Genomic DNA, 115,343 nt, shown 5'->3' on the forward strand with positions numbered 1-115,343 from the left:
GTGCTGGTGCGGTTATTGTGTTGGTGGGATGCTGCGACTGTCGTGCTGATGCGATTGTTGCGGGGGCTCTGTGGAGACTATGGGGCTGTGAGGTAGATAGAACTTGCTGCGCTGGCGGGCAGACCGGCAGGAATACGAAAAGCCTGCATTTCTGCAGGCTTTTTACGCACTAGACGCCCCTTTGAGCAAAATTCCTGCAAAAGTGCAGGCTTTTCCCTAAATTTCGGTGAAATCAGGAGAAATCCGTTAAAAAACCTGCAAAAATGCAGGAATTCGTGATTTCAGGCCCATTTCGGGCGTAAAAGCCTGCACTTTTGCAGGCTTTTGCGAAACCTGAGTTTGGCGGCAAACTCTAACGAAACTGTGTATCGCTATTCGCAACAAAAAGCGCCTCTGAAAATTGCAACGAAACAGGGTATCGCTATTGGTTGACATAAGTGTTCAAAGGGCCTGATTACTCCAAAATAGCGCTATGGTGTTTCGTTAGATTTGAATTGGTGTTGTTTGGGAGCAAATAGCGTTATGGTGTTTCGTTAGAAATAGGACCGCACAGTTGGGTGCAGTTGGGCTCACTACGACGAACCCCTTAAGGGGTTCCCATCCCAAAGGACGCAAAAAAAGCTCTCCGCACGGCTTGGAGTGCCTTTTGACTACCGACCCAGTCGGGGTACTCGCACTTCCGTGCGAGACTCCGTTCGCCCCCCATTTGCTGATGCATTTGGGCTCACTGCGACGAACCCCTAAGGGGTTCTTATCCCAAGGGACAAAAAAAGCTCTACCATATGGCGAGCTTTTTGACTACGTCCCAGAAGGGATTCGAACCCCTGACCGACGGCTTAGAAGGCCGTTGCTCTATCCAGCTGAGCTACTGGGACATGAAAAAGAATGCGATATTAATTATATCGCATCTGGCTTATTTTTCAAGAGGTTTTATTTAACGTTAATTTACATATTGTGGATCACAGCAACGCGGCAAAGACAACTGCGATCAATTCTCATACCCGACACGCTGCAGAAGCTGCCTCGTCTCCTCGGTGCCAAGTCGGTAAATCTCCCGGTACAAGCCGTCAAGTACGCTCTGATAGCTGTGGTTAACCACATCCTCCGGGCTATCTGGCCAAGGGAAAGTGTATGCGAGGAAGGTGCTCTCTTCCTTCTCACCGAGCTGCTGCAGCTTATACCTGATCGAATCGGCTTCCTCCGGAGTCGCACGTATCACCCATTCATAAGAAGTGGCCTCTGGATCATCGAGCACTGAACGTCCCTGAACGGACACATAAAACATCTTCCTGTCCATCTTTCCGCTCCCTTCAAGCTTGGTCATCTATTTTAGTCATAGTTTTCCGTAGAGGACAGACATTTTATGCCCCTTTCCGGCATAATTTGTTATTACTTTTCGCCCGGTTGCTACGGGGACGGAAGCCATCATAGAGAGGAGACACCACAAATGTGCGGAATTGCCGGCTTTATCGAATGGAACCGGGATTTGACTCTGGAGTCGAACCTGGTCTTGTCCATGACATCCTGCCTCGAATCCAGAGGACCGGATGCTGAAGGTACCTGGATTTCCGGTCCCTGCGCCTTCGGCCATCGCCGACTGAGCGTCATGGACCCGGAGAACGGGGCTCAGCCGATGGTCATTCAGGAGGAAGAAGCTACCTTTACAATCGTGTATAACGGAGAGATTTATAACGCCCCGGAATTAAAGGAGGAATTACAGCAGCGGGGGCGCCGATTCAGGACAAACTGCGACACCGAGGTTCTGCTTCAGGCCTATATTGAATGGGGGCCGGATGCGGTACAACGGCTGAATGGGATATTCGCCTTCGCGATATGGGATAGCGTGCGGGAGCATGTCTTCCTGGCTCGGGATCGGCTAGGCGTCAAGCCTCTTTTCTATAGTGAAGCCGGGGAGACATTTATTTTTGGCTCCGAACCTAAAGCGTTGCTCCAGCATCCCAAGGTAGAAGCGGCCGTTGGCCCCGAGGGGCTGGCTGAAATTTTCGTAATCGGCCCTGCCAGAACCCCCGGACACGGGGTCTATCGCAACATCAAGGAGCTTCTGCCCGGACAGGTTATGCTCTTCAGTCGCAACGGACTGCGCCGCTTTTCCTATTGGAAGCTGGAGGCCCAGGAGCATGAGCACAGTGTAGATGAAACCGCCGCCCATATTCGTGCATTACTACAGGATACGATGGACCGCCAGCTCATTTCCGATGTTCCCATCTGCACTCTGCTGTCAGGAGGACTTGACTCCAGCGCTCTGACCGCCCTCGCGGTCGATTATTATCGTAGGACCGGCCAAGGCCGGATGCATACTTATTCAGTCGATTATGAGGACAATGACCAATACTTCCAAGCCCATAGCTTTCAGCCCGGGGCGGATGCCCCCTATATCCAACGCATGGTCGATGGGTTCGGTACCGAACATCACTGGATTACCTTCAATACTTCAGAACTCGTCGACGCTTTGACAGACTCGACTCTGGCTCGCGATCTGCCAGGTATGGCAGATGTCGATGCTTCATTGCTGTTATTCTGCAGAGAGATCAAACAGAATGCGACCGTCGCCATTTCTGGTGAAGCCGCCGATGAGGTCTTCGGAGGCTATCCCTGGTTCCACCGCAAGGAATTGCTGGAATCCGGCACCTTCCCCTGGTCAGTAGCGACCGATCTGCGATCCAGTCTGTTATCGCCCGAGATCAGAGACTGGATTCGCCCAGAGCAATATGTCGCCGACAGATACAGCCAAGCCGTAGCGGAAGTTCCTCATCTAAACGGTGAGGATGAACAACAAGCCCGCATGAGATTGATGTCCTATCTTAACATTACCCGCTTCATGCCGACTCTGCTGGACCGCAAGGACCGCATGAGCATGGGTGCTGGGCTAGAGGTCCGAGTTCCCTTCTGTGACCATCGGCTCGTTCAATACGTCTGGAATATCCCTTGGGAGATCAAGACGGTCGGGGGACGAGAGAAGGGCATTCTGCGCAAAGCGCTGGAAGGTAGCCTGCCTGAGGACGTACTTTACCGCAAAAAAAGCCCCTATCCGAAAACCCATCATCCCGACTATCTAGCCAAAGTGAAGGAGCAGATGCTCCATATTCTCGATGATCCTGCTTCACCGATCCTGCCGCTGATTGACGCAGATAAAATACGCTCGATCGCCGCCTCGCCGGAAGCTTCCACTAATCTGCCCTGGTTCGGCCAGTTAATGTCAGGGCCACAGCTTTTCGCCTATCTCACGCAGGTTAACTTTTGGCTATCGCACTACCGTATTTCCATTCACTAATCCAAAAGAGATCGCCCCCCGATTCAGGTCGATAACCTGGCCGGACGGGGCGATCTCTTTTATAAACTATGTTAATTCGATAATTCCAGGGCGCGAAGCATTCTCATCACCGTAACCGCCATCTGCGCCTTAGTCACATTTGTTCTTGGAGATAGAGAAGTATCTGAGACTCCCTTCATAATATGATGTTCTACCATCAGAGCCATTGAGCTCTGTGCATATGCAGCGATTTCCGCACTATCTTGATATTTATCCAGTAATGTCAGACTTGCCGTATTCTCCTTGCCGATGAATTTCATCGCATTAGCTAGCATGATCGCCAGCTCTTGACGGGTAATTGCCGCGTCTGGATCGAACCGGTCCGCGGATTTGCCTTGCACCAATCCTGCCTGCTTCGCCGCCTGGATTTCCTCAGCAAATGGAGAATCAGGACTAACATCGCTATAAGGAGCCGTGCTACTCTCCTGCGAAATAATTCCCAAGCCTCTGACGATCATTGCGATGACCTCGGCTCGTGTAATATGGCGCTTGGCCCCGAACTGATCAGAGGAATCGCCGGAAGTAATCATCTTCGTAACGACCGCTGAAATATCGGCAGCCGCCCAGTCGAGAGCAGCATCCTTGAAGATACCACTTCCATTTTCGAGTAATACGAAGATTCCGTTAGCATTCAGCTTCAGTTCACCAGTTATAATCCCTTCACCCTTCGCGAACAAGACTGGTACAGAATGCAGGTGATCCTTGCCCGGTATATACGCCGCGCCTGTAATCGAGTTCATATTTACACCCTCGGCCTTGAACTTCACCTTGCCGCTCACATAAATATTACCGAAGGACACAGGCTCCGCTGTCTTCCCGTCTGCGGATAATTTCTCTAGCTTGAGCTTGAACGGTTCCCCATAAGTCTTCCTGCCAGCCAGCAATCCTTGCATAGCCTCTACCGCCGCCGAATCAGCCGAACCTAATGACAGCTTGAGCGCCGCATCCGCAGGAAATACCGACACAGGTAGTACATACTCCATACCATGGATCACTACAGTCAATCCCGCATGGTCAATTTGGGATAGAGCCGCAATCACCTCTTGCGGAAGAAGGATTTCCGCCTGCTTCACCCCATCCTCAATGGCAATTCTGAAGGAATCGGTGCCAGCATTCTTAATGGATTTCACCGTCTCTGCAGCAGGCAGGGTAACGACCGCTTTGTCCCCTTCCTTAGCTACCTTCACCGGCAACAGCCCTTTATCCTTGGATTCAGGTGGAGTTGAAGTTGTACCCGAACCAGAGCTGGAGCTTGGTGGAGTTGACGGCCCAGTCGAATCCGACGACGTCGTAGCATTCAATGCTCCCGAGGCCACGGACACTCTGTTGATCTTATCCCCCTCCCGGTCTACTGCCAGAACATGAAGTTTATAATTGGTGGCAGGTGTCAATGACGACACCGTATAGCTGGTGGTATCGGTGGAACCCGCGAATTGGTCGTCTATATAAACCTCATAGACCTTGGCTCCTTCTACGGCAGCCCATTTCACTTGTACCGAGCTCGCTGTGATTGAATTCGTCGTAAGCAGCTTCGGCGCGGCTAATTCCTGCTCATTCACCCGGCCGTCGATCGGCAGCGCCTCGTTCAACACCGTAACCAGCTTATTATCGCGATCCCCGCTAATATCCCAGTTCATCGTTCCGGCGATATCCAGCGTTTTTACCAGGGAAGCCGTATACGCCATAGTATTCTCATCGTTAAAAGTAATGAAGACTTGTTTATCCGGATTGTACACATACGCCACCTTGGCCGCATCATTCCAATAACGCTTATACCCTTCCTTATTCACGTAATTGCGATCCAGATCGAAATAATCGAATAGTCCGGTCTCATAGGTACCAAAGGAGGTCGTCGTTGTCGTACAGATCTGGTACTCTCCATTGGCTGGACAGCCTTCCCAACCCTTTCCGTAAAAAGGCACACCCGCAACCAGCTTGTAATTAGGAACGCCTCCGTTCAGATGGCCCAGAAGCGCACCTCTTACATTATTTCTCGGGGCACTTTTAGGGGCGCTTTTGGCAGGTAAATTCTTGTCATAGTACAGTGGCGAATTATGGTTTGCTAAGGTCTGCCAGCTGCCGCTGAAGTCATAGGTCATGATATTAATGAAATCGAGATAAGCCACAGAATTGGCAAAATCAGCGTTCTCAATGAAGCTTTCCGCTTGTCCCGATGCCATCGACAGAAGATAATACTTCCCATCCTCTGACCCTGCCGCATCCAGCGCATCTCTGATCGCCGACATCATCAGCGTGAAATTCTGCTTATCCTCCGGCCTTCTGGAGTTCGATTCATCTCCCCCCTCAACCGGGTACTCCCAGTCGATATCAATGCCGTCAAATTGATACTCGCGCAGGAATTTTACGATCGAATTAGCAAAAACGCGCCGAGTAATCTCATCTGCAGCCATATTGGAGAAATTCTTCGACCAGGACCAACCGCCAACAGAAGCCATGAGCTTCAAGTGCGGATGAGCCGAACGAATCGCCCTGAATTTAGCAAAATTATCTAAATCGACCTCGTTATCACCGATGATAATCTCACCATCGTAGACGTAATCTTGTTGCAGGGGAATATCCTCGTTCTGGCATGCATTTGGCCTGGAGCCAAACTTCTTCCAGCAAATATCAGCAAATGCATAATTGATATGGCTGCTCTTCGATACATCTACATCCTCGGGATAAAACTCCCGTCCATACACCGACCACGCGGTATAATAGCTAACCAGTGTATAATCGGCACCTGGTACAGCTGATACAACCTGGCTCAGTGGTGACTCCCATAGACTGTTCTTGGCCATGACGGTGAAGGAATATGTCTTGCCTTCCTCCAGCCCACTCGCGACATAGCGGTTATTCTCGCTACTGCCGAGATAGGTACCGTCCATGTAAATATCATACGCCGTAGCTCCTGATACTGGCGCCCATCCGAGTGAGACGGTCTGCCTCGTCGCTGTAATGACCTGCAGAGCCTGCGGCGCTTCCAGTGCTCCCCACGATATTGTCACTGCATTACTAGGAGCAGACGGCGGAACTCCCTGATTCTGAGCCCCGACCCGGAAAGTAAGCTTGGTTCCCACCTCAATCGAGTCGCTTACTGAATAAGTAGCAGTCGTCGCGCTGTTCTCCCAGGTACCCATGATCCAGTTATCGTTAACATATAGATCATATCCTGTTGCCTTAGGGCTTGAACCCCAGGACAGAGTTATGTCCTGATCGGTGATATCGGTGATTCGCAAATAGCTCGGCGGGGTTAATGGCGGGTCCTTATATTCGCTCGTATCGGCAGTGGTGGTGAACTCTAAAATATTGCTCTTATAATCATGCGAAGGTCGATCTTTATTCCAAGTAATATATACTCGATAGGTTGTCTCCGGCTCTAAACCACCAACAGATCTGCTCCAGAGATTTCCCCAATTAAGCCAACCTCCTGTATCAGCATCCCAAATATCGATGTCATTATCATCATCCTCAATAAAATCCCAGGCTAACTTAACACTGTTATGCGTCACTTCCTCATACCGAAGATTCGTAGGTCCCGTTTTCACCTCGGCATCTTCTTCGCTGTTTATTTCTTCTTGGGGATCAGCCTCCTCTGTTTTAGTCTCAATACTCTCTGTTTCTTTGCTGTCTATCGATTCGGGTGGTTCTTGCTCTATCGGCTCTACGGGTTGAGTTATTTCAAGCGGTTGATCTGCAGGTTCTGTCTCTGCGGCATAGATTTGCGAGGAATCCAGCAATGGGCCAAAGGCTAGGAGGAAAGTTAGAACAATGATTGTGGCCCGGAAAAACTTTTTACGAAAAAAAACGCGCATTTAGTCACCCCTCTATAAACTTAAATTTCCATATTCTATTTCAAAATCAAGTTTGTTGAAAGCGGTTACCTAAAACGGTATATAAATGCTGTCTCCCTCCTTTATCGCTGGACGTCAGATTCACTAGTTCACTTTCTTGTAGTGACATCTCCCCTTTTTATCATGAAATGGTCTCTAGGGTTATCGGTTTCTTGGGAGTTACATTAAATCATGCGACCTCTCGAGAAAGAACGGAAGGGATAATTTTATATTATTCAGGGATAAAAACTTACAATAATGAGGGACCATAACACAAAAAAGGCTTGACCCGAAAGGAGATTTCCTCACGAGTCAAGCCTTGTCTGCTCCAAGCTTCTATTGACGATCACGCTGCTCCAGCTTCTCGGCCAAGAGACGAAGCGCAGCCCCACGGTGACTAATCGCCTGCTTCTCCTCAATGCTCAATTCCGCCATCGTCTTCTCATACTCCGGCAGATAGAACAGAGGATCATAACCGAAGCCACCTGCCCCCGCAGGGTCTGCAGTAATCCAGCCACCCACGGAGCCCTCAGCTTCGATAAACTGTCCGGTGGCCGGATCATACAGTGCCAAATGGCATACGAATCTCGCCGTGCTCAGCAGCGGCTGGTCGGTGTCCTCCCCTTGCTGTATGCGCTCCAGCGCTTTCAACAGCTTCTCATTGTTAGCTTCATCCGATGCGTCCTCCCCGGCATAACGGGCCGAGTAGACTCCCGGAGCTCCATCCAGCTGATCCACACAGAGCCCGGAATCATCGGCAAGCACGGGCTGACCGAGACGATCACCCACTTCTTTAGCCTTCTTGCGCGCATTATCAGCAAAGGTCTCTCCGTCTTCGATCACTTCCGGTACATCGGGAAAGTCATACATGCTCTTCACCGGCTTGTTCAGAAATCCAAGCGCATGGGCGAACTCACGAACCTTGCCCTGGTTCCGGGTCGCTACTATAATCACATTACCGTCCAACCCCACTATGCCTGTCCTCCTGTCTGATCCGCACTGATTTTGAGAGCAATCGCCCCTAACGCCTCTTGCTGCTGTGATATCATCTCATGAATGCCTTGCTCTGCAAGCTCGAGCATACGGTCAAGCTCCTGACGCGAGAACGGGTTCTCCTCCCCGGTTCCCTGCACTTCTACGAACTGACCTTGCCCTGTCATCACCACATTCATATCGACCTTGGCCTTGGAATCCTCTTCATATTCGAGATCAAGCACGATATTCTCCCCGACAATGCCTACACTGACAGCAGCCAGGAAATCCTTAATCGGAAATGTAGGCAGATTATGCTTCTGAACCAGCTTGTTAACAGCGAATGCCATCGCCACAAATGCGCCGGTAATCGACGCTGTGCGCGTCCCGCCATCAGCTTGAATCACGTCGCAGTCAACCGTAATAGAGCGTTCTCCAAGCGCATGAAGGTCGACGACCGAACGCAATGAACGGCCGATCAGCCTCTGGATCTCCATCGTTCTGCCGCTAAGCTTGCCGCGGGCCGATTCACGCTGATTACGGGATTGTGTCGCCCGAGGTAGCATGGAATATTCCGCAGTAATCCAGCCTTTTCCCTGTCCCTTCATAAACATCGGAACCTTCTCGTCAACGGTTGCCGTGCATATAACTTTGGTATCCCCAACCTCAATATACACAGAGCCTTCTGCATATTTATTTATATTTACGGTCAATTTCATCGGCCGCCGTTCATTTACTTCACGTCCGTTAGGTCTCATTATAATTGCCTCCTACATTTATCATGCTGTCTGTTCGCTTCCCTATTCTACCAAAATGTAAAGATAAAAGCATCTTTTCGCTTCATTTGTGGGAAAGAAACTTCCTTTTCCAGACCATTCTTTACCATAGCCTAATCTTCCTGTAATTATCCAAAATAGGCAGGGAATCCGTTCAAGCAGACTCCTGTAAAAATAAAGGAGGGACACGATTTGCGCCCTCCTAAGCTTAAATTTATAACGGAATGTCGTTGATCCCTTGCGGGCGCATCACAGGCTGTCCATAGTTCTGATTGTCCGTTCCGAGCACATCCTTCTCTCCATTTAGCCAGATACGCACCTTATCCTGCGCGGCATTCTCCGATATGGTCAGCACCAGCGACTGCATCATTTGAGCGGGCAGTTTCTCCCCCGGCTCGAACATATCATCCTTGATGGATACCGTAACTACCCCGTTGTCAGAGCGCTCTACTCCATCGAGAAGCGTATTCTGGGTAAGCACATTCTCCAGCCCGTCTCCCTTAATAGGCCCCTTGATCATCTCATCAATCGCAGCGGCCACAAGATCGCTCCCATAGGGGACGAAGCGAGTCACCGGTACGAAATACGCGGTCCCTTCCTCCGTAGCCGCCGAGAAGAAGATCGTTACCGGGCTCGATTGAGATAGATTCGTCTCCCGGTCAAGCTGCAGATTGATACCTAATGAACGGTTTAGAGGTCTGTCCAGCGGCATCCCGGCTACAGGCATTTCATTCAGCTTGGCCCCGTCCATCCATAGCTGTACATTCTGGATTTCAGGATTATCGACCAAGGTCCAGGTGAGCGCCTCAGCAATTTTCCGTTCATCGGCTGCCGAGTAATTGCTGAATTCCTTGTTGAATTCCACGACCGCCAGCTTCTCATCGGGCTTCAAAGTCACGGCCTTCACTTCTGTGCCCTTGGGGAGCACTCCTTTGAATTCTGCTGGGATCAGCTTGGCATAGGCGCCTTCGCTTACCAACGCCTCCAACGCGGCCATCGTCTTCGCTGTCGCGTCCCCTTGCGGCAAGTGCAGGGATACGGGAGCAAGCAAGCCATGAGCATTCTGCAAATATACGGTCGAGACTTCAGCTCCAACGGCCAGGCTTGTCTGATCGACAGAGCCTGTACTCTGCATCATCTGCGCTTCGATATCTGCGGGCGGCGGATCAATCTGTTTCGAGGGGCTTGTACCAAACAGGCTGCATCCTGATAATACGAGCGGCAAGGCCAACATACTAGCCATGGCCGAATTTCGAATCTGGCGGTTCCATTTCATAACCTGGGTTCCTCCCTAACAATTTTCTACGCTTTGTATTACTATATATACGAGCCCCTTTTTGAAAAATAACTATATTATTTTTGCGGGAAGAGGAAATACTGCATCATGCCATCATGATGGAACTATTAAGGAGTAGAGGTGACGGTACATGGATCAACCAAAAGAAAAAACGCCTTATAGTCTGAACAGTAAGAAAGTTGCCGATGCGACCAAGTCCTGGTTACATAAACGCGGCGTAACCGTTGAAGAAATCGCAGAGCTGGTTATGTTTCTCCAGCAGAAATACTATCCGAACCTGACGATGGAGGAATGTGTACATAATGTCGAACAGGTGCTGACGAAGAGAGAGGTGCAAAATGCGGTGCTTACCGGGATCCAGCTGGATATCCTGGCGGAGCAAGGCGCGCTGATTCCCGAACTGCAGGACATGATCTCCCATGACGAAGGGCTGTATGGTGTAGATGAAATTCTGGCCTTCTCGATTGTGAATGTCTATGGCAGCATCGGCTTCACCAATTATGGTTATGTAGACAAGCTAAAGCCAGGTGTGCTGGAACGATTGAACGACAAGTCGCTCGGACCTATCAACACCTTCCTGGACGATATCGTCGGTGCTATCGCCGCCTCGGCCAGCAGTCGGATCGCCCATCGCAAGCAGGCGGAACGAGAGCTTGACAATGGCGGGGAATTTGACGAAGAGGATCTTAACTAATCTTAATTAAAACGGATAACAATAAGAGGCTGCTTGTGAAATCGACAAGATTTCACAGGCAACCTCTTTATTTTTGGACAAATAACGCCGTCTCCCCTTCAGCAGGAATCTGTACAGCATAACCGCGCCGCTCTAGCTCCACCAGATGTGCTAACGCCTCTGACATGGCAAATCGCATCTGATGAATACCTAGTCCGGTTCCGAACAGGCCTGTACAAACCGCAAAGCCACTCAACGGCTGCTTCGCCAGCATCGCTGCAATGACCTCCAGGCGCTCCTCATGATGCTTCAGCAGCATGGAGATCCGCTCAGCAAAATGCGAGAACGGCCGTCTATGGCCAGGAAATGCAAGCGCCACTTCATATTGCTCCAACCTGCGAAGCGAGTTCATGAAGGACTCCAGCGGCTGCGGATCGCTTCCCGGCATCAGACTCACATTCGGCGAGATCTGCGGCAGAACGGCATCCCCGCATAGCATTAGCCCCCGTCGCTCATCATAAAAAGATAAATGGCCCGGCGCATGCCCGGCAGTCTCTATCGCCCGCCAGCTCTGCCCGCCCATCCTAATCTGATCTCCTTCATGGATATATGAAACCTCAGCAGTCGGATTCACCTGCGGCATGAAGCTCTCCATATGCGCCGGAAGCTGCGCTGTCCAGTCAGCCGGCATGCCATGCTCCCTATACAGCTTCAACAGATCTTCATTCATCGTGCTCGCTGCTCCCCACATCCGCAGCGTCTCTTCATGCGCACGGTGCGACATGTAGACTGGCGCTCCGCTCCACTGCTGCAAATACCCGGCCAGCCCGTAGTGATCCGGATGATGGTGAGTGATAATGATCGAGCTCACATCCTTCGGGTCAAGCTTCAGCTCCCGCATAAATTCGCGCCACTCTGCCTCCGTGGCTGCCGTATGCGGTCCGGGATCGATGATCGTAATTCCTTCTTCGCCGCGCAGCACATAGCTGTTCACATAACGCAGCGGGGGCGCCATCGATACAGGAACGCGGGTAAGCCCGTATTCCTCCCATGCCTCTATTTGTGAATTCATTCCGCAATCGCTCCTACCATAATCATCCGCGGTGATGTAAGTGGATCGAAGGAATCCTCGTCATAGCTTCCATGGACCTTCTCTAGCACTAAGCCTGCCTCCGCCAGCATCGCAGCGAACTGCTCCTGAGAGTACAGCTTGATCCGCTCCAGATAATGCCTTGGTTCAGCTGCTGAACCTGCGGCTTGCGTCTGATCGATAATCTCAATTCTTTTTTTCACATAGCCGTCCTCGATAATACGCCGCTCTTTGATCAGCTGCCCCTCATCCAAACGCTCGGATTCCGGCACCAGATGCGCCTTCGTATACTCCGGATTCAAGAAATCTATAATGAATTGTCCGCCCGGCTTCAGCATTCTGCGCACTTGCTTCAGCACCTTGATGTGCTCGGCATCCTGTTCGAAGTAGCCAAATGAGGTGAACAGATTCACCACCGCATCAAACCCACCAGACAGCGGCAAATTTCTCATATCTGCCTGCAACCAGGTGATCCGCTGCTCGGGATCATTGCTTCTTGCTTCACGCAGCAACACCTCGGACAGGTCAACACCCGTCACCTCATACCCCGCCTCTTCTAGTGCCATCGCATGCCGGCCCATCCCGCAGCAGAGATCGAGCACTTTGGCTCCCGCCGGAAGCCCCAGCCAGGAGATCATTTTATGTACTTCATGCTTCGCCCCCTGAAAATCACGATGCTTATATACGAGCAAATAGTCCTCTCCGAAGCTCTGTTCATACCATTCTGCCATTACCCTCTTCCCCTCTCTAAGCAGCTCCATCCAAGCTAAAGCATTCATTTTCCCTTCATTGTACCGAATCTCCTCTCGAACTCAAAGCGGCAAATTGAATTATCCGAGTAAATAACGATATAACTGCAAAAAAAGAAAGGAGCATACAATGATGCCCCTCCCCTTCTAGTTCAATATTTTATTTTGCAGCAGCCGTATCATTCGCCTTTGCCGTTGTGTCCCCCTGATCCGTTAGCTTATTCGTAATTTTTGCCTTGCTGCGTACTTCTTCTAACCAGGTGGAGAATATTTTCGAGATTTCCTGTGAGACAAGCCCTTTGCGGATTTCATCCTTCTTCTCTTCCAGGGTCGCTTGATGGGCTTCTTTATGCTCAGTCAGCTTGATAACCTGATAGCCCTCTTCGGTCTTGATCGGAGCGCTAACCTCATCCTTCTTCAGTTTGAAGGCCACTTCCTCAATGGCCTCTTCTTTAGTTCCTTTACTGAATAAACCGGTATCACCGCCGCTTTCCTTCGTGGCTGTATCGAGAGATTTAGTCTTGGCCAGCTCAGCGAAATCCGCTCCGTCCTTCAGTTGCTTAACAATCTCCTTCGCCTCATCCTCCGTACCTACGAGAATATTAGATAGACGAACTTGCTCCGGTGTATCAAAGACTGTTTTATATTGTTCAAAAATTTCCTTAATCTGCTCATCCGTCACAGTAACCTTCGATTCAAGCAGCTTAGTCAATTTCAATTGCATATCAATCTGCTCTTTTAACTGATCCAATGCGATGCCGGAAGACTCCAGCGCCTGAGTGAACGCTTCCTCCGTGTCGTAGCCCTCTTTGTATTCCGCGATTTCATTATCAATATCAGCAGCAGTAATATTAATATTCGCTTTCTTCGCTTCCTGATTGACAAGCTCACGGTTAATCAAGTTATCGAGCGCAGTCTCGCCGCCACCGGAAGAAGCTAATTCCTCAAGCAATGTATCCTTCGAGATCTCAACTCCATTCACGGTAGCTACAGCCTCCGCTTTATTGCTGGCAAAAGGCGGTTTAATCAGCACAATAACGAGCAGGACTGCGAGCACCAGCGATACGATCGGCCAAACCTTGGAACCTGACTTGCTTGCACCCTCCGGCTCTTGAGATGAAGTCCAGCTAGGATGCTCCACCCGATCATCTGGTTCTGCAATCGCCCCTTCTTCTTCTCCAGCCGTAACGGCTTCCGTCGAGCTCTCGTCTTGCGTATCTTGTATATTTGTCTGATTCTTCTCCAGAGCCTCTGCCAGAGCATCAGCCTCAGTTGAATTCTCATTATCCTTCTCGGGAACAGCTTGTCCGGTCAAATCCTCGTGACCGTTCTTCGGTTCGCCTTGCGGCTCCCCCTGATTCCCAGTCCCTTTCAGATCCTTCTCTTTGTCTTCCATTCAGCCTGTGACTCCCTTCTTAAATTCCATCTCTTATTTGTAAACCATTTCACTTCTATGACTTTAACAGATTTGTCTGAGTATAACCTTAAAGAATCATAAAAAAAAATATTTGGATGGTTTTTTGTGTAAAATCAACACTATAGGAAGGTACATTTCTGTTCTTGCGCAAAAAGTAGTAAAATGAAAAGGAAAATATGTTCGGGAGGAACTGTCAAAATGGATTATCAAAATTATTTCCAAAATAACCGCCAGACTCATCTGAATGAACTGACGGAACTGTTAAAGATTCCTAGCATCTCGGCTCTGTCCGAGCATAAAGGCGATGTACAAAAGGCGGCCGAGTGGATTGCCGAAGCTATGCGTAGCGCCGGGATGGAGAACGTAGAGGTTAACCCTACAGCTGGACATCCTATCGTATATGGCGAATATTTGCATGCCCCTGGGAAACCAACCGTACTCGTATACGGACACTATGACGTACAACCAATTGATCCGCTGAATCTGTGGGATACGCCACCATTCGAGCCTTCGATTCGTGACGGCAAGCTCTATGCCCGTGGCGCTACAGACGACAAAGGACAAATGTTCCTACATATCAAGGCTGTGGAAGCCATCCTGAAGCAAGAGAAGCAGCTCCCTGTGAATATCAAATTCTGCATCGAAGGGGAAGAAGAAGTGGGCAGCCCGAATCTGCCGATCTTCCTGGATAAGAATCAGGATAAGCTGGCAGCGGATGTCGTCGTCATCTCCGATACTTCACTGCTTGCCCCTGGCAGACCGGCGATCTGCACCGGACTTCGCGGCCTCTGCTCTCTGGAAGTCAGCGTGCATACCGCGAATACTGACCTGCACTCCGGTACATTCGGCGGCGGGGTTCCTAATGCCTTGCATGCCTTGGTTGCCTTGCTCGCTTCATTGCATGACGACAAAGGGCGCGTAGCTGTGGATGGCTTCTACAAAGGCACGCCTGAGCTATCTGCTGAATTGAGAGAAGAAATCGCCAAGAGCAGTCAGGATGAGAGCAAGCTGGCAGCAAGCCTTGGACTGGATACACTCTATGGCGAAGAAGGCTACAGCTTCACAGAGCGGACAGGTGTACGGCCAACCCTGGAATTGAATGGCGTCTATGGCGGTTTCCAAGGAGAAGGCAGCAAGACGGTTATTCCGAAGGAAGCTCATGCCAAGATTACCTGCCGTCTGGTGGGCGAGCAAGATCCGCAGGATATTCTCGATAAAATCGAAGCTCATCTGCAGCAACGCGTCCAACCAGGTGCCAAGCTGGTCGTGAAGCAAATGGAGAAGGCGCATGCCTTCAACATTGATCCGGATATCCCACTGCTGCAGAAGGCTGCTGACGCTTACTCGAAAGTATATGGAACTCGCGCCCTGTTCACCAAGGATGGCGGCTCGATTCCAATCGTAGAGACGTTATCCCGTGTTCTCGAAGCACCAGCCGTCATGATGGGCTTCGGTCTCCCAGACGAGAACCTGCATGCTCCAAACGAGCATTTCAATCTCGATAACTTCGACAAAGGTCTGTTGACCATCGTTGAATATCTCAAATCCCTGTAGTATGGGGGAATGAAAAAATAAAAGGCTATCCTCTATCATCCACAGATGAACAGAAGGATAGTCTTTTATGCTACAATAAAGATACTATAAACAAGCGAGGTGAAGCCGATGAAATGGGCAGAAATTACTGAATTACACCCTTGTCGTTTTGTATTGGTGGAAGCAATCAAAGCATACTCTAATAACCAAATACGTCAATTGGAGGATATGGCGGTTATTCAGAATTACGACAATCCTCAAGAAGCTTGGGATGGCTATAAACATTTGCATAAGCTGCACCCGACACGTGAACTTTATGTATTTCATACCAGCCGAAATGATGTAGAAGTTGTTGAAGAATTTTTCTCAGGGGTTCGGCAACGTGCATGAAGATACATCTACAAAAAGGATTGCCGATTGTCTCTATGAACTTATCCTGCAACAATCAATCGATTCTTTTGCCTAACCTCCTCTTTGATACTGGCTGTGCCGCAACCGTATTTGACACCGACGCGCTCGCCCAATTAGATATTCCATTGACTTCATAAACGGCAAAGCAAAACGAATGTATGGAGTAGGGGGAAGAAGTGAAATTTGTTATGAACAAATCATCCCTAAACTTCAATTTGAACATTTTGTTTTGAATGATTTTCCTATACAACTCGGATCTATACAAGAGTCTTATGGATTTGACGGAATAATCGGCATTGATTTCATGATTAGAACGAAATGCAAAGTAGATTTCCATATCATGGAAATTAATTTGTTAATCTGATGCCAACGCATTTTCACAAAGACAAGCCATTATCTCCACTTCTTTAGTCCAAACAAAAAACCTCCTCTTTCCAGATAAGCTATTGGAAAAAGAAGGTCCATGTTCTCTGCGCCCTTGGTAAAACCGTCAGATTTTTAGCTCCCCAAGCTTGATCAGCTCAACAACCGCCTGCGCGCGACCCTTGACATTCAATTTTTGCATCACGTTGGAAATATGGTTCCGGACGGTTTTCTCGCTGATGAATAATTGGCCGGCAATGTCGCGGGTCGTTTTATCCTGTACGAGGAGTTCGAAAACTTCCCGTTCACGATGAGTTAACAGAAATTTGCTGTTACGATCGCTACTCTTCAAAATGCGTCACCCCTCCTTGCTCGGGTTTTGTGGTTTACAAGGTTAAGGGATACAGTCAAGACATTTTATGAAGAGATCAGACTATTGGTGCCGTACATCAGCAAAATAGGCGCTAAATGCATGGTTCGCGGGCTTATTAAGACTTCACCCAATAAAAAACCGTCCCCGGATATCACTCCCAGGACGGTTTCCTATTTCATGTAAAGCTTAAGTGAACTTTCAAGCCGGGGCCTCATGAGATTGTCCCATATTGGCCAGCTTCTCTGTTACCTGAAGCAACACATCAAGTTGATGAGAGCTAAGCTCCTGGAGGTAGCTCTTGAGCACTTCCCTGGATTTCTTCCCTGCCTCCTCGAATACTTCCGCCCCTTCCTCCGTCACCGACAGAAGCACCGATCTGCGATCCTGCTCATCATGACGGCGCTGAACATAGCCATTCTGAACCAGGCGATCGACCATAACCGTGATGGCACTAGGCTTTACTTCCAGCGCATCAGCCAGATAGCTCACATTGCATGAATCTGTTCGGGCTATCAGAGCGAGCATATGGAACTGCGGGCCGGTTAAGCCAAGATCCCGATGCTGCATAATTTCGCTCTGCATTTTGCGGAAGGTCTTGGACCAGGAGGTCATTAGCCGCTCTACATATTCATCATCAAGATTCGAATTCAATATTATCCCCCTCTTCGAACCGTAATGCCTGATTCAAGTGTATTATGGCGACGTCGAAAACACAAGGAAACTGTCATATTTCCCGGCTCGATGTGCGTTTATTACTTGATTTTCACAGTGAAATCAACTATGATGAAGTCGAAATAATTTTCATACATTTAATAATAATCATAAAAATAATTTTCATCAAAAATTCACCATAAAAGAAGGTGATTCCGTTGCTCACCCCCATCTTGCATGCGCTCTCCAGCAACCTAGACCATTTACCTCCCCAAGAGCGCAGGCTTGGAGAATACATTTTGCAGGCCCCTTCCTCCGTGATTCATCTGGGGATTACCGAGCTGGCTCTGGCTTGTAGCATCAGCCCGTCAACCGTAACCCGATTTTGCAAAACCTTTCATTTCAAGGGCTTTCCCGATTTCAAAATGAAGCTCGCTGGTGAATTAGGCCAGAAAACGGAGGTAAATCAATATCAGGACCTGAAAGCAGGTACTGATCTGCATGAAATTGTCAAAGCTATTGAGGCCAATCATGTCGCTTCCATTACCGACACAACGAGACTGCTCGATATGAATGAGCTTGAGCAGGCGGTTCGAATCCTGTGCAAAGCCGGGCGTATTGATCTCTACGGGGTGGCAACCTCAGCGATGATCGCCCAGGATTTCTACCAGAAATTAATCCGTATCGGCAAGAATTGTACGGCCTTCTCAGATTCGCATATGCAGATCACTTCCGCATCAACACTGGGGGAGGACGATGTCGCGCTGGCTATCTCCTACTCTGGAGAAACCCCGGAGACGATCGACGCGCTTCGATGCGCCAAGGATAGCGGTGCTATCACGATCTCACTGACGCAGTATGGCAACAATCAACTCGCTTCTCTTGCTGATATAACCCTATTCTCTTCTTCACTTGAGAAAGGTATGCGCCGTGGCGATATGGCGTCACGCATCGCACAACTTCACGTGATCGATATTCTGTTCACAGGCATGGTCAGCATGGAATTTGAAGATTTCATACCTAAGCTGGAGAATTCTTACCAGAATGTTCAAACCTACAGAAAACGACAAGGAGGTTATTAATTATGATAAACATTATTAAAGTTAACAATGAGCAGCAATTTAACGAGACAGGTGCAGGTATCATTGCCAGCCTGCTACAGACCAACCCACGAGCCAAGCTGGGTCTGGCCACCGGTAGCACACCAGTCGGGGTGTACAAGAGATTAATCGAGCTGTACAACGAAGGTGTACTTAGCTTCAAGCTGGCAAGCAGCTACAATCTGGATGAATACATCGGGTTGCCTGCGGATCATTCTGAGAGCTACAGACGCTTCATGAACGAGAAGCTGTTCAACCATATTGATATGCCGCTGGAGAACACACATGTTCCTTCCGGCAGTTCCAACGAGGCTCAACAAGCGGCCGATACCTACAATCATCTGCTGGATGAAGTGGGACAGCTTGATCTTCAATTGCTCGGACTTGGGCATAATGGGCATATCGGCTTCAACGAGCCAGACGAAGAACTGCAAGCTCAGACGCATATCGTCACGTTGGATGAACGCACACGCCAGGCGAATGCCCGCTTCTTCAACTCCATTGATGAAGTGCCGACGCATGCGATCACTATGGGGATCGGTTCAATCCTGAAGGCAAAACAAATCCTGTTAATGGCCAAGGGCAAAGACAAGGCTGAAATCGTAGCCAAAGCGCTCAAAGGGCCGATCACTACCCAATGTCCAGCTTCCTTCTTGCAGACTCATCCGAATGTCGTTGTAATTTTAGACCAAGAAGCAGGGAGTCTTGTATAATGTGCAATTATAATTTTCAAATCACTCATGCCAAGGTTGTAACCCCTAAAGGCATCATCGCTAATGGAGCGGTCACCATACAGGATGGAGTCATCACTTATGTCGGAACAGCAGACGGCGTACCTCCTGAAGCAGCACAGCTAGAAACCGTCGATGCTGCGGGCAAATATATTTTGCCTGGATTTATCGATGTCCATGTACATGGCGGCATGCTGGAGGATTTCTCCAAACCGAGCAAGGCGGGCTTTGATGCCATCACCAAGCTTCATGCCAGTCAGGGAACAACTCTCATGTTAGCTACGACAATGACCATGCCGAAGGATGTACTCGATGGAGTCTTGGCTGAAGTCAATAACTACATGCACAGTGATATGCCGTATGCTCAGCTCGGCGGTGTCCATCTGGAAGGACCGTTCATCAGTCCCAAATGGCCTGGCGCCCAGAACCCGACTCATATCGTTCCTCCGAACAAGGATTGGATAGAGCAATGGGAAGAGCAGTATCCCGGCCTGATCAAGCAAGTCACCTTCGCACCGGAACGCGAGGGCTCCCATGATTTGATCCGTTACCTTCGTAAGAAGGGAATTGCTGCGGCTGCGGGACATACTGACGCTACCTATGAAGAGATTATGTCTGCTCAGGCGGTCGGACTGAACCATTCCGTGCATATGTTCAATGCGATGACTCCACTGCATCATCGTAAACCGGGCACAGCAGGAGCGATTCTAAGTACTCCGGCGATCAGCGCGGAGATTATCGCCGATGGTATTCACGTGCATAAAGCGGCGATCAAATTGCTGGCCAGCGTGAAGACAGACCATAATCTACTGTTGATCACGGACGCGATGTCAGCCGCTGGACTCGGCAACGGCGATTACATGCTCGGCGATCTTCCTGTAGTCGTTAAGGATAATGTATGTACGTTGAAGGAAAGCGAAGGAACGCTTGCCGGCAGCACGCTTACGATGATCCGCGGCTTCCGTTACCTTGTACAGGAGGTTGGCCTTTCAATCGAGCGAGCTTCCGAAGCAGCGAGTGTCAACCCGGCCAAATTACTGCGCATGAGCCATATCACCGGCTCCATTGAGACAGGTAAGCAAGCCGACCTACTTATGATAGACAACGATCTTGAATTACAGCAGGTCTGGATTAAAGGACGTAAATTCGAGGAATAACAATAACTTCTATAAAAATATACAGAGGCTCCTTTGTTGATAAAGGGAGCCTCCTTTTTTTCGTTCAAAAGAGATACTTAGCGATGCATATTCGTGCGGTATCCATCTGTAGTTGTATTATTCACTCCACTCGGTGTATACCCGCTTGGCCCCGTCATTGTGCCCGTCCGCCCAGGGAAGATACGCTCCACGATCCGTTCGAAATTGCTAATAGATCCGTTAAGCGAAGCTCCGTCACGGGATTGGGTCGTATATCCACCTGCCTCCGTTACAAAATCCGGATCGGAGGAGATATAGACATTCTGGATATGCGGTGCGGTCTTCTTGATTTTCTGCGTAATCTCATCCTTCACATGCTGCGGAACATGATCCCTTACAGTTCCAGTGTTATTATTCGTGTTCGTGCTGAACGGACTCATGGAACGATTCATGGTTCCTCCACGGGTTCCCCCCATATTGGTATTATAAGTTCCATAGGTCCCGTTAAGCCCATTCGTGTTGACCCCATGCAATCCATTGGTGCCATAAGTCCCGTTCATCCCGTAGGCACCGGTTCCTCCTCTTGTACCATTAGTAATCCCATTCATGCCTGTTCCCCGAGTACGAGAAATTCCTGTAGAGTTTAAAGGGTTCCCCAGTCCCTTTGCTGAAATCCCGGAGCTACGATTCACCCCATTGTTGTCATGCAAAGTCAAGGCTACATACGCATCTCGATCTGATACTAATACGTGCGCGGTCCGCACATCGGCAAGCCCGGAAATTTTATTGCTCAGAATCGGACTGGATTTCAAAGAATGAATGCGTTGTGTTGTTCCATGGCCAGCACTGCGCGTGAACATCCGGTTTCCAGGTTTCACGGAATTTACATCATAGCGATGCTCGGTCTGACGTAAACTTTGGGTCCGGACATTATTGTTCTTCGTCGTTGTACCGCATCCCGTAATACTGACCATACCTGCGATAAGAGCAGCAGAGAGCGATAAGCTGATGATTTTGTGTCCTCGCATGTAGTCATCCCCTATCTCAATAATTTTTATTATGAACAGGACTTAGGATGCGCCTATCGTGAATACGAAATTCAGGTAAAACTTAACCGCACTGTCTATGCTTGGCGCCAAAGCCTCCGCCTCCACATACGATACATATTATGCGGATTTTAAGGGAGGATAAAGACTTGAAGAGAGTAGTCATAACGGGCGGAGCCGGCTTTATCGGCTCTCATCTGGTGAAGCGATTCATTGAGCGGCAGGATGAAGTCCATGTTATAGATAATTTAAGCACAGGAAGCAAGGAACGCTTGCATCCGGAAGCGAAGCTGCATGTGCTCGATATCCGCTCTGCCGAGGCCAGGGAGCGGATCACCGAGATCCAGCCTTCATTGATGGTGCATCTAGCGGCGCAGGCCGATGTACAGCGTTCTGTTCTGGACCCTGCCTTCGATCTGGATGTCAATGTAGGTGGAACCTTAAACATGCTATTTGCCTGCCGGGAAGCTAAGGTTGGCAAGCTGATATTCACCTCCACCTCAGGAGTTTATGGGGAGACTGACCAGGAATTGCTGCTCGAATCCGCCCCGGTCAAGCCGATTTCCTTCTACGGGTTGTCCAAGCTGACGGCAGAGTATTATATAGCCCTATTCAACAGCTTATTCGGTCTGCCCTATACCATATTGCGTCTTGCTAATGTGTATGGACCGGAGCAAACCGCTAAAGGAGAAGGCGGTGTCATCGCCATATTTATGGATAAGTTAAAACAAGGGCTCCCGCTTACCGTGAACGGGGATGGAGAGCAGACCCGGGATTTTATTTATGTGGAGGATGTCGTAAGCGCGATTATCTCCGCTGGCAGCGATGAATTGCGGGATGTGATCCATGCCAGTACGGCCAAGCGGACGTCTCTGAATGATCTGATCAAGCTGCTGGGCCAACTCCATCCAGAGCCCATTCAAGTGACTCATCGCGCAGCCAAACCAGGAGATATCCGGCATAGCTGCTTGTCCAATTCCAGAGCCTCTCAGTTGCTGCATTGGCAGCCCTCCCATACATTGCTTCAAGGCTTGGAAGAGACCTACCGCTATGTGATGTCATCGCCCCCCTTCAATCCACCTGTTACCGAAAAATAATACAAATAAGCCGACCCTACTAGCCATGGGCCGGCTTAACAATACTAAATTGAATAAGTCAGATAATAGGGTCCTGTCATAACCGCTCTGGATTCCTCGGAGCGCACGCTCAAATAGTAGCTATGATGGTCCTTCGTTGCCGCTTCCGAATAGGTGTCAATCATCAGGCACTTCTCATAGCAGGCCTCTTGTGTCCAGTAGATAATCGGGCCCTTCGGCGTATCCCTGCTAACGACGATCTCCATCTCTCCCGTATCCCAATGGATCGGCTTCTCCCAACCAATTTCAAGCTTGAGCTGAATCTGCTGTCCGGGAACCACCCTGGCGATATCTATGGATGTCAGAGCCACTTCTCTCGGTCCGACGATAAAAGGCTCAAAGGTTCCTCTCGCAGCCCCTTGCTTCATCTATATCCCCCCATTCAAATACTGTGCAGCATATGGATGAAATTGTTACAGTATTGCTCAATTCCAAACTCAGTCCGGATATGGTGATACGCAGAATCCCTGATATATTCCCTTCTCGCATGATTCTCGATCAAATCCCTGGCCTCGATGATCGCCTGGCCGATATCGCCCAAGGCGTAACTCTTCCCCGTTACATTATGAATAATGGAGGTAGCTACCCCATCTGAATCTGTAGCCAGCACAGGACATCTACAGCTCATCGCTTCCAGAAGAGATTGCGGCGCTCCTTCCACCTTGGAGGTGGAGATCAGAAAGCCGCCGGATTCGCCCACCGTAGAGAAATAATATTTCATATCGGAATTGGGCACATTCGAGAGCAACCGGATCCGACTATGCAGATTCAAATAACTCGCGATCTGCATGAACTGCTCACGTTCCGACGGAATTGATAAGTTGATATCTTCGAACATCAGAAGCTCAAGATCCGGATAATAATGGCTTAGCTGATGGCCAATCACGAGGAATTCCCGCCAGTTTTTATTGTCCTCCATCCTTCCTACCCAAGCGATAATCGGATGCTGTGGACTATAGACAGGCTGATATGTGAAATGATCGGAATCGAAGCAATTGTTGAAATTAAAATGCGGAATATAGGGATACAATTCATTGAATAGAGCAGCAATATGCGGTGTTCTCGGATTTAGTAGCGCCGAGGCATGCGTATTTACGATAGGTATCGCTTCGGTCAACTTCTGGCGGGCGACCTCCTTCGGCCCATATCCTTGAATTTCCAGGATGAACTTTCCATAATAGCCCAGATTGCGAAATCTCTCAAAGCATTTATGATCCGTCGTTACAATAATCGTCTGATAATTTCCCCGATCAAGAATTTGCTTAGTTTCATAATCGTCCTCTGTAATATAGATGGGAAAATCAGAAGGGTTCTGCATCCCGGCACCCCAATTATAGTACAGACAATCCGCTTGAATTCCGTAACGGCGCAATGCCTGACAACGCTGCCGATTGATCGAATCCATTCCACCGCTCGGTACGAAAAATACAAACAGTACGTTCAGTGCGCCCACCTCCACCAGCTAATTAATTCTGACGGCCTCTTCCTGAGTGAATATAGCCACAGGCTGGCCGCCGTTCCAGGCTCTCATCGTTACAGCTGTAGTGTCATACTTATTAATATTCGTCACCATTATTAATTGAAATGGCAAGAACTGCGTCGTAATGCGCGGAATAATCACACTAACGCCCTGGGCCAAATGATAGAGCCCGCGATACAATAAACCGCTTGGCGTATAGACCGTAACAAGCATCTCGAATCCTTCGCCGCCCAGATTGCACAGCTCCAGATCAAAGGCTTGAATATAACGTGAATCCACCGCACCATGATCTACCGAATTTAATCGCAGAATGGACATGACTAGGCCTCCAAGAATCTAATAATTTCTATTATCGTATGCTTGCTGAAGCAATTTGCACAGGCTATCCATCTATCTCCCCCACCTATTTCTCTAGTCTTCATACATTGGTCCAAGCAATGATCCGAATGAAGCATCTAATAGATTATAGAAAATACTAGGAGGCTTCCAGCCATGCTATTTCATGAATTAAAAGGGAAATATCAGGCCGTCTTCAGCTTAGGGAACAATTGTCTTCCTGCCATTCAGCTGGAAAGAAACGGATTGCGCCCCTATTCTGGACCTCTCGACTGGCTAGCTTTTAAGCAAATAGCCGACCTGAACCGGATGCTGCTGAACCGTTTTGAAGGATTTATGGATTACAACCACTTGAGAGTCGAATCCAGAGTAAGTGAACGCCTGTTCCTGGTAGAAGACAATTATTATCACCTATACTTCAATCACGATTTCTTCACTCATAACAACACGGAAACCCAACTGCTCGCTTACCCGGAAGTCAAAGCAAAGTACGATCGTAGAGTGAACCGTTTTCTGGAGAAAATATCAACTAGTAAACTCATTCTGTTCGTTCATACGGGCAGCACACTTGAGGAGATTCGTACCCTGGACTCCGTATTATCGCAAATTGTCGTTCATGATTATCGTCTACTGCTAGTTAACCACGCTGCTGTTCCAGGGATTGTTGACAGCCACTCGCCTCTGGACAAGGTATGCTCTCTGCTCATTCCAGATGGAGAAGTATGGAACGGGAATAATCGGCATTGGTCGCGAATTTTCAAAGGAATCCGTATAGAAGAATAGGCCGGGAAGAGCCAATGGGTCCAAACTGTGCCAGCCATCGAACCCATTGGCTAAATCATGTCTTATAGCTTAGGATCACCGGGGCGCAGGGATAGAACCGTGTTGTCGGGCAGCTGGTAATCCCGCGGTAACAGTGCAAATAGCCGATTCCATATTACATAATCCACCTCTACCTCCGGATTGGAGGATTGTACGGTGAAGATCCGATTATACAAATCCGAGGCGACCATAAAGCGATTGCTCATCACATCACCCCCCCTAGCAGTATTAATGGTATTGATTTAGAGCTGTACGGTATACCTCCAGCAGCCGATCAATCATCAGATCCATCGACCAGTGGGAGGTAGCCCATTCCTTGGTAAGCTGGGACATGCTCCGGCGGAACGGTTCGTTCTCCAGCAGGAAGCGCAAATGCTCCGACAAAATGAAGGGGTCCTTGACTGGATGAATCAATCCCGTCTTACCGTGCTCCACCATTTCAGGCAATCCCCCGGCGGTAGAGACGCATACCGGAACTCCTGCCAATTGGGCCTCCATCACTGAGAAGGGCTGATTATCTTGAATACAGGAATGTACGAAAATATCGGACAGATTCAGCAATGCAGGCACATCATCCCGCTCACCCAGGAACAGGCAATCCTCTTGTAGCGACAGTCCTCGTACCTGATTCTCCAGTTCCTCTCTTTTATCACCGGCTCCGACAATCCAGCACACCCAATCATTACGATAATTCTTCAGAATACCTAACGCTGAAATCAGAATATCGATGCCCTTAACAAAGGATAAGCGCGCCGGACAGATAATCACTTTCTTGCCGGGGGGCTTCCTAAGATCCGTGCCCAGACTAGCCTTGTGAGAGAAGGCCTGTGCATCGATTCCATACTGAATCACCTGAATATTCGGATTGGACACCTGGAGCTCATTCATTAACGAGTTTCTCATCCACTGGTTTGCCGTAATCAGCGGCGTTCCGGCCATAGCGCCATAGTGCTCAATCGATTCGAAATATTTCCAGGGTGGATCATTCTCCATAATCCCAATTTGAGGATTCAGCTGAAAGAATCGCTTCAATTCACCAGACACCGAGCCATGAACATGCGCAATTAATGGTTTATTACGGGGTTTCACCCGATGCAGTGCTCTTGCTGCAAAAATATCCTGGGTATCGATGATGTCATATTGATGGAGGCCAAAAAAAGCCGCAGCGAGCTCTAATAAGTAACGATCCATCTCATAGTGGGCAATTAACGGGGCTGAGAACAAGGCAGGCGCCGTATTCGCATTCAACTTGGCATCGAGCATCGGGCGAAGCAAATCCTTCGAGATTTCCCACCCGCGGTTAATCACATGAAATTTGGAGTAATCCGGGCTGTTCCCCAACAGATCCACTTCATGGCCTCTAGCTTCGAGCGACTCCTTGATCTGGGTCATATATTTCCACACTCCGCCCACATGCGGAATTAACCAGTAAGTGGCCAGCAATATTCTCATATTCTCTCCTTCCCAGACGAAGATCCGTTCACGAGCCGGATATCTCCTCTACAACAACGTCATAGTACAATATATTGACATCATGGACAGCAAGACACGACACTTGAACCCCTGCCCAGAAAAACAATATGGCTCCATACAAAAAGCCAATCATCCACCGATTTGACACCGGGAATACATAAAACAGGCGACCCTGCATTCAATTGAGAATGCGAGTCGCCTGTAAGAGTTTCTGAATTAGTCTGAATATGCTGCGGCAATCATGCTTTCAGGACCGACACGAGTTGGGAATACGACGATACCCAAGTCTGGTGGTACACTGATAAAGGCTTCATATACTAGGAAATCGGCTGGTGGCAAGTAATCTACTCCGTTGAAGGTAATCACCGTGTTCGTCAAAGCACTGGCGATAGGAAGGTCATGGGTTGCACTGTAGATCACCGTAGGAACACCAGAAACTACACGCACAACAGTGATTACCACTGGGGTAACGAGAAGCGACACCAGTATAGAGACTGTAGCAGTTACTGTGAATTGTACCTCAAGGTTGCTGCCTGCATCGGTAGCATCCAGCCCCAGAGTTGCGAACAGCGCTGGAGTTGTTGTCAGCGGGACTGCAATAGAATCGGTGGTTGAAGAGTTCATGGAAACCTGACTATCTAACAAAATTTTTGGCATTTGGAATCTCCCTCCTTTCTGATGCTATTCTATGCTGAGAGAATGATTTGGTATGGACATACTCTCATTCTTCGATAAAAAGGCATCCGTTGAAGGGAGATTCCTCTATGAAAATGTTATGAATTGATTAACTTCGAGATTACTGTCCGCGCCCGCTCTTGAATATGATTGTATTCATTCTGGATCGCATCCATATGACGCAGCGTCCCCATCTCATTATGCCAACGATACATCGTCAATGTCTGATGCAGGTAAGGAAAATGAATTCCCGCTTGAATGGCGCGCAGCCAAAACTCCAGATCATGCGTATAGCGAAGCGATTCATCGAACATTCCAATGTACTGGAACAGCTCCCTGCGCATCATGACTGTGCAGCCATTAACGGGATTTACGTGCAAGAAGGAGCGATAGAAGACCTGCGGATATTGATAGCGACTATCGGGCACAACATCCGCTTTCGTAACGCGGCCCATCCCATCAATATAATGATAATTGGTATGTGAAATCAGCGCTTTATGCTCGATCATGAACTTAACCTGGTTATTGATTTTATCTGGAGCGAACAGATCATCGGAGCTGAGCCAGGCGATGTACTGTCCTGAAGCATGGCGGATGCCATGGTTCAGCGCGGTGGCCGTTCCCCCGTTCGATTTGCCCAAGTAATGCACACGATTTAAATAAGGGGCCACCAGCTCCTGATGACTGGTCGACCCGTCGTCCACAACAATAATTTCTATCGGCTGATAGGATTGATTCAAGGCGCTTTCTATCGCCTGATTGACATAAGAACAGTTATAGAAAGGGATGACAATCGTAACTAGAGGATTCATCGAATCACTCCTTCCGTAGCGCGATAGTATTCTATAATATCCTCTAGCGATTCCATAAGCGGAATCTGCGGACACCAGCCGAAGCCTTCTACCTCAGCCGCCCGTTCCGATGAGCTGGCACCGGCGGATGCCCGCTCATCCCCCCAAATAAGCGGGATATTCCGCTCGGCGACATTCAACATTTTATCTGTAATCTCTTCCAGACTGCGCTCGATCCCTGAGCATACCGGGTAGACCTCCCCATATGAACCGAAGAGGAGCAAATATCCGTAAGCGCGGACAGCATCGCGCACATCGAGGAAATCACGGCGTTCTGCTCTGGATGAGATACGAAAAGGAGCCGTCTCCTTCCCTAGCTCGGTGCGCACTACATGCCTGCCCAGCAATGAGCAGAAGCCTGTAGACGCACCGGGACCGATTAAATTAGAGGGCTCCGCCAATATAACCTTCTGATGGAATAGCCTTCGCCAAGACAGGGTTGCCGCTTTCTGCAGACTCTTGCTCAGGCCGTAAGGATTCGTCACCTTATCGAACACGGTCAGCTCTAACGCCGCCCGCGAGCCTACGACCAGCATGATGCAGTCCGGTCTCGTACGCATCGCGTCAAGCAAGTACAGCGTCGGCAATAAATTGGACTGTAGATAAACCGTGGGCATTTCCCAGGATTCAAAGACTGAATTTTTTCCTCCCAGGTGGAGAATGTAGTCAGGGGCAATTTCGGCAACGAGATAGGATAAACGCGAATAATCCAATAAATCACAGGAGTAATAATGAACCCGGTCTACCTTGTCAACTTTATGCTTATCGCGTACTAAGGCAGCGACCTGCATCCCGAGCCTGGAGAAGTATTCGCATGCATGTCGGCCGGTAAAGCCAGAAGCGCCGGTAATGAGAATTATTCGGTCCCGGAGAATTTCTGTCTCATCCATATCTCCATCTCCTTCAGCATATCGCGATAGTGAGGGACCTCGTATTTCCAATCCGTACGGGTAGCTATAATACTCCGATCGAGGACCGGATTATCACTTGGTATGATCTTCACCCCGGTTACCTTCCATATCTCCTGCATCAGCAGGAGCAGCTCATATTTACTGATCCGTTCCGGATAGGACAGATGCACGAGACCCGAGACGGGAGAATCTAATAATGAATCTATCGCTTTCGCCAATTCGAGCGTAGTAACCCCGTTCCATAGTACATTCGTATAGCCCTGGATTTCACCCTTGCTACGCATGAACCATTGCATCAGGCCTATTCCCTGTTCGCGTAACTCAGGACCGATAATCGAAGTGCGGATAGTGACATGGCCTGGGGCCTGCACTTCTCCTAGCGCTTTCGTGACTGCATAGACACTGACCCCATCGGGCTCATCATCTTCCCGGTAACCCCCACGAGTACCCAGGAATACACAATCCGAACTAATATGAATTAATCTTGCGCCCAGGCTGTCTGCCATCCGTTGCAGTCGATGCGGGAGGAAACCATTGATATGATAAGCATTGATCTTGTCATTATCGGCAAATTGATTCAGGACTCCTACAGCGTTAATAATGACCTGGGGACGGACGGCTTCAAGCACCTTCTCCAGCTTGTAGCAATCCGTCACATCCAGCAATAAACCGCCTTCGTCTGTTGCATCCCGGGTCGTATAGAATACGGTATGTCTCCCTTGTCGCCGGAAATATTCAATAATGAGATGGCCGGCCATCCCCTGGCCGCCCAGCACGAACAGTTTCATGAGAGGAAACCTCCACGCCTTAATATTTCCTTGATCTCTTCCTTCGTCATTAAATTCTGATCTGAGCTGAAGCTGCTGAAGGAGACTGGCGGGCAGTCCTTATAATGCTCCTTTAATTCCGGCATATTGATGGTAGGCAGGATGACCAGGTATTGCTCATCATATACCACGGTATTCATGCTCTCGAAATCGCTCATTAGAATCTCATGGATTTTCTCACCCGGGCGAATTCCACTCTCCACCAGCTTCACTCCAGTGATACCGGAATCTTCAATCAGCACTTCGGCCAAGTCTACAATCCGGCAGGTAGGCATCGTCATCACGAAGATCTCCCCGCCGATACTCTCTACTGAGGCCTTGAACAACAGGGTAATCGCATCCCGCAGAGTCAAGAAGAAGCGCGTCATGTTAAGATCGGTTATGGATACCTGCTTCTTCTTCCTGATCTGATCCTTGAACAGATGAACCACACTCCCGTTCGTTCCCAGCACATTTCCACCGCGAACGGTAACGAATCGGGTCTTGCTATGCAGTAAATTCGCGTATACGATCAACTTCTCTCCGATCGCTTTGGTCATGCCGTAGAAATTGGATGGATTCGCTGCCTTATCCGTTGAAATATATATGACCTTGCTAACTCCATTCTCTATCGCCGCTTCGATCACATTTTGCGTGCCTAGCACATTGGTCTTTAGCGCTTCGTACGGCTGATCCTCACATACCGGAACATGCTTGAGCGCAGCCAGATGGAACACATAATCCACGCCCTGGCATGCCGCCTTGAGCGCCTCCTTGTCACGAACATCACCGATGCAGAAGTTCAGCCTCGAATCCTCGAATTTACGATTCATCGCGACCTGAGTGGATTCGTTCCGCGAATATATAATAACCTCCTTAGGCTGCTGAGGCAGCAATTGGGTAACCAATTCATACCCCCAAGAACCAGTGCCTCCAGTCACCAATATACGCTTGTTCTCAAACATGCCATTTCCCTCCAAACATAAATTTGACTACTCTCTCTGCAACCCGCTCGGCCATATATTCCTTCGGACATTCCCATTTCCGGTCCATCCCGATCATCAGCTGTACCGCAGCGAAAATCCTCTCTGCCTGGAGACCGGACACGATATTGCTACCGCAATCGACCGTCTCCGGACGCTCCGTCGATCTTCGCAGTGTAACCGTAGGAACTTGCATGATGCAGCATTCTTCCTGAACCGTCCCGCTATCCGTCAACGCGCATAGCGCATGACGCTCCAGCATCACGAAATCGAAGAAGCCGAAGGGTTCATGAAATTCAATCAACGGATGCAGCTTGAGCTTGAAATCATCCGACATTCGCGACCTTGTACGCGGATGAAGGCTGCAAATCAGACGATGCCCGAACTTCTCTGCCACCAGATTGAGCCCCTTCATAATTTCCAGCAGGTTCTCTGGATGATCCACATTCTCGGCACGATGCGTCGTAACCAGGAAATACTCCCGGGGTCGGAGCGACAAACGCTCCAGAATGTGACTTCCGGAAATATCCTCCCAGTAATGCTCGATGACCTCACGGATCGGATTTCCGGTCGTTACGATCCGATACCCGGGAACTCCTTCGGCGATCAAATGCTGCTTGCTCTGCTCGGTGTAAGGCATGTTTATTGAGGAAATGGCATCAATCACTTTCCGGTTCTTCTCTTCCGGCACCTCCAAATCGAAGCAGCGATTTCCCGCCTCCATATGGATGACCGGATAGCCCATGCGTTCGGCAAGAATAGCACATAGCGCACTGTTCGTATCTCCCAGCAGCAGCACTCTGTCCGGCTTCTCCGTGTCCAGAATTTCCTCCATCTGTGAGAACATGGCCGCCAGTTGCTCACCAAGAGTTGCTTGCCGATCCTGCAGGACATAATCCGGTTGTCTTAGCCGTAATTCCTGGAAGAAGATGCCGCTCAGGCTCTTCGTAAAGTTCTGTCCGGTATGCACAAGAATGTGCTTCTCTGCATAACGATCCAGTAACGGAATAATTAGGCTTAATCGGATAATTTCCGGACGTGTCCCTAAAATCGTCATGATTCTCACATTCTCAACCCCTTTGCATATATAGTGAACGCGCCCTTTGTACTCGCAAGAACAGATCGATGCTCTACCGCCCCTTGCGCCGCCGGGAAGATCTCCGTCGCTTGCCTCGGAGTGAGGACCGCTTCACCGTCTTACGTCTCAATAGCAATAGCCCCCGGCCTTTGACCCTCTTTCGTCTGCCTGATCTATGACGGCGTCTATGTCTACTGCTCTTCACTGGGGATTGCGACGCACTTGCTTCATCCTGTGCCATCGCAGCAGGGATATCCCGGGGCGGTGTGGCGAACGGTGCAGGAGGCATAGGAAGATGAACCAGCTTCCCGGTCAAACCCTGGATTTGGCGGACGATTTGCTGGACTCGTTCGCCATACGCCCCTGCTCCGAATCGGGCCATCGCTCCGTGATGATTGTCCCTGCCAACCTGCTCCGCCACCCCCGGGTTATCAAGCAGCTCCCTTACTTTGGCAGCTAACTCCCCCATATTTCCGGTTGGCACCAAATAGCGTCCACTTCCGACAGCCATAAGGATCTCTTCCAGCCCCCCCGAGGCATAAGCTACGACCGGCTTGCCGAAGATCAGCGCCTCCAGCGCAGTTAATCCGAAACCTTCCCTTACCAGTCCGGGAATCACTACGATGTCCATCGCACAATAGGCCGCCTCAATATTCAGCTCATGGTCGACGAATATAAACCTTTGCTTCATGGCGGAGTAAGTGACCAGACGTCTGAGCTTGCGGGCAAACCCCTTATTAATCTCTCCTCCGATAATGACGAACCGTGCCTCCGGATGCCCTGCTCCAATGATCGTAGCTGCTTTGATGAAATGATCCGCACCCTTCTCGGGAGTCAGGAAGGACGAGATATAGCCGATCAGCTTCGCATGCTCTGGTACCCCCCATTTCTTCCGCTTCTGCTGTCGGAAGCTCTGCCATTCCGCAGGACGGAATTCTTCATGATTCCATGAGGGGTAGAACAGTGCCAGCTTGCTCTCCGCCAGATAACTCCGAAATGGCGACATCGCCGATGTAGAAATACATATGATCAAATCGCTATACCGGTCGATGGTATGAATCGCATGCTGCAGGTAAGCATCGGCGAAGATGACCTCGGTAATATGCCAGATGACGGGAATAGCCAGTGATTTGGCGGCAACCGCCGGTATGACATTCACACAGGTATTTACAAAAACATAATCCGGGCGTTCAGCCTCAAGAAGAGCGATTGCCTCCTTGCACTCGGGAGATAGTGCATAGGCTTCTACATCCCGGGGCAACCCCTCATAGGGGGTAAACATACCGTACAATAGCGGGAATTCCCGAATGATCGTTCGAATCCCCGCATCGGTGGCCAATTGGGTGAGTCTTCCCTCATGCGGCGCAACGATCGTGCAATCGAAATAGGAGGAGAATGTCCGAGCCAGAAAGAGCAATAACTTCTCTGCTCCAGTAATGTTCCGGATATTACTCACATGTGAGAAGAGCATCAGCTTTTTTTTATCTGACATATCAACTTCCTCCATATCCCTACATCCTTCCTGATTGCTCCAAGAAGGTGATAACCTGCATGCATCAGAACTCTTATTAGAAAATAGTGCCGAGCAGTTCATTCAGACGATGACTGTACGTGTGCTCGCGGAAGGTTCTTTCCAGAGCTCTTAAAGCGATCTCCTGACGTTCTTTCTCGTGGGACAAGTAGAAATTGATCTTGTCGATCAGCTCATCGCCATTTGCGAAGGTCTCGATTTCGACTCCTGGCTTGTAGAAGGAGGCTAAGTCCTCACGAACATCGACAAGCTGCAGCGTGCTACTAGCCGAGATCTCGAAAGTACGCGGATTGGGAGAGATTGCCCCGATCTGTAAAGCGTTATTGTTCACTGAACTATCGAGTGCAGAGCGATGCAGATTAATGACGATCTTCGTCCCGCTGTAGACCTCTGCCGTCTCTACGGGTCCCATCCACTTGCCGATTTCAATCCGGTCGGGATATTGAGTATATTCGGGCAGTCGATCCCACCAGATGCCGTTGATCATTAACCCCTTCTCCATCAGAGGACCGATGAGCGGGCGCAGGAACTCTACACGATTCCAGTAAGCTGAACCGATAAAGCTGACCTGGCGACGAACCGCGGAACGGGTTAATGTTGGCCGGTAGTGGCCTGTATAAGCAGCGAAGGGTAAATAATGAACATTGCGGCAGCCAAGAGAGCGGTATAGATCCAGGCAATTGCGCTCCAATGTGAAGACATAATCATAGTGAGGCGCAATCTTGGTCGTCATGTCGGTATAATAAGGATCATCTGTCAGCCAGATAGCCGTTCTAATGCCCAGTGCGCGGACAGCGTCAACCTGTTCAACCGGCAGATCCATGCCATCGAGCGCGAGCAATAAGTCAGGTCGGTGCGCTGCCGCCAATTCACGGATCGGCTGGCTCACTTCTGTCGTCACTACGCTGGCGGTCAAGGTCTTCAGCGTCTCGATCACCGCCTCATCGATCGGCGAGTAAGGAAATCCCTTACCTGAGCTTACGTACAGAATCCTGATTTGCCGGAACGGCAATGGCGGTCGCGCCTTTTCCACAATGCTCTTCGAGCGCCCCCGCAAATACCCCTCGGCATATCCATCCTTGAGCCCGTCTTCCCATCCTCTGCGCCCGGTATCGTCTGATGGATGCCCCGGAAATGGATGGACGGAATGTCCTCCTGGTTGTATCACGATACTGTCACTCCTTCTTTCGTAATGGAAATCTAGAATACGAACTCAAGCAGCTGACTGACTCGATTCGCAAATGTGTGATTCTTCCGTGTGGTCCATAGAGAACGCCAGGCAATCTTTACCCTCTCTTCCTCATGTTTAAGATAATGATCAATCTTGGACCGTAAATCATCGCCATCCGTAAAGGTCTCGATGTCATAGCCGGGACGGTAATGCTTGAACAGATCCTTGCGAACATCCGTGATCTGCAGCGTTCCACAGGCGGAGATTTCATAAGTCCGCGGGTTGATCGAGCTGCCGGAAATGCCCCTGCCGTTCCGATTGTCCGATCCTGCCGTTGTCGGACGATGCAGATTGATTACAATCTTGGATCCGTTGTAATAAGCAACGGTCTCGGATACGGGAATCCAGCCGCTGCGGATGAAGCGCGATAATTGATCGTGATGGCTGAGCCGATCCCAGTGGCCACCGGCAATCAGGACTTTCTTGTCCTGCAGATAGGAGGCCAACTGATCGAATAGCTCCACCCTGTTCCAAAAAGCATTGCCTATGAAGCAAATATCGAACTTCTGCTCCGGCTTCGTCCTTACCGGAGCGAACGTATTTGGAGATATGGCCAGGGGTAAATAATAAACTTGTGAGCAGCCTGCCTCTTTATAGAAAGAAATGCAGTCCTGCTCATGAGTAAACACTACATCATAGGCCATGGATAGCCTCGCCGTATCGTCTGTAAAATAAGGATCATCCACGAACCATACTGCCGTCTTTATCCCCATCTGGCGAATCATCCTGATATGCTCCTCATGTTCGGCCGGAAAAACATGCAAACCATTCATAACAAGCACCAGATCTGGACGCCCCGCTCTTGCCGCCTCAAGCATCGATTCCGGAGTCGTGACGATGCACTCTGCCGTCAGCTCCTGGAGCGCTTCACTAAGCCCCTGGTCGATCGCTTCGAATCCTTGGGGGACATACAGAACTCTAATGTTCTTCTTGCCGGATATCCTCGGTGGAATTCTGGCCAATATGGCCTGGCAGCCGCCATAACGGTACCCCTCTTGATATCCAGCCCTGTAATCCTCACTGGAGATCCGCATCTTAGCATTCTTCAAGACATTCATCCTATCTGTGAATGGATTTCCTAGGTCTGTATAAATATATGCTAGGGGTACACGTGCATCATGGACGACTACCCCGCGTCCGCATAAATTGGCGAATGCCTTCTATGTATAAACAGAAAATCCCCTATCCAGCCGTGCAGCCGAATAGGGGGAGTGCTCCTTAATTTTATGAGATTCATAGATTTAAATTTAGGCCTGATCTTGATAGCCTATTTTATGCCCGTCCTCAAATCCTTCGGAGAACCCTGAATCAAAGCCCACTTGATAGGCATCATTATAGGAAGTTTGATAATCCGTCGATTCATTTGAGGGTTCTTCCGGTACGGTAACCTCTACAGGCTCCGGTACTGGGGTCCCTTCTGTACGGCGGCGGTTAGGGTAGCGGCTGCGACGCAGCCTGCCCCTCCGTCCCGATTTAAGCCTGCGGCTGCGTCTACCTAGTAGCCTGCGTCCGCGTTTCAAAGCAATTTTGCGCCTGCCCTTACCCTTACGGGCTCTACCCAGCCGCTTCGATTTGGAGCGGCTACCGGCGCGGACCTTAGCTTTTAACATATTGCCTCTTCCTCCTGTTCTCCTCGGGTGACATCTGCTGCTGCATAGCAAGAATCCGTAATCCAGGGCGTTGAAGGAGTTCCATAATGAATGCGATGTAAGGCTACCCCACATACTGTATGGGCAATCGCTTGCTGATATTTCACAAGTATCTTCACATTTTCAGCCAGATGACGGGCTGTATCTTCGGAATGATGAGTCATGTCTGCCATGCTATCCAGAATGCGCGCCAACGCCATTTGGCTCTTGGCAATGGCTTCTACAACATTTATTTTGGCCTTCTCTCTAGCATGAAGATCGATCATCATTTGTCTGTATCCTCCAAATCAAAGCCGCCGTCACCGAACAAGCCATCCAGGCTTCCTTCCTTCTCGCTTTCCTCTTCTGCCGAGATAAGCACGGTTTTCAAATTGCTGCATAAGCCGTTCTGCAGCTTCGTCAGTCCCTCCACCACCTCCACGACCTGATCATGAATATCGAGCGGCTCGGATAACTGCTTCTCATGCTCATCAAACGAGTGATGATGAACATGATTTAATATCCAGTTACGTACCTTCTCGGCTTCAATAGCCTTCGCCTCCAGAATCATGGCAACGTTCCACTGGACCTTGGAGGCTGCATCCAAAATGTGCAAATAAGCATGCTCCCTGCTCATGGCACCCTCCCTGCTTCGCACTCACTACTCTTCATCCTGGCTTCTCATCTCTTTCAAGACGAAGCCCAAATTCTCGGCCATAGCCTCTTGAAGATCAGCGATAGCATTCAAATAAGAAACGACGCTTTTGTTGACACGGCCTGAGTTCTCGATCAGACCAGGTACTCCCTCAAACCCAGGCTCAGTATCAGGGATGGCATGGACGACCTGTGCCATGCGAACGGCAACCTGCCGTTCGGCATCTATCACTCTTGCCATTTGTTGATGGGAATGAGACATATGGGTAATAATTTCTGTAATTTTCTGCTCCATCCTGATTCCTCCAAGCCTTTTTGTATGCTTATAATAGACGGCACAGGCTATGCCCGGCATTCATCTTGGTTCAGCATATGCACGGTAATAGCCTGTCGTTCCAGGAAATGAACCTATAAAAACGGCGATTTCAGTCGGGTGGGCGGAGCGATCGGAAGTCCCTCCGGCCAGACGCTCCAGGATTCTGAGGAAGCTGAGCGTTCTGGAATAGCGAATCCCCAGGCTGTGCAGGCGTAAGCGGATATAAATTCTCTCCTCGTCCCCCGATCGAGCTGGCATATCGCCCCATTTTCCAGCATGACCACTTTTCCATCCCCTGACTGCCCGGCCATAATCACGTCCAGCTCAGCCTGACCATACTCACTACCCGTAGGAATTTGCTTTAACTCAATCACGGATAGCCTGATGGAACGAGCCTTAATCATCTCATTTTGTACTCCGGCAGCTAACGGGTGCTTCACTCCATGCTCCAGCCAGAACAGCTTTCCACCTACACTGCTGATCCAGATATGGGTCGGGAAGAAGTCAACAGCTTTATAATTAGTAGCCGACCTGTCTGTCAGCTGCCGCGCCGATTCATAGCGTTCTCCCCATTTATAGGTAAAAAACTGCTCATTCCTGTCGTTGACAGCGGTAAATTGCTGCTGGCCAAGCCCCTTCATCGTGACGCTTCCTATATGATGAACAAAGGTGTCAGCAGCGATCTTCATCCTCTTGCCTTGCAGGCGTAAGCGCAAATTCCAATCATCATCCTCAAAATTCCCGACTTCATAGCCCTCATCCAAATATCCTACCTGTTCAAAGGTGCTGCGCCGCAGTAGAATACAGAAACCGACCAGCCTGCTCGTATCCCGCCATTTTCCGGGGTCACTGTGATTATAGGCAGCGGCAAATTCCAGCATTCGTGCAATGTCATCATAAGGAACACCGATCTGCTGCTCCCCGCTAATGTAATTAGTAACCGGGCCTACCGCCGCCGCATCCGGACATCCGTGGAGACAGGCCAGCATTTGTGTCAGCCAGCCCTCCGTCACGAATACATCATTATTCAACAGCACCATCGTCTGTCCTCTCGCCATCATCAGCCCGGTATTGATCGCCTGGGCAAAGCCGAGATTTGTCGGATGCGCCGCGATACGAATCGACCTGCAGCGACGGCGTAACTCTTCTACCGTTCCATCCTGCGAGCCATTATCGACAATAATGATTTCATAGGGAGATACCGTATGCGCCGCGATATAGCTCAGACACTGGAGCAGGAGATCTTTCTGGTTATAGGTTGGAATAATGATGCTGGTTCCCTCGAACCAATTACCATAGGTTGCTTGCCCAGCTTTAACCCCCTTGTCATATCCCGCTCGATACCCGCGTTGATAGTCGTTAGGATTACTTGAGTTATTGTTGCCTCGCCGACTGCTCCGCAAGATGCAGCCTCCCCTCTTAATTGAGCGTCATTTCTCCTGAATTGAATTTATCCGCCAGATGGCCCATATCGAGCGCAACCTTGCCCCTCTCTTCGGCGATCCGCACACATAGAATTACAGCCGCGATTCCCGCCGCCACGAACGCAATATCGAAATCAATAGCGGCAATCTGCTCCATGATGCGCTGGATATCAGAGACGCCGCGAACCGGAGTGACCACTCCCTGAATCTGTAGCCCATTCGCTTGCAAATACACGGCCAGGCGCGGAGACTCATTGCCGATCAATAGAATTTTACGTCCGGTCAGCAGAGGTCTCAGCCATCCTTCCTCATTCAGCGCATAGTTCACAATAGATGAAGCCAGCCTCAGCTTCCTGTAGTCAATTCCATAATATCGAAGAACTGGAAACAGGAGTCCTTGATAGGAAGGATGCCGGGATTCAGGGATACCGACGATACTTGCCCGCGAGATCGCCCTGGCCATATCAATTCGTGCGTGAGGGTCCGGAAGATTGACTCCTGCATACGGCAAAAAGGCCCCCCAGCGCTGTACCTGCTCCACTGGCATGACCGTATCATGGGCTAACGTCAACAGCTCGCCATCACCGAGTCGTACCAATGAGAAGGATCTGCCCTGTATAAGCGCCTCATTCAGCTCCCGACTGACAGCATCAGTTGTAATGAGCGGCACCAATGAGGAGGTCAAGCTGCGCATTCCGGCTTGTATAACGTCATCCACCGTCAATTCAGGCAAGATCATTTGCTTGGGTATCAGCTGACCTAGCTTGGCCTCTCCGCCATCGTACACCCCCTGCCGATATCCTTCCTCATAGGCCGCAGCTTCGGCCTCCTTATGGGAGTTGTCTAGATTTGGCGGCGTCGGTGCCACCCAAGGCACCTCGACCGGATCGCTCATACTTTTATATGTTTTTTACTCATCAGACTCCCGAATTTGCTCATTTGCCCAATTCTCGCCCGTCCCTTTTGCTGTATAGATCCCGCGGGACGAACCTTGATTAATCTGGCGGGGGCGCCGCTGGCTTCTGCGTTTTTTCCCCCTCGCCAATCCGCTCCGCGGATGCCAAGTCGATGTGCTTTGCCATGGACCACGCCGCGACCTGCGCCCACTGCGCTCTCCGTATGACAAGGGGCCGGCCAGACGAGGCACCCTCCTTATTCTCCGGCTCTTGCCGACCTTTCGGGAATTATATCCTCTGACCGACATCAATCCCGCTCCTCTCCAGACTGGTGAAACGATCCATCCTGACTTATGACTTAGGGCAGCACGCCCCTCATATACACTTCCGCCTCACGCAATGACTCAGGGGTCCCCGCGTCGCCCCACCATAGCTTCAAAATGTCATATTCCAGCTTGCCTTGCTCCGCGTATCGGTTATTGACATCCGTAATTTCCAACTCTCCCCGGGCCGAACGGCTTATCCCCTTAATGATGCTGAACACCGTGTCATCATACATATAAATTCCGGTTACTGAATACTTCGATTTGGGATGCTTCGGCTTCTCTTCAATATAAGTAATAAGCTCAGGTTGCTTCTGATCGAAGACAGGAACCCCATAACGTCTCGGATCATCCACAGGCTTGAGTAATACTCTGGCGCTGCCACTCTGCTGCTGTTCATATTGCTGCACATAAGGTGTCAAATCATCGAGGAATAAGTTATCCCCGAGCAATACGACGAACTTCTCTCCAGCAGCTATGAATCCCTCGGCTAATTCCAGCGCTTCAGCGATCCCTCCGGCGGATTCCTGAACCCGGAAATTCAGCTTGACGCCGAAGTTCTCCCCGCTGCCGAAGAAATCAGCATAGAGACCCGCCGATTGTTTGCCAATCACCATGAGAATATCGTTGATTCCGGCCTGACGCAGCCGTTCTATGCCATAGCAGACCATAGGGTATCGCCCGACCGGAAGCAAGTGCTTATTAATTAATCGGGTTAACGGATACAGACGTGTTCCGGTGCCGCCTGCCAAAATCACACCTTTCATGAACTCCCCCTCCTTCAAAGTAAATACCTTCTTATATAAACTGCCAAGGATCCACGCCCCATTTTTCGATAAACAAGCCTCGATTCCGTCCGACCAGATCCTTCCAGCCGTCGGGATGATGCTGTTTAAAGCTGGCGCTTCCGGCGTGATAGACTAATGTATCCCCGCTGATCAACAGGCGGTATCCTTGCCTTCGAGCCCGATAGCAGTAATCATCATCTTCATAATGCCCCGGTGAGAATCGCTCATCGAGCAGCCCCATCTCATCGAGCAGCTGGCGCTTGAACAGCAGACACATTCCAACGAGCCGCTGAACCTCCTGCCATTTTGCCGGATCTGATCGATTGTATTGCTCAGCATGAGCATAATACTCTTCAAGTCCATTCCAGCTCACCTCCAGCTGCTGTCTGCCGCTGCAGTAATTCGTTACCGGCCCTACCAGGCCGACATGGTCCGCACTATGCAAGGCTGTTAGCATATTGCTAAGCCAATTGTGCGATACAATCACATCATTGTTCAGTAGCAGAATCTGATCGCCCGCAGCAATGCTCATTCCCCGATTACATGCAGCGGGAAATCCCGCATTATCAGCTAGAGATATAACGATAAGCCCTTCACGCAGACCGTATTCGGCGGTTCCGTCCTGAGACCCGTTATCCACAATAATGATCTCGTACGGAACTTCAGTGAAGCGGCGAATCGCCTCCACACAAGGGACCAGTAGCTGCAGGCCGTTATAGGTCGGAATAATAATACTAGTCAAGCTGAACTCCCTCAACGTCCATTCCTCACTTTCGCCAGCTCGCCGCGAGTGAGCCTTGTGAAATTCAAGCGCGTGCCGCAAGCCTTCATCACTTCCGCCAACGCTTCAATATGATCACCCTTAATCAATCCGGCTACCGCATTGGTCGGCCCTGTATTCGTGCTGCGAATACGGTTCTTCTTCACTACATTTACAGAATGAGGTGCTGTGACTGTAAGGCCATGGAGGAGTGCCAATGCATGTGCCTTGGGAGGTACGATTAGACTGATATGACCTAGCGTATTCAGAGCTTTGCGGGACAGGGCGTGGGGAACTGCAGTAAGAGAATTGGCTAATAAGTCCCTCCGACCGAGCGTCATATTCAGGAACATCTTGCTGTATGTCACGGCATCCTGCTTCATGAAGGATGGCAGAAACGGAGTGATATCATTGAGAGCCACATCGCTCCCTTGCTCAATCGCGAGCAGGAATGGAGCCAAATCCTCCGCGGCGACTGGCAGGTCCCCGTCCACGAATAAGACGGAATCACAGGTCGTCATTGCCGCACCCAGAGCTCGGCCTACATCATGGCCTAGTCGCTCCGGGAAGCTCAGCTTAATGAGGCGGGGGTGATGCTCCAATGCTGAGAAACTGCCGTCACTGCAGCCATTGAGTACCACGATAATCTCTTGGAGCGGCAGACGAATGAGCTCCTCCACGACGGAATTCAAGGTGGCTCTCTCATTACTAGCAATGACGACCGCCGCCGCTGTTCCCATAAACGAGAGCGGGATGTAGTTGCCAGGCTGAGCTTCTCTTTCACCCTTCAGTACCAGTGACTCGAGCTCTGGCGGACTGCTTGATCCTGCACCTCTCATGCTGCTATCCTTGATATCATTATGCTGCCGGGTCCTTCGCCTTACGGAAGGATGATTTCTCGCAGAACGGCTTCTTGCCGGATTGATTCCCGCAAGCTGTCGTCTTCGATGACGTCCACTATTGCCGTACTTCCTCGTCTTTTTTCTACGTGTGATCATTCGCATTTTTCGCATCCGCATCCGCATTCGCATTTCATCACCTCACCTTGCTTCGTAATCTGCCCAGATCCCTATAGCCACCGCGTTGTCCACGCTCTTGAATCAGCCAATGGATCGCTTCTAAATGATCGCCGACCACGAGTGAAGTTAACGGGTCCTGACCCCCAAACGGCTTGCGAACCGGGTTCATTCTTCCTACATCCACCATATCTGCTATACGCACATCCAGTCCCTTTACGATAGCCACAGTATGAGCTAATGGAGGCACCTCCAGCGATTTAGAGCCAATAGCGAGGACAGCGCGCCGGCTTAGAGCATGGGGGACTGCCGTCAAGGAGCCACCTTGCAGATCCGGGCGTGCCAGCCAAGCATTTAACGTATGCTTCGCGATCACCACCGGATGCGCATCCGTCCTGTTCACCGGACCGGAATATCCATTTAAAGCTACATCCATACCGGACAGCACAGCATTCACAAAAGGCCTCAGCCGCGCCGCTGGAATGATCATATCGGCATCGATGAACAGCAGCACCTCTCCCCTGGCTGCCTCTGCACCGATACGCCTGCCCACATCATGGCCTAACGGCTCGGCATAACGGAGCACCTTGGCCCCTATGGCGGCAGCGATCTCCGCTGTGCTGTCCGTTGAACCATTCGCGACCACAATCGTCTCACTGCACGGATGAACTCGGCCAGCTTCGCGCAGTACAGCGGGAAGTCGGGTTCTTTCATTCATCGCCGGAATGATGATAGATACTAGGGGATTCGGGTGATTTACGATCTTCGGCAGCCTTCGCCTTGGAGCCGACTTTCTGGTACTTGGGACCAAGCCTCTCTTCCTTCTTCTGATCAAGCCTGCACCTCCCCGTCTTGTTGTACCAGACTATATAGAACAGTGTATGTCAGCTAATAAACGGTGTAACGGCAAATGTACAATCATGTTCAATCGCAAAAAAATAGCGCGGGAACGTCTTCCCCGCGCGCTAATAGCTATTATATTCCATCAGTTCCTCTTATTAAATCTCCCCACCGCTTTGCGGTGTGCTGCCAGCGAAATCGAATTCGGGCCAATTCCCTGCCAGCGCAGCCCATCCTCCGTCGTAAGTCCTCATCTCCAAGCAGATAGGTTACCCGCTCAGCCAATCTGTACGAGAGACCTTCCGAGGGAAGCAGGAACCCGGAGCGACCATCATCGATGATCTCGGGGATTCCCCCTGTATTGGCAGCAACGACGGGAATCGCTGCGGCCATCGCTTCCACATTCACTAGGCCGAACGCTTCCTCCTCGCCTGAAGGAACGACCACCACATCGGCTAGATTATACCAATCTGCCACTTTAGGATACTCAATATATGGAAGGAACACGATACGATCTTGATAAGGCTCAGCGAGTTTCTTCAGCTTACGGACATAACCGGTCTCCCGCTGAGCGCTATAGAATGCACTGCCCACGACGATCAGCATCGCATCAGGTACCTGCTCCTGAATCGCGGGCCAGGCATTCAGTATATGGTGTACGCCTTTTGTCGGCAGCAGTCTTCCTACATAGAGCACAACCTTCCGGTTCTCCCAGCCGAAATCCGCTAGCCTGGCCTGACGCAAGGATTCGCCAAGCGGGGTCCAACGAGGCAGAAAATCCTCCAGACTTACTCCCAACGGATTAACCTGGATCGGCACCTGCAGTTGGGGAAAACGAAGTCTAAGCTCAGTGCTCAAATATTGGCTATTCACTATAATGCCATCCACGCTGTTCAACCAGTGGAAGGTCTCGGAGCTAGGGCGGTAAGTAGCGCTTATAAAGGTTGTAGAATGAAGGGTCAACAGCACGCGAGTGAAGGGCAGCTTGCCTTTGATCTGGGAAGCCAGTCTTGGGCGGTTATGCACATCTACGGTATCCGGATGCCATTTACGCAGATGCTGCAGAACCGATTGTAAATAACGGCGTCCGCCTGGCAGCCGATAGCAAGGGACAGAGCCTACCATGCCGATATTCGGAAGCTGGCGGTCCGCTACTCCGAATATGCGAATATTCAATTCATCTGCGGCAAGCGGGGCAACCTTCTCAATCACCCTCTCGACGGAACTGCTCCTGCCTGACGGAATGACAAAGGAGCCTGGAGTAATCACCGCTACCTTCTTACGTCCCGTCATCGACTTTCTCTCCTGGTCAACCATTACAACACTATTCATTTCCAGCCCTCCGCATAAATCTCTTCAAAGATTGCTCATCAAGCCACTCGGGGATCAAGCATGATCTCTGATAAATATACGGCTGCAATCTGTAAAAGGTGACTACCAAGCCCGCATCATAAAACAGGCTGTTGTCGCAGAACAGTCGTCCACGCTTTCGGGTCAGTCCAACATAGAGTGTTAAAGAAGGCTCAAGGAGGAAGGAGGAACACTATGGGGCAAAACCACGTCGGAATCCTGCTCAATTCCAGCATGTTTCGTGGTATTCCCACAAGACGTACCGGTCAGGAATCGATCAAAAATTACGAGGAAGTCGCTAAGGAATTCAATCTCATTCCCTGTTTCCTCCGCCTGGGCGATATCGACTTGAAACAGGGAAAATGCATTGCCTATATGTACAATGGCCGCGAATATGCTAAAGCTGTCATCCCTATCCCAAAGGTCATCCACAATCGGGCTTTATACTCGGACCCGGCCGTCCACAGGAATGTCCTCCAGCTTATTTCGCAAGGAACCAGCGTGTTCAATGCCAATAACCGCTACCGTAAGGATCTGATCCACAAGCTGCTGTGGAACAATAAGTATCTTCGCAGCTACCTGCCTGTCTCTGTTCCCGCAACCTCTTCCGGACTGCAGCAAATGATGGAGCAGTATACCGACCTTATTCTTAAGCCAGTACGCGGATCAGTAGGTCATGGAATTATACGGCTGCGAAAAGGAAGCAGAGGCTGGGAGATGATTCATTACTCCTCACGAAATAAAGGCTGGATCAACTCGCAATTATACCCTGGCGATCTTCCGCTATGGGTCAGGAAGCTGCTCGCCCGCACTCCTTATCTGGTACAGGATCGAATCCCTCTACTTGAATACAATCATCGGCCGCTAGACCTGCGGGTTACTGTACAGAAAGGAATTAACGGCATATGGAATGTGACCGGTCTCTATGCCAAGGTTGCCCCCTCCGATAGCTTCGTCTCCAACATCGCTAAGGGAGGGACAGCATACCCGGCAACTCTGCTGCTGAATGAATTGCTGCCTGCTACTATCGTAGCCGGCGTCCTCGCTCATGTTAAATCTTTATCGCTCTCTATCGCCGCTGAGCTATCCGCGAATTTGCCGCTGTTAGCCGATCTGGGGCTAGACATCGGTCTTACGGGAAACGGACGCCCTTACTTTATAGAATGCAACGGACGAGATCAACGCTACGGATTTCGTAAAGCCGGGATGACAGAAATTTGGAAGGACACTTACCGCACACCTATGGCCCATGCCCGTTATTTGCTGAATCATCAGCAATTAATAGCCACTAAATAATTGGACAGGAATTTCGTTAAACCGTCAGGGCAAATCTCCCTGACGGTTTTTTGAGATCAGCCTTAACGGTACCTTACATCGGTAATTCCGAACGGAGGCAGCAGAATCGACATTAGCAGCGCAGCGGCAACGGCTGCACTTAACAGAAGAATAACCCATATGTCACTTTTTGAATACTCCGAGGGATAGTAATAGCTCCTCTCCCCCTGTCCATCGAAGGCCTTCGTCTCCATGGCAACCGCTACCCGATGGGCACGTCGAATTCCCTGAGCCAACAAGGGAACCATGTATAACTTGAGGATTCCAAGCCATTTCATACCTCCCCGCAGGGAACGGACACCGCGAATTCTCAAGGCATTGCGACGGATAAGCAGCTCCTCCCAGACCATGGGCAGCAGCCTGATCGAGGCCATGAAGCTATAGGCATATTTAGGCGGCAGCTTCGCCTTCTGCATCAGCGCATAGAACAGGGCGACTGATGGCGTTGTCAGCACGAATAGCAAACCTTCCATAGCGAAGGTTACGGACTTGAAACCGATGTGTATACCTCGATAGAAGCTTTCTTGCGAAATCTGAATAAGCCCCCACTTCCACCAGACTGTATCCCCTTTGCCGAATAGAATCATCGTTGAAGAAGAAGCGATGAAGACCAGCAGGAAGGGGAGGATAATAAGTGATATTTTCCAGAATCTATGGCCACTGAAGAGGAGCAGCAATAACAGGAAACAGGCCATCTGATAGAAGACAAAATCGAGCCGATGAGTAAATAAAGTAAGCATGAACAGCAGGATCATACAGAGAAGCTTGGCGACCGGGTTAGCCCGGTGAAAAGAGTTCACATGCTGCGGAATCAGAAAATCATTCATGCCCAGCCACTCTCCTGTTCCCCACTCTGCGCTTGAAGGCCATTTCCTGACCGCGCTTCGTCAACTTGGTTGAAACAAGCCGTCCGTCCGCTACTTTCCACTCCAAGGTTGCTATAGTATCACTAAGCTTCTCCTCATGGGTGACCATCACGATGGCCATTCCCCTTCTTCGCAGCTCCTCGCATAAGCTTAGAATGGCGAAGGTGTTCACCGCATCCTGCCCGAATGTCGGTTCATCCAGCAGCAGCAACGCCTTATCCAACACGATAGATCCGGCCACACTTAGACGCCGCTTCTGCCCGAGCGAGAGTTGATAAGGATGGCGATGCTCCAGACCTTCCAGCCCGAATTGACGCAGGCTCTGCCTGACCAAAGACGATATATCCTCTCTGGCATAGCCCTCCTCATACAGCGAGAAGGCAATCTCTTCACTCACCTGGTCCGCTACGAACTGCATCTCTGGATTCTGGAACACAAATCCAATCTGCTGTGCAGCCTGCTCAGTCCTTCGCTTGCCTGACTTGGCAGCATGCATATCCTTCCCCCTCAGTCTGTACACACCCTCAGCAGGAAGAAGCCCCATAAGACTAAGCAGCAGAGAGCTCTTACCCGCGCCGTTTGGCCCCGTAATGACGATGAAATCTCCGGGGTATACTTCGGCCTGCTCGACCTCGATCACAGTAGTCCGCTGCCGGAAGCCGCGGAATTGCTGCAATTCAATGAGTGGCTCTAACGAGAGTCCGCTGATATCCTCCATTTGGTTATCCAGCAGCAGTTGGCCTGAATGGGACTTGAAGAACACCTCCCAGACCCCGGGATACCAGATCCCGAATCGTCCCAATTCCTCACGATAGGCACTGAATAACCGCCCTGGAGAAGCCTGACCAAGCACTTGACCCTCCGGGCCGAACAACACAACACTATCGACCAGCCCGAGCATCTCCTCAATCCGGTGCTCCACGATCACCATCGTCCGCTGATCGGCAATGGAGTGAATGGCCTCCCATATTTGCTTGCGACCTTCGGGATCAAGTAATGCCGAGGGCTCATCGAGGAACAGCACCTCTGGATCAGCAAGAAGCACGGATGCAAGCGCCAGGCGCTGCTTCATTCCCTGAGACAGAGATTGGATTGGAATATGGAGCTGATTGAAGGACAATCCCACCTGCTCCAGAGCCTGCCGCATCCGTGGCTCCATCTCCTCTCGCGGGACACATAAATTCTCCAGGACAAAGGCCAGCTCTTCATCGACATAAGGCATGCAGAATTGAGTATCCGGGTCCTGAAACAATACGCCTCTGGATTTCGGCACAATCCTCTCCTTGCACTTCATCGGAACCTCGACCAGTTCAGGCATAATTCCACTAAGCACTTGCAGGAGTGTAGATTTGCCGCAGCCGCTCGGGCCAAGCAGTAGCACTTTCTCACCACGCCTGACTGAGAAGGACAGGTCCTTGAACACGAAAGACTCTTCCCCCGGGAATTTCAACCGAAGCTCCTGCACTCCTGCCATAATATCTAGCTCTGTCATCATCAATCATCCAGGGCAGCCATATCTTTAGACTCAACCGGACGAAGCAGGCTCGTCACTCCGGTCTTCTCCACCGCCTTCGCCAGACTGTAGGCCAGGAATCCAGCGATCACAACCGAACTGACCGCACGCATCGAATACTTGGCGATGAACATCCAAGGCTCATAATCCGCAACATATCCATAGAAAATATCGGGAAGCAGCGAGCCGACCGCCGCAGCAAACCCGGCCAACCCAGCCACTGGCGCAGAAAATTTGCGGTAGCGGAACGCGGCGAATACCAGCTCCGCAGCCAGCCCCTGGAACAGACTATAAATGAGCAGCTGTATGCCCCAGCCACTGCCGAACAGCACTTCCACATGAGCTGCTGCCACCTCGGCAATCAAAGCTACGCCCGGCTTGCGGATCAAGAGAAATACTAGCGTGGAGGCGATGAACCACATGCCGTATACCAGTTCATCCGCCTGGAAGAACAATGGAGATAGCAGACTGTACACCGAGCTCCAGAAATGGTATACCACCCCGAGCACGACGGATATAAGCACTGTGACCAGAAGATCGCTAAGCTTCAATCCCTTACTTCCCTTTTGCAATTGAACCTCTCCCATTACCTAACACTCCTTATTTACTATATTATTGCGGGGATATTCGGTTTAGAGAACAACAAAAAAACCGGCTGAATAAGCTCAGACGGTTGTAAAGTCCCTCCCATGCAGACTCGAAGAGTCTACAAATAGACATCAAAGGACGATAGATTCTCTACGCTGGCATTATCCAGATCAGATTAACGGTCTGCAGCGGATTATGCTGCCATCTCAGCCTGATTCACTCAAGCCCCCGTATCCCTATGCAATTAACAATACAATACACTACATCTTTCCTAGTTAGCAAGTATCAATTACAATTTTTTCATATTTATTGCTTTCGACCCTATTCTATGTCAAGATAGCGGAAGTAAATATGGCAGCTCTATCTGCCCTTTAATTATGGGAGGAAATAACAATTGGCTACCAAATGGATGATATGGATGACAGAGCTTTCCTCGCGGAAATCAATTTGCCGATTAACAGGCCGCTTTTCCCATTCTAAATGGAGCAGGTTTGTCATTCCACGCTTTGCTAAAGCTTATGGGATTGCATTGGATGAAGCAGAGAAAGGCATTAAAGAATATCGTACGCTCAATGAATTTTTTACACGTAGGCTCAAAGCGGGAATGCGTCCGATTTGCCCGGACCCCGATAGTCTGATAAGTCCCGTTGATGCGTTGATCACAGCCATGGGCCAGGTTCAGTCTAGCACGATTCTCAATGTAAAAGGACAGGATTATTCCATCGATGAACTGCTCAACCATTCTCCAAGAAGCGAGGCCTTTCGGAACGGATACGTCTTTGTCCTCTATCTAAGCCCAACCGACTACCATCGTATTCATGCACCGGTTGGCGGTAGGAAGCTTGAGAGCGAGCATATCCCGGGTAAGGTATATCCTGTGAATGATTTCGGCATGACCCATATGCGCTCTGTACTCTGCCGCAACGAACGGCTGATTACTTATATGGCCCATGAATATGGGGAAGTTGCCGTCGTCAAGGTCGGTGCGATGAATGTGAGCAGTATTAAATATGTGGACAGCGAAGCTAAGCAATGGGAACGCGGCGATGAACTGGCTTATTTTGAATTTGGCTCAACCGTCGTACTCCTGACGCAGAGCGGTACCTTCGAGCCTTCACCTGATCTGGAGATCGGACAGAAGGTCAAGGTCGGCACGCAGCTTGGACATTTCCACAGATCCCCAGCCTCGTAGTTAGGCCTGTGCCCCACCAAGAACTGACCTGAGCATATGTGAGGTTAGTTCTTGGTTAGCGGATTAGCGAATTTCCGAAGGACTCTTGCCAGTATACTGCTTGAACTGCCGGCTGAAGAAGAATATATCCCGGTATCCTAGCGCATCAGCCACCTCGGTTACGTTCATCCCTGCATGTAATAGCAAATGCTGGGCCCGGTCAATTCTGCATTTAATAATATATGACTGGACGGACATGCCGATAATCTCCTTGAACTTGATCGAGAAATAACGCGCCGATAATCCCGCCCGACTAGCCAGATCCTCAACCCTATGGGGCAGTCCAGGATGCTGCAGGACATAATTCGCCACCTCGCGCACCACCTCGACCAGTTGATTACTCGCTTTTTTCTCCCGGGGCACTTCACGTTCCTCGCGCAGCAAGTGAATAAGCAGCTGCTTCAAGATCAGACGAGCCTCCTCCTCCGCTCCATAAGCATTCACCAGGAACAGACGCACATAACGGGACAGCATGTATTCAAAATCCAACGTATGATCCAATACCCGATACGATTTCGGAACCTCCAGCACTGGTTCATCAATATCAAAATGAATATAAGTTAGCACGAGCGGACGCTGTGAATTATGCGTCGCCGTTGGATGATCCCCTTTACGGAACAGGAAGCAGCTCCCTTGACCTACCTGATAGGATTGGTTGTTCAGGACAACATTTCCTTCCCCGCTCCACACATAGAACAAATCATAGTTCTCCAGTGCTTTCTCTCGTTTGCGCCATTTCCAGTTAGGTTCGCATACAATTTTGGCAAATGCCGGCTTCAGGATAAAAGATGATGGTGAAACGTGAAGCATGTCCTTCCCTCCCTCAAAATCAGTTCTTGTCAGTATTATACTCAATTTTGCCATAGCTTGAACATCTTCATATGCAGCCTCGTGACGGCCTATGCTCTAAATGATATAATGTAAGGCAGTTTAAGCGGAAAATGTCCCTATAGTTACAGAATATGAAAACTATATTTCATTTCGGAAGGATGGAACGAGAATGAGCCTGAATCCACTCGCAGAGCAGTTAAATAATACTCTGCAGCAGAGCAATGTGTATAATATGTTATCAACGCTGGGCAAAGAGATCTATTTCCCGAAGGAAGGGATCCTGAGCCAATCCGCCGAAGCGTCCGCAGGCGCCAAGAAATATAATGCCACGATCGGGATCGCAACGGAGAATGGTGTTCCTATGCATCTTGCCGCTATTCAGGACACCTTGTCCGCCTATAAGCCACAGGACTTATATCCTTATGCACCGCCTGCAGGCAAACCGGAATTGCGGAAATTATGGCGTGAGAAAATGATTCAGGAGAACCCGGCTCTGGCAACTAAGAGCTTCGGCAGTCCGATTGTTACCAATGCGCTAACCCATGGTCTGAGCGTCGTTGCCGATCTGTTCGCGGATGAAGGCGATGCTGTCATCTATCCGGATAAGAATTGGGAGAACTATGAGCTAACCTTCGGAATTCGCCGTCATGCCAAGATCGTCAATTACCCGCTTTTTACGGAGGATATGAAGTTCAACAGCGCAGGCCTTCGCGAAGCTCTGCTGGCGCAGAAGGATAAAGGCAAAGCGATCGTAGTCCTGAATTTCCCGAACAATCCGACGGGCTATACACCTGGAGCGAAGGAAGGTCAGGAAATTGTAGCTGCCATTCACGAAGCTGCTGAAGCCGGTATCCAGGTTATTGTTGTAACAGATGATGCCTATTTTGGCCTGTTCTTTGAGGAATCCTTAACAGAATCGCTGTTCGGCCAGCTCGCCGGGCTCCATCCACGGATTCTCCCGATCAAGGTCGATGGCGCTACCAAGGAAGAATACGTATGGGGCTTCCGAGTCGGGTTTATTACCTATGCCCATGAGGATCCGGGGATTCTCGCCGCATTAGAGCAGAAGACGACCGGGATCATTCGCGCCACCATATCCAGCGGATCGCATCCGTCACAGACCTTCGTGCTGCAGGCGCTCAAATCCCCGGATTTCCGCACGCAAAAGGAAGAGAAATTCCAAATCATGAAAGGGCGCGCCAACAAGGTCAAGACACTGCTCAATAGCGGAAAATACGGAGATGTCTGGGAGTATTATCCGTTCAACTCCGGTTACTTCATGTGTCTTAAGCTGAAGACGGTGAATGCCGAAGCACTGCGCCAGCATCTGATTCATCAGTACGGCGTCGGCACGATCGCCCTTGGCGACACCGATCTGCGCATCGCCTTCTCCTGTATTGGCGAGGAGAATCTCGAGGATCTGTTCGACCTGATTTACCAGGGCGTGCGGGATTTACAGCAATAAAATTGAATTTTCCTTAGACAACCGATACATTCGCCCAAGCACATTCCCGGCTATAGTCATACCATACATTGTATAAATCATCTTCTTAATCAGAAAGGGGAATTGTACATGAGCGGAGTTATCGAAGAAGGAAGAGGCGGATTCGGAGGACTGTGGACCAGCACAGGAGTTATTCTCGTACTCTTCATCCTGCTTGTCATTGTCAGCCGTACATTCATCTAATCGACCTTTAACTTCCAACTAGTTCAGAAGGCCAGCGGTGCATCACCGCTGGCCCATTCTTTGTTCTATTCATCCTCTTCCTTCCACTTCTTGACCCATGTCGCCTTCAATCCCCATACCAGAACGATAGCGAGCACAAGACTAAGCAGCACCCAGGTCAAATTATCCTCCCATGACGCCGCAGTTAGAGGAATCCACATCAGAACCGCCAGCACTAGCAGCAGTCGCGATGCCAGCCGTATCGTCTCTGCCTTATGTGCTCCGGCAGGCAGCGGATAAAAGGCAGCCGCTGGAGAATCGGCATGAATCTGATGCAGCGATGTCAGCTGAGCGCCGATCAGAAAAGTAAAGAACAGATACAAGCCGATGCCGAGCCAGGAAGCCCCGTTCCAGCCGGTCAGCAGCATGCCCAGTAACGTTAATCTCGCTACGATTCCTAGCAATTCGCTGCGTATGAACGTCTTTGTAATTAAGAACCGATACGCGGTCGAACGCTGCCAAGGCATACGATTTCCGACCGAGGACAGCCAGCGTCTACGGATGACCTTCTGGCCATCAGCAGGCACTTCCACAAACCAGCCCAGCCACATCATCACTTTGGCGGCTCCCGTCTTCTCCGCGGCGATCAGATTGTCCCACGGTACGGCGTGTTTCATTGGAAAACGCAGGGCCAATATGTAATTCACGCCCACCAGCACCGTGAAGATGCTGCTCTTCCAGGCAGGCTGCCATAACCAGGCGGCCAGCATGAGCAGAATCACGGACCAGCGAAGCAGACGGTACCACATTCTGGCCCGGGCTGTCGTCAGCCTAAGCTCCTGCCATGAGCCGTAAGCGCTGAGCAGCTTGAGCAGCAGAAGAAGGAGCATGACCAGCCAGAGCGGCTTGGAGTCTACATCACTGCGAATATACAGCGGCCACACAAGGATCAGAATGATATATAGTCCAATCAGCTTATATATAACCCCGCTGCGGTAAGCCGGAGACAGATACGACTTCATATCAGCTTCCCGAGGAAGCAAGAAAATAATATCTGCAGGCTGTACATAGGTCCGGAATCCGGAGTACACCGTCATCGGACCGAGTAGGAACAGCATGATCCACAGGACCGGCAGTCCCGGCGGAATATGTTGCAGGAAATTTGTGTACCAGGCCGCGAAGGCTAGCAGTAGCAGCAAGAATAGAACGGCGACTCCGCTCTGAATGACGTAAGGTACAAATGGCAGCACCTTGCTCCAAAACGACGATTTGCGCTTTCTGCGCAGTTCTTGAAGCTCCATCTCCTAATCTCCGCCTTTAACTAAAGAATAGAAAATGTCTTCCAGCGCTGCTCCCGGTAGCTTGGCCTGCTCTGCAATTTCAGCAAGCGTCCCCTGAGCGATGACCTCCCCCCGGTGCAGCACGATGAAGCGATCGCAATAATTCTCGATCGTAGACAGAATATGTGAGCTGAGCAAAATCGAGGAGCCCTGGGATCTCATCTCTATCATAAAGTCCAGCAATGAGCGAATGCCCAGCGGATCCAACCCGAGGAACGGCTCATCGATAATATAGAGCGGCGGTCTGGCTACGAAGGCGCACATAATCATAACCTTCTGCTTCATCCCTTTGGATAGATGCATAGACAGGCTATCCGCCTTCTCCTCCATATTGAAGAGCTTGAGCAGCCTGGCCGCCCGCTCCTCATAATCTTCCTTCGCTACATTATATGCTCTTGCCGCGAATTCCAAGTGCTCCCGTACTGTCAATTCCTCATACAATAGCGGAGATTCCGGCACAAAAGCGAGCGAGGATTGATACGCCTCCGCATCCTCCTCGCGCTTCTTGCCCTGTACGGTAATTGCGCCGCGTTGCGGTGACATCAGTCCGAGAATATGCTTCATCGTCGTGCTCTTGCCTGCCCCGTTAAGACCGATCAGTCCGACCATTTCGCCCTTGTTCACCTGGAACTGAATGTCATGCAGTACGGGCCGTCCAACACTATAACCGCCGCTTAAATCCTCTACTTGCAATACGGGTATCTCACTCATCGATGAATTCCCCCTTAACATCCATGGATTAATGATTGTTCTGCTTGTCCTTCAGCCATTTTGGCGCCCCTTTATTCTTCCGGTCCTGATCCCGGGACTTCTTGCGCGCAGGGGCGGGCTTATTCATACGCCCTCCGCCGGAATTACTTGTCTCTCTGGCTTTGGTTTTGATAGGACGTCTCACCTGTTCACTTGCCAAGGTATGAGCCGTCTCCGTGCTCTGCTCCTTCATCTTGGAGCCGGATCTTCCAGCAGATGTATTGCTTCTCTCCCTGGAATCGGTATCTGTTCCAAGCACTTGTCCTCGATATAAACTGCTCGCCGTGATATCAATACCCAGCTCGCGCGAGAACTTGCGCATGATGAACTCCTCCTTGGGAGACACGAGCGAGACCGCCAGTCCGTAACGGCCCATCCGTCCTGTCCGGCCTACACGGTGGACATAATGCTCTGCATCGATCGGCGGGTCCAGATTGATAACGAGGGTCAGATTCTCAACGTCTAGTCCGCGTGCTGCCACATCACTGGCGACCAGCAGGCGGATCTTGCCCTCTCTGAAGCGGCGCAGCGTCACGCTGCGCACAGTTTTGTCCGCGTCTCCATAGAGCGCTCCTGCGCTTAAGCCCACGTAATTCATCTTCGCTTCGACCTCAGCGATATCCGTCGTATTATTAATAAATACGATCGCGCGTTCAGGATTATAGTGGCGTACCACTCTACGCAGCATATCGATTTTATCCCGCTCTTCACATTTGAAGTAGATATGCTCCAGGCTGCGCGATGTCCGCTGCTCAGGCTCAATTTCAACCTCGACAGGCTCCTTCATTTCCTTGCCTGCCAGAGCACGGATATTCTGATCGATCGTTGCAGACAGGAACATCAATTGCCGTTCACGTAGCGTGCCGCGTAAAATCCGTTCCACATCAGCTGTTCCGCCAAGCTTGAACATTTGATCGACCTCGTCGACGACGACCGTCCGCAGCGTATGCAGCTTAAGCTTCCTCATCTCCACGATCTCGCGAATTCGTCCCGGCGTCCCGACGACGAGCTGAGGATGCAGGCGCAGGCGCTCCAATTGCCGCTTGATCGCCGCCCCACCGATCAAAGCTTGAACGGTGATGCCGAGCCCTTCGCCATACTTCTCCGCCTCACGTAAAATCTGCATGGCCAGTTCCTGAGTAGGCGCTAGAATCAAGCCTTGTAGCGTTTTATCATCAGGGTTCATCCGTTCGAGCAGAGGAAGCAGGTAGGCGAGTGTCTTCCCGGTTCCTGTCTGAGATTGGGCCAGTACATCACGGCTAGCCAGAGCCGCCGGAATACATTCCTCCTGTACAGGAGTCGGCTCTTGAATGCCATAGTCAGCCAGCTTCCCTGCAAGTAATTCTCCGATGCCAAGACCGGTAAAAGTTGTATTAGACATTTTTTCCATCCTTATCTTAAAAGTTACAATGTTTTGTTAGAAATAGCAGATCATTGCTTCCATTATATGCGATAAAGCTAGGATACAACAAATGCTCATTGAAAATACAAAGACCAGCTGCTGCCAGCCGGCCTCATTGTCCGCTTTTGATCACATTCTTTTGATCACATTTTAGTTGTGTTATTTCTTGTTAAGCATCCGATAGCTCAAGCGATCCGCAAGTCTCGGGAACATCTGGTAGAGCTTGACACCAATCGCAGCGCTACGCGGCAGATTAACCTCAGCCTTCCCTTTCTCAATAGCTGATACCATGGCTCTGGCTACCCGCTCCGGCTTCATCATGAACCATTTCACATTGTTCACATAATTTCCGTCCGGATCCGCAATATGGAAGAAAGGTGTATCGATCGGGCCGGGATTAATCGTAGTTACCTGGATTCCATAGTCCCGCAGCTCCTGCCGCAATGAGTTGCTGAAGCCTAGCACCGCATGCTTCGTCGCAGCATAAGCCGTAGATTTCGCGGTGCCGAGCTTACCGGCCATCGAGGCCACGTTGACGATGATTCCGCTCCCCGCCTTCTTCATCGCAGGAAGAACCGCTTTGGTGCAGCGAACGATACCCATATAGTTCACATTCATCATTTCCGCAAATTCAGCTACAGGCATCGCATCGCAATATTCGAATTTCCCATAGCCGGCATTGTTGACTAGACAATCGATATGCCCGAATTCCGCTAGAATCTGCTCAAAGGCAGACTGAACCGATGCATCCTTCCCTACATCGAGCTCGATCATTCTACAGGGGCCCATCATTCCAGAACTGACACTCTGCAATTTCTGTAGCGATCTGGCAGCGATAATGACCGTTGCCCCCTGCTGAGACAGCAATTGCGCCGTCAAGGCGCCGATTCCGCTGGAGGCCCCTGTCACTACGATTACTTTATTATTCAGTGACATGATTATTCAACTCCCAGCTTCTATTCTAACCCAAGTTCATCACTCAAGTTCAAAAAGTTTGCTGTTCAGCACCGAGAAGGTTGGATGAAGCTAGAACGTAGCTTCTATGACACCATGACTTGAATATCCAGTTCGCCAATTCCCTCCATTAATAAAGGAATGCAGAGCGCCTTCCGTGCAGGCAGATCGTCCTGATCCGTCTTAATGACGCGAGGCGGTGTAATATCCACCATGATCCCTTGATTCGACAGAATCGTACTCGCGTTACCGCTAATCATATTTCCAAGCTCAGAGATCGCACTCTGCCCCATTTCGTCCATTTCCGTCAATACGAAGCCGCCCATCATGGCCGATACGATTCTCAAGGCGACGCTCTCCTGTAAGCCGAACACGACCATACCGCTAAAATGACCGCTCATATCAATTTGAATCCAAATTTGATCCCGGGCAGGCACTACATCCTTGACATCTAAACTGCCAGTCGAAGGACAGACCTGTACCACTTGTTCAATCACTGACCGAGCCGACTCAAGAAAAGGATTTATCATTTCCGCTTTCACTATTTGGTCCCCTTTTCACAGAAAGTTAATCGATACTAAAGTCCCGTAATTTATTAAAATATATTATACTTTATTCCCAGATAGAAGTCATTACAATTCGATCTGCGTATAAGGAACTAGATCATTGTGATCGGCATATCACGCCATTGCCTTGCGCCCTAATCATCACCTATAATTATTAAAATAAATATAATAAGATTCAAGACCGCCCTCAAGCGGATTAAAAGGAGGACGGAGGAAGAAAGGAGGACATGGGATGAATATCAGTCAACTGGAGACACTAATCACCATTTCCAAAACAAAAAGCTTCCGCAAAGCGGGAGAACTGTTAAATCTGACCCAGCCTGCCGTCTCAGCCCAAATCAAAAGCTTGGAGGATGAGTTCAAAAGCGTCCTGGTCGACCGCAATCAACCGGTGACACTGACGGACCGAGGACAGGTATTCCTGGAGAAAGCGGAGCAAATCCTCGATATTGTCGAAGAGTTGAAGCAGAAGCTCTCCGATATGGAGCATACACCACAGGGGCATATTGTGCTTGGAACGACGACCTCGATCGCCATCCAAATCCTGCCCCGGATTCTATCCTATTTCCAGGATCAATTCCCGCTGATCAAGACAACGATCCAATCCATGCCTTCATCGCTCATTTATCAAAACGTGGAGCAGGGATTAGTAGACATCGGCATAGGCTATCTAATTGAGAATAATCCCCATGTATTATCCTCAGTACTGTACTATGATACGTTTGAACTGGCTGTATCTCCGCATCATCCATTAGCGACGACGCCCGTGCCCACCTTGGAAGCGTTGAAGGATGTTCCGTTAATTATGCTCTCCCCGGATACTGTAGGAAGAATGTTCGTCGACGATCTTTTCAAGAGGCATGGTATTGAACCCCACATCGTCATGGAATTGTCCAGCAGTGAGGAAGTGAAACGGATGATCGAGATTAATCTCGGAGCCGCAATTATCTCCAAGCAGTCCATTCTGCGTGAGCTTCGTCAGGGAAGTCTGAAGACGATCCCCATTCCCGAATTGGAAGTCACCCACCCTGTCGGCGTCATCTATAAATCCAGCAGATATATCAACTCTGCCATGCAGCAATTTCTCGGTGATTTGAAGGGAATGCCGGAGACCCATTTTATCAGCACGGAATAGTAACAGAAGGCAGCTAAGAAAGGAGTCCTTAATATGAAATTTGATCTTCATACTCATCATTTTCGCTGTGGTCATGCCGATGGTACGATCCCGGATTATATTGAAGCAGCCATTGCAGCCGGGCTGTCTGTCATCGGAATCAGTGATCATACCCCCTATTTTGGGAGTGAGGAGGATCAAGCTCAACCGCGCATCGCAATGGCGAAATCCGAATTTGCCAGCTATGTGGAGGAAGTCCTGTCCCTGAAGCAAAAATACGCAGGTAGAATCGAGGTGCTGCTCGGTATCGAATCGGATTATTTCCCCGAGCATGCTGAGGTTTATAGAAATATACTTAACCGATATCCATTCGACTATGTCATCGGCTCTGTGCATAGCGTCAAGAACGTCAGCATCTTCAACAAGAACCGCTGGAAGAAGCTGAACCCCGAGCAACAAATTGCCGATAAAGAGGCTTACTATGAATTGATTCGCGATTCCGCACGCTCCGGGATGTTCCAGATTCTCGGCCATATCGATGCGATGAAAGGCAATTACCCCGCCTTCTCCGAAATTCCCGCCACAGCTGCGATCGATGAGACCTTACAGGTCATTGCCGAGCAACAGATTGTGATCGAGATCAATACATCCGGTAAAACCAAGCTATCCGGTGGATGGTATCCGGCCGACTCGATTCTCGAAAGAGCACTGCATTTTGGCATCGATGTGACCTTCGGCTCAGACGCCCATACCCCTTCGCGGGTCGGTGATGAATGGAACGAGGTGGCAGCTCGACTGCGCGAGATCGGGTTTGATCATTGGGTATATTTTAAGAATAAGCAAAAAGTGAGCGTGCCCTTGTAGTAACTCCATCGACCTGATAAAAAAAAGGGAACCCGAGCACTCTCGCCGGATTCCTAATACAAATATATTCAAAAGGGGGTCATGTATTAAGTGTACCCCCTCACTATTAGAGGTTCATCACAGTAATATTTCATTTGTGTAACAAATCACTAGTCTTGATTAAAGAATATACTTTAAGTCGATTGTGATCCTCGCTCTCTCCGCGATAACCGACCGTGTTCCCCACATAAGCGCGGAAGGACAGGCCTAATTTCTGCAATACTCGCTCAGAAGCGGGATTGTCTACTGCACACCGCGCCTCCACTTCATGTATCCCAAGGGTATTAACCCCGAAATCCAACACCATTCCCGCAGCTTCGGTAGCGATGCCCAGATTCCAGAAGGAGGGCGATACTAAGTATCCAAGCCGGGCTTTGCCAGCCTGGGTCGACCACTGCTGCAAAGAGCAAATGCCCACAACCTCCCCCGTATCTCTCCAGATCATAGCGAAATGAAGATCACGTAGACTCCTGTAGCTCTCCTCAAAATAGCGGTACAGGCGCTCTGGAAAGAGCAATGTATCCGATTGAAAGGACATATGCTGCCCGACCAGAGGATCTGTGACAAATTGAAATAGAGTATCGCAATCCTTAGATTCGATTTTTCGCAGCAGCAGCCGCTCGCTTACCAATTCGGGAAATCTCACTCTCAGCCGCTGCTGAATGCTTAGCTGCTGTTTCATATTCTCGCTCCTTAGGAATAGAAGCCATATTGCTCCCCAGTTTACCGAATAAATAGAGTAACAAGTAACTGAAAGCGGTAATCAGAAAAATCCATTTGCAGAAGCCTATCGCATGCTGCATATTATCTACATCCGTGAAGTAATTCTTCGTCTCCCGCAGTATAGTGAGCGGGCTGCGCAGGATATCCCAGCTATTCCAGCGGATGAACCTTCCCAAGTAAATGCCAAAGCTGCTAAGCAGCAGAACAGAGATGGCAAAGCACCAGCCGATGAACCCCCCGTAAGCCCGGCGTACTAATTGATGAACCGAGGCGAGCGACAGTGAGCCCAGAGCAAGACCGAGGATCGCGATGAATAATACCGTATTCAAATGGTTCCAGAAAGGGATTGCCTCCCAGAACCGATAGCTGTCCGTAGGGTAGCCTATAAATGGATGCAGTAAATCAGTGATCAAATACGCGGCGTTCGGGTAGAAGAACAACCACACTGCGCCGACAGTCAAATACAATCCTCCCCTGGCGATACGTGATCCCAACAGGCTGATCAGATCCAATATCACTGCGAGTCCCAGTGGAATCCAGGCCAGGAAGGTGTTCCATATCAGAAATAAATAGGGTGGCTTGCCCCCACCCGGAGATTTAAGCTCTACTGCATATTTTAATCCGATGACGGTAGCGATCAGCAATATTAAATAGATAACCAGTTTCATAGGATAGCCTAATTCTTGTAAACGGCGCTGCAAAAGCTATCTCCTCCTCTCTCTGCCTATTAACGCAGTATGTTCAGATCTGTACCTCATATACGTATCGGGTGAACAGATAGTTACGATTTCTGGTACAATTCAGGATAGATACATCCTAAGGAGCGTTATCAGATGCAGCCATTTACCACGCAAGTTATCCATATTATATCATCCATTCCCGAAGGAAAGGTCATGACCTATGGTCAGATTGCCAAAGAGGCCGGAAGTGCCCGGGCAGCCAGGCAGGTCGTCCGTATTCTCCATTCCATGAGCCGTAAATATCAGCTTCCATGGCATCGAGTGGTGAACTCAAAAGGAGAGATCGCCCTCCAGGACGATGAGGGAGCCTCTCTGCAAAGATTGCTGCTGGAAAGCGAGGGCGTATATATCCAAATGGAAGGAAGGATTGATCTTGGACAATATCAGCATCAACCCCAGCCCTTACCCTCGCCTGAGCAGCCTAAGCAAGCAGAGGAGGAATCATTTTAACTTATATTCCGTCAAAAATTGGGTGATTCGCTGATTAAGCTCTTTCACATTCGGCCCTTTGGCTGAGTCATCGCTTAGCTTAAACTTCTGTTTCAGACTAAGCACTTCATATACTCGTTGATCCAGGACATCCATCGGGATAGTTCCTTGCTCTACGGCTTCGGTGATCGCTTGAATCGCCGCTTTTTCCTTCTCGATCTCATGTCCGACCAGGACGATATTGCCGCCGGCCAGAATGAACTGAACCGCTGCCTCCCCGATTGGATAGTGCTCGGAGATCGCCCCCATCGTCATATCATCAGAGATTACGACCCCCTTGAAGCCAAGCTCATCGCGCAGCAGATCCTGAATGACCGCTTTGGAGAAAGAAGCCGGGCGATCCGGATCCAGATGAGGCATCAGCAGATGAGCGACCATGACCACGTCAGCACCCGCATCAATTGCCGCCTGAAAAGGCACCAGCTCAAGCTCTCGCAGACGCTCCATATCATGCTCGACGACCGGTAATCCCAAATGTGAATCCACCGATGTATCACCATGTCCCGGGAAATGCTTGACGACCGGAATGATCCCTTGTCCGCTCAGTCCCTTCATTTCCGCAAGCCCCATCTGGCTGACCACATCGGCGGAATCGCTGAAGGATCGATCTCCGATGACGGGATTATCCGGATTGCTGTTCACATCCAGCACAGGAGCAAAGTCCATATTCAGTCCGAAGCCTGTCAGTTCCGCACCGATCAATTCCCCCAAATTCTCGGCAGCCTTCGAATCCTTCGTAGCGCCGATTTTTCCCGCCGCAGGTAGCTTCACTAGCTCAGCCGGCATCCGTGAGACCCGTCCGCCTTCCTCATCCACACTGAGGAATAACGGAACCGGATTGTGCTTGTTCTCCTGCTTGAGCTTATTCAGCAGGCCAACCGCCTGCTCTGTATTCACGATATTGTTCTTGTAGAGAATAATCCCGCCGACATGACGCTTCTGCAGCAGTTCGCGAATAGGTTCATTGCTCTCAGTCCCGTCCATACCGACAATGAACAGTTGTCCGATCTTCTCCGCTGTGCTTAACGCAGCTAGCTGCTCTTGAACAGGATCTGTCGGTTCAGGGATCGACAGATTAGCATTCCCACCGCTGGACTGCCCGTTAGTCGAGTCTCCCTCCGTCTTGTCCGCTGGAGTATTAGCGCCATTAATAGCGCCAGAATTGGCGGCTCCGCCTGCCCCACAGCCTGCAATCAGTATAAAGGTAGCTAGCAAAGGAATGGCCAGGTAGCGATTTAGCCATCTATCTCTCATACGTTATGCCTCCTGTCTATTTCTTAGTGTGTCAAGCTCGTTGTATGCTAGGATTCCCTGCCCTCATCATTACATCCACTATGAGATAGAAAGGAGACATCCTCCCGTCAGATGTCCCCTTGCACTCAACTGTTTATTCTCTAGGGTAGAGCTTCTGCAAGAGCTGCTCAACCTGCTGCTCCGCTTCCTCCATCGTCTCTGCAGCAATCGTGATGAAATCACCATCCCCGTAATATTGCTCCGAATAAGCATACCGTTTGTCATAGTAATGGAGCAACAGCAATTCTACGGCCTGCTCATATTGTTCTTGCTCCAAGTACGTAGCAATATCTGCGGCGATCGGAACATGGATCTTGGAACGAATCCTTTGAAAAGCTTCCTTGCACTCCTGCGGATGCTTTCCGGGTTCATAGTCTTTGATAATATTCTGCACTCGTACTTCCAGCGGTAGTTCGAGCTTGACATGATAGCCTTGATCCTTCTTCGACAGGATGAAGTCAGGAACGCAAATTTTGCCGATTCGTTTGCTCTCCGCTTCCAGCATGACATAATCCGCCTGCTTCAAGCGCAGCAGCTCCTCCAAAAGCAGAGCATCGAACATTCTCTGGTTATGGGCTCTCAGTCCGATCTGTCCGAAGGCCGAGCCGCGATGTCCAGCCATCCCCTCCAGATCAATGACCGGGTAACCCTTGGCCTGTAAATTGCGTAGTATATTCGTCTTGCCATTCCCTGTATCCCCATGGATGACCAGAGCTTTTGGTTTAAACTCCAAGCTTTCCAGGGTCGAGACGACCCATTTTCTATAATTGCGATAACCGCCAGCCAGACGACAGACATGAATATCCATCAAGGATAATAAGGTCGCTGTCGTCTTGCTGCGCATCCCCCCTCGCCAGCAAAATACCGTCTTGGGTCCTTCGATATCCGCAAATTGCCGAATAAAGGCTGGCAGCTTGGCCGACACAATCTCCAGTCCTCGCTCTTTGGCTGCCTCTACGCTTACCCGCGTATATATCGTTCCGATCTCAGCCCGCTCTTCATCGTTAAATAACGGAATATTAAGGCTGCCCGGAATCGTCGCATCAGCATATTCCGAGGGGGAGCGAACATCGATCATCGTCATTCCCTTTTCCCGTCTCTCCAGCCATTCCTGTATGCTAAGATCCTGAAACATCTGCTTCTTTCCTTTCTGGCTGCATTTGATCTATTCAACCACAATATGGCTTGGATGCTGCTCTGTTACCTCCCCGATCAGGCTCGCTTCCACCCCTGCCTGAACTAGCTCGGCCAGCAAGGAATCCGCCTCTGCGGCCCCGACGGCGATCAGCAGCCCGCCCGAGGTCACTGCATCGCATAGAATCCAGCGATCGATCTGATCCATCGCTTCTGGGAATGTGATATCCGCCTCCACATGGGCGAAGTTATTCTTCGTTCCGCCAGGGATGAATCCACCCTCTGCCAGCTCCCGAACGCGCGGCAGCACAGGAACCTGATCCCGCTTGATCCGAATGCCCGTATTGCTGCCCTTGGCCATCTCGAGGGCATGTCCCATCAAGCCAAAGCCCGTTACATCGGTGCAGGCATGCACATCATAGGGCTCCATGATCTCCGCAGCTTTTTTATTCAACGTCGCCATGACACGGGTAACCCGCTCTGTCTCTTCTACAGTAAGCTGCCCCTTCTTAATGGAGGTCGTCATGATTCCAACCCCGATCGGCTTCGTCAGGATCAGCTTATCGCCGGCCTTGGCGCCAGCATTCGTTCTGACCTTGTCAGGATGCACCAAGCCAGTTACCGCGAGACCGAACTTCGGCTCCTTATCATCGATCGAGTGTCCACCTACCAGAGTAGCTCCGGCTTCGCGAACCTTGTCCGCAGCTCCACGCAGGATATCCGCTAGAATACTCTTATCCAGCGTCGAGATCGGAAAAGCAACTATATTCATCACCGTCAGCGGTTTCCCGCCCATCGCATATATATCACTGATCGCATTGGCTGCGGCAATCTGTCCGAAGGAATACGGATCGTCTACAATCGGCGTGAAGAAATCCAGCGTCTGCACCAGCGCAAGCTCCTCACTCAGCTTATATACCCCCGCATCGTCACTCGTATCTAGACCAACCAGTAAATTTGGATTTGCTTCAGCAGGCGGCAGACTGCGAATCACCTGCATCAGATCGGCCGGACCGATCTTGCAGCCGCATCCCCCCTTGCTGGATAAAGCTGTCAACCTTACGGTATTGGGAGCTTCCATTTGAATTCACTTTCCTTCCTCTCAATATTGCTTGCCCTAAAACCTACTAATTAATCGTACCTCTAACCCCTTAAAAAAGGCAAATTGCAACGAAACAAGGTATTGCTATTTGCCTCAAAAGGAGCGATTGCAAACTCTAGTGCTAGTGCTTGTTACTCATCTGCTGCTGCGATGTCAGGATTTGTTGGCTTACTGTCCGTTTTGATCCGAAAAATAAAATAATAATACATAAAGCACATAATGAGCACGATCGAGGTTCTGCCGATCCAGTTATGCATGACGATGAACGAAATCGTCATCATCGTGGTCGCTAGGGCCAGAATGCTGACCTTGGAGCGCAGCGTTAAGGAACGGGAGATAACATAGCTCTCCAGATGTTTCTTATATAGCTTCGTGCCGCGGAACCAGTGATGAAAGCGATCGGAGCCTTTAGATAGAAAGAATGAAGCCAGCAGCAGAAATGGAGTCGTCGGCATCACGGGAAGAAACGCACCTATAGCACCGAGTCCCAGGCACAAAAAGCCTAAGGTTAAGTACAGATATTTCATCATTGGCCTCCTTGATTCAGGTCAATAGTATAAACCGTATGTATAGTGAATTTTATCACATAAATAGGAAAGGTACAGAGCTTTGTCAGAGAAATCAATCCTAGCAAAAAAAGGGTGCCCCGAGCCCGTTCCAGACTTCAAGGGACACCCTTCCACACACCATCCGCCCGTTACATTCCTAACCAGCGCTTGAACATATGCTTGGTGGTCGCTTTATTCATCTCAGCGATAGATGTCGTCAACGGGATGCCCTTCGGACAAGCCCGCACGCAGTTCTGCGAGTTGCCGCAGCCTTCGATCCCGCCATCCTCCATCAGTGCCTCCAGCCGCTCCTCAGCGTTCATTTCCCCTGTCGGATGAGCATTGAATAAGCGAACCTGGCTAATCGGGGCCGGTCCGATGAAGTCCGTCTTCTCATTCACATTCGGACAAGCCTCTAGACAGACGCCGCAGGTCATGCATTTCGACAGCTCATAAGCCCATTGTCGTTTCTTCTCCGCCATCCTCGGGCCTGGGCCGAGGTCGTACGTACCATCGATCGGAATCCAGGCTTTTACCCGCTTCAGAGCGTTGAACATCCGGCTGCGGTCGATAACTAAGTCGCGGACTACCGGGAAAGTACGCATCGGTTCAATACGGACCGGCTGCTCCAGATTATCAATCAGAGCGGCGCATGCCTGACGCGGCTTGCCGTTAATTACCATCGAGCAGGCTCCGCATACTTCCTCCAGACAATTCGATTCCCAGCATACCGGGGTGATATGCTCCCCCTTTGTGTTGACCGGATTACGCTGAATCTCCATCAAAGAGCTGATCACGTTCATGCCGGGGCGATAATCAAGCTCGAATTCCTCTGTATAAGGCTTCGTCTCAGGGCCGTCCTGGCGTGTTATAATGAACTTCACCTTTTTACCCGTTGCTTTTGTTTCCGCCATTGCCATTGCTCTCCCCTCCTACTTTTCCTTCGTATAGTCGCGAATACGCGGCGGAATCAGTGACACATCTACCTCTTCATAAGAGATCTGTGGGCCGTCCGGCGTCCAAGTTGCCTTGGTCGTCTTCAGGAACTCCTCATCATTACGATCCGGATAATCCGGCTTATAATGAGCACCGCGGCTTTCATTCCGGAGCAGCGCCCCAAGCGTCATCGCTTCTGCCAGCTCTATCATATTCCACAATTGACGTGTAAAGGAGGCACCGGCATTACTCCAGCGCGAAGTATCATTGACATTGATATCGTTATATCGAACCTTCAGTTCCTTAATTTTGTTAATCGTCGCTTCCAGCTTGCTGTTAACACGAACCACGGTCATGTTATCCGTCATCCAATCGCCAAGCTCTTTATGAAGCATATAAGCATTCTCTTTACCATTCATATTAAGCAGCTTCTCGTATTTATCCTCTTGAACCTTACGTTCCCTGTCGAGCACTGCTGAGCCCATATCATCGATAGACTTCTTCAAGCCGCGGACATATTCAACAGCCTTCGGTCCGGCTACCATACCGCCGAAGATCGCAGATAAGAGCGAGTTAGCTCCAAGCCGATTCGCTCCGTGGTATTGATAGTCACATTCTCCAGCTGCGAACAAGCCCGGGATATTCGTCATCTGATTATAATCAACCCACATGCCGCCCATAGAATAATGGACCGCCGGGAAAATCCTCATCGGAACCTTACGCGGATCATCGCCCACAAATTTCTCGTAAATTTCAATGATGCCGCCGAGCTTCACATCAAGCTCCTTCGGGTCCTTATGCGACAGATCAAGATACACCATGTTCTCGCCATTGATGCCCAGCTTCTGGTCAACGCAGACGGAGAAGATCTCCCGGGTCGCGATATCCCGCGGCACCAGATTGCCGTATGCCGGATATTTCTCTTCGAGGAAGTACCACGGCTTGCCGTCTTTGTAAGTCCAGATCCGTCCCCCTTCACCACGGGCCGATTCTGACATCAGGCGCAGCTTGTCATCACCAGGAATGGCTGTCGGATGAATCTGAATGAATTCGCCGTTAGCATAATGCACACCTTGCTGATACACCGCGCTCGCTGCCGTTCCCGTATTGATAACGGAGTTGGTCGTCTTGCCGAAGATGATCCCCGGCCCGCCCGTCGCCAGAATAACAGCATCGGAAGCGAAGCTCACGATCTCCATCGAGCGGAGATTCTGTGCGGTAATACCGCGACAGGCTCCTTCATCATCAAGAATAGCCGACAGGAACTCCCAGTTCTCATACTTCACGACGAGCCCCTCTGTCTCATGGCGGCGAACCTGCTCATCAAGAGCGTAGAGCAATTGCTGTCCGGTCGTCGCCCCGGCGTAGGCAGTGCGGTGATGCTTCGTACCCCCGAAGCGGCGGAAATCAAGCAGTCCCTCAGAAGTACGGTTGAACATCACTCCCATCCGGTCCATCAGATGGATGACGCCCGGAGCCGCTTCACACATCGCTTTAACTGGCGGTTGATTGGCGAGAAAGTCTCCGCCATACACCGTATCGTCAAAGTGCACCCACGGGGAGTCGCCTTCCCCTTTCGTATTGACCGCACCGTTAATTCCGCCTTGCGCACAAACCGAGTGCGATCTCTTGACCGGAACGATGGAGAATAGATGAACCTGAACGCCGGCTTCAGCCGCCTTGATCGTAGCCATTAGCCCGGCCAGCCCTCCGCCGACGACAATTATGCTTTGTTTCGACATCCTTTTCAACTCCTAAAAGTTTTGTGAGCAATGCTTCTTTGATCTACTTTCTTACGCTATTTACTTCGGTAAACAATTCATTCTTCCTAGCCTATCATCCTGATATTTTGCAGCAGAGCCGTAGCCCCTGCGAATTCCTCAGTACGGAAAGTGAACAGCGACCATACGAACATTACCGACACAATAACGAACAAGGTCATACAAACATACGAGGACACACGCTGCGACCGAGGTCCCACCGTGATTCCCCAGCTAACGAGAAACGACCACAGACCATTGGCGAAGTGGAAGGAAGCCGACACAACTGCGATAGCATACAGAATAAAGAAGATCGGCTGCGTCAAAATCCCATGCATCACACTGCCCATTTCATCATGTGTTACCTTGCCAAGAGCCAGTTGAATCCGCGTCTCATACACATGCCAGAAGACGAAGACGAATACGATGACCCCGGTAATCCGCTGCAGCAAATAGCGTAGATTACGCTCTGTCGCATAGCTGCCGTTGTTCGGCTTCGCCTGAAAAGCGATATACATGCCGTAGACCCCGTGATACAACAGCGGCAAATAAATACCGACAATCTCCAGGACTAGCAGCAGAGGCAGACTATTCAAGAACGCCACACTATCCTTGAAGCCCTGGCTTCCGCCTTCCACGGCGGAGAAGTTCGTAAGCATGTGCTCCAGAATGAACAAGCCCAACGGAATGATGCCCAGAAGCGAATGAAGTTTCCTGGAATAAAACCCTTTCATAAGTGCGTGTACCCCTTTCTCATTTCCATCGTTCCATATTAACTCTCAATCATCACCATTCGACAACTATCTGCAATTTAAGCGTAAATGATAAAGCGCACAAATAGCCGCCGGGAAAAGTATGTTACAAACGTAACATGTGAACATCTTGTGTCACTTTCAATGTTACTCCTTTTTAGCTTATAATGGAATTGCAATATAATTATTAACTGTTATAACAATTTTGCATAAGAGAGTCTATTATTCTATAAGAATGAGGGGATCAGATGCTTGAAGATTTACTCGTTTTTACAACCGTTGTAGAACAGTCTAGCTTAAATAAAGCTTCAAAGCTGCTTAATTTGTCTCAGCCCGCCCTATCGAGGAAAATAGCCAAGCTGGAGGAAGAATGGGGGGTCGCCCTATTTAATCGTAACGGTAAAAAGCTGGAGCTTACACGTGTCGGTCATGAAGCCTATCTGTATGCACTTGAGCAGCGCCAGCGGCATCAGAACTTTCTGCAGTCTGTCTCCCGATTCAAAGCTGTTGAACGCAGCACCGTAACCCTCGGAGCAAGTCTCACTACTCTTCAAACTACGCTTCCTCCCCTGGTTACAGCACTGATGAATAATAATCCGGATATGGAGGTCAAGCTGATCACCGGCAAAACCCATGAAATTGTCTCCTATGTAAAAGAGAAAAAAGTCGATATCGGCGTAATCGCTTCTTCCATCAGTGAGTCCGGCTTGAAATGTATCCCGCTGTTCCAGGATCATCTCGAGCTTGTCGTCCCGCGCGGTCATGAGCTTGCGAAAGGCAGACCCGCGACGATGGACGATCTGAACGGACGCTCCATGATTATTTTCTCCAAGGGAACCTGGTACCGCAAATTGATCGAGGAAGTATTCGTGCGGCACAGTATTATCCCTGACGTCAGGATGGAGATCGATTCCTTCGAAGCCATCGTCCGGCTGCTGCCCACTTGCAAAGCCGCTACATTGCTTCCCAAATCATACTTGCGCAAACAGCTGCTTAAAGACAATGAGCTAGTCACTTTGCCGATGAAGGAGCTAGAGCAGACGCGCAGAGAAACCTGCCTGATTTACGGTAACAAGACGAATTTGAGTAACGAAATCAAAGAGTGGGTGAGCGATATCCGAAGCCATCTCACTGAGGTTCTTACTGTTTGATGGAGCGGCCCAACAGACACTCCCTGTAATTGGCGACATAGCTGCAGATATACACTTATTTTCGGAGTGGGGGCCTGAAATCGGAAAATAGCTGCGTAAATACAACTATTTCCTGACTAAAGCCCCGTTTATGAGAAAATCCGTCTGAATAGTTGTATAAAAGCAGTTATCTCTCAAGTGGGGAGCGAAAGGCACCGATATAGCTGCATACTTACACTTATACTGACTAGCTGGCAGGCTCGCGATATTGGAAATGAGGACAATCCTCGCTCTCAAGCGTATAGATCGTCCTCATGTCTAGTCTATATATTTAAGCTCCCGGCTGCTCGGTCAGGCTCTCTTTAACGAAAGCCTCCTCGCGCGCCACGACAGTATATAGATGGTCTCCCACCTTAACTACGCTGCCTACAGGAACAATCGCCTTCTGACCTAAAGAGACGGTTACACGATTAGCATAAACTGGCTTCTGCCCGTTATTATCGATGCCAGCCCCGTTCTTGTCCTTGGCTTCAGCTGAATCAACGCCATTTACCGCAGTTTTATCTGACGCACCATCCGACTCATTATCTGAAGCTGCGTTTCCCGCGGTATCCTTCGTAGCTGAACCAGACTTATCGGCTCCGTTTCCTGCTTTCGTCCCCTTTTCGGCCTCTGCTCCTTTTTCAGCTTTTGTCCCTTTTTCAGTTCCAGTATCCTGTTTAGCAACCGTGCCTTTTGGGGCTTCTATACCGTCCGTATCTGCGCCATCCGTATCTTTTGACGCGACTCCGTCCGATCCATTCCCAGCTGAGCCTTTTTCACCTTTATCCAGTCCAGCCGCTTGTCCGCCCGCGGGAACCTTATCGCCAGCCTGACTCTTGTCCGAATTCTCTCCAGACATTTCGCCCGCTGCACCGCCTGCACCCGCTCCATCGCTCGGGTTGTTCGAACTGCCCGGATCCCCTGGATGATCCACACCATCTCCACTGGAATCTCCGCCACTGCCACCGATCCCGTCCACATCATCCGCACAGCTAGCTGTAAACTTCAAATTTGCAAACTGCTGAACCGCCTGATCTGGCGACTCGATCTCCAGCGCTGAAGGAGCGAAGGCTTTGCACTTCTGCGCCTCAGCAAACTGGAATACGAGCGAGGTCGTCTCCGCTCCATCGAGACCTGTCACATTTTCCGCATAGACGAGCACGTTGGGCTCTACCTCTGCATTTAACGGAGGAGTGGCCTCCACAGACGGCTTGGAACCGCCGAGCAGCCCTTGCTGCTGCATCACCAAAATACCTGTAAGTACCACGAGACTAGCCACCAGAACAAGCGCAGTCACTCTGACCTTTTTCCCGTTCTTCGCCAGAAATCGCTTGAGCGGCGAGGATAACTCCAGGCGTATTTTCGCGAATACCGCGGCCATCGGCGCCCCCGCCTTATCGAAATAGCGGGTCCGGTAATCCCGGCTCTTGAATGCATTAGGATCATGCTTCTTGAAATAATTCAGCAAAGCAGCTGTGTAGGCTGGAGCAATTCCACGAGAATTAGCAAATAACTCCTGCCCCTGCGACCAGAGTATGAATTCATAGATTACCTCCGGACTCTTCGCATGCTGCTGCAGATAGTTTAACAAAGCGGCATAGTCCATATTGCCGTTTTTGGGGGTGTAAAAGGCCAGAATGATCTTGCAGAACTGCGTTAGCTCAACCATCGATTGCAGCCATTCCCTCCCTAACTGCTGCATCTGCTTCACATCTGCTGAAGGCAAGCCATTAAAGATATCTTCTGTTACCTCCCGCTGAGCGAACCACTCATATAAGGCTTGCAGCATATCGACATGCCTGCGCTGTTTGTCCTCAAGCAGCAGCCCTTCAAAAGCGTCCGGCCGCGCCAGAAAATCAGCCGTCGTAATCTGCTCGAAGGTCAGCTTGTCCAGCTTCAGCTCGTCCAGCAGCACCCGCTTGGCCGCAAGGGCGATATCGCCTGCGAGCTCGGAGTCCGCCAGAGTCATCCCGCGGTCGCCCACCGGGGTTCTCCCCCACTTGCGGACATTGTCCAGCACCATATGCACGGCGGGCAGCAACTGCTGTTCCTTCCGCAGCTTATCCTTCAAGCTGGCTACCGCATATTCCTTGAACGCCGTATTCCGCAGCACATCAGGATGAGTGATGGCCCAGCTATGCACCACGTTTAATACTTCGCGCGCTCCGCTTGCTTCTGTAAATTTATTTTGAATAAAAGGATCGAATAAGGCATGCTCCAACTCATTGTGCTTCATTACCAGATCAAAAAAAGCTCTGCTCAATTCAGGCTGGCTCTCCACCAAACTATATAACGGACGAGCCAATTCAACCTTGCCCCCGGCCAGGGCGTTATTGATGGCATGGATCAAATAATTAATCAGCTTGATTCCATAGCTCCGGCTATCGAGCTGATAATAATCCCGGAAGCATTCCACTACACTTAGCTCAGCCATGTTCCGCAGCTTCACCGCATCAAACTCGCGGTCAAAAGCAGCGAGAAATATATCATTGAGCCGTATTCTCGAATCCAGCGCTCCCGCAGGCTCCAGGTAGTTAAGCAAGCCACGCAACACCGTAACTTTATGGGCCTCATACAGGTCCCAATCCCCGGCTTCGATCTGGTAGAATACAGACAGCTCATGATAGCTGGACAGCAGCGTCCGGCGCTGCGAATCCATACCTGCCAGCATCTCATCTGCGAAGCGATGGAATTCCTCCAAACGCTCGAGATCGCCTATAGACCTCCAGACCATGTCGAGATATGGCTGCCGTCCTTCATCCAGCTCATCCTGGGGCACGCGGCCGATAGAGAGATCGAACACATAATCTTTCTCAATCTCGCGATCATTCGGGCGAATGCTGCCGCGCTCCACAAATTGCAGGTGGATAAACTTGCGGCTCTTCGGCTCCTTCGCATAAGTGATAAAGCCGAGGCGACGGCGCAGCTCGAATGGCAAGCAGGCAAATAGCACCTGAAGCAACGCCGAGGCCGAGGCGGGAATCTGCTCTGCCGGAACATCCAGCGCGACATAGACCTTCTTCCGTCCCTCGCCAACCGCAGTCATGACAGCGAACAGGAGCTGCTTGAACGTCTTCTCGTCCAGCTTCAGCTCATGCAGCAGCTTCTCAGCCATCAGACGTGGCAGACCCATCTGCGCATAACGCGGATTCTGCGGAATATCCTCCAGCTCCGGCAGCTGTCGGCCGATCTCGGGGACATACATTTCCGCGAACGCCGCTTCAAGATACTCACGATAATGGGTGACGATCTCATCTTGCCGCGCAGCTGGTATGACATAGTTATGTGTCAGAAAAGCGCTGCGCAGACCGGTGAAATCAGCCGACTGGTGAATACTGCGGCCCAGCACGGTATCCCCATTCTCCGCATGGAATAAATGGAGGGCCGGCGGGAAGCTTGCGTCATCCTTCTCTCCCCGGGAGACAAGCTCTGCTGGCGCATCATATCCGCAGAATGGATGCAGTTGCTTTTTGATAAACACCGCATCCAGTCCATCCGAGACCGCCACTGTGTCAAAGCCTTCCGTCGAACGGAAAATACCGCTCCGCTCCCGGGTGTAGATTTGCTGTTGGATCAAGTCAGGGGATGATCGCCTTATACTCAAAACGCCTCTCTCCCCTCAATATAGTTCAGCTTATACAGCAGCCAAATGAACGGTTCATCCACGCGAATCGGCTGCACCACGTCCTGCAGCTTCTGGTCTATCGGGTTGCTGCCGAGCGCAGATACTGCGAAATATCCCGTATCCTTAAAATATACGTCCATCGTCCCTTTGAAAGGGCGATCCACCTTTTCGATAAAACGGCGAATTTCCCCGTCGATATTCTCGAACTCGGTCAAATTGAAATATTTACGATGCACAGCATTGTTAAATATATTACTATTCGACTTGATATACTCTCCTTCTTCATCCTTCAAGACATGCAGCATATCACTCTTCGTCAGCACTACCGCCGTCGGGATATCCGTCTTGTTCTGCTCCTCATAAGCGATGAAATCACCGAACATAGTCAGCACGACATCCCGCGGTTCATCATACTGCGATACCCATTCCCCCGGCTTGTCGCCGACATTAATGCGAATCTTCTCGCGGATCGAACGGATCTGCAGCGGGTCCACCATGAACAGCAGACCTGAAGAATTCTTGATATGCTGCCCCTGCAGGCCCAGATAGTCCTGATCGACCATACCCTCTCCGGCGACATCGAAAAAGACCAGCGTCAGCGGCGGTTTCGACTCATCCTTGAACACGAATTGGAAAATAAACGGCTCCTGCATCTTCTCCTTCTGCGTGGAGGCCAGCAAATCACCGCGTTCAAACAACGGCTCCTCATACATCGTGCGGAATTTGCGGCTGATCTCCGCATTGAGCGGCATGCAGGCCGCATCGAAATGATCGGCCGTCGTATTCTGGAGTGTATGAATCAATGAAGTCATATACACGGATTTCCCCACTTGGGAAGCACCGACGATCGAAATAATGTTGCTCGGCACTTTGCCTGCGGTCACCGGCAATTCATTATGGCAATGCGGACATAATCTCCGCTTGGTCACCTCGCCATAACGGTCATTCAGCCCGATCAAAACATGATCGGAATAGATCAAATGCTCAGGCGGTACATCCTGGGGCCGCAGCACCGCCTCCATATCGTACACCGTATCCAGTCCGAACCGCTCCCGATATCTGTTCAGTTCCTCATCTTCGCCCAGCGCATAATCCTCATCATCCTCACGGTAATGAGTCGCCCGGAAGACCACCTGATCCGGGGTGAATTTGCTGAAACAGTACGGACAGACAATATCATAAAATAACGGCCGCGGCTCGGCCTGCGGTTTCCTTTTGAATAGATCTAAGAAGCCCATCGTTCATTCCTCCTCGCTAGCAGTGCATTTATTCCGGGATCAGCTCAAAGAAGCGGCCATACCTGCGCCCATCCGTAAAGAATAGCCGCACATAATCGTTCTTGCCGACCTCGATAGGCGGCAACGTGCTTCTTCCCGCCGGGAAATCCCGGAGAAAAGGATACACCGTCCCGTCTTCAATGCTTGCCGGATAGCTGTCCTGCTTCTTCACATAGCATAAAACTTCCTTAGGGACCTCTATCTCGGCTAGCACCGAGATTTGCACTGTTTTATATTTACGCAACAAGCTGCTCTTCTGCCGGATCGAATAACGGATCTTGGCCCGTCCAGTGCTGATCTCCACCGTATTCTCCGCCCCCGGCTGACGAATAAGCAGCTTCTCCCCGTTCTCCATCATGCAGGCATATACGGTGTAGACCACCAGACCGACCTTGTCGATCCGGTCACGGTACCCGCCCGCTGCCTTATACTCTTCGCGCGTATACAGTCTCAGACCCTCGCTCGGGGATGGATATTCATCCATCCCGTACGATCCGCGATCCGCTGATCGCTCCTCGATATAGACCGCCTGCAATCCATCTGGCCATTGCCAGCGGAGCAAACAATGATCCTCATCGAGCTTGTAGCTCAGCCCTGTGATGAGCGGCAAGCCGTCCTCAGCATCAATATAACGCATCGCTTCGCCCCCTTACGCCTTTAAAATCCTCTGCTGTTCCGGTCCCTGGCAGGCTCTGTATATCCTGCTCCAGCATTCCTCACCGCAGCTCCTCTACGGCGAATTCCGGTTCGTACAGCATTCTCATGCATCGGCACCACGACCGTGAACATCGTCGTGACCGCTGCCAGAACCAGACAGGCGAGCAAGCGGATCATCACATCGCCGATAAAGCTGCCATTCAGGCCGAATTCCAGCAGCAGACCAGCAAGCAGGCCGGATACAGCGCCGCCGATCGTGAAGCTCTTAGCCAAATAGCGATTATCGAACATGAGACCCAGAGATAAGCCGATAAGTGCCCCGAGCAGCAGAACGAGTACAATTCTCAGAATCATGTAATAAACGCTGTTCTCCATCATCCCGGTGCGTTCCGTAACTAATGTACGATCATCCAGATTGTCATAAATTTGCCGGAAAACAAAGGACAGATTCTTCGCATCGGCCTCGTCATAATACCGTCCTCCCGTCTCGCTGGCGATATCCTTAAGCAGAGTGGCCCCTGCGGAATTTCCATATCGGCTAAGTCCAAGACCCACTGTGTTGATAACGACTCCCCGCTCCTGATAATCCGCTAGAACTTCGGCCGTATTCACATCGCTGAAGCCATCAGACAGCAGCACAGCCATCGCTCCTTTGGAGCTGTTCAGCCCTTTCAGCTGATCCATCCCCAATTCCAGAGCCGAGGCGATATCCGTACCAGCATTCGTCGGCTCCAGCGCATCGATAGCCGCATATACTTCATCCTTCACCCCTTGACCCTTAACCTGGACAAAAGGCTGGATTAACTCAGGTGCGTCATTGAATACAATAACGGATACCTGCTTACTGCTATCCATCTGCTCCACGAATGATTTGGCCGCTTCATAACGCAGATCCTCCGGGTCCGTCTCCAGCATACTGCCGGAGTTATCAATGATCAGCACGATGTCCTTGGTCGTCTTGGCACGGCCGACATTCAGTTCATATAAGAATTCAAAGGCCGTTCCAGCCAGAAGCAGCATCACCAGTGTAGCCGGGATTAACAGCTTCCAGGAGGTCCCCATATACCTTTGCCGCCAGGATGCTCCGTTCAACCGCGGAGAGATCATCTCCGCGATCAGGCAGAATAGCCCGATCGATAGGGCAAGTATGCCGAAATACAGACCGATCAATAAGATTTCCGGCATCCGGCCAGAGAGTCTGCCTAACAGTACCTCGCCGATTACGAACCCGACCGCCCCGCCAATAAGGCTGAATAGCACCAATAGCCAGTTAATTTTACGCTGCATATACGTACTTCCTTCCTACCATTTTTATATGACGGATTGTCAAGGCAAGTGCGACAGTTCCTCTGAAAAAGATTCGCGAGCGGTTCTCCATCCCAGACATTTTCGTGGTCTGTGGTTAATCAGATCAAGAGCATGGTGTAAAGCCTCGTCCGTAACTTGAGCGAAGTCCGTTCCTTTGGGAAAAAACTCTCGCAAGAGGCCGTTGGCGTTCTCATTGGAGCCTCGTTGCCAGGAGGAATACGGATCAGCAAAGTACACCTGTATGCTATGGGTGGCCTCCAGATTGGTGTAGCAAGCAAACTCCTTGCCACGATCTGCTGTAGCGGTTTGAAAGGCTCCGATAGGATACTCAGAAGCAACTACACCAAAAGCGATCTCCATAGACAACGCTGTGCGGTCTGGCATCCGAATGGCTTTGTACAAGCGCGTTTTACGCTCAATGAACGTAGCTACACAGCCCTTGCTTTTCCCACGGCCTGAGACCACCGTATCGAGTTCCCAATGACCAAACGTTTCCCGAGACCGTACCTCTTTGGGACGCTGAGAGATAGACTTGCCCACGGTAAACTTGCCACGCGTCTCAGCAGGCTTCTGCCGCTTGCCTTTGTGTCTGAGAACGGTGAGGATGCCTTTGGACAACAGGCCCGCGTACAGCCAGCGATAGATCGTTTTAAAGCATACGATGGCTTGCTTCTCCTGCCGAAACCGCTGTGTGATCTGCTCCGGAGACCAGGTGGCCTGAAGCTTCTCTTCGATGACTCTAGCCAGCTCCGGCGTCCACTTGCCTTCGGGAACCGAGGTTTTACGACGCTGGGTATAGCTCTCCTGGGCTCGCTGTGCACCATAGGTCTCCTGACCCTCGTGACGCTCCAGTTCACGGCTGATGGTGGAATGATGTCTGCCGAGCTCTCTGGCAATCGCTCTGGCACTTTTCCCCTGCTGGTGGAGGATTTCTAGCTTGCTGCGCTCGATTATGCTAAGATGTGTGTAGTTCATGGTGGATTCTCCTTGTGTGAATGTAGGGTGTAGGAACTTTCATTCTACACGAATCCGGCCATGGGCTCTTTTTTATTTATTTCCAGCAGGTGTCGCACTTCATTTTACAATCCGTCATATACATGCAAGAGCTCCTCCAATGACCCCATCATCGCAGCCATCGGAGGGAACCACAGCAAGTCTACGCAGGCGATTAACGCAGCTGGGGCAATGAAGCCCGATCTATTCCGTGAAATTCATAACCGTTCTGCAAGTAAGACTCATAGTAAACCTTCCCGTTCAGGTAATACACCAAATCCTCTATGTGGAAGCCGCCCATCAGGTTGAGCTTCTCCAGACCGCTGCTCCTCTGCTCATGAACACATCCCAGCTTGTAAATCCGCGATGACTCATCTGCCTGGAAAATATGCCGTACAAGCTCACTCGTATAGTCCCCGAACACATACTTCTCCTCATAACGATGCTCCTGGGTGTAATCGTACAGACGGACCTGAATCGCGGCGTTGTCCTCCAGAATGCGATACAGCTTCTTGAACAGTTCTTCCTTGGTCAGCACCGTCTTGTTGCCGTACTCTACTGCGACATTAGCCCGCTGCAGCAATTCTTCCTCGAAGGTGCGCTTGAACAGCGGTGAAGCCAGGATCGCCTCCCTGCATACCTGGATCAGCCGATCGATCAGTCCTTCAGGACCTTCCTGCAACAGCAGCTGCGAGTCACCGAGCGCGCTCTCAGCAAAGAAGGCATTTCGCCCTCGCTTCGCCTCCCACTGCTCCATCAATTCAGCGGTTACCCGCTCATAATACTCCATGATGTTCTGACCGATATAATCATCCGCAGTCTTGATGCTGCTATACGCAGTATCACGCAGCTCACGCTCCAGCGCCTCCAGCTGCATAATCTCGGCGCGGTATCGGCCATGCATGCCCCGCAGCGCTTCTTCAAGCTTCGTAATCAGCTTCAGCCGGATCTCAAGCCGCAGTATATCCCGTCTGCGCGAGTACACATTGCTGAACAGATAGTGGATGAGGCTACGCAAATTATGCCGATCCATAAGCGGAATGCGCGGGAATGCCTGCTCCTCGACCCGCCCCTGGCGGAATTGCTCCAATTCAGCCTTTGCCGAAGCTAATAACATCTCCGCCTCACGGCGACTATTGCGCAGCAGATCGGCAACGCCCGTTCCCTCGTCTCCCGTCCAGGCAGACAGGGAATAAATCTGCACTTCCGGACGCTGCTCCAGCGAGCGCATAACTGCCTGACTAAGCCATTTGGTCGCGTCGAATTCCTTCCATTGCCGGGTCGCTTCCTCCTCGAAATTGCTGCGGAAGAAGGCCTCTCCACCACCGCCAAATAGCGTCTCCTCCGCTTCCTTCAGCGATAGCTTGCGAACCGCCCCATAGCTGACATCATTCGTCATCAGCCCGTGCATTTCGTTTAAGCCCTCCGGCGAGGGCAGCATGCCCTCCACCGCCCGCTCCAGAGAAGCCGCATCCAGGCCGAAGAAGCTCAGCTTCTCAGCCAGGGTCAGCGGCGGCTCTTGCTTCATCCTCTCCAGCAAGCCGCGATAGAAATGATAGAGTACAGCGAGTGCAATCGACTGGTTCGGACGCTTCACGCGGGACAGACCAGCAGAGACCAGGCCCTGGCGCCCCGATTCGGCCATAATGTTGTTCTTGAATGAAGTATTGTTGTAAGCCGGATTATTCGCTCCCCAGGGCTGTTCCTTCTGATGTCTGTTCTTCAGCAAGCTGATATGCGAGATAATCTCGTAGCAGCTCTGCATGCCGTTCAACGAAGCGATTCCCCGCTCATCCCGATCTGACAGCACATAGACGAGGTCGAACAACGGGGACGGCGCATGCGTAACCGGAATCGCAATCCCATCCTCCGTCACATGCAGCGGTGCGCTAAATTCGTAATCAGACTGCTGCATCATTTCTAGCTCGCGAAGGAATGCAACCCCCAGCGAGCTGCTGTAACCGAAGGCTTCAGCCCCTTCGCGCTCGCTAATCAAGGCGTACAGATCAAGCTGTACCGCCTTGAACGACTGCCGGAAGATCGCTTCCGCCAGCAGCGCGATTTCCGGGACAAACACATTAAGCGGGTCATCGACCCGCGTAATGATCGAGAGACGTACCCGGTCAAAGGACGGGTACAGCCGCCCATACTCTGCCAGGGCGCCGCTCGCCTGCCGCAGAACCCGGTTCAACGCCGGCAGGCATTCGGCTTCCTCATAGAAGCGCCGGTAAATATCGCGGCGCAGCGCAGGTTCAGCCGAACCCTCCTGCATTACGACCGGAATGCCATAGTGCAAGAGGCCAGGCTGCGAGGAGGAAGTGCCAGCAGGCTCAGCCTGAGCGCCAACATGAATGTAAATCAAGCTCTCGCTGTTCTCCCAATTCTTCTCATTCATCTGCATGATCGGCTTGATGGCCTCTTTGCTCTTGTCTCCAATGAACAAGAACACTGCGGGATAATGAATGATGCTCTGATCATCGCCGAGACCTGTGTTCCGTTCCTCTGCCAGATCATAGGCAGCGGCGAACTGCTCCAGCTTCGGTCTGATCATCATTTCAGCCTTCTGCGAATATCGTTGAGATTCGCGGACACCTGTTTGTAGAACTGATACATATCTTCTCCGTTGGCCAGCTCCACCTTCTCATATTCCAGCGAGTCCCGCCCCTCCTGGAATCGTTCGGCCAGCTCATCCAGCGTCTGCAGCAGTGGCTGAATATCTTCGGTAGCCGTAAGCTCGGCAGCGCGGCGAGACGCTTTGCGCATCAAGGTGCTGCGACTCTTCTCATCCAAGCCATGGAAGTGCATGAACACTTCATATTCCACATAGTTGCGGCTCTTCATCAGATTCGCGAACGGCTCCCATGCCTCTTCCTCCGGATCACGGTCATAGACATAGAGCGCGCCTTTTTTCGTAATCGTTCCAGTATAGAACGCCTCGATGAACTGCTCTAGCCACTTCTCTTCGTCCTGATGCTGCTCCAGCACCGCTTCCAGCTTGGCAGCCATAGCCATAATCTCGTCGTACTTGGCGATCTCCTGCCGTACACGAATAATCAATTCAGGGGAACGAATCAGGTTCTCCTTGGCTAAATCCCCGTTAATACTGCCGAAAATGTCCTTGTCTCCCTCCCGCGGCAGCCCTTCTGTCAACAGCCGTCTGAGTTCATCTGTCGCCCGCTTCACTTCGCCCAAATTCGGCTTCGGCGCATCGAGACGCATATCATAAGCCGCCAGCATGTTATTCAAATCGAACGGCTTCGTCAACACCACCGAATAACGATTGCTCGTATTGTGATCGACATCCTTCTCAAGGATTACCTTCAGCTTAAGTGCCTTGTCAAACTCTTCGCGTACGCGCGCGTTATAGCCCTGCACCCGCGAGTTGACGTAGGTGTCGCCCCAGGATTTCTCCGGAATTGGCGAAGGCAGATACGTCCAGTTATTCTTGTCCGTCTGCACCAGATGGCGGCCAATCCCTTCTTTATCGAGAATCGTCCGTTCATAGCTCTCTTCATAGACCTTCAGCGGCGTATAGACGAATAATGGCACCCCGTTGCGCGTGTTCAGCCAGAATATTCTGTTCTTCACTTCGCTTTCCTTCACCGTGAAATGGGATTTACCAACCGCATTATTCTGATAATTGCGAATCCCTTTGAGAATGCTCGGCGCCTGGGTTGGAACCGATACGAAGCCCCAGGAAGGGAAGTGCAGATTGCCTGTGCTGTTGGACAAATGGAAGACAGGAACCGCCTCCTCATCCAGCTTGCTGGCAATGAAGCGCTCGACGAACTTCTCGATCGACTCGTCCTGCCCGTATTTGATGACCAGGAAATCCTCCATCGACTTCGTAATGAGATCCCCGAATTTCTCGGTCAGGAAGTCGGAAATGGAGCTGACGATATCGATTTCCTGCTCCTTCACCCATTGATTGGAGTTATTCAGCAGCTCCATAGAGAAGTCGCGGATCAAATCATCGACATCCTTCTGGTCCATAATGCTGCTGACCACCTTGGATATGTCAGGTACGCTGACGATATTCCAATAGTAGGTTTTATTCCCTTTATGATCGACCTGCTCATCACCGCTCGTCAGAATGTCGCCATTCTTGGAGAAAATCGAGCTCAGCGCGTTCAAAATTTCCGTAAACACCCCATAGATCCGGTTATTCTCCGAGTTCAGCAGCTGATACAGATCCTCATAGAATTCAATCATCTGTTCTGTACGCTCAACATCGGCATGCAGCCAATACTCATTGATCTTGGCTTCAATATACGCATTCTTCTTCTTCTCTTTAGAGACGAATGCACTCTTGGCATCGCCCAGCTTCTCATTCGCCTGATCCTGCGCGGCCTCAATGTCACGCGGGATGCGCAGCAGGTTCTCCCGCAGTGCTTCGATGTAGGAGAGCAGCATCTTGAGCAGACAGAAGCCTTTTTCCGTATAGATCAAGCGGGACACGTAGAACGGCCCTTGCTCCGGATGCAGGAATAGCCGGCGAATCTGCTCGCTGAATTGCTCCAGCATCTCGCCTGGCAGCTGCTTCTTGGCCTTGATATACTCCTCTCTTGCCCGGGCCAGGAAGGTCTGCTCCAGCTCTGTGTCCATATTCACAACCTGGGATTTAACAACATTAGCGTAGCTCAAGCGCTCACTATTCTCGAAGCCCGGCAATGGCTCAGGAACCCGGGACTCGAACGTCTTCACCATACTATCCAGGTCGATCCCCAGCTTACGGGCGAACTTCTCGACATCTTCCTGGCTCGGCGCTTGCCGGAACATCTTCTCCATCTTCTCGAACAGCCGGTACGCCAAATACGTCGTCATTTCCTCGATCGGCAGGACAGCCGAAGAGGCACCGATAATGTTATATTCATAATTCGCCGGATATACCTTGTTCATCTGAGCGATATTCGTGCGAATATTGCTGATATAATCATGGATGGCAAATTCCTCGCCGGACTGCTTCTCTTCGCTGGCCATGAAATTCGTAATATTCTCTGCGGTAACATTCATGCAATAGTCATAAGCATTCTCGAGCAGCTTGCCCTCGGTATTCGTCGCCGAGATCAAATGGCAGAGATTAAACGGCGGCAGCGGAGAATTAACGGTAAGGATATTGCCGTACTGCTGCTTGAACCGCTCACCGCGATTATCTACGTTCATCCAGTAATCGAGCTCTTTCAGCGCGGCATAGCCGTTCTTCTTGATATATTCGCGCGTATGCTCGCTCAAGCTCTTGTTGGACAAGTTAATGTCCGGCGTGAACAAATAGCCGAGCGTATTCACCCGGTCGATCCCGGCCGAGCCGTGATCACGCTCGATAATGCCGCGGACGATATAAGCGATGTCGAGGAAGCAGCCGCTTCCTGTACCGCCGGACAAGCCGGTCAGCAGGAATACCATCAGCTTCTTATTCGTACCTACGGACAGCGTCTTGATCTTCTTGTCGATGGCCTGCACAACCTGATTGATCTTCGTGAACAAGAGGAGCCGTCCTGCTTGACGCACTCCCGCCGCTCCATTCATCCCATCGGTGATACTAAGCTCCGGCGACAGCCAATCCGTAATATAAGGCTCCAAAATGCTGCGATTCTGCAGCAATCCGCCGATTTCCGGATTCGACAGCAGCACGAATTCATTGATCGGATCGAGCCCGATTCCCTTATAACGCTTCGTCCGATCCTGCTCATTCGTCTCGAAGGCGAGGAATTCTACATTGTCGGGCTTGTCACGTCTCTTCTTAGTCAGCGGGTCCTCCGGCAGCTTGAAGCGTCTGTTGATTTGATATTTCAGCCGCAGCAAGGCATCGATGCCTGTTCCGCCAAGGCCGATGATAAGGATCGGATTGTCGATGGTATCGACACGGATCTTGTCGCTGACGATCCCTCCCCCCAGCGATACGTCCAATTGCTGAATATGTTCTCTGACTATCGGTTTCATATACTCTCCCCCTCAAATTTATACCAGGTACTCTATGAAAATCGTCTTATCAATATGCTGCAGCGGCAGGGTAATTCTATCTCCGCTCTTCAGCTCCAAGCCCGCGCTGGCATCTACGACCCGGCCGGACTTCTCGACCTGGGCTTCTGAACCGTTGCGCAGCATGATCTTGTCCCCCTTCGCCGGCGTAAAGATAACCTTCTCGGTCTCCTTCAGCTCTGGCGCGAGCTGCAGCAGCTGATGCAAGTTGAACTTGCCCTTGAACGAGGTCAGCTTCTTATACTGCGGGAAGGACTTCTCATTTGTGTTCTCGTCGCGGATTTCTATGACGATCTGCCCGACGAAGCCGCGATTGGCCTTCTTCACCGCCGTCGCAATGAAATAACCGGCTGCCCCCAGCACAGCCAAGGATACGACCGCGATCACCCAGGTTAGCCATGGGAATGGCTTCTCCTCCTCAGGCGCCGCTGGTACGGACGGCTTCGCCGCAGCTCCCGAAGCTGAATTAGCTTTGGCACTGATCGTAACCGGCTCCGATTCCCGGTAGAAGCTGCGCTCTTCAGCACGTATCTTCAACTCATAATCATGGGCTTCGGGAATTTTAAAGCTTCCCTCGAAGCGGTCGCCTACATTGTTCAGCTTGATTTCCTCCGTCTTGCCGCTGTCGATATCCTTGGCGAGCAGAACGGCCTTCATGTTCTTGTATAATTCGGCGCTTTTCAGCTTCTGGCCGTTGCTATTCAGATAGGCGCCGATCTGCAGCTTATCGCCAGGCTTATGGCTTCCAGCCGCGAGCGGCTCCATCTCCAGCTCCAAGTCGTAGTTGAACACGAGGTTAATGTCGATCTTGTCCTTGGAAGCCCCCTTAACTCGCAGCTTCCAATCTCCCTCCGCCGGACTCAGCATCTTAATGAGAGAGTAGCTCTTCGACTTCGACAGCAGTACCTCATCCGAAGGAATCGCTACCTTGTCCCCGGCCGGGTTCACCAACTCCGTCTCTACCGGCTGTGCCGACATGATCGAAATATTCGCTTCCAGCACATTCGCATTCGGCACGTTGACCGTAACCTCCTGGAAGCTGCCTGTACCGGTCATGCTCTTGATCGGCACAATCTTCAGCTTCAGATGACTGGCGAATATCTCGCTGAGGATGCGCGGGAGATCATCCGCCGAGCTGGTAGAGAAGGACTTGGCGTCTGTCTGCTTGGCCAAATCCTCCAGCGGCGCTTTGTTCAGCTTGCCATCGGCATTCAGCCCGATCGTATAGATGGGAATGCCTGCGGCCTTCGCTTCATCAACAGATTTGGCGAGCTCTTGATCGGAGGCCTTCTGCGTACGGCCAGAGCTCTTGTTGAAGTCATTATTGCCGTCCGCCAGCAGAACGATCATCGGTTCGTGGTTCGGATCAGCGCCCTTTTGCAGGACCTTCACCGCTTCCTTGACTCCGATAGCGATATCGGTGTAGGGACCTCTATCGAGGCCATCGATGAAATCCTTCAGATCCTGTTTATCTTCAGGGCCTTTGATTTCAAGCAATGCCTTCTCGCGCTGGACCTTATCCGTATAGGCGATAATTCCTACCTTATCCCCTTGCGCAGACAGCATATCGATGAACATCTTCATCGCTTCATTGCCGACTTTATTCGCGTCACTCTTCTTCATAGAGTTACTTACGTCGACAACGAGTACAGCATCGATTCGCGAGCTGGGCTGACTCCCTTGGCTTCCCTGACCTGCTTGACTCCCGTTCGCGGCTGACACGGCTCCAAGCATATGGGAACCCAGTGTAGACACGAGTAACCAAAAGACTATGAAAACCGTTAATATACGTAAAGACTGCTTATATCCTTGCTGCATGATCGTGCTCCTTTATTCATTTTTAAGATTCATATAAACTAGAGGTAGTTCAAAAGTCCGCATTTGAAAAGATCCCTGAAATAATCTCTATATCATTGTAATCAACATTCCTTAAGAAAAGGTTAAGAGGTTGTTGAATTTCGGCTCGCTTTATTCGTCAAATTCTACCAATCTTCTCGATGCCCATATGATATAATTAATACCTTCATAATTCAATTACGAAAGGAAACTGCATATGGTTACATACGGATGCCTGGCTCTTATGTTTCTATTCGTTATCATTAAGTCCATTCTATACTACACGCGCAGAAACAACATCATCGCTCCTGAAGAGCTCGATGAACAATTGCTGCAGCTTATCAACCATAAAGAGAGAATGCCATGAATAAGAAAAATATAGTATTGCGTCCTCCAATAAAGACGAAGTATGCCTATGAAAAGTTAAGATGCTGCAATAAATGTCATAATTACACCGCGCTCCAGGAGGAGAACTGTAGCATCTGCGGCAAGTCTGCCCTTCTGCCGATGCTGGAGGTTGCCAAGCGTGCAGCCAAACGCTCGATGGGAAACGATCTGCTGTTGACCTTGCTGCTGACGCTGCTCTCGATAATATTCAGCCCGACTCTGCAATGGGTGATCATATCGGCGATAACCGGAGCTGTGCTGCTGGTAGTATTCGTGATCGTGCATCGTATAGCACTGCCCAGCCGGACATCCATCGAGCTGAGCAAAATATTCGTCCGCGACCGCGATCGCATCGCTGAGGGGCTGCTGCGTAATCTCGATACTGCTGTCGCGCAAGAGAACGAAGCCCGCTCCTATGAATTGATGCGAGAAATAGCCGCCATCATTCACGATGACCATATTCGTAAATTGCAAATCATTCTTCTGCAGTCGCTCAAGCTGCGCAAAGATATGGAGTTGGAACTGGAGCCGCTGCTGGTGAAGGACTTCGACCCGGAGCTGGCCGACTACATCGGTGAGCTCGCCAAAATCAAACGCGAGCTGATCAAAGACCACACCTTCCAGTATGTGATCAAATACGAGGCGAAAATCTCCGTGATGGAGCATGGAGACGACATTCTCACCGGAGTTGCTGGAGCAGCAGTAAGAATGAAACGCTATGTACTGGCCTATGCCGACTTCATCTCCCGTCACGCCCGCAAGCTACCCAAGGACCGATTCCTGCGACTATACCGAATCGTCATGGAGAACCCTAATTTAAATTGGGGAGCGCTCAAAGCAGAGACCGTACGAGTCTATGAAGAGAAATACCAGTGGGATGCCGATTTTCAACAAATAAAATCGAGGTCTAATATACATGACGTTTAAAAAATGGTTAACCCTGCACCATCTGCTCATTTTATTATGTCTATTATTGATTCCACTGCTTATTTACAAAGGAATAGGAATTTCTCAGAAAGTAAGTGCTGTTAAAAAGGCTGAGGTCTTCTATGGGGAGAAAAATCTGATCGATGCGGAGACCTGGTATCAAGAAGCCCAAAAGAACAGAATGATTCAATATAAGGAAGAGCTGATCGCCTCTCGATTAGAGGAATTAGCGCCGATCACAGCGATAAAGGACAGCTTGTCCAATATTGCCTCGGAGGCCTCCAAGGCGGCCCATAAAAAAGATTTCGAACATCTGATGACCGCCTATACCGAGCTTAAGCAGGTCCGCAGCACCTACCTCAAGGCTGAGGGAGTCTACAGCGAGTATTATAAGCAGCTCTCCAAGCAATACGGGATCTCGCATAGCTTCACGGACTATTTCCAGCAATTCCGCACCGATCTGTTGAAGCAGTCGCAGCAAAATTTAACCCACCATAATTATGAGAACGAGTCGTTCAAATGGAAGCTGCTGCGTATCCCCGCCCATTTCTTCGGCACCGAGCAAGAATGGCTCGATGAGCTAAACTCCGTGTTCAAGCAGTACGATGAGGCTAAGCTGGAGAACCTCGCGACACGCGGAGATATAGAGAATATGCTGCGGCATACCTCCTCGATGCTGAAAGAATACAAGGAACATAGCCATGAGGCTCCCTGGGTGACAGCCAAGATGGACGCCCTGATGCAGACACAGTTCAATCAGGACTGGAGCCGTGAGGATTACGCCGCCTTCGCCCAGCATGCGCGCCAATTTGATACTTTCGCCAGCTCGGCCAATCCCCATTCCAAGGTGCTGACCTACGCCAAGCAGGGGATCGATAAATTGCTGCGCTCCGCCGAGAAGAGTGTGAGAAGCAGAGATTATCAGACAGCGATCGATCTGTATACGGCGCTCGGTAATTATCAGGATACTAAAGCAGATATCCACGCGGTCGAACTGGCCTGGACAGCCGCCGAGCCTGTGAGGCTACTGCCTGCACTTAACAATGGGGAAGGATATAAGCATGTTGCCGGAGGGGTAAAAAGATTCGGCTCCAGCATTTACGTCGCTGCTACCGATGTGAATAATCAGCTATTCTTTGGCCGCATGAATAATGAGGAAAGTGTGCAAATCTTATCAAATCGGGACTTAACAGCGAACGAGCAAATCCGCAGCCTGAATATAGATCCGAATCTGAGCACCTCGGACATTCCCGTCGTGACCATCGAAGCGGAGTCTAAGACGCGAACCACACTCTATATCGCTTTTGAAGTGCTCGAGGATCGTATTTCGCTGCTATATTGGATTGAGGCGGATGACTTAAGTATCCAGACGGACGGAACACTGCAGGTCGTTAATCCAATCGGGGAGGGCGAGGGGCAGACTGCTATTTTTGAACGTTATGGCGATACCTATCAATTCATCGGAATCAAGCAGGAGTTCAAGGACATCGCCGCCGATGATGTCAGCTTATATCCCGATATGCTCGTCCGCTTCACCTGTACAGTCATTTCCCCGAGGACGGGAGAGGCGCTTGCTCAGGGTGAGCAAGGCCATATGATACTCCAGGGCGATCTCACCTTCAACGAAGGGAAGGCTGTTGTCATTGGGCGCTTTACGCATTACACCGAGCTGATGACCGAGGTTCAGCCTGGGGAAGAAGGCACGGAACCCAATGCAAGCTCACCTGATGAGCCTGCTTCAGGCCAACCCGCCACCCAAACCATACGTGTCCCCGTCATCAAAGTAGAGTCCGTGAAGCAATGAAGGGGCTGTCGCGCCACTGCTGGTCGCGTGCCCCATCCCTGCTTGTTCTGCCAGATCGAAGCCCATGGCTGGAGAGCTGAATGGGTCACGATTGTTGCGCAGCAAATAACGAACCCTATTTCCGTTAGTGAGCTACCGCTAAAAAAGGGGCGTCTCCAAGTCGCAAAAATCGACTTTTGAGACAGCCCCTTATCTTGTTCAGGAAATATTCTCGTTAATCATCATTTCGAATTCTTCAATATTGTCATTGGAGCCGATTATAACCATAATATCCCCGGTTCTTAATTGATCCATCGCCGTCGGGGCTACGATCACGCCATCCTCGCGATGAATCGCGACGATACTGCAGCCGTACTGCGTCCGCGGGTGGAGATCACCTACATTCGTACCATGCAGAAACTCCGGAACCGTCATCTCTACAATACTGTAATTCTTCGAGAGCTGAATATAATCGAGCAGATTGGGCGTGACCAATTGATGTGCCACCCGTATCCCCATATCCCGCTCCGGGTAAATGACCCGATCCACTCCCAGCTTCTCCAAGGCACGGCCGTGCAGGATGGAGATCGCCTTGGCTACTACAGTATTCAGGCCGAGATCCTTCAACAGAATCGCCGCTAGTATACTCATCTGAATGTCATTGCCGATAGCTACGATTCCGCAATCAAAATTACGCACTCCTAATGATTTCAGAACTTCCTCATCCGTCGCATCAGCCACGACGGCATGAGTAAGACGGTCACTCCATTCGTTCACCACCTCTTCATCCCGGTCGATCCCCAGTACCTCATAACCGAGATCCATCAGTTCCAGTGATAAACTAGCTCCGAAGCGCCCCAGTCCAATCACCACAAACTGCTGTGTCTTCATTCTCAACTTCCCCTTATCCAATAATAATTTTACCTTCCGGATGTCTATATAATTCTTTGCCCTTCTTAGGGCCAAGCGCAAATGCCATCGTAAGCGGCCCCAGTCGTCCAGCGAACATGGTGAAGCTGAGAATGATCTTCCCGAAGATTGTCAGCTTGGCCGTCAGCCCCATGCTCAGACCTACTGTACCGAAAGCCGAGGTCGTCTCGAATAGAATACTAAGGAAGCTGGCATCCTCTGTCGTCGACAATACCATCGACACTGTAATCACGAGGAACAAGGCCAGCATCGTAAGCGTAACGGCCTTGAAGATACGATCTTGAGCCAGCCGATAACGGAACAATACGAGATCTGAACGCCCGCGAATCATCGATATCACTGCACCGATCAGGATCATGAAGGTCGTCGTTTTGATCCCGCCCCCGGTAGAGCTTGGTGAAGCACCGATGAACATTAGAATAACGATAAAGAATTGCGAAGCTTGCCTGAGCGCTCCAATATCCAGCGTATTGGCTCCGGCCGTACGTGCCGTTACCGATTGGAAGAAGGATGACCAGATCTTCTCCCCCCAGCTAAGACCGGATAGTGTGCCGCGATTTGTCAATTCGAACACGAAGATCACTAAGGCGCCGATCAGAATCAACGACCCGGTCATTGTGAGTACGACCTTGGAATGAAGCGATAATTTGCGATGCTTCCTGAAGTCAACCAGATCTGACAGCACGATAAAGCCGAGACCGCCCGATACGATCAGGAACATCGTCACCAGGTTAACGATTGGATCGCCAACATACTTCGTCAGGCTCTGATAATGTCCAAACAGATCAAAGCCCGCATTATTGAACATGGAGACCCCATGGAATATTCCAAAATACAGCGCACGACCAAACGGCATGTCCAAGGACCAGCGAATCGTAAAAATCAATGCGGCACTGCTCTCGATCACTAGAGAATAGAGCAGCACCTTGCGGATCAAGCGAACGATCCCTTCCATCGTGTTCTGATTCATCGCCTCCTGCAGCAGCAGACGGTCCTTGAGCGATATTTTGCGTTTAAATACTAACGAGAACAAGGTGGCTACGGTCATGAAGCCAAGTCCGCCAATCTGAATTAGCAGCATAATAACGACCTGACCAAACGTAGAATAATATGTCCCCGTATCCACAACGATCAAACCGGTCACGCAGGTCGCTGAGGTTGCCGTAAACAGCGCATCTACGAATGGCAGAGACTCCCCTGTCGTGCTTGAAATAGGCAGCATCAATAACAGGGCACCAGTAAGAATAATAGCTGCGAAGCCTAATACTAATATTTGCGGCGGGGAAAATTTGAACCATTTTACCCACATATTTAACAGCAACTCGGGTCACTCCCATCCTTTTTGTAGCAAAGAAAAAAAGCACTGGAAATCCAATGCCTTTTGATTGGTCCCTGCTCAAAGGCCTACGAGGTTAGCTGACGGATTCGGACATGAACGGCTTGCCCTATTCGCTTTGATCCAGGCCGTGAGCCAGGATTAGCGAAATTCACCCCTAAAAATCGGTTCCCCCGTTTTCGGTTGAAATTCGGCCATTTTTATTTATTTGTTATTTCATTATTTTCATTTCATTTTCGTCAAAAGGATTATAAGCCTTATCGCTAACTATCACAAAGTTTCTAATGGATTAAATAACTCGAAATAGACGTATATGGAGCGAAACTATGATCATGGTACTCTGTTCTCTGAGCTACGCGAGTCATAGCCGATGTTATTGCGTCTTTTCGCAAACTATTGTTCGATTGGCGAAGTCCTGTTCCCTATGTTATCTTTAATTGAGCTATATGAACGCCTCTTAAAAAAAGTATTAAAGGAGTTGTGGAGATGCAAACTACCAAGGGTTCGCCTGGTTCGTTATTAAAACAGCCTAAGGTTCTCTGGACACTGGCTGCCATCGGATTGGTTGTCTTCTTCGTCATACAACTGCTGCTACCTTCACTCAGTGAATCTCAACAGCAGCTGACTAGTAAGACAATTAGCAAAGCTGAAGCAAAACAAGCCGCTATTACATTCGCGCAGACAGAGCTCGGGATCAATGGTAATTTTGAGGACGCTCTGGTTACATACGATACGCAGTCCGATTTGTTCGGATACTTGACTAAGGAAGATCTGGTCGATAAATATGCTAAATCTTATGGCAAGCAATTCCCGTACGACATATTCCATGTTACTTTTACCGACCCGGATGAGATATTAAGCCTGTTAAGCATTGACGTTAATATGCAAGAGGGCAATGTCGTCGCTTTTGAAAAGGTCATTTCAACGAGTAACGCCGCCAAGCAGGCCTTGCTGGACTATGGGCGGGAAAATACGGAGTCGCTGATCGCCCGGGAAGGCGATATCAGCCTGGCCGATAAGGAACTGCTGGCACGGCCTTATCTGCAAGCATTGGGCTTCAGCCCGAACGATCTGCAACTGGCCTCCAGCGAAGGCCAATACGGCCTTCTCTATGAATTGCCGAATTACAAGATCGGACAGTCACAGGCACAGCTCCAATTCCATTATGAATACGGCGCGGTGTCTTCTATGTCTTCGCAGTTCACGGTTCCTAAGTCGTACAATGATTATGTCGGGAACCAGAAGATCATCGCCTACATTCTTACCTTTGGCGGATATGGGCTATTGACCTTCGTTCTGGCCATCCTGGCCGTTGTATATAGCATTCTGACGAGGGCGCATACCTCTTTTAGACGAGGTCTCTTCCTGTCTTCTTTATATTTTGTCCTAAGTATGCTTGGAACAATCAATATGCTGCCCTATTTGCAGAAGGATGGCACTAGCGACACTATGCTCATTTTCACTCTCGCTCTTCAAAGTGTGTTCACTCTCCTGCAGTCCGGAGCGATCTACGTATCTCTGGTCGGCGGCGACGCCTTATGGAGGCAAAGGGGACATATCCTCTGGCCGAGAGCGAAGGAGCAAGGTTATGGCCGCCATGTGCTGACGGCGATGAAGGACGGCTACGCCTGGGCCTTGATTCTGCTCGGCGCACAATCGATTATTTTCCTGATCCTGGAGAACACCATTCAGACCTGGGCGACTACAGATGCTGCACAATCGACTTATAATATGTATCTGCCGCTGCTCTTCCCATTGCTGGCCTGGGTGGCCGGGATCGGTGAGGAAGCGGTCTACCGCCTGTTCGGGATCGCCATGCTCAAGAAGATGTTCAAGAGTACATTTGTGGCCAGCCTGCTCACTTCGCTGATCTGGGCCTTCGGCCATACGCTGTATCCGATATATCCGGTTTTCTCACGTCCGATCGAGCTGATGTTTATCGGTTTATTATTCAGTTTCGTCTTCCTGCGTTACGGGTTTATCACCGCTGTCTTCGCGCATGTTATCTTCGACTCAATTCTGATGGCGATCAGCCTGATGGTGATGGGCGGCGGACTGAATATCATCGGCGGTATATTCTATATCGTACTGCCTGCGATCGTCGGCTACCTGATCTATCGCTTCAACCCGAAATATAAGGAGCGTCCGATACCACCACAACGCAAAGAAGAGGAGCCGTTTATTCCGACTCCTCATCCCGAAGCGAATCTATAATTGTCTGTGCAAGCTTGTCACCAATAGAAAGAGGCCGAAAATCTTCGATTGAGGCCTCTTTTATTTTTTTGAGCGAGCCGAAATGCTTCAGCAGCATTTTACGCCGTTTCTCGCCCACGCCAGGAATGGCGTCAAGCTGAGATACGACCATCGATTTAGCGCGCTGTTCGCGGTGGAAGGAGATCGCGAAGCGGTGCACCTCATCCTGGATGCGTTGCAGCAAGTAGAACTCCTGGCTATCGCGGGCCAGATGCACCGGCTCCGGCGGATCGCCAATGATCAACTGCGCCGTCTTATGCTTCGTGTCCTTGACCAGACCGCAGACCGGAATGTACAGCCCCAGCTCATTCTCAAGCACATCCTTGGCCGCAGCCATCTGCCCTTTGCCGCCGTCCATGACGATCAAATCGGGCATAGGCAAATTCTCCTTCAACACCCGTTCATATCTGCGCCTCACTACCTCGCGCATCGTCTCCACATCATCCGGGCCCTGAACGGTGCGAATTTTATATTTGCGATATTCCTTCTTGGCTGGCTTACCATCGATGAAGACCACCATCGCGGATACCGGATTGGTTCCCTGAATATTCGAGTTATCGAAGGCCTCAATTCGCGACAGATGCGTCAAGCCAAGAGCCTCCCCCAGGTTCTCGGCCGCTCTGGACGTTCTTTCCTCATCCCGCTCAATCAGGCGAAATTTCTCATCCAGGGCAACCCGGGCATTCTCAACAGCCATCTGCGTCATTTGCCGCTTCAATCCCCGCTTGGGAACCAGCGTCTTCACGTTCAGCCAGTTCTGCAGCGCAGCAGCTCCACTCTCCGCATCAAGCAGTTCATCCCTCTCTCCCTCACCGGAAGACAGGCTCTCCTGCCCCTCCTGTTCCTCTTGCTTCATCAGTTTCATCTCTGGCAGCAGAATCTCCTGCGGGAGGGCAGGATTATCACTGTAGTATTGCGTCACGTAGGATAGGAAATCACTATAGGCTTCTCCGTAGAATGGAAACACCGAGGCATGCCGTTCGATCATTTTCCCCTGACGCATGTACAGAATCTGCACACACATCCAGCCTTTGTCGACCGCGAAGCCGAATACATCCCGGTTCTTCGCATCATTCATCGTGATCTTCTGCTTCTCCATCAGCGCGTCAATGCTACGGATCTGATCGCGTAATTCCTTGGCCCGCTCAAAATAGAGCTCTTCCGCTGCTTCTTCCATCTTGCGCATCAGTTCCTGCTTGATCTCCTCATGCCCGCCGTTCAAGAAGGAGACGATCTCCGCGATCATCTCTTCATACGTCTGCGGCTGCACTTCCTTCACGCAAGGTGCCAGGCATTGCCCCATATGATAATAGAGGCATACCTCCTTCGGCATCACATTGCATTTGCGCAGCGGATACATCCGGTCAAGCAGCTTCTTCGTCTGCTGCGCCGCATAGGCATTCGGATACGGACCGAAATATTTGGCCTTATCCTTCAGGATTCTGCGCGTCACTTCCAGCCTGGGATGGGTCTCATTCGTAATTTTGATATAGGGATAAGTCTTATCATCTTTGAGCAATACATTGTAACGGGGAGAATGCGTCTTAATCAGGTTGCACTCCAGAATGAGTGCTTCCATATTGCTGCCGGTCACGATATATTCGAAGTCGCGGATTTCCGAGACAAGGCGCTGGGTCTTTCCATCATGACTGCCCGTAAAGTAGGAACGCACCCGGTTCTTCAGTATTTTGGCTTTTCCGACATAGATGATCGTGCCGTTCTTATTCTTCATCAAATAACAGCCCGGCAAATCGGGCAGCAGCGCGAGCTTATGCCGGATCGCTTCCAGCGCTTGCTCCTGCTCCTGCACTTGCTTGGCAAAGGAATCTGAGTTATGTCTATCGCTAATCGTCCTCTCCTCCTCTCTCTTCACAGCTTACCTGCACAGAAAACGCCCCCGGACATGCCGGAGGCGTAGATGTAGCACCTTCTGAATCAGTGGCCAATTAATGCTTGGCAATCATGTTCTTCAGCGCATCTTTGGAGTTCAGACCAACAACCTTATCCACAGGTTGGCCATCCTTGAACAAAATAAGTGTCGGAATGCTCATTACGCCAAAACGGGATGCAGATTCCGGATTTTCATCCACATTCACCTTCGCGATTTTAACGGAGTCGCCCAAGTCGCTGGACAATTCTTCGAGAATTGGAGCAATCATTTTACAAGGACCACACCAAGGCGCCCAAAAGTCAACCAGAACGGTACCTGTACTTTCGACTTCGCTATTAAAAGATTGATCGGAAACATTTACTATTGCCATGATATCTCCTCCTTGTATGTTACTGGAATGCCTGCATAAAGCCAGCTAACAGCATTCCTTAACTGGTTTGTTATCGGTTAGTATGCGCCATTTGTAGCGCTACGGACTTCATTATAACATAACTTTTTAATAAATGGGAATTCACGTGCAGACATTATCTTTACAAACTTTAACGGGATTAGGTATACTAAGAATATCCAAATCTCGGTTTGTCTATGATATTTTTAATTGACATTACATAAAATTTGGTCAAGGAGGCCTCGCCCATATGGACGCCAACACGCAAGTGAACGACCCGCGCCAGCATATTAACGAAGAGCCACGTAATGATTTCTTCGATTTAATGAACGGTTTCTTCGGTATGCTTACTTTTATGGCTGTTATTTTCTTCGGTATGGTGATCTTGAAGTTTATCGCCAGCTAGCAGTTCACTCACCGTCAGCGGCTCTGCGTGTTAGGCCTGCTGATCCGAATCGACACAGTGAGAAGACCCCGGCATTCAATCCCCAGGATTGTGGGCCGAGGTCTTCTTTTGTTATGATCCTCAGGATCTTCATGATCTAGTGCCGCGTTTATTGCTACCCTTAACCGTAACTACGTCCACGAACGGAGCGATCCGATCCATCAACCGCTGTCCTTTATGCCGCTCTTCTCCGTCCTTGCTCGTAAAGCTCAAATGCTGCTCCAGCGCTTCCAGAGAGTAATTGGAGGTATAGAAGGTCGGCTTGCGATTCATGCGATAGTTCAGAATAGAGCCCATCACATGGTCGCGTACCCATGGATTCAAATTCTCCGCCCCGATATCGTCGAAGATGAGCAGATCCGCCTGCTTCATAACCTCTACCGTTTCCTTGATCTTCTGCGAATCCTGAAGCATCGATTTCAAGTCCTCTACGAATTCCGGCATATATACGATGACGCCAGAATAGCCTGACTTGGCTAGCTTATGCAGCAGATAGCACATCAGGAAGGTCTTACCCGTTCCGAAGCTACCTTCCAAATACAAGCCGCGTGACTGAAGGCCATTCTCTTCAGTATTCGTAATATACTGCAGCACCTGTGTTACGGCAGGGGCGCGGACGCGATCCTTGGTCAGAATCTCGACCTCGTCATACCCTTCCTGCAGTGCACGTTCATCGACATAGAAGCTGCGGATCTTCTTCTGGATCAAGAGCTCATTTTCTCTTTGCAGCTGCTTGGCGCAGGGAACCTGGCGATCGACCATTTGCGGACCGAGCACATTGCTCTCTACCGTCAGCTTCGTGAAATGGCCGGGAAAATCATTAGGACATTGATCAAGACCCGGACAATGGGCGCAGTGGCGACTATCATTCACATATTGATACAGCTTGGCCATATCGCGGATCAGCTGTTCTTCCTTCAGCTCCGGATGCCGCGCGCGCAATTCAAGTACCAGCGGGTCATTCAACAGCTCCTGCTTGAGCTGCTCTGTACGCCGGCGCAGGTCATTATTCTTCATGCTTGACAGGATTTGACCGAGCGAATCCATACTATCCCCCCCTCCGCATTAAGCCTCATTATTTTTCCCGGATTGCATCCGTTCAGCAAGCTTCAGCATCTCAGCAAACTCTTCATCCGAGACTCCACGTTCCTCTGCCGAGCTCTCCATGATCGGGATTTCCGGCTTGGGCTTATTAGCGGCTGTGTTCCCTTTATAAGAACGCCTGCGGCTCGTCCCCGTCTGCGGCCCAGTCGATGACTTCATCTTCACCTTCGACTGCTCTCTGATATAAGCTACGGCCTTCTCATAAGTATTAATCTGCTTCATCAGCATATTCGATGCGATCGCCTCGACAAAATTGCGATTAATTCGCTGCTCCGTATTCGAAGTGAGCAAAGACATTAAATAATGAATCAGTACGTTGATGACTTCTCCAGGCAATTTATAGTTCAGATCGATCTTCGTAAATATATCCAACAGATTATCCGGCACCGCTCCCGGGAAGAAGGTTTTGAGCAAACCAGTATAAGGCTCGTTGCGAAGCATCATATTGTATTGGTGAATATCGCATTTATCAACAAATTGCTTCGGCACCTCCAGATAATACTCCATCTGCACGGGGTGCTCTTCCAGATGCCCTTCATTCTCAGGCTGGGCAGAAGGGCCAGGGACCACCTTCGCATAGGCGATCTCCCGTTCTTCCTTGCGTCGCTTGCCTTGACGAAAATGAAGGTTGGCCCGGCGCTGCAGCTCGTCCAGCAGGATTCCGCCGCTCGGGTCGAAGACTCCATCCTCATCCAGCAGTCGGCACAGATCCTGCACGCTTAAATCGAATTTACGGGCTACATAGTTCAAGACGCCCATCTCTTCCGGATTGAAGCGAAGCCCCTCCACATGAGCGCGGTTCACCGATTCCCGGGGAAAGCGAAGGATAATGTCAGCGTAATTGATTCTATCTTCTTCATCCGCTACATTTCCCTTCGTCTGTCTTGCCATGGCTGTCTCGGCGATCGCCTGCTCCAGCTCATAGTCTATCGAGTGAGTGTTCAGTTCGAAAATCTCATAGAACGGCACCGTAATATTCTCTTTATTATAGGACAGAGCGTACATATCCCCCGGCTCCTTGCTGAAGAACCGTTCACGCAAAGATAGAACCGCAAATTTCCCGATCTTGTCCCGAAGCAGCAGCGTTAAGTGCTGAGTATAGAAAAATTCTGTCGGTGACAAAGGCGGCTGCAGCTCATATTCATACATATATTCATCGCTATCCGTCATATACATCCGGCTGGTCTGCAGCAAACCGACCGCTTCGAGCCTGGAGGTCTGTTCAACCAGATAGGAACGCCCCTTCTCGCTCGGCTCGATTCCAAGCGTCAAGAACAGCGCCCGTTGCTGTTCAACCCGAGAATAACCAACCTGATCCTGAGGAACCTGCTCCACAAGCAGTCGATATAACGAAATAGCAAAAGCCCCAACCATGGGCTGATAAATTAAATTTAGCGTTTTCCCGTCAACAGGACTGAGACTGAAGTCACGATATACGCAATAACGGTGATTTTCAGTAAAATGCAGCATGTTGTTCATGCGCACGGCTTCATCGCTCCTTCCCACTTTTAGAGGACATTCAAACCTCACCCTTTGATCACGAAGTAACTCTGGGTAGCTTATTCGACATCGAATCTTGAATTCAGCCGGGCCTTCCGGTGCTCACGTACAAACTACGTACGCTCCGCTCCTCATACCCAGCTTCATCCAACCTTCTCGGTGCTGAAAGTCTGACTTTTGAATTCCCGCTTTTTACGATCCATGTAGATTTCTCTATTCTATCACAAAATGATTCTACTTGAATCGTGCAAAGCATACAAAAATCGAGAGATTTCCCTGGCAATAATTATAGAGCACGCTCCAAAAAATAGACAAAAATAGAGCCGACAACGCTGCATTAAGCAATCATCGGCTCATTATGATATCTATATCCATACCTATGTCTAAAACATCTTATACCCTGCGAATCGCAGCTTGCGAATCGTCCACCCGCTCAGAATCGCCCCGGCTAGCCCCGCTAGCGCTGTCAAATAATCGACCAGACGGAATGAGGCCAGATATAATCCCAGGCTCATATCATGATCCCAAATTGTATAGACAACGATCGGGAGAATGACAATAATAAAGATATAAGCGGGAAACCAGGTCGTCTTCATCAGCATATTAAGAATGAATCCGATCCCGAACATCATTACAAAAAACAATACCATTAATATCAATACGACGAGCCAGCCCAAGTAACTCACCTCTCACGTTCACACTATAACATAGGTCACACTATTTATAACTAGTAGATAGTTTACTAAAAAAAATGTTGCAAAGCAATGAACTTTACATATAATTATACCGTTTTCATTTGCCCCTGCCGATCATATTAGGATACAATGGTAACAGCGCATAATTTGTGCCTACCTAATGATTATTTAGGAGTGATCATAAAATGAATGAAGCTGCATTAACCTTGGAAGGCTGGTACGCTCTCCATGATTTCCGCACCATGAACTGGACGGCCTGGAAAGAAACAGATGATGAAGAGCGTGCTGGTGCCCTGGAAGAGCTTCACAACTTTCTTCAAGAGTGGGATTTAATGGAGCAAGACAAGACGGGCAGCACCGCCGTATACTCCATCGTTGGACAGAAGGCTGACTTTGTGTTCATGCATCTCCGCGAATCACTAGAGGAGCTTAACGCTCTAGAGAATGCTTTCAATAAAACTACCTTTGCAGAATATACTAACAAGACTTATTCATACGTTAGCGTAGTGGAGCTGAGCAATTATCTAGGTTCCGGCGGCGGAGATCCAAGGGAGAATCCGGAAGTGATGGCCAGATTACAGCCTATACTCCCGAAATCCAAGCATATCTGTTTCTACCCGATGAACAAAAAACGTGATTTAAGCGATAACTGGTACATGCTCTCCATGGATGAGAGACGCGCTATGATGCGCAGCCATGGAATGATTGGCCGCAGCTATGCCGGCAAAGTCAAACAGATTATCACCGGCTCGGTCGGGCTGGATGACTGGGAATGGGGCGTCACTCTGTTCTCTGACGATCCGCTGCAATTCAAGAAGCTCGTCTATGAAATGCGCTTTGACGAAGTCAGTGCCCGTTACGGCGAGTTTGGCTCCTTCTACGTAGGCAATCTGCTGAACGAGCAATTATTCGAAGATATACTCAAGCTCTAGTGGAAGCAGTCATAGAGCACGCTTTTCAACTACGATTAAAGTAATTTCAAAAAAGGGGTACCCTCTGATCTTATGATCGGAAGGTGCCCCTTAGTCCTCTTATTCTTCGTTGTCTTCTTCTTCCTCCAGCTTGCGAAGAGATTCCAGGAACTCCGCTGTCATGCGATCGCGGTCCCTGCTCTTCTGCTTCAAGCGCTCAATGGCAGGTAGAATCAGAATATCGACTTCCTTCTGAACTATATACGATAAGTCATACTGCCCCTGTGACTCCAGATAGGAGCCGACCTCCATCAAGTCATTATAGCGATCCAGTTCCTCTCGGGTTAATAATCCCCGTACCTGCACACTGCAATGTCTCATTTTACAGGAATCTGCCTTTCTTCAGGACAAGCGGAATCCCGCCGATGGTGAACAGATAGCGGATATCGACCAGCTTCTTGATCTGCGCAGCCACCCAGCCCTTGTACTTCTTGCCAAATGCGCTTGCCACAGCCTCCCCTTTGCCCAGAGAAGCTACTGTCCCTTTATTGCTGAAGACGAATTTCTTAAGCTCTTTATTACGGATCGAAGCGACAACATTCTGTGCACAGGTAACTCCTTGCTGCATAGCAATTTGCGCTGTCGGTGGATAAGGCCGACCTTCGGGGTTAAGCATAATCGAGTTGTCCCCAATAATAAAAATATGGTCATAACCCGGCGCATGCAGATACTCATCGACCTGTACCCGGCCTCTGGAAGTCTCGAAGCCAGCAGCTTCGACCAGACGATTACCGCGAATCCCGCCGGTCCATACGACGGTAGCGGAGCGGATGACCTCGCCGTTCGCTAGTACCACCCCATCCTCCATACATTCCTTAATCGCTACGCCGATCTTGAATTGAACGCCTTTCTTAACGAGTATATCATGCGCATATTCTACCAATTCAGGATCGAAGCCCGGCAATATGGCTGGAGCCGCCTCTACATTATATATATTAACGAGACCCGGATCGACGTCATATTCCTTACATAGACGCGGGATGCGGTCCGCTAATTCAGCCACGAATTCAATACCGCTGAAGCCTGCTCCGCCAACGACAAAATTCAGCCGATCAGTACGGCTCTCATCGAGCTTATACAGAGCGAACTGATATTCAATATGCTCGCGGATCAAGCGTACGGAATTAATACTGCGGATCGTCATCGCATATTCCGAAAGCCCTGGAATGCCGAAGGATTCCGGCTCCCCACCCAGCGCAATAATCAGATAATCAAAAGAGAGCGTTCCATCCTGCAAAATGACCTTACGATCGGACAGACGGATTTCTTTGACATTGGACTTGACCAAAGCTATCTTAAATTCATCGATTAGCTTCGAGATAGACACCCGGGTATGCTCGATTGAATCCGTACCGGCTGCCGGCATATGCAGATGTGTCGTAAAATAATGATAATCATGGCGATTGACTAAGGTGACATCCGCTTCATTATAATTCAATTCCTTCTGCAGACGCTGCGCCGTTAAAATTCCGCCATATCCAGCACCGAGAATGACGATTTTAGGTATGGTACTCATCTTTAGTGCTCCTTCCAGTCTGAACCACTCTATATTTGTATTTTTCTATCCGGTATTAATTTAATGTGAAAATAACCACATAAAAAAATAATAGCCAGTTTAAATGTTGTTCCACATGAAATTTACGATATTTGTCACAATTATTGTAACCCTTCTTTCCATTTCAAAGCAAAAAATTAGCAATAAAAACTTCCAAATGTACTTTTTTCGTCACAAATATATGTGCATACAATTTGAATAATATCGACTTTTGTATAAAAGATCAAGTCTTATTTTACGCCACTTGCGGGCATTTCCTAGGTCGCATAAATTGGAAATTCGACGAATATCGCCTTAGCTTTGCAAGTCTTCCGCGGACGATTATAATAAAGTAGAAATGACAATATAAGCTTCATGAAATGATTTGGAGGTGTAAGTCTGTGTCATCCCTGAATGCCAGCGGAGAATTTACCGACCTTCTCATTATCGGAGGAGGACCGGCAGGTATGTTTGCCGCTTTCTATGGCGGAATGAGAAAGGCTTCCGTCAAGTTAATCGAAAGTATGCCTCAGCTTGGAGGGCAAGTGGCCGCTCTCTATCCTGAGAAATATATTTACGATATTGCCGGCTTTCCTAAAGTAACCGGTCAGGAATTGGTTAACAATTTAACGGAGCAACTCAAAATGTTCACCCCTGACATTCGTCTTGAGGAAAAGGTACTACAAATCGAGAAGAAGGATGAGCGACATTTCGTCGTAACCACTGACAAGGGCATTCATCACGCACATGCCATTATTATAACAGCTGGTGTCGGCGCATTTGAGCCACGACGTCTCGAGGTAGAGAATGCACTGCACTTCGAGAAAAGCAATCTGCACTATTTCGTTAACGATATGGAGAGATTCCGGGGACGGAAGGTGCTGATCAGCGGCGGCGGTGATTCCGCGGTCGACTGGGCGCTCATGCTTGAACCTATCGCCGAACAAGTTACGCTTGTTCATAGGCGTGATAAATTCCGGGCCCATGAGCATAGCGTAGAGAGATTGATGTCTTCCCGAGTCCATATCATCACACCGACAGAAATCACGGAGCTTCACGGTGAGGAGCAGATCGAGCAAGTCACCCTCTCCCATGTCAAGACGAAAGAGACTACGATCGTTGAGGTAGATGATGTCATCGTGAACTTCGGCTTCGTATCTTCACTCGGACCTATTGCAGAGTGGGGGCTCGATATTCAAACGAACTCCATCGTCGTTGATTCGCGGATGGAGACCTCGATTCCGGGGATCTTTGCCGCGGGGGATATTACGACCTACCCTGGCAAGCTGGATTTGATTGCGGTTGGCTTCGGAGAAGCGCCTACAGCCGTGAACAACGCCAAGGTCTATATCGATCCGGAGGCGAAGTTATCACCAGGCCACAGCAGCAACATGAAACTATAATATGTGAACCAAATCTACATTAGATTCAAATAAAAAGGGTATCTTAACTTTACGCAGGAAAATGATGTCGTAAAGGAGAGATACCCTTTGCCTTATGTCTGCCCGTTGTGCAACGGCCTGGCCCCATTAACTGCAGCTTGTCCTGATTGTGGATATACTCTGGATAACGAGGGCAAAAGAGAAGACTATGCCGGACCATACAGTCCCTATGGTTCAGCGGACCAGTACACCTCTGCCCTTTCACTCCACAGCCTGGAGGGCTGCGAGCATGTAGTCCAATGTCCACACTGCCATGAAGCTTATATTTATCGTGTTAATCTGTGGGAATCCCCTTAACTACGAGTGAATGGATACGAGATTTTGACTGGAAGCGAGGCTTGTCCAATTAATGCAAAATAGAACTGTCCGATGTATTTAAGTCTCGTTTATGGATCTCTGCCAACAGAAGTGCAATGAACTCCCGATCCAGGTTCAGCTCTGTGGCCATATGATAGGATTCAAGCAACATTTCATCTGTTAACATCGCCATTGATCATACACCCTTTCTATTTTTTTCCTAATCATAACAAGAATCTCTCAGCAGAACAAGCGTTCTGTTATCCACAATCACCTGTGGAAATCCTGTGAATAACTTGTTAGTAAAGTGTGAAGTCCACTGTAAAATCTGATTGGATAATGTGGATAAAAGTTATTCACAGGATTTTTGTGTCAAAATTTCTCGTAAAATTTTTTTAGATATTTTTTTGGAAATAGGGCTTTTTCTTATTGCGGTCTTGTATTCACTTCAAAAATCCACACCCTGCCATTCACATCGATCCCATAGTCGAAGCCGAGCTGTTCAATTCCCGGGAAGGAACTTTCCATGATCCCAATGCAGGTATTCGTTAAATTACGCATCTCCTGCCGCTTCCTCTTCGCAACCCCTCTCGACAACGAACGACTCAAGCCTGCACGCGCCGTTAGCAGAGTTCCTCCCTTGCACAGGTTCGTAACGAAGAGACCGGGACGGGCCAATCGGCCTACCATAGCGCGATATACCCAGTTCCCGTTCTGTTTGACAACCTTTACACGGTAATCGATCGGCCGGCCGCCAATGCTCGCCAGATGGATTCCCTGTTGAATAATATAAGAGCGGCGAACCTTCGCCCGGTTCAAAGCTCGAAACATGGCATCATAACTTGCGAATGATACTCTTCTAGACATATTCGTGAAAGAATAAACTCCGCCTGAATATGTTACCTTGATTACACCATAACCTCCACCGCCACGGACCGGCTTGATGACAACCATACCGAACTTATGAAGCATCTGCCTTAATGCTTCCGAACTATACATCCTGGTTTGTGGTATGTGGGCAGCTACACTTTCGTTACCGAGCAGCGCTTCCGTCTTGAGCCACTTGTTGGCAAACTGTCTTCCCACGGGTGACATCCCCCTTTCCGTTATGTGTTATTCATACTCTAACTCTCGTTTTTATTCTTGTATGTTTGTCCAAGGCAAAGGCCTGTTTTACTCGCAACCACTTTCTATGCAAAATTTCAAATTTGACGTATAGTATGTAGCAGGTATATTCGCAGTATATTAAGCTGCTGGGGAGGGTCTTTTTGCTATGTCCGCTTTATTTGAAGTATTGTATTGGATCGCCATGGTTGCCATGTCACTTGTTCTGGCTGCAATCACGGTAGCCATGTTCCTGTTCGGCTTCAAGGCAATCAAGACAGCACGCAAAGGACTTGGAATCAGTTGGATCGCCTTCTCGGTCGTTGCTGCCGGAATGGTCGTACTCATGATCAATAGACAATTTTTCTAAGCGCATATCACGTATCCAGGCAAAAAGAGATTCGTTCCTTTCCTCTTTTGAAAGGTGCGAATCTTTTTTTTCTGAAAAATTTGAAACTATCTGAAGATAAATCGTATTATTTATATAACATGCTCTACAGGAGGTTCTACAACTATATGGAAAATACACAGACATGGAGCGGACGGTTCAAGAAGCTGTTCATCAATAACCGTTTTGTTCTATTCCTGTTGATCGCGCTCTTGGTCGGTTTAAATATATTGGTGTTCAACAAAATTTCCTTCGTCTTCCGACCGTTAACTGTATTGCTCAAGACCGTGCTTCTGCCGATTATCCTGACGGGGGCGATTTATTACCTGTTGAATCCGCTCGTGGATTGGCTGGAGAAGCGGGGCGTTAAGCGTGTATACACGATCGCCGCCCTATACCTGCTGATTATCGGCTTGCTGACGATCATTATCGTCTCTGTCATGCCACTCCTGCATGAGCAGATTATTCGACTGATCGATAATTTCCCGAAATACAGCTATGAGGTGCAGCTGCAATTTGAGAGCATGATTGGGAGCGACTTCTTCCATCAATTCCAGACAACGACGGGCTTCGATCCGTCCACGGTTGGGCAGACCTTCTCCAAGCAGGCGACCACCATCCTGAATAATGCCTGGAATGGGATCGGTGGCTTCCTTGGCACGATCAAGGATGTCGTTCTGGCGATCGCAACGGTCCCTTTTATCCTGTTCTACCTACTGAAGGATGGAAGGAAGCTGCCGCAGTTCATTCTCAGATTTGTACCGAGCCGACTGCGCGAGAGCACTCATACTGTGATGTCTGAAATGAACGGACAAATCAGCCATTATATCCGTGGCCAAATTATCGTCAGCTTCTGCATCGGTATTCTGATGTATATCGGCTTCCTGATTATCGGGCTGGATTACTCGCTGATTCTGGCTCTGATTGCTTCCTGTACTAGTATCGTTCCTTATCTGGGACCAGCGATTGCGATCACCCCTGCACTCATCATCGCGACCGTAACTTCACCGTTTATGCTGCTGAAGCTGATCATCGTATGGACGGTTGTGCAATTAATCGAAGGCAAGCTGATCTCGCCGCAAATTATGGGCAAGACGCTGCGGGTGCACCCGATCACGATTATTTTCGTCATTCTGACCGCAGGGAATCTGTTCGGCTTCTTCGGAATACTGCTCGCGGTTCCAGGATATGCGGTGCTTAAAGTAGTCGTGACACATTTATTCAAATGGTTCGAGCGCCGCTCGCATCTATATGAGCCGCTTGAGTCGGATGAGCAGGACGGGGATAAGCCTGATGGGAATGGGAATAACCTAGGGCTAAGATAAGTCCCTCCTAAGGAGGTAAAATCGATATGAAAGATTACGGCATGGAAGAAGACGGAGACGTGATTCCCGAACCATCTCGCTCAGCCGATATCGTTACAGAATCAAATCAAGTCGTTGTATTAATTGACGTCTGGATGCCACCGGTTCGCGATAATATGGCGGGGCGTGCAGTCAAGAAGACGCTGACTATTCCTAAATGGCTCGACGATATAGCCGCTGAAAATAAGGTTAATTACTCACACATCTTACAGGACGCATTAAAGGATTATCTCGGCGTAAGTGAACGGAAAAAGATCCGCGACTAATCGCATAATTTCACATAAAAAAACCGGATCATCCCCTATACAATAGGAATGTCCGGTTTTTTCGTGTCATAATACGTGTTTGCTCAATCGCAAACTTCCGGTTTGCCCTCTTCATCCCGCATGCGGAACGATTGTCCACAGCCGCAGGTGGCGATGGCGTTCGGATTATGAATGGTGAAGCCGCCGCTCATGCCGGATTCCTGGAAGCCGATCTCTAGACCGCTCAGATAGCGAAGCTCTTCCTTATCCACCACGACCTTCACGCCTTTGATGTCCATATAGACATCTGCCTCGCTCTCCTCATCATCCAATCCCATGCTATATGAGAAGCCGCTGCATCCGCCTGGTTTCACTGCTAAACGCAAGAACATACCCGGTATTTCCTGTTCAGCCAGCATATCTTTGATGCGCTCGATGGCACTATCCGAAATTTCAATCATTTTACGCCCTCCTTTAGATTCCTTTCAAGAGGCTATTCAAAAAAATGAATCATGTTTTTTGAATTCTCACTATTAAAAGTATACTCCACATGGCAACTCCCCTCAAGAGACGCAGGTATAACTCCCTTCCAATTGTCACGTTTTTCCTCTAAAATTTTAGTCTTTTCTCCCAGACTTATTGCCCCTTCCAAGAACCAAGGTTTATAATAGGGTGGGATTCAACAGCTTCAACGGGATATGATCGAAAAATGCATCTATATAAGCCGGGCACATGCTCAGGCTATTTCGTTAAAACCTTCACAGGCATATCCAATAGAAACGGAGGTATAGTCATGATTCCAACAGTGATCGAAACAACGGATCAAAGAATGCTTGAAATCATTCATAAAGTAAGAAATGGCGAGAGATTAACCCTGGAGGACGGGGTTTACTTGTATGAGAGCGACGATATTCTGACCATCGGCCAGCTGGCCAATGAGGTCAATTTAAGAAAGAACGGCAAAAGGGTTTATTTTATCGAAAATATGACTCTGTACTTCACCAATGTCTGTGAATCACACTGCGCATTCTGCAACTTCAGACGTGATGAAGGAGAAGAGGGAGCTTATACACTATCTGGCCAGGAAATGATCGCTTATGTTGAGCAGCATATTCATCCCGGAGTGCGGGAGTTCCACATCACAGGCGGGCATAATCAGCATGTTCCCTTCCAATATTATGTGGATTCCCTGAAGGCGCTGCATGAGCGCTTCCCAGACGTAACGATCAAGGCCTATACGGCGGCAGAGATTGAGTTCTTCACCCGCATCAGCGGACTTAGCACGAAGGAGGTACTCATGGCGCTGCAGCAAGCCGGGCTGAAGTCGTTGACCGGGGGCGGAGCGGAGATTCTATCCGATCAGTATCGGCAAAAGATGAAGGTAGAGAAAGCTAATGTAGATCAATACCTGGACGTCCATCGCACGGCCCATCAACTGGGGATGAGAACGCACACCACGATGCTCTATGGGGCGATCGAGACCCATGAGGACCGTGTTCGCCATATGATCCAGATCCGCGAGCTGCAGGATGAGACCGGAGGCTTCATGGTCTTCATTCCATTGTCGATGCAGCCCCGCAACAAGAATGCCGGGATCATGCGCCGCAACTCCGCATTCGAGGATCTGAAGACAATCGCCATCAGTCGGCTGATGCTGGACAATATTCAGCATATCAAGGCCTACTTCATTAACATCGGTGTTCAGCTCACCCAGATGTCGCTCGCTTTCGGAGCATCCGATGTCCATGGCACGCTCGTTAGAGAACGGATCAGCCATGCGGCTGGAGCCAATACGCCTGAAGGATTAACCCGCAAGGAATTGATCTGGCTCATCAAGGGCGCGGGCAGAATCCCGGTAGAGCGCGATACCTTCTATAATGAGATTGAGGTTTACGAATAGTAAATTCCTCGGTACCATGCGCCGTATTATGGGTACAATACTCAATAATGCCCGCAAATGGATCTCCTCCATGTCAAAGGATTCAAATTTAAAGTTTTTTGTAATATAATAAGAGGCGAAAGGAGCTGAAAACAATGAGTGAAAACGTACAAGATAAATTATATGACGAAGTATCCGAAGTTCTGGACAAACTCCGTCCATTCCTGCAACGTGACGGCGGTGACGTCGAACTGGTTGACGTTGAGGACGGAATCGTCAAGCTGAAGCTGATGGGTGCTTGCGGCAGCTGCCCAAGCTCAACCATTACGCTGAAAGCAGGGATCGAACGCGCACTGTTCGAAGAAGTAGAGGGCGTTCAAGAGGTTGTACAAGTATTCTAATGAAAGCCAGCTAACCGGGATATCCTATTCCGGGAGAATAGGCAGCCATGATGAGCCTGGCCCCTTCGGCATAGCCGAAAGGGCCAGGTTTTTTAGATATCCCCTATATCAAGAACGCTTCACCACCCATGGACGAATCGGGTCCAACCCACCCGAAATATCCATCACATTTCCTGTAATGAAATCCGAATCTGGATGGCACAGAAAGGAAATGACGCGGGCGACATCCTCCCCGCTGCCCGGCCGTCCCAGCGGCGTCTCTCCATCGGACAGCTCCCGGGCCTCCTGTATAGAGATTTCCTTATTGCGGCCGCGAATATCTCCAGGACAGACCATATTCACTGTAATGCCATAAGAAGCTTCCTCGACCGCCAGCGTCTTCGTAAAGGAGACCAGTCCGGTCTTGGCAGCAGCATATACCGCCCGATGCGGCCAGGCCCGTGATTCTGCGGCATGACCGAAGCCGAAATGAATAATTCTCCCCCAGCCCTTCTGCCGCATCCCCGGCAGGACCTGATGATCTAGCAGCATCGCGCCGACCAGATTGCCGTCGACCATCGCCAGAATATCCTCCTGATCATAGTCAGCAAACATACGCCGCTCGCGAATAAAAGGGCCTGCATTGTTCACAAGAATGTCCACGATGCCCAACTGATCATTCACCTGCCGCACCAGGCCTTCAAGCTGCTCCCTGCGGGAAATATCCGCTCTGACTGCAATAGAACGAACGCCTAGCCCTTCAATCTCGGCCCGAAGCTGCTCAGCTTCCTGTTCACTATGTACATAATTGATCGCAATATCGCATCCCTGCTCGGCCAGCATGAACGCAGTCTTCTTCCCGAGACCTTTGGCGCTTCCGGTAATGAGGGCGACTTTTCGCATATTCCGTTCTTCTCCTTCTTATAAGAAGTTATTTAAACTCGCAAGTAAACTCTTTTTATTTTAAGTATAAGAGATTTGAAGAATTCCCTCAAACAAGCCCATGCATTAAATCCTCCTCTCTCCCATTTATTTTCCAATAAAGATAGACTATTTTATTATTTTTATGGATTATTCTATCCTGTCGTGGCAAAAGCTACCGTATTAACTGGTCGGCTCCCAAAGCTATGATAAAATAATGAATAACAAATTGAAGGGGCAATTCTATGTTACGTCAATTCAAAATACAGCATCGATTAATTGGAACCTTCTTAGTCGTATCTATATTGCCGATCCTGTTCCTTGGCTACTACTCTTATCAATTGTATTCGGAATCCATCAATGACAAGCTGAGCAAATCAACCTTCCAGGCACTCAGCCTGGTCAATAAAAATCTGCTCGCCGAGCTGCAGAACTATCAGTTCCTATGCGGCTCGATCTCGACCAATGAATTTGTACAAGAGAATCTGTCCAAGGGTTTGAAGCAAGAGCCCATTAATGAGAAGGCAAAAGAGGATGCGATGGATGCCATATTTCGCACCATATTTCCCTCTCATGTGATCAATGTAAGCATATTTGATGCCGAGCATCGGCTTTTTTATGAGCTGGGCTTCGAGACAGTCGATAATCATTCCTTGGTACAAGCGATGCGGGACGTAGATGCGAACGCCCCTTACGACGGCCTGACCTATGTCAAGACGATGCGGTCCTATGATACCGTCGTCCTGGGCCGTAAAATTCACGCCATGGAGGACAGTACCGTTCCCATAGGCTATGCCTTTATTTTTATTAGCGGGGATCTTTTCTCGAAAAATATTTTATCAAGCGTCAATCTTGGAACCGGTTCCAAAATGATGATTATGGGGCGAGACGGAACCGTGCTATCGGCCAATGACGAAGAGACCCCTCTAGGCGGCCCTTATCTGGACCCAGAGCTTATCCGGCAGATTAAAGATCATCAGCAACAGGACATTCATTCCTTCTCATTACAAGTGAATGGTGCGGAGCAGCAGGTTTCCTATATATATAATGAACAAATTGGCTGGTACCTGATTTCCTTACTGCCCTTCTCCTACATCAATTCGGAGACGAGCAAGATCACCGTCAGTATGACGATTATCATGATCCTGATGGTTATATGCTGTATTATCATTATTTCCTTCATGAGCAGCAGCATCGTTAAGCCGATCAAGAAGATTATCAGCTTCTGTAATCAAATATCGACGGGCAATTTCTCCAGCCGCATCAAGGATGATAAGGAAGATGAGATGGCGATTCTATCTTATAAAATCAATATGATGGTGGACGAAATCGAGCATCTGATGCAGAACCAGAAATTAGACCAGAAGCGCAAGCGCGAGCTTGAGCTTCAGATGCTGCAGTCGCAGATCAATCCTCATTTCTTATTCAATACCCTGAATACGCTGCGCTGGCTCGCCATCATCAATCATGTGCCTGTACTCAGCAACGGGATCAGCTCCTTATCAGAGCTATTGCGGAGCACCATTCTGGATCGTGATGAACAGATCACCATCCGGCAGGAACTGGAGAACCTGAGCAATTACTTCGAAATCCAGAAGATCCGTTATGCGGATAGCTTCCAGGTTGAATATGATCTGGATGAGAAATTGCTGGATTGTCTGATTCCGAAGCTGATTCTCCAGCCTGTTGCGGAGAACGCAATTATCCACGGTCTGTCTGAGCATAGCAAAGCGATCGAAATCAGGATAAGCGTCCAGCAGCAAGAGGAACTCATCTGCATCGAGATCACGGACAACGGCAAAGGCTTCGATACCAGCGCAGTCCAGGAAACCGATCGAACGAGCAATAAGAAGCTGTCCGGCATCGGAATAACCAATGTGGATGAGAGAATCAAGCTCTATTACGGAGAGAGCTACGGGCTATTCATTACTAGTATTATTGGCGAAGGCACCTGCTGTAGAATAATCATTCCGGTGCAGAAGACACCTTAGATAAGGGGGTAATCTTAGTTGTATAACGTATTGCTAGTGGATGATGAACCGATTGTGAAGATTGCGCTGCGAACGATGATCGCCTGGGAAGCGCTTGGATTTCCGATTTGCGGAACCGCTTCCGACGGAGCCGAGGCGCTGGCTCTTATCGATAAATTGCAGCCTGATATCATTATCACCGATTTGAAAATGCCCAATATGGACGGGCTGCAATTGATCCGGGAATTGAACAATTTGAATTATCACGGAAAGGTGATCGTGGCCAGCAACTTTGGCGATTACGAGCTGGTACGCGAAGCCCTGCTACTCGGCGCGGTCGATTATATGCTCAAGATCAGCATCAAGACCGATGACCTGATTAACCAGCTTCATAAGACGGCCAAGCTGCTTGAGGAGCAGCAGCATTCATTAGAAGAGCAGGAAATGAGACAAATGATGCAGAGCAGCCTCAAAAGCGTGAAGAACTCGATTTTAAAAGATTATTTTACAGACACCTATTATGAACTTGAGCATTTCGTACAGGATAAGCAGATCGCCCTCCATATGACGGATACCCCCTGCTACCTGTTCTATATTACCTTTAATCTTGAGAAATCAACGGATCATAAAGAGAAATCGGATATTTCCCTCGCCTTCATCGAGAATACGATTCTGGACATCATCGAAGATGCGGCTGATATAGAACTGTTCCAAGTAGATATTAACGGCATGGTAGCGATGATCTCGAAGAGGCAATTAGAGCAGCATCATAGTGATCCGGTTAGCTTCAGCAATAAAATACGCAAGCTGATCCAGATGTATATAGCGGTGGAGCCTGTCATCGTCTATTCCCAAGAGATACATGGGTACAAGGAGGCCAGAGCTAAATACTGGAGCTGCAGAAATGCCCTGAATATCAACTTCTATGAGCATCAAGCCGTGATCTACGAACAGGATGTGGCGTTCAGACAGGAACTGAGCAACATCAATTATGTCGACTATTCCAACTCGCTGCTGCGCCATTGGCAGGAACAAGGTAAGGAGGCAATCCGGCCATTGATACAGGGCTTCATTGAGCAGTGCCAGGATCATCACATCCATCCCGAGACGGTGAGAGTGTTCATGCTTAAATGCCTCGACTATATTCCATTATGTAAAAATACGATCCGAATCACTCATGAAGAGCAGTATGACACCGAGAAGAAGGCTCTTCTGCATTGCATGGATACGGCTTCATTACTGGAGGATACGATATCCGCCTTCGATCATCTTAGCTTGGTTAACGAGGCTACCGACTTGCCAGCGATGAAGAAGGTGGTTCTGGATGTGATGGATTATGTGGAAGCCCATTACCAGGATAAGATTACACTGGAAATGATCTCGACCTACGTTAATTTCAGCGAAAACTACCTTTGCCGCGTCTTCAAGGAACAGGTGGGCATGAGCCCGATCAGTTACATCAACACTGTGCGCATGAACAAAGCCGCCGCTTTGATCTCCAACGGGCATACTTATATGAAGGAAGTGGCCGCTCTCGTCGGCATCAGCGATCAATTCTACTTCAACCGCCTGTTCAAGAAGCAATTCGGGGTCTCTCCGTCAAAATATAAAGGCCAAAAGCAACAGGTTAATTGATGGCTATCTGATATCCGAACTAAATCAGGGCTGTTCTGTCAAGTTACCTCCAACTTGTAGAACAGCCCTTCATAGGCTTCTCTATAAATTATTCCGCCGCCATCTCTGTTTGGATTTGGGCAAAGACCTGCTCCACTCGTTCCATCCACTGCTCCGTCGTCATTTTTCCTGTCATAATCTGGGTCATGTAGTCCCTGAACAACACATCCTTAATAATAATCTTCGAGCCCTTGGGCAGTGCCTTCCAATCCTGAAAAATCGCCGTCGCCCCATCATAGGCGCTGAACATTTCATATACCCCCGGGGTTAAATAAGGCTTCGATAGTTCCTGGGCTCCCTTTAGAGCAAAAGCCCCGTTAGATTTCTGTGCAAACAGCTTAACTGATTCATCGGTGTACAGAAACTTCAGGAATTCCTTGGCCAGTTCCGGGTTCTTGGCACGCACAGGGATCGAGAATTGCTCGTAGCTGGACAGAATATAGCGCTCGTCATCTTGATGGAAGACCGGTACAGGAATCATACCGAATTCGAAGCCTTCCTCCCGCGGCGAATCCTTCATCTCATTCTCCATCCAGCTGCCATTAACAATGAAGATGGCCTTGCCCAGCATCATATCTGTCTGGGATTGCGTATGGTTCAAATTCAATGTTCCGTCCATTAAATATCCTTCAACGCCGATCTTGGCGAACATATCCAATACCTTCTTCACTTCATCGGTGTGGAAGGAACCCGGCTCGTAAGCGAAGATTCGCTTAAGCTGCTCCATCCCGACGGCATTAGCCAGCGAAGGGTACATGATTTCCTCCAGATAATCTGGATAGATACCTTGGTAAGTGAACAGAGCCCTTTTTACCTTATGACCATTCTGATCGGTCAGATAGTTCTCTTCCTTCTCTAATTCCTGACCCAGAGCGAAGAATTCCTCCCAGGTCTCCGGCAGCTTCCACCCTTTCTCCCGGAACAGATTTTTGTTATAGATCAAACCCATCGGTCCCGCATTGAACGGAGCCATATAGATTTTGCCGTCCTGATAAGGCGAGAAACGGGTGCTCTCCAGCATCCCCGGCAGCACCCTATCCTTCAGCTTCATATCCTGATCGAGCGCCTTGCTCTCGAAGACATCAGTGATATCCAGTAGCCCCTTCTCTTTCACTAGCGAAGAGATCAAGCCGCTCTGCTCCGTATCCGCGACCGCCAGCAGATCCGGCGGATTGCCAGCAACCAGCTGCGGTCTGACCACATCCGCGATTCTGGGACTAATCGTCATATTCACTTTGACTCCTGGATAAGCCGCCTCGAACTTGCTGATGATTTCCTTCCAATATTCCGGGCCGTAGCCCCCCATGAATACAGCTATATTCAATTCCTTGTTCTTGAAATCAGCCGCTGGATGATCACTAT

Annotated in this window: 108 protein-coding genes, 1 tRNA gene and 2 riboswitches (1 of these 111 running past the window's edge); of the genes, 31 read left to right on the forward strand and 78 right to left on the reverse strand. The window is 49.9% G+C overall.

Going from position 1 to position 115,343, the window contains the following annotated elements; genetic code table 11:
- Positions 1-801 precede the first annotated feature (801 nt).
- A tRNA-Arg gene (locus BFJ94_RS14350) sits at positions 802-875 on the reverse strand.
- 113 nt (positions 876-988) lie between these two features.
- Complete coding sequence (locus BFJ94_RS14355) at positions 989-1,297, reverse strand: hypothetical protein (protein ID WP_120463281.1); 309 nt, start codon at positions 1,295-1,297, stop codon at positions 989-991.
- Positions 1,298-1,447: 150 nt separating this feature from the next.
- On the opposite strand from BFJ94_RS14355, the gene asnB reads away from it, so the two are divergent.
- Positions 1,448-3,292 carry an asparagine synthase (glutamine-hydrolyzing) gene (gene asnB, locus BFJ94_RS14360; protein ID WP_120463282.1) on the forward strand — a complete coding sequence of 615 codons (1,845 nt, stop codon included), beginning with the start codon at positions 1,448-1,450 and terminating at the stop codon, positions 3,290-3,292.
- A gap of 71 nt (positions 3,293-3,363) precedes the next feature.
- Here asnB and BFJ94_RS14365 read toward each other — a convergent pair whose 3' ends face one another.
- The 4 genes from BFJ94_RS14365 to BFJ94_RS14380 all read right to left on the reverse strand — a co-directional run bounded on the left by BFJ94_RS14365 (position 3,364) and on the right by BFJ94_RS14380 (position 10,188).
- Positions 3,364-7,146 (reverse strand): glycosyl hydrolase family 18 protein, encoded by a 3,783-nt coding sequence (locus BFJ94_RS14365; RefSeq protein WP_120463283.1) that lies wholly within the window; start codon positions 7,144-7,146, stop codon positions 3,364-3,366.
- Positions 7,147-7,500: 354 nt separating this feature from the next.
- On the reverse strand, positions 7,501-8,136 hold the full coding sequence (locus BFJ94_RS14370) for an XTP/dITP diphosphatase (protein WP_120463284.1): 636 nt from the start codon (positions 8,134-8,136) through the stop codon (positions 7,501-7,503).
- The gene (gene rph / locus BFJ94_RS14375; RefSeq protein ID WP_120463285.1) at positions 8,136-8,894 is read right to left on the reverse strand and encodes a ribonuclease PH; all 759 of its coding nucleotides are present in this window, start codon (positions 8,892-8,894) and stop codon (positions 8,136-8,138) included. The genes BFJ94_RS14370 and rph overlap by 1 nt, the downstream gene beginning before the upstream one ends.
- 232 nt (positions 8,895-9,126) lie before the next feature.
- Complete coding sequence (locus BFJ94_RS14380; protein WP_120463286.1) at positions 9,127-10,188, reverse strand: GerMN domain-containing protein; 1,062 nt, start codon at positions 10,186-10,188, stop codon at positions 9,127-9,129.
- Between the two features lie 151 nt (positions 10,189-10,339).
- On the opposite strand from BFJ94_RS14380, the gene BFJ94_RS14385 reads away from it, so the two are divergent.
- Positions 10,340-10,903 carry a phosphatidylglycerophosphatase A family protein gene (locus tag BFJ94_RS14385; RefSeq protein WP_120463287.1) on the forward strand — a complete coding sequence of 188 codons (564 nt, stop codon included), beginning with the start codon at positions 10,340-10,342 and terminating at the stop codon, positions 10,901-10,903.
- A gap of 67 nt (positions 10,904-10,970) precedes the next feature.
- Here the strand turns inward: BFJ94_RS14385 and BFJ94_RS14390 are convergent, their stop codons facing one another.
- The 3 genes from BFJ94_RS14390 to BFJ94_RS14400 all read right to left on the reverse strand — a co-directional run bounded on the left by BFJ94_RS14390 (position 10,971) and on the right by BFJ94_RS14400 (position 14,117).
- Positions 10,971-11,954: an MBL fold metallo-hydrolase gene (locus BFJ94_RS14390; protein WP_120463288.1), complete on the reverse strand. Its 984-nt coding sequence runs from the start codon at positions 11,952-11,954 to the stop codon at positions 10,971-10,973.
- On the reverse strand, positions 11,951-12,703 hold the full coding sequence (locus BFJ94_RS14395; RefSeq protein ID WP_120465243.1) for a class I SAM-dependent methyltransferase: 753 nt from the start codon (positions 12,701-12,703) through the stop codon (positions 11,951-11,953). The genes BFJ94_RS14390 and BFJ94_RS14395 overlap by 4 nt, the downstream gene beginning before the upstream one ends.
- 178 nt (positions 12,704-12,881) lie before the next feature.
- Positions 12,882-14,117 (reverse strand): peptidylprolyl isomerase, encoded by a 1,236-nt coding sequence (locus tag BFJ94_RS14400; RefSeq protein ID WP_120463289.1) that lies wholly within the window; start codon positions 14,115-14,117, stop codon positions 12,882-12,884.
- A gap of 219 nt (positions 14,118-14,336) precedes the next feature.
- Here BFJ94_RS14400 and BFJ94_RS14405 point away from each other — a divergent pair, with 219 nt between their 5' ends.
- Positions 14,337-15,692: a dipeptidase gene (locus BFJ94_RS14405; protein ID WP_120463290.1), complete on the forward strand. Its 1,356-nt coding sequence runs from the start codon at positions 14,337-14,339 to the stop codon at positions 15,690-15,692.
- A 108-nt stretch (positions 15,693-15,800) separates the two neighbouring features.
- Positions 15,801-16,061, forward strand: a complete 261-nt coding sequence (locus BFJ94_RS14410; protein ID WP_120463291.1) for a hypothetical protein — start codon at positions 15,801-15,803, stop codon at positions 16,059-16,061.
- Positions 16,062-16,572: 511 nt separating this feature from the next.
- Here the strand turns inward: BFJ94_RS14410 and BFJ94_RS14420 are convergent.
- Together BFJ94_RS14420 and BFJ94_RS14425 are read right to left on the reverse strand one after the other, a co-directional pair.
- Entirely contained in the window at positions 16,573-16,797 is a 225-nt protein-coding gene (locus BFJ94_RS14420; protein ID WP_009225122.1) for a helix-turn-helix domain-containing protein, read from the reverse strand.
- A 219-nt stretch (positions 16,798-17,016) separates the two neighbouring features.
- Complete coding sequence (locus BFJ94_RS14425; RefSeq protein WP_229716833.1) at positions 17,017-17,469, reverse strand: MarR family winged helix-turn-helix transcriptional regulator; 453 nt, start codon at positions 17,467-17,469, stop codon at positions 17,017-17,019.
- Between the two features lie 212 nt (positions 17,470-17,681).
- On the opposite strand from BFJ94_RS14425, the gene BFJ94_RS14430 reads away from it, so the two are divergent.
- Genes BFJ94_RS14430 through nagA form a run of 3 tightly spaced genes read left to right on the forward strand, consistent with a single transcriptional unit; the run spans position 17,682 to position 20,457 of the window.
- Positions 17,682-18,551, forward strand: a complete 870-nt coding sequence (locus BFJ94_RS14430) for a MurR/RpiR family transcriptional regulator (RefSeq protein WP_120465245.1) — start codon at positions 17,682-17,684, stop codon at positions 18,549-18,551.
- Between the two features lie 5 nt (positions 18,552-18,556).
- A complete protein-coding gene (gene nagB, locus BFJ94_RS14435) occupies positions 18,557-19,282 on the forward strand; it encodes a glucosamine-6-phosphate deaminase (RefSeq protein WP_438803674.1) in 726 nt (241 codons plus the stop codon).
- A complete protein-coding gene (gene nagA, locus BFJ94_RS14440; protein WP_120463293.1) occupies positions 19,282-20,457 on the forward strand; it encodes an N-acetylglucosamine-6-phosphate deacetylase in 1,176 nt (391 codons plus the stop codon). The genes nagB and nagA overlap by 1 nt, the downstream gene beginning before the upstream one ends.
- Positions 20,458-20,534: 77 nt before the next feature.
- Here nagA and BFJ94_RS14445 read toward each other — a convergent pair whose 3' ends face one another.
- Entirely contained in the window at positions 20,535-21,464 is a 930-nt protein-coding gene (locus BFJ94_RS14445; RefSeq protein WP_120463294.1) for a YhcN/YlaJ family sporulation lipoprotein, read from the reverse strand.
- A gap of 167 nt (positions 21,465-21,631) precedes the next feature.
- Between BFJ94_RS14445 and BFJ94_RS14450 the strand changes: the two genes are divergently transcribed.
- Positions 21,632-22,579 carry an NAD-dependent epimerase/dehydratase family protein gene (locus BFJ94_RS14450; protein WP_229716834.1) on the forward strand — a complete coding sequence of 316 codons (948 nt, stop codon included), beginning with the start codon at positions 21,632-21,634 and terminating at the stop codon, positions 22,577-22,579.
- 44 nt (positions 22,580-22,623) lie between these two features.
- On the opposite strand, the gene BFJ94_RS14455 is transcribed toward BFJ94_RS14450, so the two are convergent.
- Genes BFJ94_RS14455 through BFJ94_RS14465 form a run of 3 tightly spaced genes read right to left on the reverse strand, consistent with a single transcriptional unit; the run spans position 22,624 to position 24,416 of the window.
- Positions 22,624-22,986, reverse strand: coding sequence for a hypothetical protein (locus tag BFJ94_RS14455; RefSeq protein WP_120463296.1), 363 nt, complete (start codon positions 22,984-22,986; stop codon positions 22,624-22,626).
- Positions 22,987-23,000: 14 nt separating this feature from the next.
- Complete coding sequence (locus BFJ94_RS14460) at positions 23,001-24,071, reverse strand: glycosyltransferase family 4 protein (protein ID WP_338044297.1); 1,071 nt, start codon at positions 24,069-24,071, stop codon at positions 23,001-23,003.
- 9 nt (positions 24,072-24,080) lie between these two features.
- Positions 24,081-24,416 carry a hypothetical protein gene (locus BFJ94_RS14465; protein ID WP_120463297.1) on the reverse strand — a complete coding sequence of 112 codons (336 nt, stop codon included), beginning with the start codon at positions 24,414-24,416 and terminating at the stop codon, positions 24,081-24,083.
- A 174-nt stretch (positions 24,417-24,590) separates the two neighbouring features.
- Between BFJ94_RS14465 and BFJ94_RS14470 the strand changes: the two genes are divergently transcribed.
- Positions 24,591-25,217 (forward strand): DUF1796 family putative cysteine peptidase, encoded by a 627-nt coding sequence (locus BFJ94_RS14470; RefSeq protein WP_120463298.1) that lies wholly within the window; start codon positions 24,591-24,593, stop codon positions 25,215-25,217.
- 62 nt (positions 25,218-25,279) lie between these two features.
- On the opposite strand, the gene BFJ94_RS14475 is transcribed toward BFJ94_RS14470, so the two are convergent.
- The 23 genes from BFJ94_RS14475 to BFJ94_RS14585 form a co-directional block, all read right to left on the reverse strand.
- Entirely contained in the window at positions 25,280-25,462 is a 183-nt protein-coding gene (locus BFJ94_RS14475) for a hypothetical protein (RefSeq protein WP_120463299.1), read from the reverse strand.
- Between the two features lie 22 nt (positions 25,463-25,484).
- Positions 25,485-26,708, reverse strand: coding sequence for a glycosyltransferase family 4 protein (locus tag BFJ94_RS14480; protein ID WP_120463300.1), 1,224 nt, complete (start codon positions 26,706-26,708; stop codon positions 25,485-25,487).
- Between the two features lie 237 nt (positions 26,709-26,945).
- Positions 26,946-27,386 (reverse strand): hypothetical protein, encoded by a 441-nt coding sequence (locus BFJ94_RS14485; RefSeq protein ID WP_120463301.1) that lies wholly within the window; start codon positions 27,384-27,386, stop codon positions 26,946-26,948.
- Positions 27,387-27,502: 116 nt separating this feature from the next.
- Complete coding sequence (locus BFJ94_RS14490; RefSeq protein ID WP_120463302.1) at positions 27,503-28,216, reverse strand: glycosyltransferase; 714 nt, start codon at positions 28,214-28,216, stop codon at positions 27,503-27,505.
- Positions 28,213-29,145 (reverse strand): NAD-dependent epimerase/dehydratase family protein, encoded by a 933-nt coding sequence (locus BFJ94_RS14495; RefSeq protein ID WP_120463303.1) that lies wholly within the window; start codon positions 29,143-29,145, stop codon positions 28,213-28,215. The genes BFJ94_RS14490 and BFJ94_RS14495 overlap by 4 nt, the downstream gene beginning before the upstream one ends.
- A complete protein-coding gene (locus tag BFJ94_RS14500; protein WP_120463304.1) occupies positions 29,112-29,954 on the reverse strand; it encodes an SDR family oxidoreductase in 843 nt (280 codons plus the stop codon). Before BFJ94_RS14500 ends, BFJ94_RS14495 begins: the two co-directional genes overlap by 34 nt.
- Entirely contained in the window at positions 29,951-30,937 is a 987-nt protein-coding gene (locus BFJ94_RS14505) for a polysaccharide biosynthesis protein (protein WP_120463305.1), read from the reverse strand. Before BFJ94_RS14505 ends, BFJ94_RS14500 begins: the two co-directional genes overlap by 4 nt.
- Entirely contained in the window at positions 30,930-32,021 is a 1,092-nt protein-coding gene (gene wecB / locus BFJ94_RS14510; RefSeq protein WP_120463306.1) for a non-hydrolyzing UDP-N-acetylglucosamine 2-epimerase, read from the reverse strand. The genes BFJ94_RS14505 and wecB overlap by 8 nt, the downstream gene beginning before the upstream one ends.
- A 64-nt stretch (positions 32,022-32,085) precedes the next feature.
- Positions 32,086-33,525, reverse strand: a complete 1,440-nt coding sequence (locus tag BFJ94_RS14515; protein WP_162944288.1) for a glycosyltransferase family 4 protein — start codon at positions 33,523-33,525, stop codon at positions 32,086-32,088.
- A gap of 76 nt (positions 33,526-33,601) precedes the next feature.
- On the reverse strand, positions 33,602-34,732 hold the full coding sequence (locus BFJ94_RS14520) for a CgeB family protein (protein ID WP_120463308.1): 1,131 nt from the start codon (positions 34,730-34,732) through the stop codon (positions 33,602-33,604).
- Positions 34,733-34,764: 32 nt separating this feature from the next.
- Positions 34,765-35,853: a CgeB family protein gene (locus tag BFJ94_RS14525; protein ID WP_120463309.1), complete on the reverse strand. Its 1,089-nt coding sequence runs from the start codon at positions 35,851-35,853 to the stop codon at positions 34,765-34,767.
- A 189-nt stretch (positions 35,854-36,042) separates the two neighbouring features.
- Entirely contained in the window at positions 36,043-36,405 is a 363-nt protein-coding gene (locus tag BFJ94_RS14530) for a FliH/SctL family protein (protein ID WP_120463310.1), read from the reverse strand.
- Positions 36,399-36,713 carry a hypothetical protein gene (locus BFJ94_RS14535; RefSeq protein WP_120463311.1) on the reverse strand — a complete coding sequence of 105 codons (315 nt, stop codon included), beginning with the start codon at positions 36,711-36,713 and terminating at the stop codon, positions 36,399-36,401. Before BFJ94_RS14535 ends, BFJ94_RS14530 begins: the two co-directional genes overlap by 7 nt.
- A complete protein-coding gene (locus BFJ94_RS14540) occupies positions 36,710-37,060 on the reverse strand; it encodes an alpha-helical endospore appendage domain-containing protein (RefSeq protein WP_120463312.1) in 351 nt (116 codons plus the stop codon). Before BFJ94_RS14540 ends, BFJ94_RS14535 begins: the two co-directional genes overlap by 4 nt.
- A gap of 24 nt (positions 37,061-37,084) precedes the next feature.
- Positions 37,085-37,372, reverse strand: coding sequence for a nucleoside-diphosphate sugar epimerase (locus BFJ94_RS14545; RefSeq protein ID WP_120463313.1), 288 nt, complete (start codon positions 37,370-37,372; stop codon positions 37,085-37,087).
- Positions 37,373-37,485: 113 nt separating this feature from the next.
- Positions 37,486-38,796, reverse strand: coding sequence for a glycosyltransferase family 2 protein (locus BFJ94_RS14550; protein ID WP_229716835.1), 1,311 nt, complete (start codon positions 38,794-38,796; stop codon positions 37,486-37,488).
- A gap of 16 nt (positions 38,797-38,812) precedes the next feature.
- Positions 38,813-39,712: a GT-D fold domain-containing protein gene (locus tag BFJ94_RS14555; protein WP_188831374.1), complete on the reverse strand. Its 900-nt coding sequence runs from the start codon at positions 39,710-39,712 to the stop codon at positions 38,813-38,815.
- Positions 39,713-39,727: 15 nt separating this feature from the next.
- Complete coding sequence (locus BFJ94_RS14560; protein ID WP_162944289.1) at positions 39,728-40,021, reverse strand: hypothetical protein; 294 nt, start codon at positions 40,019-40,021, stop codon at positions 39,728-39,730.
- 50 nt (positions 40,022-40,071) lie between these two features.
- Complete coding sequence (locus tag BFJ94_RS14565; RefSeq protein WP_120463316.1) at positions 40,072-40,803, reverse strand: sugar phosphate nucleotidyltransferase; 732 nt, start codon at positions 40,801-40,803, stop codon at positions 40,072-40,074.
- A gap of 31 nt (positions 40,804-40,834) precedes the next feature.
- Positions 40,835-41,566, reverse strand: a complete 732-nt coding sequence (locus tag BFJ94_RS14570) for a glycosyltransferase family 2 protein (RefSeq protein WP_229716836.1) — start codon at positions 41,564-41,566, stop codon at positions 40,835-40,837.
- 11 nt (positions 41,567-41,577) lie between these two features.
- A complete protein-coding gene (locus BFJ94_RS14575; RefSeq protein ID WP_229716837.1) occupies positions 41,578-42,582 on the reverse strand; it encodes a glycosyltransferase in 1,005 nt (334 codons plus the stop codon).
- A gap of 37 nt (positions 42,583-42,619) precedes the next feature.
- Positions 42,620-43,435: a glycosyltransferase family 2 protein gene (locus tag BFJ94_RS14580; protein ID WP_240431912.1), complete on the reverse strand. Its 816-nt coding sequence runs from the start codon at positions 43,433-43,435 to the stop codon at positions 42,620-42,622.
- A 140-nt stretch (positions 43,436-43,575) separates the two neighbouring features.
- On the reverse strand, positions 43,576-44,772 hold the full coding sequence (locus tag BFJ94_RS14585; protein WP_229716839.1) for a glycosyltransferase family 4 protein: 1,197 nt from the start codon (positions 44,770-44,772) through the stop codon (positions 43,576-43,578).
- A 213-nt stretch (positions 44,773-44,985) separates the two neighbouring features.
- Between BFJ94_RS14585 and BFJ94_RS14590 the strand changes: the two genes are divergently transcribed.
- A complete protein-coding gene (locus BFJ94_RS14590; protein WP_120463319.1) occupies positions 44,986-46,086 on the forward strand; it encodes a YheC/YheD family endospore coat-associated protein in 1,101 nt (366 codons plus the stop codon).
- A 62-nt stretch (positions 46,087-46,148) separates the two neighbouring features.
- Here BFJ94_RS14590 and BFJ94_RS14595 read toward each other — a convergent pair whose 3' ends face one another.
- The 3 genes from BFJ94_RS14595 to BFJ94_RS14605 are packed head-to-tail and all read right to left on the reverse strand — an operon-like array spanning position 46,149 to position 49,091.
- The gene (locus tag BFJ94_RS14595; protein ID WP_120463320.1) at positions 46,149-46,952 is read right to left on the reverse strand and encodes an energy-coupling factor transporter transmembrane component T family protein; all 804 of its coding nucleotides are present in this window, start codon (positions 46,950-46,952) and stop codon (positions 46,149-46,151) included.
- A complete protein-coding gene (locus BFJ94_RS14600; RefSeq protein WP_229716840.1) occupies positions 46,945-48,486 on the reverse strand; it encodes an ABC transporter ATP-binding protein in 1,542 nt (513 codons plus the stop codon). The genes BFJ94_RS14595 and BFJ94_RS14600 overlap by 8 nt, the downstream gene beginning before the upstream one ends.
- The gene (locus BFJ94_RS14605; protein ID WP_120463322.1) at positions 48,486-49,091 is read right to left on the reverse strand and encodes an ECF transporter S component; all 606 of its coding nucleotides are present in this window, start codon (positions 49,089-49,091) and stop codon (positions 48,486-48,488) included. Before BFJ94_RS14605 ends, BFJ94_RS14600 begins: the two co-directional genes overlap by 1 nt.
- Before the next feature lie 131 nt (positions 49,092-49,222).
- A riboswitch (TPP riboswitch) is annotated at positions 49,223-49,334 on the reverse strand.
- A 152-nt stretch (positions 49,335-49,486) separates the two neighbouring features.
- Here BFJ94_RS14605 and asd point away from each other — a divergent pair.
- Entirely contained in the window at positions 49,487-50,284 is a 798-nt protein-coding gene (gene asd, locus BFJ94_RS14610; protein ID WP_188831375.1) for an archaetidylserine decarboxylase, read from the forward strand.
- A gap of 63 nt (positions 50,285-50,347) precedes the next feature.
- On the opposite strand, the gene BFJ94_RS14615 is transcribed toward asd, so the two are convergent.
- Positions 50,348-51,133: a helix-turn-helix domain-containing protein gene (locus BFJ94_RS14615; RefSeq protein WP_120463323.1), complete on the reverse strand. Its 786-nt coding sequence runs from the start codon at positions 51,131-51,133 to the stop codon at positions 50,348-50,350.
- Between the two features lie 196 nt (positions 51,134-51,329).
- Here BFJ94_RS14615 and BFJ94_RS14620 point away from each other — a divergent pair, with 196 nt between their 5' ends.
- Both BFJ94_RS14620 and BFJ94_RS25870 read left to right on the forward strand, forming a co-directional pair.
- A complete protein-coding gene (locus BFJ94_RS14620) occupies positions 51,330-52,619 on the forward strand; it encodes an aminotransferase class I/II-fold pyridoxal phosphate-dependent enzyme (RefSeq protein ID WP_120465250.1) in 1,290 nt (429 codons plus the stop codon).
- 108 nt (positions 52,620-52,727) lie between these two features.
- Positions 52,728-52,841 (forward strand): sporulation protein YjcZ, encoded by a 114-nt coding sequence (locus BFJ94_RS25870; protein WP_229716841.1) that lies wholly within the window; start codon positions 52,728-52,730, stop codon positions 52,839-52,841.
- A gap of 65 nt (positions 52,842-52,906) precedes the next feature.
- Here BFJ94_RS25870 and BFJ94_RS14625 read toward each other — a convergent pair whose 3' ends face one another.
- From BFJ94_RS14625 to BFJ94_RS14645, 5 genes are all read right to left on the reverse strand, one after another.
- A complete protein-coding gene (locus BFJ94_RS14625) occupies positions 52,907-54,121 on the reverse strand; it encodes an ABC transporter permease (protein ID WP_120463324.1) in 1,215 nt (404 codons plus the stop codon).
- Between the two features lie 3 nt (positions 54,122-54,124).
- Positions 54,125-54,871, reverse strand: a complete 747-nt coding sequence (locus BFJ94_RS14630; RefSeq protein ID WP_120463325.1) for an ABC transporter ATP-binding protein — start codon at positions 54,869-54,871, stop codon at positions 54,125-54,127.
- 28 nt (positions 54,872-54,899) lie between these two features.
- Positions 54,900-56,291: a DEAD/DEAH box helicase gene (locus BFJ94_RS14635; RefSeq protein ID WP_120463326.1), complete on the reverse strand. Its 1,392-nt coding sequence runs from the start codon at positions 56,289-56,291 to the stop codon at positions 54,900-54,902.
- Between the two features lie 180 nt (positions 56,292-56,471).
- Entirely contained in the window at positions 56,472-57,251 is a 780-nt protein-coding gene (locus BFJ94_RS14640; protein ID WP_308424651.1) for an SDR family NAD(P)-dependent oxidoreductase, read from the reverse strand.
- Positions 57,252-57,352: 101 nt separating this feature from the next.
- Positions 57,353-57,808: a chemotaxis protein CheX gene (locus tag BFJ94_RS14645; protein WP_120463328.1), complete on the reverse strand. Its 456-nt coding sequence runs from the start codon at positions 57,806-57,808 to the stop codon at positions 57,353-57,355.
- Positions 57,809-58,064: 256 nt separating this feature from the next.
- On the opposite strand from BFJ94_RS14645, the gene BFJ94_RS14650 reads away from it, so the two are divergent.
- Both BFJ94_RS14650 and BFJ94_RS14655 read left to right on the forward strand, forming a co-directional pair.
- On the forward strand, positions 58,065-58,967 hold the full coding sequence (locus tag BFJ94_RS14650; RefSeq protein ID WP_120463329.1) for a LysR family transcriptional regulator: 903 nt from the start codon (positions 58,065-58,067) through the stop codon (positions 58,965-58,967).
- 33 nt (positions 58,968-59,000) lie between these two features.
- Positions 59,001-59,810: a histidinol-phosphatase gene (locus tag BFJ94_RS14655; protein WP_120463330.1), complete on the forward strand. Its 810-nt coding sequence runs from the start codon at positions 59,001-59,003 to the stop codon at positions 59,808-59,810.
- Positions 59,811-59,940: 130 nt separating this feature from the next.
- Here the strand turns inward: BFJ94_RS14655 and BFJ94_RS14660 are convergent, their stop codons facing one another.
- Together BFJ94_RS14660 and BFJ94_RS14665 are read right to left on the reverse strand one after the other, a co-directional pair.
- Positions 59,941-60,531: a GNAT family N-acetyltransferase gene (locus BFJ94_RS14660; protein ID WP_120463331.1), complete on the reverse strand. Its 591-nt coding sequence runs from the start codon at positions 60,529-60,531 to the stop codon at positions 59,941-59,943.
- Entirely contained in the window at positions 60,440-61,273 is an 834-nt protein-coding gene (locus BFJ94_RS14665) for a DUF1361 domain-containing protein (protein ID WP_240431913.1), read from the reverse strand. The genes BFJ94_RS14660 and BFJ94_RS14665 overlap by 92 nt, the downstream gene beginning before the upstream one ends.
- 132 nt (positions 61,274-61,405) lie before the next feature.
- Between BFJ94_RS14665 and BFJ94_RS14670 the strand changes: the two genes are divergently transcribed.
- Positions 61,406-61,762, forward strand: a complete 357-nt coding sequence (locus BFJ94_RS14670; RefSeq protein ID WP_120463332.1) for an MGMT family protein — start codon at positions 61,406-61,408, stop codon at positions 61,760-61,762.
- Here BFJ94_RS14670 and nagZ read toward each other — a convergent pair.
- The 7 genes from nagZ to BFJ94_RS14705 all read right to left on the reverse strand — a co-directional run bounded on the left by nagZ (position 61,754) and on the right by BFJ94_RS14705 (position 69,308).
- Positions 61,754-63,055: a beta-N-acetylhexosaminidase gene (gene nagZ, locus BFJ94_RS14675; protein ID WP_120463333.1), complete on the reverse strand. Its 1,302-nt coding sequence runs from the start codon at positions 63,053-63,055 to the stop codon at positions 61,754-61,756. The genes BFJ94_RS14670 and nagZ overlap by 9 nt on opposite strands.
- A 133-nt stretch (positions 63,056-63,188) precedes the next feature.
- Positions 63,189-64,229 carry a tRNA 2-selenouridine(34) synthase MnmH gene (gene mnmH, locus BFJ94_RS14680; RefSeq protein ID WP_120463334.1) on the reverse strand — a complete coding sequence of 347 codons (1,041 nt, stop codon included), beginning with the start codon at positions 64,227-64,229 and terminating at the stop codon, positions 63,189-63,191.
- Between the two features lie 30 nt (positions 64,230-64,259).
- Positions 64,260-65,309: a selenide, water dikinase SelD gene (gene selD, locus BFJ94_RS14685; protein WP_120463335.1), complete on the reverse strand. Its 1,050-nt coding sequence runs from the start codon at positions 65,307-65,309 to the stop codon at positions 64,260-64,262.
- 152 nt (positions 65,310-65,461) lie between these two features.
- Positions 65,462-65,860 (reverse strand): YbaN family protein, encoded by a 399-nt coding sequence (locus tag BFJ94_RS14690; protein ID WP_205571029.1) that lies wholly within the window; start codon positions 65,858-65,860, stop codon positions 65,462-65,464.
- 167 nt (positions 65,861-66,027) lie between these two features.
- Entirely contained in the window at positions 66,028-66,792 is a 765-nt protein-coding gene (sdhB, locus tag BFJ94_RS14695) for a succinate dehydrogenase iron-sulfur subunit (RefSeq protein WP_120465252.1), read from the reverse strand.
- Positions 66,793-66,810: 18 nt separating this feature from the next.
- Positions 66,811-68,556 (reverse strand): succinate dehydrogenase flavoprotein subunit, encoded by a 1,746-nt coding sequence (sdhA, locus tag BFJ94_RS14700; protein ID WP_120463337.1) that lies wholly within the window; start codon positions 68,554-68,556, stop codon positions 66,811-66,813.
- An 86-nt stretch (positions 68,557-68,642) separates the two neighbouring features.
- Positions 68,643-69,308 carry a succinate dehydrogenase cytochrome b558 subunit gene (locus tag BFJ94_RS14705; RefSeq protein WP_120463338.1) on the reverse strand — a complete coding sequence of 222 codons (666 nt, stop codon included), beginning with the start codon at positions 69,306-69,308 and terminating at the stop codon, positions 68,643-68,645.
- A 266-nt stretch (positions 69,309-69,574) separates the two neighbouring features.
- Here BFJ94_RS14705 and BFJ94_RS14710 point away from each other — a divergent pair, with 266 nt between their 5' ends.
- Complete coding sequence (locus BFJ94_RS14710) at positions 69,575-70,477, forward strand: LysR family transcriptional regulator (protein ID WP_120463339.1); 903 nt, start codon at positions 69,575-69,577, stop codon at positions 70,475-70,477.
- A 310-nt stretch (positions 70,478-70,787) separates the two neighbouring features.
- Here BFJ94_RS14710 and BFJ94_RS14715 read toward each other — a convergent pair whose 3' ends face one another.
- From BFJ94_RS14715 to BFJ94_RS14750, 8 genes are all read right to left on the reverse strand, one after another.
- Entirely contained in the window at positions 70,788-74,102 is a 3,315-nt protein-coding gene (locus tag BFJ94_RS14715) for a GAP1-N2 domain-containing protein (protein WP_162944290.1), read from the reverse strand.
- Entirely contained in the window at positions 74,099-75,361 is a 1,263-nt protein-coding gene (locus BFJ94_RS14720; RefSeq protein WP_120463341.1) for a TRAFAC clade GTPase domain-containing protein, read from the reverse strand. The genes BFJ94_RS14715 and BFJ94_RS14720 overlap by 4 nt, the downstream gene beginning before the upstream one ends.
- 28 nt (positions 75,362-75,389) lie before the next feature.
- Positions 75,390-76,037: a beta-mannanase gene (locus BFJ94_RS14725; protein WP_120463342.1), complete on the reverse strand. Its 648-nt coding sequence runs from the start codon at positions 76,035-76,037 to the stop codon at positions 75,390-75,392.
- A 20-nt stretch (positions 76,038-76,057) separates the two neighbouring features.
- On the reverse strand, positions 76,058-77,344 hold the full coding sequence (locus tag BFJ94_RS14730) for a vWA domain-containing protein (protein WP_120463343.1): 1,287 nt from the start codon (positions 77,342-77,344) through the stop codon (positions 76,058-76,060).
- A gap of 39 nt (positions 77,345-77,383) precedes the next feature.
- Positions 77,384-78,340 (reverse strand): IS30 family transposase, encoded by a 957-nt coding sequence (locus BFJ94_RS14735; protein ID WP_120461597.1) that lies wholly within the window; start codon positions 78,338-78,340, stop codon positions 77,384-77,386.
- A 193-nt stretch (positions 78,341-78,533) separates the two neighbouring features.
- Entirely contained in the window at positions 78,534-80,912 is a 2,379-nt protein-coding gene (locus BFJ94_RS14740) for a transcription initiation factor TFIID (protein ID WP_438803694.1), read from the reverse strand.
- Positions 80,909-84,298: a tubulin-like doman-containing protein gene (locus BFJ94_RS14745; protein ID WP_120463344.1), complete on the reverse strand. Its 3,390-nt coding sequence runs from the start codon at positions 84,296-84,298 to the stop codon at positions 80,909-80,911. The genes BFJ94_RS14740 and BFJ94_RS14745 overlap by 4 nt, the downstream gene beginning before the upstream one ends.
- 18 nt (positions 84,299-84,316) lie before the next feature.
- Positions 84,317-86,155, reverse strand: a complete 1,839-nt coding sequence (locus BFJ94_RS14750) for a vWA domain-containing protein (protein ID WP_120463345.1) — start codon at positions 86,153-86,155, stop codon at positions 84,317-84,319.
- A gap of 235 nt (positions 86,156-86,390) precedes the next feature.
- Here BFJ94_RS14750 and BFJ94_RS25425 point away from each other — a divergent pair, with 235 nt between their 5' ends.
- The 3 genes from BFJ94_RS25425 to BFJ94_RS14760 are packed head-to-tail and all read left to right on the forward strand — an operon-like array spanning position 86,391 to position 89,291.
- Complete coding sequence (locus tag BFJ94_RS25425; protein ID WP_162944291.1) at positions 86,391-86,540, forward strand: hypothetical protein; 150 nt, start codon at positions 86,391-86,393, stop codon at positions 86,538-86,540.
- The gene (locus BFJ94_RS14755) at positions 86,537-87,487 is read left to right on the forward strand and encodes a hypothetical protein (protein ID WP_120463346.1); all 951 of its coding nucleotides are present in this window, start codon (positions 86,537-86,539) and stop codon (positions 87,485-87,487) included. The genes BFJ94_RS25425 and BFJ94_RS14755 overlap by 4 nt, the downstream gene beginning before the upstream one ends.
- Complete coding sequence (locus BFJ94_RS14760) at positions 87,477-89,291, forward strand: hypothetical protein (RefSeq protein WP_120463347.1); 1,815 nt, start codon at positions 87,477-87,479, stop codon at positions 89,289-89,291. Before BFJ94_RS14755 ends, BFJ94_RS14760 begins: the two co-directional genes overlap by 11 nt.
- 198 nt (positions 89,292-89,489) lie before the next feature.
- On the opposite strand, the gene BFJ94_RS14765 is transcribed toward BFJ94_RS14760, so the two are convergent.
- Both BFJ94_RS14765 and BFJ94_RS14770 read right to left on the reverse strand, forming a co-directional pair.
- On the reverse strand, positions 89,490-90,161 hold the full coding sequence (locus BFJ94_RS14765) for a potassium channel family protein (protein ID WP_120463348.1): 672 nt from the start codon (positions 90,159-90,161) through the stop codon (positions 89,490-89,492).
- A gap of 13 nt (positions 90,162-90,174) precedes the next feature.
- Positions 90,175-91,509, reverse strand: a complete 1,335-nt coding sequence (locus BFJ94_RS14770) for a TrkH family potassium uptake protein (RefSeq protein ID WP_120465254.1) — start codon at positions 91,507-91,509, stop codon at positions 90,175-90,177.
- Between the two features lie 77 nt (positions 91,510-91,586).
- Positions 91,587-91,742: riboswitch (cyclic di-AMP (ydaO/yuaA leader) on the reverse strand.
- 280 nt (positions 91,743-92,022) lie between these two features.
- On the opposite strand from BFJ94_RS14770, the gene BFJ94_RS14775 reads away from it, so the two are divergent.
- Positions 92,023-93,750, forward strand: coding sequence for a CPBP family intramembrane glutamic endopeptidase (locus BFJ94_RS14775; protein WP_120463349.1), 1,728 nt, complete (start codon positions 92,023-92,025; stop codon positions 93,748-93,750).
- On the opposite strand, the gene uvrC is transcribed toward BFJ94_RS14775, so the two are convergent.
- Both uvrC and trxA read right to left on the reverse strand, forming a co-directional pair.
- Positions 93,716-95,638, reverse strand: a complete 1,923-nt coding sequence (uvrC, locus tag BFJ94_RS14780; RefSeq protein ID WP_120465255.1) for an excinuclease ABC subunit UvrC — start codon at positions 95,636-95,638, stop codon at positions 93,716-93,718. The two genes, BFJ94_RS14775 and uvrC, sit on opposite strands and share 35 nt — an antisense overlap.
- Positions 95,639-95,735: 97 nt before the next feature.
- Complete coding sequence (gene trxA, locus BFJ94_RS14785; RefSeq protein WP_120463350.1) at positions 95,736-96,050, reverse strand: thioredoxin; 315 nt, start codon at positions 96,048-96,050, stop codon at positions 95,736-95,738.
- 268 nt (positions 96,051-96,318) lie between these two features.
- On the opposite strand from trxA, the gene BFJ94_RS14790 reads away from it, so the two are divergent.
- Positions 96,319-96,474, forward strand: a complete 156-nt coding sequence (locus tag BFJ94_RS14790) for a YqzM family protein (RefSeq protein ID WP_120463351.1) — start codon at positions 96,319-96,321, stop codon at positions 96,472-96,474.
- A 129-nt stretch (positions 96,475-96,603) separates the two neighbouring features.
- Here the strand turns inward: BFJ94_RS14790 and dnaI are convergent, their stop codons facing one another.
- The 3 genes from dnaI to BFJ94_RS14805 form a co-directional block, all read right to left on the reverse strand.
- Positions 96,604-97,560, reverse strand: a complete 957-nt coding sequence (gene dnaI / locus BFJ94_RS14795; RefSeq protein WP_120463352.1) for a primosomal protein DnaI — start codon at positions 97,558-97,560, stop codon at positions 96,604-96,606.
- A gap of 18 nt (positions 97,561-97,578) precedes the next feature.
- Complete coding sequence (locus BFJ94_RS14800) at positions 97,579-99,102, reverse strand: replication initiation and membrane attachment family protein (RefSeq protein WP_120463353.1); 1,524 nt, start codon at positions 99,100-99,102, stop codon at positions 97,579-97,581.
- Between the two features lie 398 nt (positions 99,103-99,500).
- Positions 99,501-99,794, reverse strand: coding sequence for a YuiB family protein (locus BFJ94_RS14805; RefSeq protein ID WP_120463354.1), 294 nt, complete (start codon positions 99,792-99,794; stop codon positions 99,501-99,503).
- Positions 99,795-99,997: 203 nt separating this feature from the next.
- Here BFJ94_RS14805 and hemQ point away from each other — a divergent pair, with 203 nt between their 5' ends.
- A complete protein-coding gene (hemQ, locus tag BFJ94_RS14810) occupies positions 99,998-100,744 on the forward strand; it encodes a hydrogen peroxide-dependent heme synthase (protein WP_120463355.1) in 747 nt (248 codons plus the stop codon).
- A gap of 99 nt (positions 100,745-100,843) precedes the next feature.
- Here the strand turns inward: hemQ and BFJ94_RS14815 are convergent, their stop codons facing one another.
- Together BFJ94_RS14815 and BFJ94_RS14820 are read right to left on the reverse strand one after the other, a co-directional pair.
- A complete protein-coding gene (locus tag BFJ94_RS14815; RefSeq protein ID WP_120463356.1) occupies positions 100,844-101,104 on the reverse strand; it encodes a hypothetical protein in 261 nt (86 codons plus the stop codon).
- 1 nt (position 101,105) lies between these two features.
- Entirely contained in the window at positions 101,106-102,299 is a 1,194-nt protein-coding gene (locus tag BFJ94_RS14820) for an NAD(P)/FAD-dependent oxidoreductase (RefSeq protein ID WP_120463357.1), read from the reverse strand.
- Positions 102,300-102,697: 398 nt separating this feature from the next.
- On the opposite strand from BFJ94_RS14820, the gene BFJ94_RS14825 reads away from it, so the two are divergent.
- Entirely contained in the window at positions 102,698-103,720 is a 1,023-nt protein-coding gene (locus tag BFJ94_RS14825; protein ID WP_162944292.1) for an NAD(P)/FAD-dependent oxidoreductase, read from the forward strand.
- A gap of 385 nt (positions 103,721-104,105) precedes the next feature.
- Here the strand turns inward: BFJ94_RS14825 and BFJ94_RS14835 are convergent, their stop codons facing one another.
- Both BFJ94_RS14835 and BFJ94_RS14840 read right to left on the reverse strand, forming a co-directional pair.
- Positions 104,106-104,249 carry a sporulation histidine kinase inhibitor Sda gene (locus tag BFJ94_RS14835; protein WP_120463360.1) on the reverse strand — a complete coding sequence of 48 codons (144 nt, stop codon included), beginning with the start codon at positions 104,247-104,249 and terminating at the stop codon, positions 104,106-104,108.
- Positions 104,250-104,482: 233 nt separating this feature from the next.
- Positions 104,483-105,142: a YheC/YheD family protein gene (locus BFJ94_RS14840; protein WP_240431914.1), complete on the reverse strand. Its 660-nt coding sequence runs from the start codon at positions 105,140-105,142 to the stop codon at positions 104,483-104,485.
- A gap of 187 nt (positions 105,143-105,329) precedes the next feature.
- On the opposite strand from BFJ94_RS14840, the gene BFJ94_RS14845 reads away from it, so the two are divergent.
- The 3 genes from BFJ94_RS14845 to BFJ94_RS14855 all read left to right on the forward strand — a co-directional run bounded on the left by BFJ94_RS14845 (position 105,330) and on the right by BFJ94_RS14855 (position 107,178).
- The gene (locus BFJ94_RS14845; protein WP_120463362.1) at positions 105,330-105,530 is read left to right on the forward strand and encodes a hypothetical protein; all 201 of its coding nucleotides are present in this window, start codon (positions 105,330-105,332) and stop codon (positions 105,528-105,530) included.
- 146 nt (positions 105,531-105,676) lie between these two features.
- Positions 105,677-106,873, forward strand: coding sequence for an AI-2E family transporter (locus BFJ94_RS14850; protein ID WP_120463363.1), 1,197 nt, complete (start codon positions 105,677-105,679; stop codon positions 106,871-106,873).
- 26 nt (positions 106,874-106,899) lie between these two features.
- Positions 106,900-107,178 (forward strand): hypothetical protein, encoded by a 279-nt coding sequence (locus BFJ94_RS14855; protein ID WP_120463364.1) that lies wholly within the window; start codon positions 106,900-106,902, stop codon positions 107,176-107,178.
- A gap of 83 nt (positions 107,179-107,261) precedes the next feature.
- Here the strand turns inward: BFJ94_RS14855 and BFJ94_RS14860 are convergent, their stop codons facing one another.
- Positions 107,262-107,618, reverse strand: a complete 357-nt coding sequence (locus tag BFJ94_RS14860) for a HesB/IscA family protein (protein WP_120463365.1) — start codon at positions 107,616-107,618, stop codon at positions 107,262-107,264.
- 332 nt (positions 107,619-107,950) lie between these two features.
- Between BFJ94_RS14860 and mqnE the strand changes: the two genes are divergently transcribed.
- Positions 107,951-109,057, forward strand: coding sequence for an aminofutalosine synthase MqnE (mqnE, locus tag BFJ94_RS14865; RefSeq protein WP_120463366.1), 1,107 nt, complete (start codon positions 107,951-107,953; stop codon positions 109,055-109,057).
- Between the two features lie 134 nt (positions 109,058-109,191).
- Positions 109,192-109,437 carry a NifU family protein gene (locus BFJ94_RS14870; protein WP_120463367.1) on the forward strand — a complete coding sequence of 82 codons (246 nt, stop codon included), beginning with the start codon at positions 109,192-109,194 and terminating at the stop codon, positions 109,435-109,437.
- 108 nt (positions 109,438-109,545) lie between these two features.
- On the opposite strand, the gene BFJ94_RS14875 is transcribed toward BFJ94_RS14870, so the two are convergent.
- Complete coding sequence (locus BFJ94_RS14875; RefSeq protein WP_120463368.1) at positions 109,546-110,319, reverse strand: SDR family oxidoreductase; 774 nt, start codon at positions 110,317-110,319, stop codon at positions 109,546-109,548.
- A 263-nt stretch (positions 110,320-110,582) separates the two neighbouring features.
- Between BFJ94_RS14875 and BFJ94_RS14880 the strand changes: the two genes are divergently transcribed.
- Both BFJ94_RS14880 and BFJ94_RS14885 read left to right on the forward strand, forming a co-directional pair.
- On the forward strand, positions 110,583-112,328 hold the full coding sequence (locus BFJ94_RS14880; protein WP_120463369.1) for a sensor histidine kinase: 1,746 nt from the start codon (positions 110,583-110,585) through the stop codon (positions 112,326-112,328).
- A gap of 18 nt (positions 112,329-112,346) precedes the next feature.
- Positions 112,347-113,942: a response regulator gene (locus tag BFJ94_RS14885; protein ID WP_120463370.1), complete on the forward strand. Its 1,596-nt coding sequence runs from the start codon at positions 112,347-112,349 to the stop codon at positions 113,940-113,942.
- Positions 113,943-114,030: 88 nt separating this feature from the next.
- Here the strand turns inward: BFJ94_RS14885 and BFJ94_RS14890 are convergent, their stop codons facing one another.
- Positions 114,031-115,343, reverse strand: the 3' portion of a protein-coding gene (locus BFJ94_RS14890) for a carbohydrate ABC transporter substrate-binding protein (protein ID WP_120463371.1). It continues 127 nt past the right edge of the window; the window shows 1,313 of its 1,440 coding nt (coding positions 128-1,440); the start codon falls outside the window, past its right edge; it ends in the stop codon at positions 114,031-114,033.

Origin of the sequence: Paenibacillus aceti, from assembly GCF_003614185.1 — a bacterium.
Taxonomy (GTDB): Bacteria; Bacillota; Bacilli; order Paenibacillales; family Paenibacillaceae; genus Fontibacillus; species Fontibacillus aceti.

Coding starts and splice junctions, on each gene's coding strand:
- BFJ94_RS14710 (WP_120463339.1), top strand. CDS start 69,575: ATGCTTGAAGATTTACTCGTTTTTACAACCGTTGTAGAACAGTCTAGC.
- BFJ94_RS14560 (WP_162944289.1), bottom strand. CDS start 40,021: ATGTCGGTCAGAGGATATAATTCCCGAAAGGTCGGCAAGAGCCGGAGA.
- BFJ94_RS14390 (WP_120463288.1), bottom strand. CDS start 11,954: ATGAATTCACAAATAGAGGCATGGGAGGAATACGGGCTTACCCGCGTT.
- rph (WP_120463285.1), bottom strand. CDS start 8,894: ATGAGACCTAACGGACGTGAAGTAAATGAACGGCGGCCGATGAAATTG.
- dnaI (WP_120463352.1), bottom strand. CDS start 97,560: ATGGATTCGCTCGGTCAAATCCTGTCAAGCATGAAGAATAATGACCTG.
- BFJ94_RS14575 (WP_229716837.1), bottom strand. CDS start 42,582: ATGATCACACGTAGAAAAAAGACGAGGAAGTACGGCAATAGTGGACGT.
- BFJ94_RS14880 (WP_120463369.1), top strand. CDS start 110,583: ATGTTACGTCAATTCAAAATACAGCATCGATTAATTGGAACCTTCTTA.
- BFJ94_RS25425 (WP_162944291.1), top strand. CDS start 86,391: ATGGTTACATACGGATGCCTGGCTCTTATGTTTCTATTCGTTATCATT.
- BFJ94_RS14775 (WP_120463349.1), top strand. CDS start 92,023: ATGCAAACTACCAAGGGTTCGCCTGGTTCGTTATTAAAACAGCCTAAG.
- BFJ94_RS14495 (WP_120463303.1), bottom strand. CDS start 29,145: ATGGATGAGACAGAAATTCTCCGGGACCGAATAATTCTCATTACCGGC.
- BFJ94_RS14655 (WP_120463330.1), top strand. CDS start 59,001: ATGAAATTTGATCTTCATACTCATCATTTTCGCTGTGGTCATGCCGAT.
- BFJ94_RS14555 (WP_188831374.1), bottom strand. CDS start 39,712: ATGAGCGATCCGGTCGAGGTGCCTTGGGTGGCACCGACGCCGCCAAAT.
- BFJ94_RS14875 (WP_120463368.1), bottom strand. CDS start 110,319: ATGCGAAAAGTCGCCCTCATTACCGGAAGCGCCAAAGGTCTCGGGAAG.
- BFJ94_RS14515 (WP_162944288.1), bottom strand. CDS start 33,525: ATGTCAGATAAAAAAAAGCTGATGCTCTTCTCACATGTGAGTAATATC.
- BFJ94_RS14565 (WP_120463316.1), bottom strand. CDS start 40,803: ATGAAAGGTGTGATTTTGGCAGGCGGCACCGGAACACGTCTGTATCCG.
- BFJ94_RS14380 (WP_120463286.1), bottom strand. CDS start 10,188: ATGAAATGGAACCGCCAGATTCGAAATTCGGCCATGGCTAGTATGTTG.
- BFJ94_RS14405 (WP_120463290.1), top strand. CDS start 14,337: ATGGATTATCAAAATTATTTCCAAAATAACCGCCAGACTCATCTGAAT.
- BFJ94_RS14635 (WP_120463326.1), bottom strand. CDS start 56,291: ATGTCTAATACAACTTTTACCGGTCTTGGCATCGGAGAATTACTTGCA.
- nagZ (WP_120463333.1), bottom strand. CDS start 63,055: ATGAGAGATAGATGGCTAAATCGCTACCTGGCCATTCCTTTGCTAGCT.
- BFJ94_RS14720 (WP_120463341.1), bottom strand. CDS start 75,361: ATGGGCTTCTTAGATCTATTCAAAAGGAAACCGCAGGCCGAGCCGCGG.
- BFJ94_RS14845 (WP_120463362.1), top strand. CDS start 105,330: ATGTCCGCTTTATTTGAAGTATTGTATTGGATCGCCATGGTTGCCATG.
- BFJ94_RS14850 (WP_120463363.1), top strand. CDS start 105,677: ATGGAAAATACACAGACATGGAGCGGACGGTTCAAGAAGCTGTTCATC.
- BFJ94_RS14630 (WP_120463325.1), bottom strand. CDS start 54,871: ATGAGTGAGATACCCGTATTGCAAGTAGAGGATTTAAGCGGCGGTTAT.
- BFJ94_RS14825 (WP_162944292.1), top strand. CDS start 102,698: ATGATTTGGAGGTGTAAGTCTGTGTCATCCCTGAATGCCAGCGGAGAA.
- BFJ94_RS14490 (WP_120463302.1), bottom strand. CDS start 28,216: ATGAATCCTCTAGTTACGATTGTCATCCCTTTCTATAACTGTTCTTAT.
- selD (WP_120463335.1), bottom strand. CDS start 65,309: ATGGAAGCTCCCAATACCGTAAGGTTGACAGCTTTATCCAGCAAGGGG.
- BFJ94_RS14750 (WP_120463345.1), bottom strand. CDS start 86,155: ATGCAGCAAGGATATAAGCAGTCTTTACGTATATTAACGGTTTTCATA.
- BFJ94_RS14475 (WP_120463299.1), bottom strand. CDS start 25,462: ATGAGCAATCGCTTTATGGTCGCCTCGGATTTGTATAATCGGATCTTC.
- mqnE (WP_120463366.1), top strand. CDS start 107,951: ATGATTCCAACAGTGATCGAAACAACGGATCAAAGAATGCTTGAAATC.
- BFJ94_RS14410 (WP_120463291.1), top strand. CDS start 15,801: ATGAAATGGGCAGAAATTACTGAATTACACCCTTGTCGTTTTGTATTG.
- BFJ94_RS14465 (WP_120463297.1), bottom strand. CDS start 24,416: ATGTCCATTCTGCGATTAAATTCGGTAGATCATGGTGCGGTGGATTCA.
- BFJ94_RS14790 (WP_120463351.1), top strand. CDS start 96,319: ATGGACGCCAACACGCAAGTGAACGACCCGCGCCAGCATATTAACGAA.
- BFJ94_RS14525 (WP_120463309.1), bottom strand. CDS start 35,853: ATGAATGTCTTGAAGAATGCTAAGATGCGGATCTCCAGTGAGGATTAC.
- BFJ94_RS14600 (WP_229716840.1), bottom strand. CDS start 48,486: ATGATGACAGAGCTAGATATTATGGCAGGAGTGCAGGAGCTTCGGTTG.
- BFJ94_RS14485 (WP_120463301.1), bottom strand. CDS start 27,386: ATGCCAAAAATTTTGTTAGATAGTCAGGTTTCCATGAACTCTTCAACC.
- BFJ94_RS14625 (WP_120463324.1), bottom strand. CDS start 54,121: ATGGAGCTTCAAGAACTGCGCAGAAAGCGCAAATCGTCGTTTTGGAGC.
- BFJ94_RS14505 (WP_120463305.1), bottom strand. CDS start 30,937: ATGTTTGAGAACAAGCGTATATTGGTGACTGGAGGCACTGGTTCTTGG.
- BFJ94_RS14860 (WP_120463365.1), bottom strand. CDS start 107,618: ATGATTGAAATTTCGGATAGTGCCATCGAGCGCATCAAAGATATGCTG.
- BFJ94_RS14730 (WP_120463343.1), bottom strand. CDS start 77,344: ATGCAGCGTAAAATTAACTGGCTATTGGTGCTATTCAGCCTTATTGGC.
- BFJ94_RS14855 (WP_120463364.1), top strand. CDS start 106,900: ATGAAAGATTACGGCATGGAAGAAGACGGAGACGTGATTCCCGAACCA.
- BFJ94_RS14595 (WP_120463320.1), bottom strand. CDS start 46,952: ATGAATGATTTTCTGATTCCGCAGCATGTGAACTCTTTTCACCGGGCT.
- BFJ94_RS14690 (WP_205571029.1), bottom strand. CDS start 65,860: ATGATGAAATATCTGTACTTAACCTTAGGCTTTTTGTGCCTGGGACTC.
- hemQ (WP_120463355.1), top strand. CDS start 99,998: ATGAATGAAGCTGCATTAACCTTGGAAGGCTGGTACGCTCTCCATGAT.
- BFJ94_RS14480 (WP_120463300.1), bottom strand. CDS start 26,708: ATGAGAATATTGCTGGCCACTTACTGGTTAATTCCGCATGTGGGCGGA.
- BFJ94_RS14385 (WP_120463287.1), top strand. CDS start 10,340: ATGGATCAACCAAAAGAAAAAACGCCTTATAGTCTGAACAGTAAGAAA.
- BFJ94_RS14590 (WP_120463319.1), top strand. CDS start 44,986: ATGGGGCAAAACCACGTCGGAATCCTGCTCAATTCCAGCATGTTTCGT.
- BFJ94_RS14400 (WP_120463289.1), bottom strand. CDS start 14,117: ATGGAAGACAAAGAGAAGGATCTGAAAGGGACTGGGAATCAGGGGGAG.
- BFJ94_RS14445 (WP_120463294.1), bottom strand. CDS start 21,464: ATGCGAGGACACAAAATCATCAGCTTATCGCTCTCTGCTGCTCTTATC.
- BFJ94_RS14535 (WP_120463311.1), bottom strand. CDS start 36,713: ATGATGATCGATCTTCATGCTAGAGAGAAGGCCAAAATAAATGTTGTA.
- BFJ94_RS14395 (WP_120465243.1), bottom strand. CDS start 12,703: ATGGCAGAATGGTATGAACAGAGCTTCGGAGAGGACTATTTGCTCGTA.
- BFJ94_RS14605 (WP_120463322.1), bottom strand. CDS start 49,091: ATGGGAGAGGTTCAATTGCAAAAGGGAAGTAAGGGATTGAAGCTTAGC.
- BFJ94_RS14540 (WP_120463312.1), bottom strand. CDS start 37,060: ATGAGCAGGGAGCATGCTTATTTGCACATTTTGGATGCAGCCTCCAAG.
- sdhB (WP_120465252.1), bottom strand. CDS start 66,792: ATGGCGGAAACAAAAGCAACGGGTAAAAAGGTGAAGTTCATTATAACA.
- asnB (WP_120463282.1), top strand. CDS start 1,448: ATGTGCGGAATTGCCGGCTTTATCGAATGGAACCGGGATTTGACTCTG.
- BFJ94_RS14755 (WP_120463346.1), top strand. CDS start 86,537: ATGAATAAGAAAAATATAGTATTGCGTCCTCCAATAAAGACGAAGTAT.
- BFJ94_RS14365 (WP_120463283.1), bottom strand. CDS start 7,146: ATGCGCGTTTTTTTTCGTAAAAAGTTTTTCCGGGCCACAATCATTGTT.
- BFJ94_RS14765 (WP_120463348.1), bottom strand. CDS start 90,161: ATGAAGACACAGCAGTTTGTGGTGATTGGACTGGGGCGCTTCGGAGCT.
- BFJ94_RS14470 (WP_120463298.1), top strand. CDS start 24,591: ATGCTATTTCATGAATTAAAAGGGAAATATCAGGCCGTCTTCAGCTTA.
- trxA (WP_120463350.1), bottom strand. CDS start 96,050: ATGGCAATAGTAAATGTTTCCGATCAATCTTTTAATAGCGAAGTCGAA.
- BFJ94_RS14725 (WP_120463342.1), bottom strand. CDS start 76,037: ATGCGTTATATTGATGCTGAGGACGGCTTGCCGCTCATCACAGGGCTG.
- BFJ94_RS14820 (WP_120463357.1), bottom strand. CDS start 102,299: ATGAGTACCATACCTAAAATCGTCATTCTCGGTGCTGGATATGGCGGA.
- BFJ94_RS14770 (WP_120465254.1), bottom strand. CDS start 91,509: ATGTGGGTAAAATGGTTCAAATTTTCCCCGCCGCAAATATTAGTATTA.
- BFJ94_RS14835 (WP_120463360.1), bottom strand. CDS start 104,249: ATGGCGATGTTAACAGATGAAATGTTGCTTGAATCCTATCATATGGCC.
- BFJ94_RS14530 (WP_120463310.1), bottom strand. CDS start 36,405: ATGTTAAAAGCTAAGGTCCGCGCCGGTAGCCGCTCCAAATCGAAGCGG.
- mnmH (WP_120463334.1), bottom strand. CDS start 64,229: ATGTTTCAGGATCTTAGCATACAGGAATGGCTGGAGAGACGGGAAAAG.
- BFJ94_RS14735 (WP_120461597.1), bottom strand. CDS start 78,340: ATGAACTACACACATCTTAGCATAATCGAGCGCAGCAAGCTAGAAATC.
- BFJ94_RS14545 (WP_120463313.1), bottom strand. CDS start 37,372: ATGGAGCAGAAAATTACAGAAATTATTACCCATATGTCTCATTCCCAT.
- sdhA (WP_120463337.1), bottom strand. CDS start 68,556: ATGTCGAAACAAAGCATAATTGTCGTCGGCGGAGGGCTGGCCGGGCTA.
- BFJ94_RS25870 (WP_229716841.1), top strand. CDS start 52,728: ATGAGCGGAGTTATCGAAGAAGGAAGAGGCGGATTCGGAGGACTGTGG.
- BFJ94_RS14670 (WP_120463332.1), top strand. CDS start 61,406: ATGCAGCCATTTACCACGCAAGTTATCCATATTATATCATCCATTCCC.
- BFJ94_RS14615 (WP_120463323.1), bottom strand. CDS start 51,133: ATGCTTCACGTTTCACCATCATCTTTTATCCTGAAGCCGGCATTTGCC.
- BFJ94_RS14870 (WP_120463367.1), top strand. CDS start 109,192: ATGAGTGAAAACGTACAAGATAAATTATATGACGAAGTATCCGAAGTT.
- BFJ94_RS14355 (WP_120463281.1), bottom strand. CDS start 1,297: ATGGACAGGAAGATGTTTTATGTGTCCGTTCAGGGACGTTCAGTGCTC.
- BFJ94_RS14815 (WP_120463356.1), bottom strand. CDS start 101,104: ATGAGACATTGCAGTGTGCAGGTACGGGGATTATTAACCCGAGAGGAA.
- BFJ94_RS14500 (WP_120463304.1), bottom strand. CDS start 29,954: ATGAAACTGTTCGTGCTGGGCGGCCAGGGGATGGCCGGCCATCTCATT.
- nagA (WP_120463293.1), top strand. CDS start 19,282: ATGTGCAATTATAATTTTCAAATCACTCATGCCAAGGTTGTAACCCCT.
- BFJ94_RS14650 (WP_120463329.1), top strand. CDS start 58,065: ATGAATATCAGTCAACTGGAGACACTAATCACCATTTCCAAAACAAAA.
- BFJ94_RS14660 (WP_120463331.1), bottom strand. CDS start 60,531: ATGAAACAGCAGCTAAGCATTCAGCAGCGGCTGAGAGTGAGATTTCCC.
- BFJ94_RS14740 (WP_438803694.1), bottom strand. CDS start 80,912: ATGATGATCAGACCGAAGCTGGAGCAGTTCGCCGCTGCCTATGATCTG.
- BFJ94_RS14745 (WP_120463344.1), bottom strand. CDS start 84,298: ATGAAACCGATAGTCAGAGAACATATTCAGCAATTGGACGTATCGCTG.
- BFJ94_RS14585 (WP_229716839.1), bottom strand. CDS start 44,772: ATGAATAGTGTTGTAATGGTTGACCAGGAGAGAAAGTCGATGACGGGA.
- BFJ94_RS14705 (WP_120463338.1), bottom strand. CDS start 69,308: ATGAAAGGGTTTTATTCCAGGAAACTTCATTCGCTTCTGGGCATCATT.
- BFJ94_RS14760 (WP_120463347.1), top strand. CDS start 87,477: ATGACGTTTAAAAAATGGTTAACCCTGCACCATCTGCTCATTTTATTA.
- BFJ94_RS14455 (WP_120463296.1), bottom strand. CDS start 22,986: ATGAAGCAAGGGGCTGCGAGAGGAACCTTTGAGCCTTTTATCGTCGGA.